The organism is Allobosea sp. GW821-FHT12C12 (assembly GCF_058807355.1).
Genome location: NZ_JBXAQP010000012.1, coordinates 54,534 through 144,391, shown reverse-complemented (window position 1 = coordinate 144,391; position 89,858 = coordinate 54,534). Strand labels below are relative to the sequence as shown.

Annotated in this window: 86 protein-coding genes, 2 tRNA genes and 1 pseudogene (1 of these 89 only partly in view); 54 read left to right on the top strand and 35 right to left on the bottom strand. The window is 68.3% G+C overall.

Annotated features, from left to right (window positions below; genetic code table 11):
- Window positions 1-631: 631 nt before the first annotated feature.
- A complete protein-coding gene (locus AC1RRW_RS17365; protein WP_492902239.1) occupies window positions 632-1,009 on the top strand; it encodes a hypothetical protein in 378 nt (125 codons plus the stop codon).
- A gap of 53 nt (window positions 1,010-1,062) precedes the next feature.
- Here AC1RRW_RS17365 and AC1RRW_RS17360 read toward each other — a convergent pair whose 3' ends face one another.
- Window positions 1,063-1,878: a DUF3108 domain-containing protein gene (locus AC1RRW_RS17360; RefSeq protein ID WP_492902238.1), complete on the bottom strand. Its 816-nt coding sequence runs from the start codon at window positions 1,876-1,878 to the stop codon at window positions 1,063-1,065.
- Window positions 1,879-2,158: 280 nt separating this feature from the next.
- Between AC1RRW_RS17360 and rpmB the strand changes: the two genes are divergently transcribed.
- Complete coding sequence (rpmB, locus tag AC1RRW_RS17355; protein WP_068183686.1) at window positions 2,159-2,446, top strand: 50S ribosomal protein L28; 288 nt, start codon at window positions 2,159-2,161, stop codon at window positions 2,444-2,446.
- 119 nt (window positions 2,447-2,565) lie between these two features.
- On the opposite strand, the gene AC1RRW_RS17350 is transcribed toward rpmB, so the two are convergent.
- The 9 genes from AC1RRW_RS17350 to AC1RRW_RS17310 form a co-directional block, all read right to left on the bottom strand.
- Complete coding sequence (locus AC1RRW_RS17350) at window positions 2,566-3,570, bottom strand: esterase-like activity of phytase family protein (RefSeq protein WP_492902236.1); 1,005 nt, start codon at window positions 3,568-3,570, stop codon at window positions 2,566-2,568.
- Window positions 3,571-3,601: 31 nt separating this feature from the next.
- Window positions 3,602-5,500 carry a cobaltochelatase subunit CobT gene (gene cobT, locus AC1RRW_RS17345; RefSeq protein WP_492902234.1) on the bottom strand — a complete coding sequence of 633 codons (1,899 nt, stop codon included), beginning with the start codon at window positions 5,498-5,500 and terminating at the stop codon, window positions 3,602-3,604.
- Entirely contained in the window at window positions 5,497-6,018 is a 522-nt protein-coding gene (locus AC1RRW_RS17340; RefSeq protein WP_492902232.1) for a DUF29 domain-containing protein, read from the bottom strand. Before AC1RRW_RS17340 ends, cobT begins: the two co-directional genes overlap by 4 nt.
- Entirely contained in the window at window positions 6,015-6,431 is a 417-nt protein-coding gene (locus tag AC1RRW_RS17335; protein ID WP_492902230.1) for a GNAT family N-acetyltransferase, read from the bottom strand. Before AC1RRW_RS17335 ends, AC1RRW_RS17340 begins: the two co-directional genes overlap by 4 nt.
- A gap of 8 nt (window positions 6,432-6,439) precedes the next feature.
- Window positions 6,440-6,790: a GFA family protein gene (locus tag AC1RRW_RS17330; protein ID WP_492902229.1), complete on the bottom strand. Its 351-nt coding sequence runs from the start codon at window positions 6,788-6,790 to the stop codon at window positions 6,440-6,442.
- 13 nt (window positions 6,791-6,803) lie between these two features.
- Window positions 6,804-7,787: a cobaltochelatase subunit CobS gene (gene cobS, locus AC1RRW_RS17325; protein ID WP_492902227.1), complete on the bottom strand. Its 984-nt coding sequence runs from the start codon at window positions 7,785-7,787 to the stop codon at window positions 6,804-6,806.
- Between the two features lie 194 nt (window positions 7,788-7,981).
- Window positions 7,982-9,181, bottom strand: coding sequence for a glycosyltransferase family protein (locus AC1RRW_RS17320; RefSeq protein WP_492902225.1), 1,200 nt, complete (start codon window positions 9,179-9,181; stop codon window positions 7,982-7,984).
- Window positions 9,178-10,392: a glycosyltransferase gene (locus tag AC1RRW_RS17315; RefSeq protein ID WP_492902223.1), complete on the bottom strand. Its 1,215-nt coding sequence runs from the start codon at window positions 10,390-10,392 to the stop codon at window positions 9,178-9,180. The genes AC1RRW_RS17320 and AC1RRW_RS17315 overlap by 4 nt, the downstream gene beginning before the upstream one ends.
- 260 nt (window positions 10,393-10,652) lie before the next feature.
- Window positions 10,653-11,315, bottom strand: coding sequence for a class I SAM-dependent methyltransferase (locus AC1RRW_RS17310; protein WP_492902222.1), 663 nt, complete (start codon window positions 11,313-11,315; stop codon window positions 10,653-10,655).
- Between the two features lie 119 nt (window positions 11,316-11,434).
- Between AC1RRW_RS17310 and AC1RRW_RS17305 the strand changes: the two genes are divergently transcribed.
- Window positions 11,435-11,965 carry a hypothetical protein gene (locus tag AC1RRW_RS17305; RefSeq protein WP_492902220.1) on the top strand — a complete coding sequence of 177 codons (531 nt, stop codon included), beginning with the start codon at window positions 11,435-11,437 and terminating at the stop codon, window positions 11,963-11,965.
- Between the two features lie 11 nt (window positions 11,966-11,976).
- Here the strand turns inward: AC1RRW_RS17305 and AC1RRW_RS17300 are convergent, their stop codons facing one another.
- Genes AC1RRW_RS17300 through AC1RRW_RS17290 form a run of 3 tightly spaced genes read right to left on the bottom strand, consistent with a single transcriptional unit; the run spans window position 11,977 to window position 17,178 of the window.
- Window positions 11,977-13,989 carry an adenylate/guanylate cyclase domain-containing protein gene (locus tag AC1RRW_RS17300; RefSeq protein ID WP_492902218.1) on the bottom strand — a complete coding sequence of 671 codons (2,013 nt, stop codon included), beginning with the start codon at window positions 13,987-13,989 and terminating at the stop codon, window positions 11,977-11,979.
- A 19-nt stretch (window positions 13,990-14,008) separates the two neighbouring features.
- Window positions 14,009-14,458: a cyclic nucleotide-binding domain-containing protein gene (locus AC1RRW_RS17295; RefSeq protein WP_492902216.1), complete on the bottom strand. Its 450-nt coding sequence runs from the start codon at window positions 14,456-14,458 to the stop codon at window positions 14,009-14,011.
- Window positions 14,455-17,178 (bottom strand): ABC transporter transmembrane domain-containing protein, encoded by a 2,724-nt coding sequence (locus tag AC1RRW_RS17290; protein ID WP_492902214.1) that lies wholly within the window; start codon window positions 17,176-17,178, stop codon window positions 14,455-14,457. Before AC1RRW_RS17290 ends, AC1RRW_RS17295 begins: the two co-directional genes overlap by 4 nt.
- A gap of 261 nt (window positions 17,179-17,439) precedes the next feature.
- On the opposite strand from AC1RRW_RS17290, the gene AC1RRW_RS17285 reads away from it, so the two are divergent.
- From AC1RRW_RS17285 to AC1RRW_RS17185, 21 genes are all read left to right on the top strand, one after another.
- Window positions 17,440-19,314, top strand: a complete 1,875-nt coding sequence (locus AC1RRW_RS17285) for an ABC transporter ATP-binding protein (protein ID WP_492902212.1) — start codon at window positions 17,440-17,442, stop codon at window positions 19,312-19,314.
- Complete coding sequence (locus AC1RRW_RS17280) at window positions 19,314-21,275, top strand: ABC transporter substrate-binding protein (protein ID WP_492902211.1); 1,962 nt, start codon at window positions 19,314-19,316, stop codon at window positions 21,273-21,275. Before AC1RRW_RS17285 ends, AC1RRW_RS17280 begins: the two co-directional genes overlap by 1 nt.
- An 8-nt stretch (window positions 21,276-21,283) precedes the next feature.
- Complete coding sequence (locus AC1RRW_RS17275) at window positions 21,284-22,282, top strand: ABC transporter permease (RefSeq protein WP_492902248.1); 999 nt, start codon at window positions 21,284-21,286, stop codon at window positions 22,280-22,282.
- On the top strand, window positions 22,279-23,454 hold the full coding sequence (locus tag AC1RRW_RS17270) for an ABC transporter permease (protein WP_492902209.1): 1,176 nt from the start codon (window positions 22,279-22,281) through the stop codon (window positions 23,452-23,454). Before AC1RRW_RS17275 ends, AC1RRW_RS17270 begins: the two co-directional genes overlap by 4 nt.
- 31 nt (window positions 23,455-23,485) lie before the next feature.
- Window positions 23,486-24,589: a glycosyltransferase family 4 protein gene (locus AC1RRW_RS17265; RefSeq protein WP_492902208.1), complete on the top strand. Its 1,104-nt coding sequence runs from the start codon at window positions 23,486-23,488 to the stop codon at window positions 24,587-24,589.
- On the top strand, window positions 24,586-25,365 hold the full coding sequence (locus AC1RRW_RS17260; RefSeq protein WP_492902207.1) for a polysaccharide deacetylase family protein: 780 nt from the start codon (window positions 24,586-24,588) through the stop codon (window positions 25,363-25,365). The genes AC1RRW_RS17265 and AC1RRW_RS17260 overlap by 4 nt, the downstream gene beginning before the upstream one ends.
- 152 nt (window positions 25,366-25,517) lie before the next feature.
- Window positions 25,518-26,798, top strand: coding sequence for a glycosyltransferase family protein (locus tag AC1RRW_RS17255; RefSeq protein ID WP_492902205.1), 1,281 nt, complete (start codon window positions 25,518-25,520; stop codon window positions 26,796-26,798).
- Window positions 26,799-26,903: 105 nt separating this feature from the next.
- The gene (locus AC1RRW_RS17250) at window positions 26,904-28,139 is read left to right on the top strand and encodes a metal-dependent hydrolase family protein (RefSeq protein WP_492902203.1); all 1,236 of its coding nucleotides are present in this window, start codon (window positions 26,904-26,906) and stop codon (window positions 28,137-28,139) included.
- Window positions 28,140-28,321: 182 nt separating this feature from the next.
- Window positions 28,322-29,137 (top strand): ABC transporter permease, encoded by an 816-nt coding sequence (locus AC1RRW_RS17245; RefSeq protein WP_492902201.1) that lies wholly within the window; start codon window positions 28,322-28,324, stop codon window positions 29,135-29,137.
- 5 nt (window positions 29,138-29,142) lie between these two features.
- Window positions 29,143-30,201, top strand: a complete 1,059-nt coding sequence (locus AC1RRW_RS17240; RefSeq protein ID WP_492902200.1) for an ABC transporter ATP-binding protein — start codon at window positions 29,143-29,145, stop codon at window positions 30,199-30,201.
- Window positions 30,202-30,237: 36 nt separating this feature from the next.
- A complete protein-coding gene (locus AC1RRW_RS17235; RefSeq protein WP_492902198.1) occupies window positions 30,238-31,284 on the top strand; it encodes an extracellular solute-binding protein in 1,047 nt (348 codons plus the stop codon).
- 165 nt (window positions 31,285-31,449) lie between these two features.
- Window positions 31,450-32,322, top strand: coding sequence for an ABC transporter permease (locus tag AC1RRW_RS17230; protein WP_492902196.1), 873 nt, complete (start codon window positions 31,450-31,452; stop codon window positions 32,320-32,322).
- A gap of 85 nt (window positions 32,323-32,407) precedes the next feature.
- Complete coding sequence (locus AC1RRW_RS17225) at window positions 32,408-32,596, top strand: twin transmembrane helix small protein (RefSeq protein ID WP_492902246.1); 189 nt, start codon at window positions 32,408-32,410, stop codon at window positions 32,594-32,596.
- Window positions 32,597-32,772: 176 nt separating this feature from the next.
- Window positions 32,773-33,363, top strand: coding sequence for an acyloxyacyl hydrolase (locus AC1RRW_RS17220; protein WP_492902194.1), 591 nt, complete (start codon window positions 32,773-32,775; stop codon window positions 33,361-33,363).
- Window positions 33,364-33,408: 45 nt separating this feature from the next.
- Entirely contained in the window at window positions 33,409-33,990 is a 582-nt protein-coding gene (locus tag AC1RRW_RS17215) for a cob(I)yrinic acid a,c-diamide adenosyltransferase (RefSeq protein ID WP_492902193.1), read from the top strand.
- A 10-nt stretch (window positions 33,991-34,000) separates the two neighbouring features.
- Window positions 34,001-34,696: a rhomboid family intramembrane serine protease gene (locus AC1RRW_RS17210; RefSeq protein WP_492902191.1), complete on the top strand. Its 696-nt coding sequence runs from the start codon at window positions 34,001-34,003 to the stop codon at window positions 34,694-34,696.
- A 174-nt stretch (window positions 34,697-34,870) separates the two neighbouring features.
- Window positions 34,871-35,617 (top strand): electron transfer flavoprotein subunit beta/FixA family protein, encoded by a 747-nt coding sequence (locus AC1RRW_RS17205; RefSeq protein WP_492902245.1) that lies wholly within the window; start codon window positions 34,871-34,873, stop codon window positions 35,615-35,617.
- 1 nt (window position 35,618) lies between these two features.
- Window positions 35,619-36,563, top strand: a complete 945-nt coding sequence (locus tag AC1RRW_RS17200; protein WP_492902190.1) for an electron transfer flavoprotein subunit alpha/FixB family protein — start codon at window positions 35,619-35,621, stop codon at window positions 36,561-36,563.
- Window positions 36,564-36,648: 85 nt separating this feature from the next.
- Window positions 36,649-37,545: a 3-hydroxybutyryl-CoA dehydrogenase gene (locus AC1RRW_RS17195; RefSeq protein WP_492902189.1), complete on the top strand. Its 897-nt coding sequence runs from the start codon at window positions 36,649-36,651 to the stop codon at window positions 37,543-37,545.
- 265 nt (window positions 37,546-37,810) lie between these two features.
- Window positions 37,811-38,368 (top strand): HNH endonuclease, encoded by a 558-nt coding sequence (locus tag AC1RRW_RS17190; protein WP_492902187.1) that lies wholly within the window; start codon window positions 37,811-37,813, stop codon window positions 38,366-38,368.
- An 82-nt stretch (window positions 38,369-38,450) separates the two neighbouring features.
- Entirely contained in the window at window positions 38,451-39,662 is a 1,212-nt protein-coding gene (locus AC1RRW_RS17185) for an amidohydrolase (RefSeq protein WP_492902185.1), read from the top strand.
- Window positions 39,663-39,666: 4 nt separating this feature from the next.
- Here the strand turns inward: AC1RRW_RS17185 and AC1RRW_RS17180 are convergent, their stop codons facing one another.
- Window positions 39,667-40,194: a disulfide bond formation protein B gene (locus tag AC1RRW_RS17180; protein WP_492902183.1), complete on the bottom strand. Its 528-nt coding sequence runs from the start codon at window positions 40,192-40,194 to the stop codon at window positions 39,667-39,669.
- 155 nt (window positions 40,195-40,349) lie between these two features.
- On the opposite strand from AC1RRW_RS17180, the gene AC1RRW_RS17175 reads away from it, so the two are divergent.
- Window positions 40,350-40,434, top strand: a tRNA-Leu gene (locus AC1RRW_RS17175).
- 41 nt (window positions 40,435-40,475) lie between these two features.
- Here AC1RRW_RS17175 and AC1RRW_RS17170 read toward each other — a convergent pair.
- Window positions 40,476-40,790 (bottom strand): hypothetical protein, encoded by a 315-nt coding sequence (locus AC1RRW_RS17170; protein WP_492902182.1) that lies wholly within the window; start codon window positions 40,788-40,790, stop codon window positions 40,476-40,478.
- A gap of 232 nt (window positions 40,791-41,022) precedes the next feature.
- Between AC1RRW_RS17170 and AC1RRW_RS17165 the strand changes: the two genes are divergently transcribed.
- Entirely contained in the window at window positions 41,023-41,766 is a 744-nt protein-coding gene (locus AC1RRW_RS17165) for an aspartate/glutamate racemase family protein (protein WP_492902180.1), read from the top strand.
- Between the two features lie 148 nt (window positions 41,767-41,914).
- Here the strand turns inward: AC1RRW_RS17165 and AC1RRW_RS17160 are convergent, their stop codons facing one another.
- Complete coding sequence (locus AC1RRW_RS17160; RefSeq protein WP_492902179.1) at window positions 41,915-42,826, bottom strand: NAD(P)-dependent oxidoreductase; 912 nt, start codon at window positions 42,824-42,826, stop codon at window positions 41,915-41,917.
- Window positions 42,827-42,929: 103 nt separating this feature from the next.
- On the opposite strand from AC1RRW_RS17160, the gene AC1RRW_RS17155 reads away from it, so the two are divergent.
- Window positions 42,930-44,015, top strand: coding sequence for a LacI family DNA-binding transcriptional regulator (locus AC1RRW_RS17155; protein ID WP_492902177.1), 1,086 nt, complete (start codon window positions 42,930-42,932; stop codon window positions 44,013-44,015).
- Window positions 44,016-44,142: 127 nt separating this feature from the next.
- Here the strand turns inward: AC1RRW_RS17155 and AC1RRW_RS17150 are convergent, their stop codons facing one another.
- The 5 genes from AC1RRW_RS17150 to AC1RRW_RS17130 all read right to left on the bottom strand — a co-directional run bounded on the left by AC1RRW_RS17150 (window position 44,143) and on the right by AC1RRW_RS17130 (window position 49,810).
- A complete protein-coding gene (locus AC1RRW_RS17150; protein WP_492902176.1) occupies window positions 44,143-45,045 on the bottom strand; it encodes an NAD(P)-dependent oxidoreductase in 903 nt (300 codons plus the stop codon).
- 170 nt (window positions 45,046-45,215) lie between these two features.
- Window positions 45,216-46,136, bottom strand: coding sequence for a carbohydrate ABC transporter permease (locus AC1RRW_RS17145; protein ID WP_492902174.1), 921 nt, complete (start codon window positions 46,134-46,136; stop codon window positions 45,216-45,218).
- 4 nt (window positions 46,137-46,140) lie between these two features.
- The gene (locus AC1RRW_RS17140; RefSeq protein ID WP_492902172.1) at window positions 46,141-47,085 is read right to left on the bottom strand and encodes a carbohydrate ABC transporter permease; all 945 of its coding nucleotides are present in this window, start codon (window positions 47,083-47,085) and stop codon (window positions 46,141-46,143) included.
- A 152-nt stretch (window positions 47,086-47,237) separates the two neighbouring features.
- Complete coding sequence (locus AC1RRW_RS17135) at window positions 47,238-48,410, bottom strand: ABC transporter substrate-binding protein (protein ID WP_492902171.1); 1,173 nt, start codon at window positions 48,408-48,410, stop codon at window positions 47,238-47,240.
- Window positions 48,411-48,754: 344 nt separating this feature from the next.
- Window positions 48,755-49,810: an ABC transporter ATP-binding protein gene (locus AC1RRW_RS17130; RefSeq protein WP_492902169.1), complete on the bottom strand. Its 1,056-nt coding sequence runs from the start codon at window positions 49,808-49,810 to the stop codon at window positions 48,755-48,757.
- A gap of 250 nt (window positions 49,811-50,060) precedes the next feature.
- Here AC1RRW_RS17130 and AC1RRW_RS17125 point away from each other — a divergent pair, with 250 nt between their 5' ends.
- The 3 genes from AC1RRW_RS17125 (at window position 50,061) to AC1RRW_RS17115 (ending at window position 52,793) form a co-directional block, all read left to right on the top strand.
- Window positions 50,061-50,822, top strand: a complete 762-nt coding sequence (locus AC1RRW_RS17125; protein WP_492902167.1) for a FadR/GntR family transcriptional regulator — start codon at window positions 50,061-50,063, stop codon at window positions 50,820-50,822.
- Between the two features lie 211 nt (window positions 50,823-51,033).
- Window positions 51,034-52,008, top strand: coding sequence for a 2-hydroxyacid dehydrogenase (locus AC1RRW_RS17120; protein WP_492902165.1), 975 nt, complete (start codon window positions 51,034-51,036; stop codon window positions 52,006-52,008).
- Complete coding sequence (locus AC1RRW_RS17115) at window positions 52,005-52,793, top strand: AprI/Inh family metalloprotease inhibitor (protein ID WP_492902163.1); 789 nt, start codon at window positions 52,005-52,007, stop codon at window positions 52,791-52,793. The genes AC1RRW_RS17120 and AC1RRW_RS17115 overlap by 4 nt, the downstream gene beginning before the upstream one ends.
- Here AC1RRW_RS17115 and AC1RRW_RS17110 read toward each other — a convergent pair whose 3' ends face one another.
- Complete coding sequence (locus AC1RRW_RS17110) at window positions 52,794-54,125, bottom strand: dicarboxylate/amino acid:cation symporter (RefSeq protein WP_492902162.1); 1,332 nt, start codon at window positions 54,123-54,125, stop codon at window positions 52,794-52,796.
- Between the two features lie 114 nt (window positions 54,126-54,239).
- Window positions 54,240-55,367: a 4-hydroxyphenylpyruvate dioxygenase gene (gene hppD, locus AC1RRW_RS17105; protein ID WP_492902160.1), complete on the bottom strand. Its 1,128-nt coding sequence runs from the start codon at window positions 55,365-55,367 to the stop codon at window positions 54,240-54,242.
- A gap of 121 nt (window positions 55,368-55,488) precedes the next feature.
- Between hppD and AC1RRW_RS17100 the strand changes: the two genes are divergently transcribed.
- Together AC1RRW_RS17100 and AC1RRW_RS17095 are read left to right on the top strand one after the other, a co-directional pair.
- Complete coding sequence (locus AC1RRW_RS17100) at window positions 55,489-55,968, top strand: Lrp/AsnC family transcriptional regulator (protein ID WP_492902159.1); 480 nt, start codon at window positions 55,489-55,491, stop codon at window positions 55,966-55,968.
- A gap of 120 nt (window positions 55,969-56,088) precedes the next feature.
- Window positions 56,089-57,006: a tellurite resistance TerB family protein gene (locus AC1RRW_RS17095; RefSeq protein WP_492902158.1), complete on the top strand. Its 918-nt coding sequence runs from the start codon at window positions 56,089-56,091 to the stop codon at window positions 57,004-57,006.
- Between the two features lie 60 nt (window positions 57,007-57,066).
- Here the strand turns inward: AC1RRW_RS17095 and AC1RRW_RS17090 are convergent, their stop codons facing one another.
- Window positions 57,067-58,269 (bottom strand): pyridoxal phosphate-dependent aminotransferase, encoded by a 1,203-nt coding sequence (locus AC1RRW_RS17090; RefSeq protein ID WP_492902157.1) that lies wholly within the window; start codon window positions 58,267-58,269, stop codon window positions 57,067-57,069.
- A gap of 283 nt (window positions 58,270-58,552) precedes the next feature.
- Between AC1RRW_RS17090 and AC1RRW_RS17085 the strand changes: the two genes are divergently transcribed.
- The 13 genes and pseudogenes from AC1RRW_RS17085 to denD (AC1RRW_RS17025) all read left to right on the top strand — a co-directional run bounded on the left by AC1RRW_RS17085 (window position 58,553) and on the right by denD (AC1RRW_RS17025) (window position 70,129).
- Window positions 58,553-60,415: an IlvD/Edd family dehydratase gene (locus AC1RRW_RS17085; protein ID WP_492902156.1), complete on the top strand. Its 1,863-nt coding sequence runs from the start codon at window positions 58,553-58,555 to the stop codon at window positions 60,413-60,415.
- Window positions 60,416-60,585: 170 nt separating this feature from the next.
- Entirely contained in the window at window positions 60,586-61,488 is a 903-nt protein-coding gene (locus AC1RRW_RS17080) for a LysR family transcriptional regulator (protein WP_492902154.1), read from the top strand.
- A 94-nt stretch (window positions 61,489-61,582) separates the two neighbouring features.
- A complete protein-coding gene (locus AC1RRW_RS17075; RefSeq protein WP_492902152.1) occupies window positions 61,583-62,584 on the top strand; it encodes a Bug family tripartite tricarboxylate transporter substrate binding protein in 1,002 nt (333 codons plus the stop codon).
- On the top strand, window positions 62,581-63,630 hold the full coding sequence (locus tag AC1RRW_RS17070; protein WP_492902151.1) for a zinc-dependent alcohol dehydrogenase: 1,050 nt from the start codon (window positions 62,581-62,583) through the stop codon (window positions 63,628-63,630). Before AC1RRW_RS17075 ends, AC1RRW_RS17070 begins: the two co-directional genes overlap by 4 nt.
- Window positions 63,627-64,253, top strand: a complete 627-nt coding sequence (locus tag AC1RRW_RS17065) for a hypothetical protein (protein ID WP_492902149.1) — start codon at window positions 63,627-63,629, stop codon at window positions 64,251-64,253. Before AC1RRW_RS17070 ends, AC1RRW_RS17065 begins: the two co-directional genes overlap by 4 nt.
- A gap of 130 nt (window positions 64,254-64,383) precedes the next feature.
- Window positions 64,384-65,238, top strand: coding sequence for an isocitrate lyase/PEP mutase family protein (locus AC1RRW_RS17060; RefSeq protein ID WP_492902147.1), 855 nt, complete (start codon window positions 64,384-64,386; stop codon window positions 65,236-65,238).
- Window positions 65,235-65,561, top strand: a complete 327-nt coding sequence (locus tag AC1RRW_RS17055) for an immunity protein CdiI family protein (RefSeq protein ID WP_492902145.1) — start codon at window positions 65,235-65,237, stop codon at window positions 65,559-65,561. Before AC1RRW_RS17060 ends, AC1RRW_RS17055 begins: the two co-directional genes overlap by 4 nt.
- On the top strand, window positions 65,558-66,694 hold the full coding sequence (locus AC1RRW_RS17050) for a GNAT family N-acetyltransferase (protein WP_492902143.1): 1,137 nt from the start codon (window positions 65,558-65,560) through the stop codon (window positions 66,692-66,694). Before AC1RRW_RS17055 ends, AC1RRW_RS17050 begins: the two co-directional genes overlap by 4 nt.
- 14 nt (window positions 66,695-66,708) lie before the next feature.
- Window positions 66,709-67,455, top strand: a complete 747-nt coding sequence (locus AC1RRW_RS17045; protein ID WP_492902142.1) for an SDR family oxidoreductase — start codon at window positions 66,709-66,711, stop codon at window positions 67,453-67,455.
- 26 nt (window positions 67,456-67,481) lie between these two features.
- Window positions 67,482-67,724, top strand: coding sequence for a DUF433 domain-containing protein (locus AC1RRW_RS17040; RefSeq protein WP_492902140.1), 243 nt, complete (start codon window positions 67,482-67,484; stop codon window positions 67,722-67,724).
- A pseudogene (locus AC1RRW_RS17035) lies at window positions 67,699-68,010 on the top strand (DUF5615 family PIN-like protein); the annotation flags it as partial. The gene AC1RRW_RS17040 and the pseudogene AC1RRW_RS17035, both read left to right, overlap by 26 nt.
- A 121-nt stretch (window positions 68,011-68,131) precedes the next feature.
- Complete coding sequence (denD, locus tag AC1RRW_RS17030; protein WP_492902138.1) at window positions 68,132-69,118, top strand: D-erythronate dehydrogenase; 987 nt, start codon at window positions 68,132-68,134, stop codon at window positions 69,116-69,118.
- A 27-nt stretch (window positions 69,119-69,145) separates the two neighbouring features.
- Window positions 69,146-70,129: a D-erythronate dehydrogenase gene (denD, locus tag AC1RRW_RS17025; RefSeq protein ID WP_492902136.1), complete on the top strand. Its 984-nt coding sequence runs from the start codon at window positions 69,146-69,148 to the stop codon at window positions 70,127-70,129.
- 131 nt (window positions 70,130-70,260) lie between these two features.
- Here the strand turns inward: denD (AC1RRW_RS17025) and AC1RRW_RS17020 are convergent, their stop codons facing one another.
- The 4 genes from AC1RRW_RS17020 to rplU all read right to left on the bottom strand — a co-directional run bounded on the left by AC1RRW_RS17020 (window position 70,261) and on the right by rplU (window position 72,778).
- Window positions 70,261-70,800: a DUF3833 family protein gene (locus tag AC1RRW_RS17020; protein WP_492902134.1), complete on the bottom strand. Its 540-nt coding sequence runs from the start codon at window positions 70,798-70,800 to the stop codon at window positions 70,261-70,263.
- Window positions 70,801-70,849: 49 nt separating this feature from the next.
- Window positions 70,850-71,530, bottom strand: coding sequence for a GNAT family N-acetyltransferase (locus tag AC1RRW_RS17015; protein ID WP_492902133.1), 681 nt, complete (start codon window positions 71,528-71,530; stop codon window positions 70,850-70,852).
- Window positions 71,531-71,683: 153 nt separating this feature from the next.
- The gene (rpmA, locus tag AC1RRW_RS17010) at window positions 71,684-71,950 is read right to left on the bottom strand and encodes a 50S ribosomal protein L27 (protein ID WP_492902131.1); all 267 of its coding nucleotides are present in this window, start codon (window positions 71,948-71,950) and stop codon (window positions 71,684-71,686) included.
- A 99-nt stretch (window positions 71,951-72,049) separates the two neighbouring features.
- Window positions 72,050-72,778: a 50S ribosomal protein L21 gene (gene rplU / locus AC1RRW_RS17005; RefSeq protein ID WP_492902129.1), complete on the bottom strand. Its 729-nt coding sequence runs from the start codon at window positions 72,776-72,778 to the stop codon at window positions 72,050-72,052.
- A gap of 332 nt (window positions 72,779-73,110) precedes the next feature.
- Here rplU and AC1RRW_RS17000 point away from each other — a divergent pair.
- Window positions 73,111-73,200: transfer RNA gene (locus AC1RRW_RS17000), tRNA-Ser, on the top strand.
- Window positions 73,201-73,783: 583 nt separating this feature from the next.
- On the opposite strand, the gene AC1RRW_RS16995 is transcribed toward AC1RRW_RS17000, so the two are convergent.
- Complete coding sequence (locus AC1RRW_RS16995) at window positions 73,784-74,209, bottom strand: PA2169 family four-helix-bundle protein (protein WP_492902127.1); 426 nt, start codon at window positions 74,207-74,209, stop codon at window positions 73,784-73,786.
- Window positions 74,210-74,312: 103 nt separating this feature from the next.
- Window positions 74,313-74,651: a hypothetical protein gene (locus tag AC1RRW_RS16990; RefSeq protein WP_492902125.1), complete on the bottom strand. Its 339-nt coding sequence runs from the start codon at window positions 74,649-74,651 to the stop codon at window positions 74,313-74,315.
- A gap of 241 nt (window positions 74,652-74,892) precedes the next feature.
- On the opposite strand from AC1RRW_RS16990, the gene AC1RRW_RS16985 reads away from it, so the two are divergent.
- Together AC1RRW_RS16985 and AC1RRW_RS16980 are read left to right on the top strand one after the other, a co-directional pair.
- Complete coding sequence (locus tag AC1RRW_RS16985; protein ID WP_492902124.1) at window positions 74,893-75,822, top strand: DMT family transporter; 930 nt, start codon at window positions 74,893-74,895, stop codon at window positions 75,820-75,822.
- 97 nt (window positions 75,823-75,919) lie between these two features.
- A complete protein-coding gene (locus tag AC1RRW_RS16980) occupies window positions 75,920-76,798 on the top strand; it encodes an alpha/beta hydrolase (protein ID WP_492902122.1) in 879 nt (292 codons plus the stop codon).
- A 3-nt stretch (window positions 76,799-76,801) separates the two neighbouring features.
- Here the strand turns inward: AC1RRW_RS16980 and AC1RRW_RS16975 are convergent, their stop codons facing one another.
- Window positions 76,802-77,695: a pentapeptide repeat-containing protein gene (locus AC1RRW_RS16975; RefSeq protein ID WP_492902120.1), complete on the bottom strand. Its 894-nt coding sequence runs from the start codon at window positions 77,693-77,695 to the stop codon at window positions 76,802-76,804.
- Between the two features lie 349 nt (window positions 77,696-78,044).
- On the opposite strand from AC1RRW_RS16975, the gene AC1RRW_RS16970 reads away from it, so the two are divergent.
- From AC1RRW_RS16970 to AC1RRW_RS16960, 3 genes are all read left to right on the top strand, one after another.
- A complete protein-coding gene (locus AC1RRW_RS16970; protein WP_492902118.1) occupies window positions 78,045-78,413 on the top strand; it encodes a DMT family transporter in 369 nt (122 codons plus the stop codon).
- 158 nt (window positions 78,414-78,571) lie between these two features.
- Entirely contained in the window at window positions 78,572-79,576 is a 1,005-nt protein-coding gene (locus AC1RRW_RS16965) for an NAD-dependent epimerase/dehydratase family protein (RefSeq protein WP_492902116.1), read from the top strand.
- 2 nt (window positions 79,577-79,578) lie between these two features.
- Window positions 79,579-81,027, top strand: a complete 1,449-nt coding sequence (locus AC1RRW_RS16960; protein ID WP_492902244.1) for an aspartate aminotransferase family protein — start codon at window positions 79,579-79,581, stop codon at window positions 81,025-81,027.
- Between the two features lie 334 nt (window positions 81,028-81,361).
- Here AC1RRW_RS16960 and AC1RRW_RS16955 read toward each other — a convergent pair whose 3' ends face one another.
- Entirely contained in the window at window positions 81,362-82,690 is a 1,329-nt protein-coding gene (locus AC1RRW_RS16955; RefSeq protein WP_492902115.1) for an FAD-binding oxidoreductase, read from the bottom strand.
- A complete protein-coding gene (locus AC1RRW_RS16950; protein WP_492902113.1) occupies window positions 82,687-83,577 on the bottom strand; it encodes a UbiA family prenyltransferase in 891 nt (296 codons plus the stop codon). The genes AC1RRW_RS16955 and AC1RRW_RS16950 overlap by 4 nt, the downstream gene beginning before the upstream one ends.
- 392 nt (window positions 83,578-83,969) lie before the next feature.
- Between AC1RRW_RS16950 and AC1RRW_RS16945 the strand changes: the two genes are divergently transcribed.
- On the top strand, window positions 83,970-84,698 hold the full coding sequence (locus AC1RRW_RS16945) for a response regulator (protein WP_492902112.1): 729 nt from the start codon (window positions 83,970-83,972) through the stop codon (window positions 84,696-84,698).
- Here the strand turns inward: AC1RRW_RS16945 and AC1RRW_RS16940 are convergent.
- Window positions 84,662-87,388 carry a hybrid sensor histidine kinase/response regulator gene (locus AC1RRW_RS16940; RefSeq protein WP_492902110.1) on the bottom strand — a complete coding sequence of 909 codons (2,727 nt, stop codon included), beginning with the start codon at window positions 87,386-87,388 and terminating at the stop codon, window positions 84,662-84,664. The genes AC1RRW_RS16945 and AC1RRW_RS16940 overlap by 37 nt on opposite strands.
- Window positions 87,385-88,371 (bottom strand): ABC transporter substrate-binding protein, encoded by a 987-nt coding sequence (locus tag AC1RRW_RS16935; protein ID WP_492902109.1) that lies wholly within the window; start codon window positions 88,369-88,371, stop codon window positions 87,385-87,387. The genes AC1RRW_RS16940 and AC1RRW_RS16935 overlap by 4 nt, the downstream gene beginning before the upstream one ends.
- 477 nt (window positions 88,372-88,848) lie before the next feature.
- On the opposite strand from AC1RRW_RS16935, the gene AC1RRW_RS16930 reads away from it, so the two are divergent.
- Both AC1RRW_RS16930 and AC1RRW_RS16925 read left to right on the top strand, forming a co-directional pair.
- The gene (locus tag AC1RRW_RS16930) at window positions 88,849-89,580 is read left to right on the top strand and encodes a DUF1684 domain-containing protein (RefSeq protein ID WP_492902107.1); all 732 of its coding nucleotides are present in this window, start codon (window positions 88,849-88,851) and stop codon (window positions 89,578-89,580) included.
- Between the two features lie 135 nt (window positions 89,581-89,715).
- On the top strand, window positions 89,716-89,858 hold the start of the coding sequence (locus AC1RRW_RS16925; RefSeq protein WP_492902105.1) for a glycine betaine ABC transporter substrate-binding protein. The gene runs 742 nt beyond the window's last position; 143 of the gene's 885 nt are visible here — the first part of the coding sequence; it begins with the start codon at window positions 89,716-89,718; its stop codon lies off the right edge, out of view.

The following is an 89,858-nucleotide window of genomic DNA, read 5'->3' as shown; positions in this document are numbered from 1 at the left end:
CGTGCGGCTCGATCATGCGCAGCGCCGCCGCCCGCCCGGCATGCCCGTCGGCTTGCGTCAGGCCGGCGTCGGCCAGACTCAAGGTCGACATGGCTGAACAGCTCGCCCGTCCGCTCATCCCCGCCCCGCATGCATCGCGCTCCGAATCCATCAGAGCCAAGGAATCATGCCAACAACGCCCGAACGAGAACCTTCTTCAACAGACTGATAGGGTCGTCCCGCTCCTACATCTTCGGCCGGGTCGCATATTTCAGCAGGCTGAGCCAGAGCCGTGCCATCGTCATGGATGTCCATCCGAGCAAGCGATGACCACGAAACGCCAAATCAAGCGGCTGCTGAGACCGCTGCTCGAGCGAATCCGCAGTTGCTTGCGATCGATTCCGCCTTCGGGGGTGTCGACGTATTCGTGTCGCCTGTGCGTCACCTCGTGCGTGGGGTCAGCATACGCAGCTCTGGTTATGCTGACAGCCCGCAGCAAGATTGGTTTCTAGGTCACACATTTCGGGCGCGCGCGCCGCTCATGACTTTGGGTCGTGAGCGGTTCAACGCCAGGAAGCCGGAGGAGTCGTACTGATCCCACCCCAGGCGGCAGGATGCGTTCATCGAGATCGTCGAGAACGACGTCCTGCCATTGCTGACGCGTCTCGACACGCTACTAGAAGAGTATTTCCTATACGAGCCTTACATGTCGGCCAGGTCGGCCGGTATCCTGATCGACCCCATGACGCGGGTTCACGTTTACGCCGCTCTCGGAAGCTTCCAGATGGTCGCCGAGGCGGCGCTGCTCTTGCGAGCGGCGGGCTTCCGCAGCTCGTTTTGGTGGAGCGAGCAGACTCACAATGAAGTCATGGATCAGCTTCTTCCCATGACGCAAGCCAGCGACAAGGCCGGCGTCGCTGCGCTTCCGCGCGATTGGGAGCGCCAGTTCGTCGAATTGCATGGCCTTCAGGCCATCTACGAGAAGACGCCGTTTTCATTCGAGCTGGGGGAAGCCAGGCGCTGCCGCTGATGTAAGCGAAAATTCCGCCATGAAGATTTCGATCGGCGTCGCCGGTCCGCCCCTCAATTCCGCTTCGCGCTCGCCGTCGCCGCCGGATCGACCTTGAAGCTCGAGGCCTCGATCACGGCGGTGCCGATCATGGTCTTCACCGAGATGCGCACCGGGACCATGACGTTGGTGCCGGCGACGGGGGCGAGCCAGGTGCTGATGTCCTTGTTCTCGGCCATGAACTTGGTGCTGGGCCTGAGCGCCCGGTGGCCGGCGATCGGGACGTAGCGCGCCTGGCAGATCGCGACCGGGCCGCTATAGCCCTCGAGCTTCACGTCGCGCGTGCCGGCCTGGGTCAGCTTGATGTCGTAGCGCGCGGTGCCGTCGAAGATCTGGAGCGTGCGGTTGCAGGCGCCGTTGAGCCCGTTCTTGGTGTTGACGGGCATGACGAAGGCGCTGAGCGGATCGACGATGTCGCGCCGGTGGGCGTCGGTCAGCGGCACGCGGTCGGCCTTGGCGTCGATCGGCGGGGCGATCTCGACGGCCTGCACCGCGCCGCCGCCGATCGCCATGCGCACGGTGCGGCTCTCGCTGGAATTGGCCGAGTTGATCGCGAAGGTCGCCGGCGAGGGTTTTGCGCCGCCGAGCGAGCCCTTGGCCTCGCCGGATCCGCGCCCGCCGGTGAAGCCGCCGATCAGGCCGGTCAGCCTGGCCGCGACGTCGAGCGCGTAGCTGTCGGCGTCGATGCCGCCGCTCAGGCTCGCGGTGCCGAGCGTCAGGCCGAGCAGGGAGACGTCGTAGCGGGCGTCGATCGAGGCGGCGCTTGCGGGCAGACAGGCGGCCACGGCCGCGAGAAATCCGGCCAGGGACGGTGCGATGGCGGACCTCATCCGTATTCTCCGGGCTTGGATGATGCGTGTGGATGCCTTGCGAATCGGTCCGAATCGTGGCCGGTTTCCGCGCGCTTGACGAGTGGCGCGACAGCCACGCTCAGCGCCGCCGCTCGATTCAGGATGTCACGATGGCTTGATCGCGGAGTCGTCCTTGACGCATGGGGGCGGCTTGGGTATAGACCCGCCACTCAATTTGACCTCCGGCGCTGAGTTCCGGCACGTCGCGTGTCGGCTGTTTCGTTTGGCGCAACGGTTGCACTGCTCAAGGAAGAACGACATGGCCCGCCGTTGCGAACTGACCGGGAAAGGCACCCTGACCGGGCACCTCGTCAGCCACTCGAACCGCAAGACGAAGACCGTCTTCCGTCCCAACCTCGTCAATGTGACGCTGCAGTCCGACGCGCTCGGCCGCTCGGTGCGCCTGCGCGTCTCGGCCAACGCGCTGCGCACGGTCGACCATCGCGGCGGCCTCGACGCCTTCCTGGTCAAGGCCCCGGCCGGCGACCTCTCGACGGGCGCGCTCACCCTCAAGCGCGACATCGAGAAGAAGCTCGCCGCCGTCTGAGCGGGGCTGTCTCGACGGGTTGAACGAAGCGGCCGCAAGGCCGCTTTTTTCGTTTTGACCGCTTTCCATCGTCATGCTCGGAACATGCCCGAGCATGACGACAGAGTGTGCGGCCGGCTTTAAGCCAGCTCGAATTCCAGCAGGATCGTCCGCTGCAGGAACGAGAAATTGTCGTCCGAGATCAGGGTGACGATGGTCCGCCCCTGCTGCCGGTGGACGGACATCCCCTCCATGTTGTCGATCTCCTGGCCGAGATCGGCCTCGAGCAGAACGGGTCCGTCCAGCAGCGCGCCGGGTTTCAGGCTCGCGGCGGGAATGCGGCGGATGCGCAGGCCGACGCCGCGCAGCGAGCGGTACCAGCGCTCCAGCAGCAGGATGTCGCCGTCCGGCAGAAAGGCCATGTCGGTGATGTCGAAACCGCCATGGCGCGCGACCTCGAACAGTCCGGGCTGGCGGCCGCCGATGATGACGCCGAGCGTCGGATCGAACTCGCCGCCCGAACGTTCGGAGATCGCGACCAGCGCGCCCGCCAGCGCATGGGCAGGCGGTGCGACGCCGATCGCCTCCAGCCCGCGGTTGTTGGGCAGGCGCTTGATCTCGCGCGGGGCCGGCACGATGCGGGCGCGCGCCTCGACGCCGTCGCGGGCCCAGTCGAAGCGCAGGATCTCATGGACGCGCTCGACGCCGACATAGGCCACGCCGTCGGCGATGCTCAGGCTTTCGGTGTCGTAATAGCGCGAGCGGTGCAGCGGCCTCCCCGATGTGCCCAGGATCGGCGCCATCCCGGCCTCGCCGAGGCCGGCGAGGCGGCCGTCGCGATAGTCCGGCTTCGCGGTCAGCCAGAAGCCGTTATCGGTGACGGCGACGAGATCGCGCCCGTCGGGCGAGCGCCACAGCCCGGAGAGGCCGCCGAAGCGGGGATGGTCGCCGGTCAGCGCAAGGCCGCCGCGGAAGATCATCCGGCCGAAGCGCGTCTTCTCGGGGCTGCGCGGCTCGAAGGCCGCGATCGGCCGGGCCGAGACGGTCAGCGCGATGCGGCCCGGCTCCAGCGGCTGGGCGCGCGCGGTAGCGGCGAACGGCGCGGTCGCGAGTCCGGCGAGGGCGGCGCGGCGGGTCAGGGACATGGGAGATCGGTGGCCGTGGCGCGTGCGCAGCTCACTGCAGCCGCCGCCCTCGCGGGGCCCGTCCGCCTGCGCCTTCATTCTCCTCGAACAATTCGGCGAGCTTCTCGGTCATCACCCCGCCGAGCTCCTCCGCGTCGACGATGGTGACGGCGCGGCGGTAGTAGCGCGTGACGTCGTGACCGATGCCGATGGCGATCAGCTCGACCGGCGAGCGCGTCTCGATCTCTGCGATGACGTGGCGCAGATGGCGTTCGAGATAGTTGCCGGCGTTGACCGAGAGCGTCGAATCGTCGACCGGCGCGCCGTCCGAGATCACCATCAGGATCTTGCGCTGCTCGGGCCGCGCCAGCAGGCGCTTATGGGCCCAGTCGAGCGCCTCGCCGTCGATGTTCTCCTTGAGCAGCCCCTCGCGCATCATCAGCCCGAGGTTCTTGCGGGCCCGCCGCCAGGGCGCGTCGGCCGCCTTGTAGATGATGTGGCGCAGGTCGTTGAGGCGCCCCGGGGCCGCCGGCTTGCCCGATTGCAGCCAGCTCTCGCGCGAGAGCCCGCCCTTCCAGGCCCGCGTGGTGAAGCCGAGCAGCTCGACCTTGACGCCGCAGCGCTCCAGCGTGCGGGCCAGAATGTCGGCGCAGGTGGCGGCGACCGTGATCGGCCGGCCGCGCATCGAGCCAGAATTGTCGATCAGCAGCGTCACCACCGTATCGCGAAAATTCGTGTCCGATTCCTGCCGGAAGGAGAGCGGCTGATAGGGATCGATGATGATGCGCGGCAGGCGCGAGGGATCGAGCGCGCCTTCCTCCAGGTCGAACTGCCAGGAGCGGTTCTGCTGCGCCATCAGGCGGCGCTGGAGACGGTTGGCGAGGCGCGCCACCACGCCCTGGAGATGGGCGAGCTGCTTGTCGAGATAGGCGCGCAGCCGCGTCAGCTCCTCGGCGTCGCAGAGTTCCTCCGCCGTGACGATCTCGTCGAATTTCTGGGTATAGGCCTTGTAGTCGGTGACGGGGCGGTCGTTGGGCTTGCTCTCGCGCGGTCGCGGGGCCTCGCCGGCTTCCTCGGAATCGGAGTTCTCGTCCTCCTCTTCCCAGTCGCCGGCCGGAGCGTCGGCGGCCTCTGAGGCGCCCTCCTGCAACTCCTCGGTCGCGTCGTCGCTGGCCTCGGTCTCGGAGCGCTCGCCGGCGCTTTCCTGCTCGGCCTCGCCCTCCTGCTGCTGCTGGTCGTCGGAGGCGGAATCCTTGTCGTCCTGGTCGTCCTCGGCGTCGTCGCCCTGCGAGCTCTGCTCGGCCATGTCGAGCGAGGCCAGCATGTCGCGCACGGTGCGGGCGAAGGCGCGCTGGTCCTCGACCGCCCTGGAGAGCCGGTCGAGATCGGCGCCGGCCTTGGTCTCGATCATGTCGCGCCAGAGATCGACCAGCTTTTCGGCCGCCTTCGGCGGCTTCAGCCCGGTCAGGCGCTCGCGCACCATCAGGGCGAGCGCATCCTCCAGCGGCGCGTCGGCCCGGTCGGTGATCTCCTCGTAGCGCCCGCCGCGATGGTAGCGGTCCTCCAGCATGGCGGTGATGTTGCCGGCCATGCCGGCCATGCGCCGCGCGCCGACGCATTCGACGCGCGACTGCTCGACCGCGTCAAAAACGGCGCGGGCCGCGTCGCCCTCGGGCGCGGCGCGGCGGTGCACGCTCGCGTCATGGCAGGCGAGCCTGAGCGCCATCGAATCGGAATGGCCGCGCAGGATCGCGACGTCGTTCGCGGTCAGCTTGCGCGGCGGCTCCGGCAGGCGGGCGCGCTCGCCGACGAGCGAGGGTTTGTCGGCGGCGAAGACGATCTCCATCTCGGGCTTGCGCGCGATCGCCTTCATCGCGCTCGAAATGGCGCGCTTCAGCGGCTCGGTCGGCGCTTCCCTGGTCGCGCCCGGCTTGCGGTTGGAGAGGGTCATGCGTCGTCCGGGTCGATGGCGAAGGGGCGCTCGATCACATCTGCCCAGCTATAGGGGCAGCCCGGCGGGAAGTCGCGCAATGGCAGGCCGGTCTCGTTCGCCGCCGTCAGCCTCGCGGTTTCATACGCGGCCGCCAGCGCTTCGCCGAGTCGCGGCTTCAGGCTCGGATCGTCCCTGATTTGTTTGTCGGCGCGGCGGCGCTGAATGCGGATCGAGATCGCCCAACCGCGGCTGCGGCGTTCGGGCTGATGATCCCATTTCAGCATGTGCGTAACGATTAAGGTGAGGATGCTCTCCAGCTTGTTGAATTCGTCGCGCCCCAACGCCTCGGCGATGTTTTCGATGTCGAGCCCGGCAAAGTTACCGTTGCGCAGCACCTTCGCCTGCTCAAAGGCCCAGCGAGCGAAATCCTCATCATAGCGGGCGAGCGGCGGCTGCGGCGCATCAAACACAGCGCGCTTCGGCGGCGCAGCCATCGCGCTCTTCGTCTGCCTCGGCTTGCTGTCGGAGATGCTCATAGCGCCTTCGCGAACTGGTGGATGCGGTGGCCGGCGACCGGGTAATCCTCCAGGACGCCATACTCAACATAGCCCAGCTTCGGATAGAAATCAGGGGCCTGGATGCTCATCGTCGAGAGATAGACGCCGCGCGCGCCATGCTCGCGCGCCGCCTGCTCGGCCATGGCGAGCAGCGCCTCGCCATGGCCCCGGCCGCGATGGGCGTCGTCGATCCAGAGCAGGTCGACATGCAGCCACTGCCATTTCAGCTCGCCGATCAGACCGCCGACGATCGCGCCCTCGTCGTCGCGCAGGCTGATCGCCAGCGGCGCGCTGTTGCGCGGCCCGACGCGGGCGGCGTTATAGGCGCTGAGGCCTTTCACGACCGCTGCGCGCGTCTCTTCCTGATCCGGTTCGACGGCGATCGCGACCATCCGTTGTCCTAGCGCGACCGCCCGTCATGCATCGTCGGCTCAAGTTCGGCCGGCTCGACGCCGGCGAGGCAGCGGACATTGAGCGCGACCGTCGGCGTGCCGTCCGGCATGGCGCCGCGCGCGAAGGATTCGATGCCGCAGGTCTCGCAGAACAGGTGCTGGATCTTCTGGGTGTTGAACCGATACTCGGTCAGCGCGTCCTCGCCGCTGGTCAAGCTGAAGGCGCTCGCCGGAGCGAAGCTGAGGATCGAGCCGCGCCGCTGGCAATAGGAGCAGTTGCAGGTGATCGTGCTGCCGAGATCGGCCTCGACCTCGTAGGCGACCCGGCCGCAATGGCAGCTTCCCCGATACCGCGCCATCGGCCCGTGCCCCTCAGCTCAGCACCACGTTGACCGCGCTCTCCGGCAGTTCCTTGCCGAAGGAGCGCTGGAAGAACTCGGCCACCAGCATGCGCTCCATCTCGTCGCACTTGTTCAGGAAGGTGACGCGGAAGGCGAAGCCGATATCGCCGAAGATAGCCGCGTTCTCGGCCCAGGTGATGACCGTGCGCGGGCTCATCACGGTCGAAAGGTCGCCGTTCATGAAGGCGTTGCGGGTCAGGTCGGCGACGCGGACCATCTTGTTGACGATGTCCTTGCCCTCGGGCGACTTCTGGTAGTGCTTCGATTTCGCCAGCACGATGTCGACCTCGTTGTCGTGCGGCAGGTAGTTCAGCGTCGTCACGATCGACCAGCGGTCCATCTGGCCCTGGTTGATCTGCTGGGTGCCGTGATAGAGGCCGGAGGTGTCGCCGAGGCCGACCGTGTTGGCGGTCGCGAAGAGCCGGAAGGCCGGATTGGGGCGGATGACGCGCTTCTGGTCGAGCAGCGTCAGCTTGCCGGACTGCTCGAGCACGCGCTGGATCACGAACATCACGTCGGGCCGGCCGGCGTCGTATTCGTCGAAGACGAGCGCGATGTTGTTCTGCAGCGCCCAGGGCAGGATGCCGTCCTGGAACTCGGTGATCTGCTTGCCATCCTTGAGCACGATCGCGTCCTTGCCGACGAGATCGAGACGCGAGACGTGGCTGTCGAGGTTGACGCGCACGCAGGGCCAGTTCAGCCGGGCCGCGACCTGCTCGATATGGGTCGACTTGCCGGTGCCGTGATAGCCCGAGATCATGACGCGGCGGTTGTGGGCGAAGCCGGCGAGGATCGCGATCGTGGTGTCGCGGTCGAAGCGGTAGTCCGGGTCGAGATCGGGGACATGGGCCTCGGACTTGGAATAGGCCGGCACTTCGAGATCGCTGTCGATCCCGAAGGTCTGGCGCACCGACAGCTTCATGTCGGGCAGGGCCGGGGCGGTCGTCGCTGTCATCGTCTGGTCTCCGGGCGCGGGACAGGGCCGGGTGCTTGTCCGGTTGTCCCAGGGCCGACCGAAAGGGGAGGCATCTCGATCCCTAGTTAGAGCGAAAGACCGGAAGCGGCAATTCGCAAAGCGCCGGGGCGGCAATTCGCGGCCGACATGCCGGAGGCGAGGCACCCGGCGCGCCAAACGCCGGGCGGCGCGGCTCAGCGACGGGCGGCAAGGAGCCGGGCGATGGCGGCGACGGACCCGGCCGCGCCGTCGCGATCGACCGCGAACGCCGCGGGCGGGCCGGCTTGCAGAGACTGCGTCACGGCCGCGGCCAGCGCCTCGGCGTCGCGCTCGGGGTCGCCCGAGAGGCGCAGGGAGCGGGCGAGCCCGGCGCGCTGCATCGCCTCGGCCCGAAGTGCCTGCTCGGTCTCGGCGCCGGCGTCGAAGGGCACGACGATGGCGGGGGGGCCGGACTCGATCAGGTCGAGCGCGGTGTTGTAGCCGCACTGGCTGACCGAGACCGCGCAGGTCGCGAGCAAGGTCCGGAAGTCGGGCCGCGCCCATTCGATCGCGACATGGCCCGGCGCGGCAGCCGCCAGTCGGGCGAAGGCATCGGGAGCCGTGGCGCGGCCGACGAGGATGCGCCAGCGCCGGTCCGGCAGCCGGCGGGCGGCGGCGATGGCGGTCTCGAACAGGGGCAGGGCCGCGCCGGAGCCGCCGCCGGAGACGAGAATATCGCCGCCGCCGTCGTCGCGATCGTAGCGAAGCAATCCTGTGTCCCGCTCTACGTTTCCCGGATTGCTTCGCCGCGCTCGCGACGGCGGAGAGGCCATATACCCCGTGTAGCGCAGCCGCCCGGCCAGGTCCGGCGTCACCGGCCAGGACGCCTCCAGCGGCAGGAAAGCCTTGTCGCCATGGACCAGCACGCCGTCGAAATGCCCGGCGATGCGCGCATGCGCCTCGTCGATCCGCTCGGGCCGGGGCGTCACCAGCACGTCTCGGATCGAGGACAGGATCAGGGCTGAAGGATCGGCCGCTTTCGCCGCCGCGATCAGGGCGAGGAACTCCTGCGCCAGTTGCCTTCGGCCGAACGGGAAGTGCTCGGTGATGACCACGGCCGGTCGCAGGCGCGTCGCCAGGTCGACCAGCATCGCCTGCCGCGCCACGCGCCTGCCGTCGTCGATCGGCTGGCCCCGTTCGTCGAGGAGGTTGCGGAAATCGGCGCCCTCGACCCTGACCGGCGGCAACTGGACGAAGGCGAAGGGTTCGTTGTCCATGGCGCGTGGAGGCAGGCCGCCGCTCGCCAGCGTGACGGCGTGGCCCGCCTCCGCCAGAGCGCGGGCGAGATGGGTCGCGCGCACCAGATGCCCGCTGCCGAGCAGATGCGTCACGGCGATCAGGACCGGAGCGGTCATCGCGTGGCCGCAACGGAGGCCATCAGCGCCGCATGGATGCGGGCCAGCCCCGCTTCGGCGGAAAAGTCGCCCGTCAGCCTGGCGAAAGCGGCCTGACCGAGGCCGCGCCGGCGCTCCGGCGCGGCCGCGAGGCCGGCCAGCGCATCGGCCAGCGCGGCGACGTCGCCGGGCGGGACGAGCAGGCCCTCGACGCCTTGCCTCGCGAATTCCGGGATGCCGGCGAAATCGGTCGCGACGATCGGCAGCGCCTGGCTCGCCGCCTCCATCACGACATTGGGCAGGCCGTCGCGGTCGCCGTCGCCGGCCTGTTTCGAGGGCAACACGAAGAGATCGGCCTCGCGCAGCGCCGCGATCACCACGCCTTGCGCCTGCGCGCCGGCCCAGGTGACGCGGTCGGCGATCCCGAGAGCAGCGGCCTGCGCCTGCAAGGTCTTCAACAGTTCGCCGCCGCCGATATGGGTCATCCGCCAGTGCAGCTTTGGCGGCAGAAGCGCCAGCGCCGCCAGCAGATCGTCGAAACCTTTTTTCGCGACGGCGCGGCCGATGGTGACGAAGCGCGCCGGATCGGCCGGGTCGCCGCCATCGCGCGCCGGCCGGTCGGGAGGCGCGGGAAAGCGGCCGAGGTCGAGCCCGTGATAGACCAGCGTCACCTTGTCGGGCCGCTCGGCGATGCGGGCGAGCTCGGCATGTCCGTCGCGGGTGCAGGTCACGCCCCAGTCCGCGTCCGCGAGCTTCTCGCGCTTTTCCCAGTGGGGCGTGGTCCAGATGTCCTTGGCGTGAGCCGAGAACGACCAGCTCAATCCCCGGATCAGCGCCGCATAGCGGATCACCGAGGCCGGGGTGTGCAGATAGTGGACATGGAGATGGCGGACGCCGGGCTGGAGCTCGCGCGCGAGCACGCAAGCCTGGCCGAAACGGCGCAGCCGGTTCCGCGTCCGGTCGCGGGCGAGATCGCGCAGGAAGACCGGGAGCAGCCGCCAGAAACCGGGGCGGGCCAGCGCGCGCAGGCAGCCGCGCCCGACGCGGGCCGGGTCGTCGCGCAGATATTCGGGCAGATAGCTCACCGGCGCGGTGATCTCGCCATGCATCGGGTGGCGGGCGACGTCGGTCGGCCGGCGCAGCGACCAGATCGCGAATGGCAGGCCGAGCCTCTGCAGGCCGAGCAGTTCCTGCGCGATGAAGGTTTCCGACAGGCGCGGATAGCCCTTCATGGCGATCGCGATCAGCGGCTCGCCGTGCGGTGGACCCGTCTTGGCCCTCCCCCCGCTTGCGGTGGGGAGGGTTTGGTGGAGGGACGCGCCGCCTGGCGGGACCGTCGGGTCTTGTTCTGCTCGCCCCCCCATCCCTGGCCCTTCCCCACCGAAGTCGGATGTTTGCGACTTCGGCAATGCATTGGCCATGTCGGAAACATCCGACATGGCTGAAGCGGCGGGAAGCGGACCGGAGACGTCGCGCTCTTCCGATGGCGCGCTCATCGCCGGCCGATCAGCATGAAGCGGGTGTAGTTCCTGGTCGGCAGCGCGCCGGAGAACCAGAGCTCCGACAGGCCGGCCTGCGCGACGAAGGCGTCGAGCGAAGGCACGCAACTGCGATGGTCGGGCTCGCGGACATAGTCGTTCGACTGGAGCAGCAGCGGCAGGTCGACGGGAAGCGTCGCGAGCCAGCCGGGCACGTCGGCGAGATGCTCGCAGCTCGTGTTGATGACGAGACCGGGCCGGGGCGCCTCCGCGCCGAAGTCGAGCGCCGTCATGTCGGCGGTGAGCGCGCGGAAGCGGCCGTCGCGGAGATGGCGGCGGTTCAGGCTTTCCGCCACTTGGGCGCAGGCCGGATCGCGGTCGAGGCTGACGACCTCGGGGATGCTCAGCTTCTCGTCGTCGAGCAGCAGCGCGCCGAGCACGCCATACCACGCGCCCAGCACCCAGACCGGCCCGCTGGGGTTCGGCATGACCTGCGCCAGCGTATCGACCAGCCAGCGTTTCGAGGCGATCTGCTTGTGGTTGACCGCGATCCAGAGATCGGGCGGCATGCCGTCGGCCAGCAGCGTCGCCAGATCGCCGACGACCCGGTTGCCGGTCAGGGCTGCGACGCCGCGCATGATGTCGTAGAAGGCGTCGGGGGGCGCGTCGCTGCTCATGCCTTGACCGGAGACGGGAAGCTCGAATGAAACCGGCGGGACCATATGCAAGCGCTCCGGCAAAGGCCAGCGCGGGCCGGGGCGAGCGGAAGGCGGATGGCGCGTCCGCGCCCGCGGGCGTGCTGCTGCCGCATCTGGCCGGGCCGGCCGCGTCGCTCCGCCAGGTGCTGGCCGCGCACGCCCTGCGCCACTGCGCCCATGTCATCGAGATCGGCGGGGCGGGCCTGCCGATCACCAGCTTCCTGACGCATCGGCCGGCCTCGGTGACGGTCGTCGATCCGAAAATCCCCGCCTTCGCCGCCGAGACCCTCAACGGCGCGCCCTGCCGCGTGCGCCATCTCGCGGCCAAGCTGCAGGAGATCGAGCTCGCGCCGGCACAGCCCTTCGGCCTCGTGCTGCTCGGCCTGTCGCTCAAACCGTTCGGGAACGGCGAGGCGATACCGCCCGCCCTGCACGATCTGGCGGGCCGGGCCGCGACGCTGGCGATCGACTACGCGCTCGATCTCGACCGGGCCAGGGACCAGATCGGCGCGCTGATGGCGACGCGGTCCGCGCCGCCCTCGATCGATCTCGCCATGACCATGGCCGATCCCGCCCTGCGGGAAGCCGGCTTCGGTCGCCGCCGCTTCCTGGTTTTCGGCGCGGCATAAAGGGCGGCGGCTCAGGCCTCGTCGGACAGTTTGGTCGCGGGCGCTTTCGCTTTGGCCGCTTTGCGCGCGGCCGGCTTGCGCTTGCGGGCGGGCTTCGCCTTGGGCTCGGCTTCGACCTCGGCCTCTGCTTCGAGGTCTGTCTTCTGCCGCGCGTCGTCGAGGCGCGCGTCCTCGACGACGGCGTCGGCGGCTTCTTCCGGGACGACGACCTCGCCTTCGTCGGCGTCTCCGGCCTTGCCGCCGCCGCTCTTCTCGGCCGTGCCGGCTGCCTCCGCGCCATCGGCGGCGAGCGTCGCCTTCGCCTTGGCGGGGGGCGCCGGCGCCGGCTCCTCGGGCTCCTCTTCCTTGGCGGTGTTGGGCGCGCTGGCGAAGCCATAGGCCGTCATCGGCTTGTCGCGGCCCTTGATCGCGACCTTGAGCGCGGTCGTGCCGCGATAGCCGCGGCCGGTCGCCTTGATCGTGTCCTCGGAGACGACCACGTCCGACAGGACGCGCCGCGTCGCCGATTCGAGCTGGCTCGCCACCATCACCGTCTCGCCGACCGTGATGTCGCGGCGGCCGAGGCTCTCGTTCTCGACCGCGCCGATGATCGCCTGGCCGGTATGGATGCCGATGCCGATGCGCAGCGGCAAGGGCAGCGCCTGGCCGAACTCGCGGTTCAGCGCCTCGACCGCGCGGACGATGTCGCCGGAGGCGCCGATCGCGGCCTGCGCCGCCCTTGCCGGGCTGCCCTCCAGCCCGAACACGGCCATGAAGCCGTCGCCGTAGAAGGCGTCGATGCGCCCGCCATGGGCCGTGATCGCCTGCGCCATCTCGTCGAAGAAGCGGTTGAGCAGGCCCATCAGTTCCTGCGGCAACTGCCTTTCCGCCATGGCGGAGAAGGCGCGCAGATCCGCCACGATGATGGTCAGGCCGCGCTTGCCCGAGGAGCCGGCGGCCTCGATCTCGCGCGGCGTCGCGCCGCTGAGTCGCGAAGCGAGCAGGATCTGGACCTGCACGTCGTCGCGCGGCCTGATCTGGCAGGCGAGGCGGACGCGGTCGGGCGCGGAGATGCGGCGCAGGAGCTTGGCCTCGTTGGGCCCGGGCGGCGGCAGCTTGTCGGCTCCGTCCAGCACCAGCACGCGGCAGGTGGCGCAGCGCGCCCGGCCGCCGCAGAGCGCCGCATGGGGAATGCCGAAGCGCCGGAACATCTCCAGCACGGTCAGCCCCGGCGTCAGCTTGCGCACGCCATGGCCGACGAAGCGCACGGTGATGTGGCGCGTCGTCCGGACCCGGATCTCGCGGATGCCGACGAACGCGACGAAGCCGCCGACGAGCCCGTAGAACGCCGTCTTGGCCCAGGTGACGTTCTGGTTGAACATCGTGACCGCGGCGTCGGAATACTGTTCCGGGGGCCGGGCCAGCAGCGCGGCCTCGCGGCCGGCGACGGCGAATCCGATCAGGGCGAGAACCGGGATCAGGATCGCCGCCAGCATGAACGGGTCGCGCCAGCGGGCGTAACCGTCGCGCGAGCGCAGCATGAAATGCAGTCCGATGACGCCATGGACCCAGACCAGCAGCAGCAGGATGGTCTGGTTCACGGCGAGACCCGGCCAGAGCCGGCGCAGCACGGCCGGGTAGGTCACGTCGAGATTGAAGAACGAGCCCATCACCCTGGTGCCGACGATATGGTCGACGAGGAAGAGCGGGATCGCGAGACCGAGCGCGATCTGCAGCATCTCGCGCAGCGGCATCTTGAAGGTGCGGCGCTGCGCGACGCGCAGCATGGCGAAGAGCGGGTGGACGATCAGCGCGCCGTAGAGCAGCACGGTGCCGGGCCAGGAGCGCCAGAGCCAGTAGCGCCAGGTCTGCACGGCCTCCATCAGCTGGAGGCCGGCGATGCCGATGGCGTGGTTGATGAAATGCGTCGCCGCGAAAAGCAGCAGCACCATGCCCGAGACGAAGCGGATATCCCGGCTCCAGGACGACATCTGCTCCATGCCGACGCCGGAGCCCTGGCGGCCCGCGGTCTGTGAAAGGCTCATCGGGCGGCCGCCTTCCTCATCAATGGACCTTCTCGCTGTGCATGACAGCGTCGGCGAGCCGGTAGAGCCTCGAGGCCAGATCGCGCGACAGGGCGATGCTGAAATCGGGTATGGTCTCCAGCAGTTCGAAGAACAGGTCGCGCGGCAGCCGGAGCGCCGAGACGTCGCTCTTGGCGACGACCTCGCCGATATAGGGCCTGTCGCAGAGCATCGGCACGTCGCCGAAGATCATGCCGGTCTCGAACAGGAAGCGCTTGGTCCGGCCGTCCTCGCGCTCATGCGAGAGCTCGACCTCGCCGTCGAGGATGAAATAGACGCCTTCGGGACGCTCGCCCTCGTCGATGATCTTCATCCCGGCGTCGAAGTGCAGCTTCTCGCCCATCAGCGCGACGAGCTTCAGCCGCGGCTTCGGCAGGGCGCGGAACAGCGGAATCTGCTTCAGGGAGGCGATGTCGTTCTCGATCGTCATGGTCGCGCCTCCATGGCCTCGACGGCTCGTCGCGGCCGATTCGCGGGCCTCGCATCCTCGCCATCGTCCTCCTCGACCACGCCGACCGCGCCGTCAAACACGATCCGCGGCGAGATGTCGGCGGCCACACTAGCATCGCCGACCAGAAGAAACAGCGTCATGCCGGCGCAGTGCTCGCGCAGCCGCGCCACGACCTCGTCGGGGTTCCTCGCCGTGGCCAGGAAGGCGCCGGCGTCCAGCACCGCGATCTGCGGCGCCTTGATCAGGGCCTGGGCCAGCGGCACGGCGAGCTTCAGCCGCGTCGGCAGGAAGCGCCCGCGAATGCCGCAATCGGTGTTGAGGCCGAGCCGGTAGAGCGCGCCCTCGAGGCCGGCCCGCAGCAGCGCGACGCGGACGATGCCGGCGACCTTGCGGCTCGCGTCGGCGACGCCGAAGCCGGTGCGGCCGAACATCAGGTTGTCGCGGACGCTCGCGCCCATCATGACGCGGTCGGGGTCGTAGAAGGAGACGTCCTGCGCCGCGTCGGCCGGAAGATGCGACCTGAAGCTGGCGCGCGCCCGCATGATGCGCCGGCGCAGGCGCTCGTCGAGCAGGTTGAGACGGTGCTTGGGCTCGATATAGCCGAGCGCCAGCGCCACGAGGTCGCGCTCGGTCTCGGGGTCGAAGGGCGAGCGCATGTCGTGCGTGGAGACCAGCGCGGCAAGCTCGTTCAGCCGCTCGAAATCGAAATTCGCGCCGAAGGCGTAGCGCTCGAACAGCGCGTGGCCGACGGGGAGCCCCTCGAAGATCTCGACCACGGTGGCGACGATGCGCGCCCCGACGTCGATCAGCGGCTCGATCAGCGCCTCGGCCTTGAGGATGGCCTGGGCGTAGGGCTCGAAGAGCAGGGTCTCGCTGGCGAAGCGCGGGCTCATGCGGGCGCCGAAGATCAGGTTCTCGGCGACCGTGGCGTTGGCGTTGTAGCTCTCGGGGTCGAAGGGCTGGATCAGGCCGGCGAGCTTGCTGCCGGCGAGTTCGGCCGCGACCGCCCGCCTCGCCGTGATGATGCGCTCCGTCGCGCCCTCGTCGAGCGGGGCGACCACCTTGCCGTCGAGGCCGAGCTCGTAGACGTCGTCGGCGCAGCCGAGCACGTCGAGCACGGCCCGGATATGGGCTTCGAGCGCATCGGCGTCCTTCAGGCCCGCGCCTTCGTAGTCGGTCCAGTCGGCGCTGAAGGAGAAGGGCGTGTTGCCCGAGCGGATCGCCTCCAGGAAGAAGCGGTGCTCCTCCGCCGAAACCTTGCCCTCGGGCTTCGCGCTCGGGCGGCGGCGCTTCAGCGGCATCAGGATGTTGTCGCGCAGCGTCCCGGCGATGATCTCGGTCTCGCTGCCGGCATAGCCGATCATGTGGCTGGCGCGCTCGACCGAGAGCCGGCCGAGATTGTGGCCGTCGATCAGCACGCGGCCGGAATAGGCCATGGCCTGCCGGCCGAGAATGCGGCCGAGCACGTCGCGCGCGCCGCCGTCGGGACCGATCACGCCGATCGCGCCCGGGCGCGGCGTTCGCAGCGAAACCGGCGCGAGCAGCGGCTGGCCGCGATTGTCGAGCAACTGCACGCCGTCGAGTCTGATCTCGCCCTCGTCGGGCAGCCGTTTCACGCCGTCGGCCTCGTCGAGCACCACCGTGTCGTCGTTGTTGAACTGCTGGATCACCTGTTCGTATTTGATGGTGACGTCGTTCCTCTGCTGGTCCCAGTCGATCAGTTCCTTGATCGGCGGCGGCAGGTCGCGATAGGCGGCGACGACGGCGACGAGCTGGCCGATGTCGAGCCGGCCCTGCAGCGCGAAGAAGCCGCCGATCGCGTAGAAGAAGAACGGCGTGATCTGGGCGAGCAGGTTGTTCAGGAACTTGACCGCGAATTTGCGCTTGTAGAGCGCGTAGCGGATGTCGAAGAGCCGGCCCAGGCGCCCGGAGATGTCGGCCTGGACATAGGTCGTCGCGCCATGACCCTGGATCGTCGGCCCCGCGTCGACGATCTCGCCGATGCGGCCGGCGAGCGCGCGCGAGGCGATCTGGCGCTCGCGGCCGAGCCGGAGCTGCTCCTTGCGCAGGATCGGGATGATGATCGCCTGCAGCAGCACGATGATCAGCGCGATCGAGCCGAGCCAGATGCTCTGGACCATGATGAAGACCAGCGCCGTCAGCGCCTGGCTGAGCAGAAAGACCGGCTGGATGAAGGCGTCGCCGACGAAGCCGCCGATCGGCTCGACCTCGTCCTTGATCATGCTGGCGACCTCGGCCGGCTTGACCGCGCGGATCTGCTCCGGCCGGAAGCGCATCAACTGGCTGAACAGGTCGTAGCGCATCCGCCGGAGCATGCGCTCGCCGAGAATGCCCTTCCGCAGGTTGACGACGTATTTGAAGCCGCCGTTGATCAGCACCAGAAGCAGGAACAGGCAGCTGAGCCCCAGCAGCAGGCCGAGCTGGCCGACCTGGAAGCCGTCGAAGATCCTGACCTCGCCGCCGCCGAGGAAGCCCGGCCACTGAAAGCCGATGTCGAACAGCGTCGCGCTGGTCTTGCCGTTCTTGAAGGCCCCGCCCTGGATCGCGTCGTTGACGATGCGCTTGGGCACGTTGAACGAGGCCCAGTTGAACGGAATCGAGGCGAGGATGATCAGCAGGACGATGATCTGCTCGCCGCGGCTCTTCTGCCAGACATAACGGAAGAGGTTGCTCTCCAACGGGCGGTCCTGTCCGGCGCGCCGGGAGCGTCGCCGAGATGGCGCGCGCATCTCCTCGGCTCCTGCGACAGTATGTGTGTCAGCTTGCGGCGGAGCGCAATGCGGCGGGCCTCGGCCGTCGTCGCCTCAGCGTCATCGCCCGGTCGCGATTCGGGGTGCAAACGGACGACATGTCGAATGCCATTGGCAAAACCCGGCTTTCAACGTCTAGTGCGCGGTGAAATGATGAACTCGACCGTATGGGGCCGGTTGTAGCAAGGCATGGATATCCTGCGGATCAGCGATGTGCGGATCGGCTTCACGGTCCACGGGCTTGCCCGCGACGTCGTGAGGGGCGTCTCGCTGCGCGTGCCGGCCGGCAAGACCGTCGCGCTGGTCGGCGAGTCCGGCTCCGGCAAATCCGTGATCTCGCAGGCGATCATGGGGCTCCTGCCGCGCAATGGCGGCGTCACCGGCGGCGAGATCCTGTTCCGCGATCCCGAAACGCCTGGTTCGTCGGTCGACATCGCGGCGCTGAAGCCCGAGAGCAAGGCGATCCGCGACCTGCGCGGCGGCCGCATCGGGATGATCTTCCAGGAGCCGATGTCCTCGCTCTCGCCGGTCCATACGATCGGCAACCAGATCGAGGAGGCCCTTCAGCTCCATCGGCCGACCGGGAAGGCCGAGGCGCGGGCTCAGATCGAGACGATGCTGAAGCGCGTCGGCTTCAAGGACCCGGCCCGCGCCTACGGGCTCTATTCCTTCGAGCTGTCGGGCGGCCTGCGCCAGCGCGCCATGCTCGCCATGGCGCTGATCTGCCAGCCGGCGCTGCTGATCGCCGACGAGCCGACGACGGCGCTCGACGTGACGATCCAGGCCCAGGTGCTCGACCTGATGCGCGATCTCCAGGCCGAGATGGGCATGGCGATCCTGCTGATCACCCATGACCTCGGCGTCGTCGCCAACATGGCCGACGAGGTGGTGGTGATCTACCACGGCGAGATCATGGAGAGCGGGCCGGTCGAGGACATCTTCCGCCGGCCGCGCCACCCCTATCTCAAGGCCCTGCTCAAGGCCTCGCCGCATTTCGACATGGAGGAGGGCGAGCGGCTGGTCGCCCTGCGCGAGGCGCGCCCGCGTCCGCCCGCCGCGGCGCGTCCACAGAGACCCGCCGCGGCGGCGGACCCGCTGCTCGCCGTCTCGGGCCTGCGCAAGACCTACACCACCGGCTCGCGCAAATTCTTCGGCAAGGGCACGCTCTCGACCGTGGTCGCGGTCGACGACGTCTCCTTCGAGATCAGGCGCGGCGAATGCCTCGGCCTCGTCGGCGAGAGCGGCTGCGGCAAGACCACGGTCAGCAAGATCGTGATGCGGGCCGTGACGCCTGACGCCGGCGAGGTCGTCTTCGACGACGGCCAGAGCCAGGTCGACGTGCTGGCGCTCAAAGGCGAGGATCTGCGCGCCTTCCGGCCCAAGGTGCAGATGATCTTCCAGGATCCGGTCTCGTCGCTCTCGCCGCGCATGACGGTGATGAACATCCTGCGCGAGCCGCTGACGATCCATGGCCGGGGCGAGGGCGCAACCCAGATCGAACGCGTGCGCGCGCTGATGGAGGATGTCGGGCTCGATGCGCGCTTCCTCAACCGCTATCCGCACTCGTTCTCGGGCGGGCAGCGCCAGCGCATCGGCATCGCGCGGGCGCTCGCGCTCGATCCGGAGCTGATCATCTGCGACGAGCCCGTCTCGGCGCTCGACGTCTCGGTGCAGGCGCAGATCCTCAACCTGCTCAAGGACCTGCAGGCCGAGCGCGGGCTGACCTTCCTGTTCATTTCGCACAACCTCGCCGTGGTGAACTACATGGCCGACCGGATCGCGGTGATGGCGAACGGCCGCATCGTCGAGATCGCGCCGAGGCACATGCTGTTCACGCAGCCTTCCCATCCCTACACCAGGGCGCTGCTGAAATCGGTGCCCTTCGCCGATCTCGACCGCAAGCTCGACTTCAAGCTGGCGGCGCCAGGCGGCGCCTCCGACCAGAGCCACTGGGGGCCGGCCTTCCGGCAGGAGCGGGACGGGGCCGCGCTGACGCAGGTCGAACTCGGCGACGGGCATTTCGTGCTGGCCAATCCGGGCATCGACCGGCGGGAGATGGCGTGATGGCGCGGCGCCCGAGATCAGGCGGACTGGCTCCGACGCGTCGCGAGGCGCTGGTTCTCGGTTCGGGCGCGCTGCTCTCCGCCGGCTTGCCGCGGGCCGTCCTCGCGCAGACGCCGAGCCTGATCGACAGCCCTTTCTTCGCGGCGCAGGTCGCGGCCGGAAAGCTGCCGCCCGTGGCGCAGCGCGTGCCGTCCTCGCCGCGTCTGGTGACGGTCGATGGCGAGGGCCGCCAGCCCGGCCGCCATGGCGGCACGATGCGGATGCTGATGGGCGACCAGCGCGACATCCGCATGATCACACTCTACGGCTACAGCCGGCTCGTCGGCTATGACGACAATCTCGACCTCGCGCCCGACATCCTCGACGGCTACGAGGAGGAGGACGGCCGCGTCTTCACGCTCCGGCTCCGGCCCGGCCATCGCTGGTCGGACGGCTCGCCCTTCACCACCGAGGATTTCCGCTACTGGTGGGAGGACGTCGCCAACAACAAGCGGCTTTCGCCGGGGGGGCCGCCGCAGGCGCTGCTCGCCGCCGGCAAGCCGCCCAAGGTCGAAATCCTGTCGCCGACCGAGATCCGCTATCGCTGGGAGGCGCCCAATCCGGTCTTCCTGCCCTCGCTCGCCAATGCGCAGCCGACCTATATCTGCATGCCGTCGGGCTATCTGAAGCAGGTCCACGAGAAATACGCCGACAAGGCGGCGCTGCAGGCGAGGGTCAGGGAAATCCGCGTGCGCGACTGGGGCGCGCTGCACGAGCGTCTGTCGCGGATGTATCGGCCCGAGAACCCCGATCTGCCGACGCTCGATCCGTGGCGCAACACCACGCCGCTGCCGGCCGAGCAGTTCACCTTCCAGCGCAACGCCTATTTCCATCGCATCGACCAGAACGGCCGGCAGCTGCCCTATGTCGACGAGGTCAAACTGACGGTCGGCACGAATTCGCTGGTGCCGGCCAAGGCCGCCGCCGGCGAGGCCGACCTGCAGGCGCGCTATATCCGCTTCGACAACTACACCTTCCTGAAGGACGCATCGAAACGGATGAACTTCGACGTCAGGCTGTGGAAGCGGGCCGAGGGCGCCTGGTTCGCGCTGATGCCGAACCTGAACGCGATCGACCCGGTCTGGCGCGACCTCAACCGCGACGTGCGCTACCGCCGGGCGCTCTCGGCCGCGATCAACCGCAAGGACATCAACAAGGTCATCTTCTTCGGCCTGGCCAAGGAGAGCGGCAACACGGCGCTGCCGGAAAGCCCGCTCTACGATCCCGAACTCGCCAGGATGTGGATGACGGAGGATGCCGCGCTGGCCAACCGGCTGCTCGACGAGATCGGTCTCTCCAGGCGCGATCTCGAGGGCATCAGGCTGCTGCCGGACGGGCGCCGGCTCGAATTCACCGTCGAGACCGCCGGCGAAAGCACCGAGGAGACCGACATCCTCGACCTGATCAAGCAGGATCTGTTCGCGGTCGGCATCAAGATCTATCCGCGCTCGACGCAGCGCGACGTCTTCCGCCGGCGCATCACCGCGGGCCAGACCGTCATGGTCGCCTCGACCGGCATGGACAATGCGCTGGTCGCGGCCGAGATGGAGCCGGACGCGCTGGCGCCGACCACCTCGGCGCAGTTCCAGTGGCCGCGCTGGGGCCAGTTCCACGAGACCGGCGGGCGCGAGGGCGAGGAGCCGGGCGTGCCCGAGGTCAAGGAGCTGATGCGGCTCTACAGCGCCTGGCGGGGCAGCGCGACGCATCAGGAACGCCGGGAGATCTGGCGGCAGATGCTGAAGATCAACGCCGAGCAGCTCTTCACGATCGGCGTCGTCAACGGCACGCTGCAGCCGGTCGTGGTTTCCCGGACGCTGAAGAACGTGCCCGAGAAGGGGCTCTACTCCTTCGAGCCCGGCGCCTTCTTCGGGCGCTACATGCCGGACACATTCTGGTTCGACCAGCCTGCCGGGAAGGTCTGAGTTCAGTGCTGCTGCAATACATCCTCAAGCGCATCCTGGTGATGATCCCGACGCTGCTGGTCACCAGCGCGCTGATCTTCACGGTGATCAACCTGCCCGAGGGCGACTATTTCGAGACGCTCGCCGCCGAGATGCAGGCGCAGGGCGAGAAGGCCGACCTCTCGCGGATCGAGTTCCTGAAGAAGGAGTACGGCTTCGACAAGCCGCCGGTGGAGCGGTACTTCTACTGGGTCGCCGGCCTGCTCAGGGGCGATATGGGCTATTCCTTCGAGTACCAGCGGCCGGTGCGCGAGATCGTCGGCGACAGGCTGCTGCTGACCATGGTGGTGTCGTTCTGCACCATCATCTTCACCTGGATCGTCGCCTTCCCGATCGGCATCTATTCGGCGACGCACCAGTACAGCTGGGGCGATTACGGGCTGACCTTCCTCGGGTTGATCGGGCTCGCCGTGCCGCATTTCCTGCTGGCGCTGGTGTTCCTCTACATGGCCAATGTCTGGTTCGGCACCTCGATCGGCGGACTGGTCGATCCGCAATATCTCAATCAGCCGATGAGCTGGGCCAAGTTCGTCTCCGTGCTGGAGCATCTCTGGATTCCGGTGATCATCATCGGGGCCGGCGGCACGGCCGGGATGATCCGCGCCGTGCGCGCCAACCTGCTCGACGAGCTCCAGAAGCAGTATTACGTCACCGCCCGCGCCAAGGGCCTGCCCCCGGGCAAGGCCCTGCGCAAATACCCGCTGCGGATGTCGCTGAACTTCTTCATCTCCGACATCGGCGACATTCTGCCCTCGATCGTGTCCGGCGCCGAGATCGTCGCGATCGTGCTCTCGCTGCAGACCACCGGGCCGCTGCTGATCCGGGCGCTGCAGAGCCAGGACATGTATCTCGCCGGCTCGTTCCTGATGTTCCTCTCCTTCCTGACCGTGATCGGCGTGCTGATCTCCGACATCGCGCTGGCGATCCTCGATCCGCGCATCAGGCTGCAGGGCGAGGCGACGAAGTGACCAACGCGCTTCCCGCAGACGGCGCGGCCCTGCCGCACACGGCCTCGACCGCGCCCTTCGAGCCGCATGCGGCCGAGAAGATGACGCCCGAGCAGGAGCGGGTCTATCTCGCCTCGCAATGGAAGCTGATGTGGTGGAAGTTCCGCAAGCACCGGCTCGCGGTGATCTCCGGCGTGGTCATCCTGGTGATCTACGCGATGGCCGCCTTCGCCGAGTTCCTCGCGCCCTATCACTACACGACGCGCAACACCGACTTCATCCGCGCGCCGCGGCAGGAGCTGCACTTCTTCCAGGATGGCAGGTTCATCGGGCCGTTCGTCTACCCCTATACGCAGCGCCTCAACATGGAGAACCTGAAGCGCGAATACGATGTCGACACCAGCCGGCCGCAACGCTTGCGCTTCTTCTGCCGGGGCGATTCCTATGAGTTCTGGGGACTTATCCCGGGTAATCTGCGCCTGTTCTGCCCGCCGGAGGGCGGCACGCTCTTCCTCCTCGGATCGGACCGGCTCGGCCGCGACATGCTCTCGCGCATCCTCTATGGCGGGCGTATCTCGCTCTCGATCGGCCTGCTCGGCGTCGGCGTCTCCTTCGTCCTCGGCGTCATCATCGGCGGCATCGCCGGCTATTACGGCGGCAAGGTCGACCTCGTCGTGCAGCGCATCATCGAGATCGTGCAGTCGCTGCCGCATATCCCGCTCTGGCTGGCGCTGGCCGCGATCATGCCGCCATCCTGGAGCCCGCTCCTGGTCTATTTCGGCATCACCGTGATCCTCGGGCTGATGGACTGGACGGGGCTCGCGCGCGCCGTGCGCTCGAAGCTGCTCTCGCTGCGCGAGGAGGACTATGTCGTCGCCGCGCAACTGATGGGGGCCAAGCCCGCCCGCATCATCGGCCTGCATCTCGTGCCGGGCTTCATGAGCCATCTCATCGCCTCGGCGACGATCACGATCCCCAAGACCATTCTCGGCGAGACGGCGCTGAGCTTCCTGGGGCTCGGGCTCAGGCCCCCGATCACGAGCTGGGGCGTGATGCTGAACGAGGCGCAGAACATCAATGTGGTGGCGCTCTATCCCTGGCTGCTCTACCCTTGCGTCCCGGTGATCCTGATCATCCTGGCCTTCAATTTCCTCGGCGACGGCCTGCGCGACGCTGCCGACCCCTATCGCTGACCGCGGCACGCCCGGGACCCGGCACATCCTCTTGCGCATCGCCTTCCATACGCCGCTGAACGCGTTCGACGACGGCCGCATCTCCGGCGACCGGCGCATGGCGCGCCAGCTCATCGCGATCATGGAGGGGCTCGGACATGCGGTCGAGCCGATCCGCGACGGGCGGACCTACAGCCCGGAGCCTGACGCCGAGGCGTTCGCGGCCCAGTGCCTGGCCTCCGAGGAGCGCCTTGAGTCCCTGCTTGCTGGCTGGCGCGAGCGGGGCGGCGCGCCAGAGCTCTGGTTCACCTATCACAGCTACTACAAGGCGCCGGACCTGCTCGGGCCCGCCGTCGCCGCGCGGCTCGGCATCCCCTATGTCGTGGCCGAGGCGAGCGATTCCGAGCGCCGCGCGGGAGGCCGCTGGGCCGCGCAGGTCGCCTGCTCGCGGGCGGGTTTCGGCAAGGCCGCCGTGCATTTCTGCTATACGGACCGGGACCGGCGGGGCGTCGAGCCGTGGTGCGGTCCGACGACGCGGTTCGTCGATCTGCCGCCCTTCATCGAGGCGGCAAGCGGGCCGTCGCCGCGCGCGCGGGACAACGGCCCGCCGCATCTCGTCGCGATCGGGATGATGCGGCCCGGCAACAAGCACGAGAGCTATCTCGCCCTCGCGCAGGCGCTGGCGCTGATCGCGGACCGGCCCTGGCGGCTCAGCCTGTTCGGCGACGGCGCGATGCGGGCCGGAATCGAGGCCGCCTACGCCGGCCTTCCGGCGGGGCGCGTGACCTTCCGCGGCGCGGTCGACCGGGCGGAGGTCGCAGGCGTTCTGGCGCGGGCGGACCTGTTCGTCTGGCCCGGCCTGCGCGAGGCCTACGGGCTGGTCTATCTCGAGGCGCAGGCGGCCGGGCTGCCGGTCGTCGCCTTCGACAGCGGCGGCGTGCCGGCGACGGTGACGCGCGACGTCACGGCCCTGCTCGTGCCGGAAGGCGATGTCGCGGCGTTCGCGCGGGCGCTGGGCGGATTGCTCGACGACAAGGCTCGGCAACACCGCATGGGCGCGGCGGCGAGCCGGTTCGTCGCGCGGGAGCGCGGCATGGACCAGGCCCGCGAGATCGTGGCGCGCGGGCTTGCGCTGGCCGTCGGGAGCGCATCGTGACGGGCGCTTTCCCCTGGCGGCCGCTTCTGGCCGAACTCGACATCTGGCAGACGCGCGGACTCTACGCCGAATTCTGGCTGCGCGACGACGACGCCATCGCGCCGAGCGCGGCGCTGGAGCGGCTGGCGCGGCTCTCCGAGCGCTTCAAGGCCCCGGTGCTGCTGGCGGTCATCCCGATGCCGGCGGAGCCGGCGCTGGCCGCGTTCCAGCGCGCCGCGCCGTCGCTGCTGCCATGCCAGCACGGCGCCTGGCACCGCAGCCATGCCCCGACCGGCCTCAAGAACGCCGAGTTCGGCCCGGGCCGCCAGATCGATGCGGCGCTCGTCGAGATCGCCGAGGGCAAGGCGCGTCTGGAGGCGCTGTTCGGTCCGGCCGCGCCGCCGGTCTTCGTGCCGCCGTGGAACCGGATCGACCCCGCCATCGCGATGCGCCTGCCGGAACTCGGCCTTGCCGGCCTGTCCTGCTTTCGCGGTTTCGCGCTCGGCCCCGGTGGCGGCCCCGTCGTCGCCAACACCCATCTCGACATCATGGACTGGCATGGCGGCCGCGTCGGGCGCGACGCGGCCAGCCTCGCGAGCGAGATGGCGCGGCATCTGGCGGCGCATCGCGCGACGGCGGCGCGCTCCGAAGCCGTCTTCGGCCTGCTGCTGCACCATCGCGACCATGACGAGGCGGCCTGGACCGGAATCGAGGCGCTGCTCGCGCTGGTTGCCGATCATCCGGCGTCTCGCCTGATCGATCCGCGCCGGTTGTTTTCGGGCGGAAAGGCGGCCTAGAATGGCGGCAGGGCGCTTGGGGGAGCGTCGGCCATCTGGTGCGCCGCACTTGGATCAAGGCGTCAGGGGCGCTATGGTCGGCGGCGAGTTTCAGGTGCGTTCGTCCTCCCCGCGAGGTCGTCTGGCCTTATCCCGCGGAGGACGGCGCGCCCATGCCGCATAACGTCATCGATCTGGTCGGCGCGGAGCGCGCGGCCCGCGGCCCGCATGCGCCGCGCGTGCTGATCTACAGCCACGACACCTTCGGGCTCGGGCATATCCGGCGCTGCCGCGCCATCGCCAATTCGCTGGTTGCGACCTTCCCTCATATATCAGTGATCATCGTCTCGGGCTCGTCGGTGATCTCGAGCTTCCAGTTCGGCGACGGCGTCGACTATGTCCGCATCCCCGGCGTCGAGAAGCAGAGCGACGGCCGCTACGGCCCGCACCATCTCAATCTCGACCTGACCGACACGATCCGGCTGCGCACCGACATCATCAAGCAGTTGGTGCTGTCCTTCGATCCCGACGTGGTGATCGTCGACAAGGAGCCGGTCGGCCTGCGCGGCGAATTGCTGCCCGCGCTCGACATCCTGCGCCGGCGCGGCGCGCGCATCGTGCTCGGCCTGCGCGACGTGCTCGACGAGCCGGCCAAGCTGCACGAGGAATGGCGCCAGAGCGGCGCGCTCGACGCGCTCCCGGTCTATGACGACATCCTGGTCTACGGGCTGGAGAGCGTCTACCAGCCGCTGGCCGGCCTTCCGAACCCGCAATCCTTCGCCGACAAGGTGCGCTACACCGGCTACCTCAAGCGCGCCGTGCCGAGCCCGATGCCGCCGAGCCGCCACCCGCGCATCACCAAGGGGCCGTTCATCCTGGTCACGCCGGGCGGCGGCGGCGACGGGGCCGGCGTGATCGACTGGGTGATCTCGGCCTACGAGGCCGATCCGACGATCGAACTGCCGGCGCTGATCGTGTTCGGGCCGTTCATGTCGCGCGAACGGCGCAAGGAGTTCTCCGAGCGCATCGCGCGGATCGCCAAGCTGGAGAGCCTCGGCTTCGAGCCCCGGCTCGAACTGCTGATGAACCGCGCCCACTGCGTCGTCGCCATGGGCGGCTACAACACGTTTTGCGAGATCCTCTCCTTCGACAAGCCGGCGCTGATCGTGCCGCGCGTCAAGCCGCGCCTCGAGCAGGCGATCCGGGCCGAGCGCGCCGACGAGCTCCGGCTGATCGACGTGCTGCACGATCCCGTCCAGAACGGCGAGGGCGCGCGCGACCCGCTGGTGATGGCGGCCGCCCTGCGCCGCCTGCCCAAGCGGCTGCCGCCGTCGCAGGCCTTCCTGCCGAGCCTGCTCGACGGCCTGCCGGCGATCGGCCGCGCGCTCGCCGACGATCTCTCCATGCCGATCCGCGGCCGGGCGCTGGCGCAGAATGCGGCGGCGGTGAGCTGAGCGGCGCAACCTGCGCGCGTCATGGACAAGCCGCCACGAAGTTCGCAACATATCAGGCGAACCAGATGAGGTCCGCGGCGATGCGGACGAGCCGGGACGACCGCGATGACCATGCTCCACCTGAAGAACTTCGCCCTGCTCGAGCCCGATTTCGGCGAGCTGCGCCGGGGCTACGAGCTTCTGGTCGAGGGCGAGACCATTCGCGAGCTCTCGGAGACGCCGGTCAAGGCGGGCAAGGCCGATGTGATCGATTGCGGCGGACGCACGCTGATGCCCGGCCTGATCGACAGCCATGTCCATGTCTTCCTCTCGGAGGTCTACATCCGCGCCATGGAGAGCATGCCGCTCACGCTGATGACCGCGCGCGCGGTGCGGCTGATGAAGGGCATGATCGACCGCGGCTTCACCTCGGTGCGCGACACCGGCGGGGCCGACTGGGGCATCAAGGAGGCGGTCGAGAAGGGCGATGTCGCGGGGCCGCGCCTGTTCATCGCCGGCGCCGCGATTGGCCCGACCGGCGGCCACAGCGATCCGCGCCGGCGCACCGATTTCGGCGCGCGCTGCCATTGCTGCAACGCCATGGCCTATACGATGAACGTCTCGGACGGGGTATCCTCGGTGAAGAAGTCGGTGCGCGAGCAGATGCGGCTCGGCGCCGACCACATCAAGATCATGATGTCGGGCGGCGTCGCCTCGCCCTACGACCCGCTCGATTCGATGCAGTTCAGCGTCGACGAGGTGCAGGCGGCGGTGGAGGAGGCCAAGGCCTTCGGCCGCTATGTCTGCGCCCATGCCTATACGCCCGAGGCGATCACGCGCGCCGCGCAATGCGGCGTGCGCGCGATCGAGCACGGCAACCTGATCGACGACGCCTCGGCCAGGCTGATGGCGCAGAACAACATGTTCCTGACCGCCAACCTCGTCGCCTATCACGCGATGAAGGAGCGCGCCGCGGAGTTCGGCATGACCGGCGAGATGCTGGCCAAGAACGACCTCGTCATCGATGGCGGCCTGCGCTCGCTGGAGATCTGCAAGCGCGCCGGCGTGCCCGTCGCCTATGGCTCCGACCTGCTCGGCCAGCTCCAGGTCGAGCAGTCGCGCGAATTCCTGCTGCGCCGCGAGGTCTTGTCGCCGATCGAGATCATCCGCTCGGCGACGACCGTCGGCGCGCAGCTCCTGCGTATGGAGGGCCGGCTTGGCACGCTGCGCGCCGGGGCCTTCGCCGACATGATCCTGGTCGATGGCGACCCGCTCAAGGACCTCGGCCTGTTCCAGGAGCAGGGCCGGCATCTCAGCCTGATCATGAAGGGCGGGGCGCTCCACAAGACGACGCTGCAGTGAGGGTCGGCCAGCTCGGCCGCCGGCGGATAGGCGGAAACGATGCCGGGACAGACAGGACCAATCTTGACTGTCTTCGAGTGGAGCCGCAGCGTGTCGCCGGTTTTTTGGCGAGGGGCGGAGACTGGAGCGATGAAGCGTCGGCAGCGCCTGTCGCGGGCAAGGCAGCGTCGCGGAGGCCGCGCGTGAGCGCGCCCAACCCGAGCCTCGGCCGGCTCGCGCTCAACGGCGCGGCGGGACTGGGCCTGCTCTACATCCTGATGCCGCTGATCTTCGTGATCTGGCTCGCCTTCTTCCGGCAGGAGATCCCGTCCTTCCCGCCGGAGGGCTACTCGCTGAAATGGTTCACGGCCGCGGCCAACACCAAGGCCTTCATCGACGGCTTCGTGCTCAGCCTCCAGGTCGGCGTCGCGGCGACGCTGGCCGGGCTCCTGCTCGGCGTGCCGGCGGCTCTCGCCCTGGTGCGGCACCGCATCGTGCTCGGCGCGGGCGTCAACACGCTCCTGCTGCTGCCGCTGGTGATGCCCGGCATCGTGCTCGGCACCGCGCTCTACGTCTTCCAGATCGAGACCGAGATCGCCACGGGCCTGCCCGTCCTCGGCTCGCTCGGCGGGCTCGTCGCGGCCCATACGCTGGTCGTGGTGCCCTGGGTGGTGAGGCTCGTCACGGCGAGCCTCGTCGGCTTCGACAGGACGATCGAGGAGGCGGCGCAGAACCTCGGCGCAGGGCCTTTCACCACCTTCTGGCGCGTCACCTTGCCGAGCATCAGGCCCGGCCTCGTCGCCGGCGGGCTGTTCGGCTTCGTCACCTCCTTCGGCAATCTCGAGATGAGCCTGTTCCTGGTCGGGCCGGGCCGGACAACGCTGCCGATCGCGATCCTGCAATATCTCGAATGGAAGATCGATCCGACGGTGGCGGCCGCCTCCGTGATCCAGATCGGCCTGATCGCGGCGGCGATGATCGTCACCGACCGTTACGTGAAACTGAGTCGGGTAGTCTGAGAACGATGGCGCGTCTGGCGATCGAGCATCTGCGCAAGACCTATGGCGACCTCACCGTGGTCGACGACGTCACCATCGACATCGCCGAGGGCGAATTCCTGGTGCTGCTCGGCCCGTCGGGCTGCGGCAAGACCACGACCTTGCGCATGGTCGCGGGCTTCGTGCCGCCGAGCGCGGGCAGGATCGCGATCGGCGCGCGCGACGTCACGGCGCTGCCGCCCTGGAAGCGCAATTGCGGGCTCGTCTTCCAGAGCTATGCGCTGTTCCCGCACATGACGGTGGCCGAGAACGTCGCCTTCGGGCTGGAGATGCGCAAGATTTCGCAGGCCGATCGCGGCCCGCGTGTGGCCGAGGCGCTGCGGCTCGTCCAGCTCACCGGCTTCGACGCGCGCTATCCGCGCCAGCTCTCCGGCGGCCAGCAGCAGCGCGTGGCGCTGGCGCGGGCGCTGGCGATGGAGCCCGATGTGCTGCTGCTCGACGAGCCGCTCTCCAATCTCGACGCCAAGCTCAGGCAGGAGGTCCGGGTCGAGATCCGCGAACTCCAGCGCAAGCTCGGCCTGACCACGATCATGGTGACGCATGACCAGGAGGAGGCCCTGACCATGGCCGACCGCCTCGTCGTCATGGAAAAGGGGCAGGTCCGGCAGATCGGCAGCCAGCGCGAGCTCTACGAGAAGCCGGCCGACCGTTTCGTCGCCGGCTTCATCGGCCGCAGCGCCTTCCTCGACGGCGAGAGCTCCGAGCCCGGCCGCTTCCGCACGCAGGGCGGCCTCGACATCGCCAGCGCGGCGGCGACAGGCAAGGGCGCGGCGACGCTGGCGCTCAGGCCAGAGCGGATCGCGGTCGGGGCCGAAGCCGAGGGCCTGCCGAACCATTTCGCGGCGAGGGTGGAGCACGCCGCCTATCTCGGCGCGCTGCTCGACATCCATGTCAGCCTGTCCGAGCATGACCGCATGCTGCTGCAGATCCCGAACCGGCAAGGCCTGGCCGAGCCGCAGCCGGGCGACACCATCACGATAGGCTGGGCGCAAGATGCCGGGCTCGTCTATCCGCGCGAGGCCTGAGCTCTCGATCCGGCATCCAAAACAGGGGATATCATCATGACGATCATTCACAGGCGCGATCTTCTGAAAGGGGCCGCCGCCACGGCGCTGCTCCCGGCGCTCGGCTCGCAGGTCTGGGCGCAGTCCGGCGGCAAGGTCGTGGTCGGCACCTGGGGCGGCGACTATGCCCGGCTGCTGACCAAGAACATCGACGATCCGATCCTCAAGCCCAAGGGCATCGAGATCGTCCAGGACCAGGCCGGCGATGCGCCGCGCCGCGCCAAGATGACGGCCGAGCGGCGTCTGCCGCGCGGCACCGTCGACGTGCAGGGGTTGTCGGCCGCCAACATGTTCGAGATGAACGAAGCCGGCGTGCTGGAGCAGATCGACTATTCGAAGATCCCCAACGCCAAGAACCTGATTCCGGCGATGAAATATCCCTACGGGATCGGGCACATCTATTCCGGAAACGTGGTGATCTACAATCCGAAGATCATCTCGCCCGCGCCGACCGGCTTCAAGGACTGGCTCGACCCGAAATGGGGCTCGAAGATCGGCTTCATCGACATCCAGTACCAGTCGATCTTCATCGCCGCCTCCATGGCCGCGACCGGCGGCAAGGACATGAACGACCTCGACAAGGCCAAGCAGGTGCTGTTGGCGGTCAAGGCCGCCGGCGCGCGCGTCTATCCGACCAACGAGGCCTTCGCCCAGGCGATGAAGAACGAGGAGATCGGCATCAGCGCGATCTGGAAGGCGCGCGTCGTGCAGTGGCAGAACGCCGGCATCCCCTGCGAGGCGGTCTCGCCGGTCGAGGGCATCCCGGCCTATGTCTCGGGCTTCGTGATCGCCAAGAACGCGCCCAACAAGGAGAACGCCTACGCCTATATGGACGCCATGCTGGCCAAGGCGCCGCAGGAGGCCTTCGCCGTCGACATGGGCTATAACGGCACCGTCACCGGCCTCAACGTCGATCCGGCGCTGCAGAAGCGCATCGGCTTCACCGCCGAGGAGGAGAAGCAGCTCAGGGATCTCGACTACGCCTTCCTCGCCAAGAACGATTCGGCGATGAAGGAGTGGTGGGACAAGGTCTTCAAGGCCTGACATGGCCCGTCCGTCCGACCATCGCTGCCGCCTGACGCGGCTTTCCGCGGTTCCGGTGCTCACGGACTTTAGTCCGCTCCGCTCCGGTTCTCGAAAGCCGCGCCATTCGGCGCACCCTGGCGGAGGGTCGAACCATGTCGGTTCCGTGAGCCGGGAGTCTTCGCCATGAGCGCGACCGCTCCCGAGGCGGTCGCCGGCGCGCGCGCCGGCCTGGCCTCCGCTCTCGTCGCGCCGGCGACGCTGTTCGTCGCGATCGGCCTGATCGGGCCGATCGCGATCCTGTTCCGCTATTCGCTCAATCAGTTCATCCCCGGCCAGTTCATGGTCGACGGGCTCACGATCGAGAACTACGTCAAGTTCTTTACCGACTCCTATTACATCAACGTGCTGCTGCGCACGGTGCGCGTCGCGGTGATCTGCACGCTGATCTGCCTGATCCTCGGCTTCCCGCTCGCCTATGTGCTGGCGCGCATGCAGAGCCGCTTCAAGAATCTCCTGATCATGCTGGTGATCCTGCCGCTCTTCGTCGGCAATGCCGTCCGGGCCGCCGGCTGGATGACGGCCTTCGGCAATCGCGGCGCCTTCAACGCCTCGCTGACGGGCCTGGGCCTGATCGACCGGCCGATCGAGATCATGTTCACCGAGAACGCCGTGCTGATCGGCATCATCGCGGTCAACCTGCCCTTCATGGTGCTGACGCTGCAGAGCGTGATCGAGGGCATTCCGCGCCATGTCGAGGAGGCCGCCTTCAGCCTCGGCGCCGATCCGGCCGCGATGTTCCGGCGCGTGCTCTGGCCGCTGGCCCTGCCCGGCATCCTCGCCGGCACGATCCTCACCTTCATCCTGGCGATGAACGCCTACGCCACGCCGGTGCTGCTCGGCGGGCCGAAATTCCAGATGATGGGGCCGCTGGTCTACGGTCAGTTCGCCCAGCAGAACAACTGGCCTTTCGGCGGGGCGATCTCCTTCATCCTGATGACGGCGACGATCGTGCTCACCGTCGCGGCCCATCTCGTCGTGCAGAGGCGCTATCGCTGAGCGCCCCTCCCCTCCACTCGCCGCGGAACGGACGCCGCGCCGGATGGCGCTGGCCAAGCACCGTGGCGCGCTCTATGTGGACGACATGACACTCTCCAACTCCCTGGTTCCCGTCGCGGTCGGCGCGGTCGCCGTCGTGCTGCTGCTCGGCCTGTTCAACATGCTGCGCGGCGGCAGCCCGAGCACCTCGCAAAATCTGATGCGCCTGCGCGTCATCCTGCAATTCGTCGCCATCCTGGTGATCATGGGGGTGCTGTGGTGGCGCGGTGGTTGACCCGGCAACGATTCCATGCGGACCGATGACCTATCGTAAACCCTTGAAATTGCGTGGATAGAATCGACGCAGCAAAACAGGGTCGGCGCATTTGCCGCAATCGCGCCATAATCTCGTCACGAGTCTATGTCGATTGCTAACGACCGTTCCGCCGACAACAAGAAGACCAAGCCGCCATGGTTCGCGTCGCGTCGCTGCTCTTGACCGGATGCCTGGCCGCCTCGCCCGTGCTGGCGCAGTCGCAGGCTCTCCCGCCAAGCGCCTCGAGCTTCGCACCGGCGACCGAGACGCCGCTCCCGTCCTGGGAGGCGAGACTAGGCCTCGCCGCCGCCAATCCCGGCGGGCGCGAAAGCGGACTTCTGAATTTCAGCGGCGAGATCGTGACGCCGCGCGCGCTCACCCTCGACGACCGTCTCGCCAGCGCCTTCGTGCCGCGCTTCCACATCGGCTCCAGCGCCAATTTCAACGGGACGCGCTACGCCTATGCCGGCGCGACCTGGACTGTCGACCTGTCGAAGACGGTGTTCGTCGAGGCCAGCCTGGGGGCGGCGGTCAATGACGGCAAGACCGGCGCGGTCATCCCCGAGAACCGCCTGAACGTCGGCTGCAATGGCGGCTCTCGCGAGGCGGCGGCGCTCGGCGTGCGCCTCAGCGACCGCTGGAGCCTGGTCGCGACTCTGGAGCGTTTTTCCGCGACGGGCTGTTCCGACCGCGGCAATCCGCGCGGACCGGCGAATATCGGCGCGCGGCTCGGCTATACCTTCTGAGATAGCGGCTCTTCCGTCGCGACCTCGCCGCGCTATAAGGCGGGGATGGTCAAGCTCAACAAGATCTACACCCGCACCGGCGACGACGGCACGACCGGGCTCGCCACCGGCCCGCGCCGGGCAAAATTCGACCTGCGCGTCGCGGCCTACGGCACGGTCGACGAGACCAATGCCTGCATCGGCATCGCGCGCCTGCATGCCGCTGTCGAGGATGCGGCGCTCGACGCCATGCTGTTGCGCATCAGCAACGACCTGTTCGACCTCGGCGCCGATCTCTCGACGCCCGACACCGGCGAGCCGCCAGCCCACGAGCCGCTGCGGATCGTCCAGGCGCAGGTCGACCGCATCGAGGCCGAGATCGACCAGCTCAATGCCTCGCTCTCACCCTTGCGCTCCTTCGTGCTGCCCGGCGGCACGCCGGCGGCGACGCATCTGCATCTCGCGCGCACGGTCTCGCGCCGGGCCGAGCGGCTGATGGTCGAGCTCGCGCGGACGGACGGCGAACGCGTCGGACAGCCGGCGCTGAAATACGTCAACCGGCTCTCGGATTTCCTCTTCGTCGCGTCACGCTTCCTCAACGCCAGGGCGCAGGGCGACGTGCTCTGGGCGCCGGGCCAGAACCGCTAGGAACCTTTCGATGTTCGTGCCGCTGCATGACGGGGTTCCGCTGCGTTTCATGCGCGCGCCCTACGTCACCTACGGGCTGGTCAGCCTGTGCGTCGCGCTGTTCCTGCTGGTGGCGCCGCTGCGCGGCGAGGCCGGCCGGATCGCGATCGCGGCGGGCTTCGGCATGATCCCGTCCGTTCTGTTCGGCCAAGCCGCATTGCCGCCGGAACTGGTCCAGGCTCCGGCCTGGGCGACGCTCTTCACCAATGTGCTGCTGCATGCGAGCTTCGCGCATCTGATCGGCAACATGCTGTTCCTCTGGGTCTTCGGCGACAATGTCGAGGATGCGATGGGGCATTGGCGCTTTCTCGCCTTCTTCTTCATCTGCGGGCTTGCCGGTTCGCTGGCGCATGCGCTGATGCAGCCGGGCTCGGAGCAGCCGCTGATCGGGGCGTCGGGCGCGATCTCGGGCGTGATCGCGTCCTATCTGATGCTCTATCCGCGGGTCCGGATCTGGGGTCTCGCCTTCAAATGGATCCCGCTGCGCATCCCGGCGATGTATGCGCTGACCGGCTGGATCCTGTTCCAGATCTTCTCCGCCTTCGTCGATCCCAAGGGCAATGTCGGCTGGTGGGCGCATCTCGGCGGGCTCGGCGCAGGCGCCGCGCTGACGCCGATCTTCATTCATCGCGGCGTCGCGCTGTTCGGGCGCGCGGCGCGCGGGTGAGAGCGCGGACGAGCTTTGCGGGCGCCCTCCCGCCCGCGACCTTCGCGGCGTTGACAAGCGCAAACGGGCGTCGCTACGGTCCGTCCGCATTCCAGCCGAGAGCCGCGATGCCGTCATCCCGCCGCGAGGCGCGGCGCGGCCCGGGGCGCATCTCTCCTGAACGGTGACGTGACGATGAAGATCCTGGTGCCCGTCAAGCGGGTGGTCGACTACAACGTGAAGATCCGTGTCAAGGCGGACGGCTCCGGCGTCGAGCTCGCCAACGTCAAGATGTCGATGAACCCCTTCGACGAGATCGCGGTCGAGGAGGCGCTGCGCCTGCGCGAGGCCGGCAAGGCGACCGAGGTGGTCGTGGTCTCGATCGGCCCGCAACAAGCGGCCGAGACGATCCGCACCGGGCTCGCCATGGGCGCCGACCGCGGCGTCCTGGTCAAGGTCGACGGCACGGTCGAGCCGCTCGCCGTCGCCAAGCTTCTGCAGAAGCTGGTCGAGCAGGAGAGCCCGAACCTCGTCATCCTCGGCAAGCAGGCGATCGACGACGACTGCAACCAGACCGGCCAGATGCTGGCCGCGCTGCTGGGCTGGCCGCAGGGCACCTTCGCCTCGAAGGTCGCGCTTTCGGATTCGAGCGTCGACGTCACCCGCGAGGTCGATGGCGGCCTTCAGACGGTGACGCTGAAGCTGCCGGCGATCATCACCACGGACCTTCGCCTGAACGAGCCGCGCTACGCCTCGCTGCCCAACATCATGAAGGCCAAGAAGAAGCCGCTCGACGAGACCTCGACCGACGCGCTCGGCGTCGACATCGCGCCGCGGCTCAAGGTGCTGAAGACGACCGAGCCCGCCGGCCGCTCCGCCGGCGTCAAGGTCGGCTCGCCCGCCGAACTGGTTTCCAAGCTCAAGACCGCCGGGGTGATCTGACATGGCCACGCTGCTGATCGCCGAACACGACAACGCAACCGTCAAGGACGCGACCAACAAGGCCCTGACCGCGGCCAGGGAACTGGGCGCTCCCGTCCACATCCTCGTCGCGGGCGAGGGCGCCAGGGCCGCCGCCGAGGCGTGCGCCAAGCTCGACGGCGTCGAGAAGGTGCTGCTGGCCGATGCCGCGATCTACGGCCACAACCTCGCCGAGCCGCTGGCGGCGCTGGTCGCCAAGCTGGCCGAGGGCTACGACGCCATCGTCGCGCCCTCGACCACGACCGGCAAGAACGTGCTGCCGCGCGTCGCGGCCCTGCTCGACGTGATGCAGGTCTCCGACGTGATGAAGGTGGTCTCGCCCGACACCTTCGAGCGCCCGGTCTATGCCGGCAACGCCATCCAGACCGTGCAGTCGTCGGAGGCCAAGAAGCTGCTGACGATCCGCACCGCCTCCTTCCAGGCGACGGGCGAGGGCGGCCAGGCTTCGGTGGAGACGGTCTCCGCCGGCGAGGATCCCGGCCTCTCGAGCTTCAAGGGCGAGGAGGTCGCCAAGTCCGACCGGCCGGAGCTCGCCTCGGCCAAGATCATCGTCTCGGGCGGCCGCGCGCTCGCCTCGGCCGAGAACTTCGGCAAGGTGATCGAGCCCGTCGCCGACAGGCTCGGGGCCGCCATGGGCGCCTCGCGCGCGGCTGTCGACGCCGGCTATGCCCCGAACGACTGGCAGGTCGGCCAGACCGGCAAGGTCGTGGCGCCGGACCTGTATGTCGCCGTCGGCATCTCGGGCGCGATCCAGCATCTCGCCGGCATGAAGGATTCCAAGGTCATCGTCGCGATCAACAAGGACGAGGAAGCGCCGATCTTCCAGATCGCCGATTACGGCCTCGTCGGCGACCTGTTCACGATCATGCCGGAATTCGCCGCCGAACTCGGCAAGATCGGCAAGTAGGCCGCCGGCCTCGACGCATAACGACCGGGCTGCCGTGCAAGGCGGCCCGCATCGTTTCCGGCGGACGGAGGCGATGACACCAAAAATGGATCAGACCATGTCGGACCAGGCGATCAGGACGATCGGCATCATCGGCGCGGGCCAGATGGGCAACGGCATCGCCCATGTCGCGGCGGTGGCGGGCTTCGATGTCCGGCTGCACGACCTCGTCGAGGAGCGGATCAACACGGCATTGGCGACGATCGACGGCAACATGGCCCGCCAGGTCGCCAAGGGCGCGATCGGTGACGAGATCCGCCGCGACGCGATGGGCAAGATCGTCGCCGCGCCAAAGCTCGAGGGCCTCGGCGATTGCGACCTGATCATCGAGGCCGCGACCGAGAGCGAGGAGACCAAGCGCAAGATCTTCACCGCCGTCTGCCAGCACATCAAGCCCGAGACGATGCTGGCCTCGAACACCTCCTCGATCTCGATCACGCGTCTGGCGGCGGCGACCGACCGGCCCGAGCGCTTCATCGGCATCCATTTCATGAACCCGGTGCCGCTGATGCAGCTCGTCGAGCTGATTCGCGGCATCGCCACAGACGACCAGACCTTCGAGCTCGCCAAGGAGTTCGTCGGCAAGCTGCACAAGACCGTCTCGGTCTCGGAGGATTTCCCGGCCTTCATCGTCAACCGCATCCTGCTGCCGATGATCAACGAGGCGGTCTACACGCTCTACGAGGGCGTCGGTTCGGTCGAGGCGATCGACACCGCGATGAAGCTCGGCGCGAACCACCCGATGGGCCCGCTCCAGCTCGCCGACTTCATCGGCCTCGATACCTGCCTGTCGGTGATGCAGGTGCTGCACGACGGGCTGGCCGACTCCAAATACCGGCCCTGCCCGCTGCTGGTGAAATATGTCGAGGCCGGCTGGCTCGGCCGCAAGACCAAGCGCGGCTTCTACGATTATCGCGGCGAGAAGCCGGTTCCGACGCGGTAGGCGCATCCTTCACCGTCATGCTCGGCCTTGTGCCGGGCATCCATGTCTTGGGCATAGGGCCCGGCGACGGAAGACGTGGATGGTCGGGACAAGCCCGACCATGACGGGATGAGTCGCAAAGCCCTGAGTCGGGTTCCTCGCTGCCCCGCCATGCCACGACGTCGCGTCCCCTTCACATTCCCGTCGTCTCGCGCTTACATTGATCCCATGCGGGATTCGTCCCGCGTGCTGAAGCGGAGGTGCGGCGGGTTTGACGGCGCATGTGATGCATCCGATGGCGTCGCCGGATGGTTGTCCGGCGCTCGTGCTCAATGCCGATTTTCGGCCGCTGAGCTATTATCCGCTCTCGCTGTGGAGCTGGCAGGACGCGATCAAGGCGGTCTTCATGGATCGCGTCAACATCGTCTCCGAATACGACACGGTCGTCCGGAGCCCGAGCTTCAACATGAAGCTGCCTTCGGTCGTCTCGCTGAAGACCTATATCAAGCCCTCGCGGACGCCGGCCTTCACCCGGTTCAACGTCTTCCTGCGCGACCGCTTCTCGTGCCAGTACTGCACCTCGCGCGAGGACCTGACCTTCGACCACGTCATTCCGCGCTCGAAGGGCGGCCTGACCACCTGGGAGAACGTCGTCGCCGCCTGCTCGCCCTGCAATCTGCGCAAGGGCGACAAGATGCCGGCGGCGGTCGACATGTTCCCGATGCAGAAGGCCTACGCGCCGACGGTCAACGACCTGCACCGCAACGGCAAGCTGTTCCCGCCGAACTACCTGCATGAGAGCTGGCTCGACTATCTCTACTGGGATTCCGAGCTGGAGCCGTAAGCCGGCTTGACGCCCCCGCCAGAGATGGTTTTTCTCCGCCTGACTGCGCCGGGTCCTTCCGGCCGCAAGCCTGGACCCGATCATGACCGCACTCGACCAATGGCTCGCCCGCAACCATGCCGATCTCACCGCGATCCGGCGCGACATCCATGCCCATCCCGAGCTCGGGCTGGAGGAGCATCGCACGGCGGCGCTCGTCGCCGCGAAGCTGAGGGGGTGGGGCGTCGAGGTCACCGAGGGGGTCGGCGGCACCGGCGTCGTCGGGGTCATCCGGGGTCGGGGCACGGGCCAGCGCGCCATCGGACTGCGCGCCGACATGGACTGCCTGGCGCTGGAGGAGCAGACCGGCCTGCCCCATGCCTCGACCGTTCCGGGAAGGATGCATGCCTGCGGTCATGACGGCCACACCACCATGCTGCTGGGGGCGGCCGGCTATCTCGCCGCCAATCCCGGTTTTGGCGGCACGGTCACCCTGATCTTCCAGCCGGCGGAGGAGGGGCGCGGCGGTGCGCTCGCCATGCTGCGCGACGGGCTGTTTGAGCGCTTCCCCTGCGACGCGATCTACGGGCTGCACAATTCGCCGGGCATGCCGGCCGGGCAGTTCGGGACCTGCGTCGGGCCGATGCTGGCGGCGGCCGACAGCTGGAGCGTGCTGTTCAAGGGCGTCGGCGGGCATGGCGGCTCGCAGCCGCATCTCTCGACCGACATCACCTATGCGCAGGCGCATTTCGTGCTCGGCCTGCAGGGCATCGTCGGGCGCAACGTCGCGCCGCTCGACACCGCCGTGATCAGCGTCGGCTATATCCATGCCGGCTCGACCGAGGCCTCCAACGTGGTGCCGTCGGAACTCGCCATCGGCGGCACGGCGCGCAGCTATTCGGTCGAGGTCCGCCAGCTGTTCGAGCGCCGGATCGCGGCCTTGGCCGAGGCGACGGCGCAGGCCTGGGGCTGCACGGCCGAGTTCGTCTACCGGCGCGGCCCGAGCGCCCTGTTGAACCAGCCCGAACAGGTCCAGGTCGCGGTCGCGGCGGCGTCGGGCGCGGTCGGCGCGGCCTCCGTCAACAGTGCGCTCAGGCCGACCACGGGCGGCGAGGATTTCGCCGAGATGATGCAGGTCGTGCCCGGCGCCTTCATGCGCATCGGCAACGGGGTCAGGCCGGGCGGCTCCTTCGACGGCCTGCACACGCCGCGCTACGACTTCAACGACGCAATCATCCCCGACGGCGTGCGCTACTGGGTCGGGCTCGTCGAGCAGGAACTCGGCCAGGGCTGGCAGGACCGGGCGGCCGCCTGAGTTCTCAGGCGCGGCGGGTCCTGATCAGGCCGGCCAGCGCCAGAACGAACAGCGCCAGCGAGGCAAGCGCGTTCCAGCCGGCGAGAGACAGGCCGAGGAAGCGCCAGGCGGCCTCGGTGCAGGCGACGACGCGCGTCGTCTGCAACTGCTTCATGAAGTCCTGCACGCCTGCCGCGACCGGCGCGGCCGCGCCGCCGCAATCGTTGGGTCCGGCAAACCAGCCCCATTCGACGCCGGAGTGATAGACGCCGAGCCCTGTGCTCCAGAGCATGAGGCCGGCCAGACCGAGCAGCGCCAGCCCCTGCAACCGCGACGATCGCGCCAGCACGAGCCCTGCGACGCCCAGCCCGATCGCGGCATAATGCGGCAGGCGCTGTTCGAGGCAGAGCTTGCAGGGCGCCAGGCCCCAGACCAGCTCGAAGAACCATGCGCCGGCGATCAGCGCGAGGCAGCCGAGCCCGATCAGCAGGATGATGCGCCTTGGCGTCGGCGCGGAGACGGCTTTGCTGGCGGGAAAGGTCGAGGCGGTCACGGGCTTGCTCGGCGATTGGCGTCCGGATCGACTTTGTGACCGGAGTTGCGGCGAAATGATAGCGGGATCGATGCGCCGCGACACGGGCGCGACAGGGCCTTGCCCGCGATTGACCCGCCCTGCTCCTTCGCTATAGTCCCGGCCGCCCGCAAGGGGCCCCTGTGGCGGAATTGGTAGACGCGCTCGACTCAAAATCGAGTTCCGCAAGGAGTGCTGGTTCGATTCCGGCCAGGGGCACCATTCCGCCGTCCGGTTCGCGCGTCGGATCAGTCGGCGGTTCGCTACGGGCGCCTGCGCGCCAGCCAAGCCCGAAACCTCGCCCACTGCTCCGCGCTCCAGACCGTGAAGCGGGCCACCGGGCGGCGCAGGAACGGGATGTCGGCCGCGAGCAGCAGCAGGCCGAGCGGGATCATCCAGACGCCGAGGCCGGGCAGGATCGCGAAGACCCCGCCGATCATCAGCAGGATGCCGACGGGGATGCGGACCAGTCGCGAGCGCGGATGACGCAGCCAGCGCAGGCCGGAGCCGAGCCAGGACGGGATTTCCTGCTCGAAGCGCCGGAACGCCTGCCGCAATTCCTGCCGTCCGTCGCTCATGTCGATGTGCCCCCTGCAGCGCTCAACGCATCACGGGCCGCTCCGTTCGCCCTGTCCATTTCCCGGCGCTTGCATGACGCGGCGGCCTCGGCCAATTCTGGCTCGGCCAGGTCTGGCTGGGCCAAGTCTGGCTGGGCCAGGCCTGGCTGAGCCAGGCCCGAGCAAACCGGGGCTGGCTCGGAACGCTTTTCGCTGCCCCGTACCGCCATACAACCCAACCCGGCTTTCGACCTTGCGCATCCTCCTGATCAATCCCAACACCATGCCCACGATGACCGATCTGGTCGTCCGGGTCGTCACGCCGCATCTGCCGCCCGAGGCCGTGCTCGTGCCCGTCACCGGCCGGTTCGGGGCGCGGTACATCGCCAGCCGGGCGGCGGCGGCGATCGCGGGCCATGCCGCGCTCGATGCCTTCGCCGAGCATGGCGCGGGTTGCGAGGCGGTCTATCTCGCCTGTTTCGGCGATCCCGGCCTGTTCGCGCTGAAGGAATTGGCCGGCGTGCCGGTGATCGGGCTGGCGGAGGCGAGCTGCAAGGCCGCGGCGCGGGAGTCCGGGCGCTTTTCGATCGTCACCGGCGGCGAGCGCTGGGGGCCGATGCTGCGCGAGTTCGTGGCGACGCTGGGTCTCGGGGACAGCCTCGTCGCCGTCGAGACGGTCGCGCCCAGCGGCGCCGACATCGCAGCCGATCCCGATGGCTCGATCGCGCTGCTGGCGCAAGCCTGCCGCCTGACCGCCGAGCGCGACGGCGCGCGGGCCGTCATCCTCGGCGGCGCGGGGCTCGCGGGGCTGGCGGGGCGCGTCCAGCCGCATGTCGGCATTCCGGTGATCTGCTCGGTCGAGGCCGGTGCGAAGGCGGTGCTGGCGGCGCTGCGCGAGCCTGTGCCGAAGCCGGCGACCGGCGACCTCGCCTTCACGCCGGCAGTCGGCAGCGCGGGACTTTCGGCACGGCTCGCCGCGCTGCTGGCGAAGGGTTGACGGCACTCGACCCGCTCGGAACCAACGCCGTCATCCCGGTCTTGAACCGGGGTCCATCATAGAGCGCCATCGATCCCCATGATCGATCCCGGATCTGCGCCGCGTCGCGGCTTGTCCGGGACGGCGCGGTGGTTCGCGCATGTGGGGTTCAACCCTTCCCGTCGAGCGAGACGCCGCTGCGCGAGGCGACGAAGTCGGAGAGCATCGGCACATAGTCCTCGCCCTTGCCGGCGGCGACGGCTGCGGCGAAGGAGTTCTTCACGGCATTGCCGATCGGGTTAGGCACGCCGGCCGCGTTGGCGACGCTTTCGAGATAGCGGACATCCTTCAGCGCGTTGACCAGCGTGAACTTGTGGGCGTCGCGGTCGCGCTCGAGCACGTACTGGAAGTAGGTCTGGTAGAAGCCGCAATCCATCCGGCTGCCGCGCAGCACGCTGTCGAAAGTCTGCGGCGTGATGCCGATCTTCCGCGCCAGCGTCAGCGCCTCGGCATAGATCGCGGCATAGCCCATCGAGAGGAAGTTGTTGAGCAGCTTCATCTTGTGGCCGTCGCCGACCGGGCCGAGATGCACGACCTTCTGGGCCCAGGCCTCGCAGGCCGGCCTGATCCGGGCAAAGACCTCCGGCGACGCGCCGATCATGGCCGAGAGCTGGCCGAGCGCGGCCTGCGCCGGCGTGCCGCCGAGCGGGGCGTCGGCGAGGTGAAGGCCCTTGGCTTCGATCTCGGCCGCGATCTTCACGGTCGAGCCGGGATCGGAGGTCGAGCAGTCGACCACGACCGTGCCCGGCTTCGCGCCGGCGATGATGCCGTCCGGCCCGTTCACCACGGCCTCGACCTGGGCCGAGCCGGTGACGCAGAGAAAGATGATGGTCGCCCTCTCGGCCAGTTCGCGCGGCGTCTTCGCTTCCTTCGCGCCGGCTGCGACCAGCGCCTCGACCGGCTTGCGGTTGCGGTGACCCATCACGGTCAGGGCGAAACCCTTGTTCAGAAGGCTCTGGGCCATGCCCTGGCCCATCAGGCCGACGCCGATGAAGCCGATCGTTTCTTTGGCAGCGCTCATCTTCAATTTCTCCCTGTTCTATGAGAATGACTTGAGGTGCATGTCGGAATGGCCGGGCCGGGCTTGCGTCCGATCGTCCTGATTCCGCTCCCGGAGACGCGTCATGACCGGCAACGGCCAGCCTCCCGAGATCGACAGCGCGGCGCGCATCCTGCCGCTCGCCGCCGGAGGCGGGCGCGGCCGCGTCACGCTGCAGATCATCGCCGAGCATCTCTCGGTCTCGACCGCGACGGTGTCGCTGGCGCTGCGCGGGTCGCCGCTGGTCGCCGAGGCGACGCGCGCCCGCGTGCAGACGATCGCCCGCGAGATGGGCTACAGCTACAACCGCTCCGCCGCCTCGCTGCGCACCGACCGCACCAACATCCTCGGCGTCGGCTTCCACGACATCACCAATCCCTATTTCGCCGAACTGCTCGCCGCGATCGAGGAGACGGCGACGGCCCATGGCCGCTCGATCCTGCTCAGCACCTATGCCGAGAACCTGGAGCGGCAGGACCGTGTCCTCAACACGCTGAAGGAATACCGGCCCGACGGCATGATCATCTGTCCCGCCGGCGGCAGCATCCCCGAGACGTTCCATCATCTGATCGCGGCCGGCGTGCCGCTGGTCCAGCTCTCGCGCGAGATTCCGGGCCTGGACCTCGATTTCGTCGGCTCCGACGACAGGCACGGCACCATGCTGGCGATGGAGCATCTCGTCGGGCTCGGCCACCGGCGCATCGCTTTCCTCGGCGAAAGCCAGGCGATCTCGACCGGGCGCAACCGTTATGGCGGCTATCAGGAGAGCCTCGCGCGCCACGGGCTGCCGCTCGATCCGGCGATCGTCCATTCGGCCTATGGCACGCGCGAGAACGGGCTGAAGGGCATCCAGAAGGTGCTCGACGCGGCCGATCCGCCGACGGCGGCGGTCTGCTTCAACGACCTGACCGCGTTCGGGGCGATGCTCGGCCTGCGCCATCGCGGCCGCGAGGCCGGCGCCGATTTCTCGATCGTCGGCTGCGACGACGTGCAGGAGGCGTCGCAATGGTTCCCGGCGCTGACCACGATCAAGAATTTCCAGGAGGAGATGGGCCGGAAATCGGCCGAGTTCCTGATCCGGCGCATCGCCGATCCGGCCGCGGCCACGCGCCGGCTCACGCTGACGCCGGAGCTGGTCGTGCGCGGGACCACCGCGCCGCCGAGCGGATGACCGACTCCGCGTCACCCTCCCCGTCGTGCTCGGGCGTGTCCCGAGCATCCACGTCTCGAGCACGCTGTTCGCCAAGGGAGGACGTGGGTGGTCGGCACAAGGCCGACCATGGCGGGTAAGGCTCATTTCAAGGATCATCGGCCGGCTTGGCGTTGAGCGCCCGATAGGCTTGCACCACCTGCGAATCGTCGCGCGCGCCGTGGCCCAGCCCCGACGTCGCCAGGAACATCTGGTGGGCGGCGGCGGCCAGCGGCAGGGCCGTCTTCGCGGCGCGGCCGGCGTCGAGCACGATGCCGAGATCCTTGACGAAGATGTCGACCGCGCTGGTCACCGCCGGGTTCGGCTCGTGCATGCGCGGGCCGCGATCCTTCAGCATCCAGGAGGAGGCGGCCGAGCCTTCCATGATCGCAAACAGCACGCGCCCGTCGACGCCGGCCTTTTCCGCCAGAGACAGCGCCTCGGCCGCGACCGCGATGTGGACGCCGCAGAGCAGCTGGTTGACGGTCTTCACCATCGCGCCCTGGCCCGGCTTTTCGCCGACATGGAAAACCTTGTCGCCCATCGCGTCGAGCACCGGCTTCGCCCGCGCCAAGGCCTCGGTCGGCGCGCCGACCATGATCGAAAGCGTCGCGGCCTTGGCGCCGACCACGCCGCCCGAGACTGGCGAATCGACGAAGTGCCGGTCGCTGGCGACGACCTTTTCCGCGATCGCCTCGACCTCGCCCGGCGGGCAGGTCGCCATGAGCATGACGACCGCGCCGGGACTCAACGCATCGAGCGCGCCGGCCTCGAACAGCACCGAGCGGGCCTGAGCGGCGTTGACCACCATGAGAACGAGCGCGTCCGCGCCGGCGCAAGCGGCCGCTGCGCTATCCGCGCCATGGCCCCCGGCCGCGGCCAGCGCCTCGCGGGCGCTCGCGCGCATGTCGAAGCCGATGACGCGGAACTGGCGCTTGACCAGGTTCTCGGCCATCGGCGCGCCCATGGCGCCGAGGCCGACGAAGGCGATGGATTTTGGGGCGGTCGACATTCGGAAGGGCTCTTTCAACACAGCCGTCAGCCCGGGCGAGCGGCGAAGCCGCGCAGCTCCGGGATCCACCGCAACGCACGAATGGCGCTCAGGATGGATCCCGGTTCCGCGCGCCGCTTGCCCGCGATGACGGCGTCGGCGGCATCAAAGGAAGCGTGGATGGATGAATGTCACTCCTTCACCGCCCCGGTCATCGCCGACACATAGTGCTCGACGAAGAAGGAATAGAGGATGACCAGCGGCAGGGAGCCGGCTAGCGCGCCCGCCATGAGCGAGCCCCAGCGATAGATGTCGCCGTCGACGAACTCGTTGACGATCGCCACAGGAACGGTCTTGTGCTCCGTCGAGGACAGGAATGTCAGCGCGTAGATGAATTCGTTCCAGCACAAAGTGAAGCTGAAGATGAAGGCCGATATCAGCCCCGGTATCGCCAGCGGCAGGATGATCTTTGTCAGTATCTGCCAGCGGCTCGCCCCGTCGATCAGCGCGCATTCCTCGAGCTCGAAGGGGATTGTCTTGAAATAACCCATCAGAAGCCAGGTCGAGAACGGGATCAGGATGGTCGGATAGGTCAGGATCAGCGCAAGCGGCGAGTCGAACAGGCCGTATTGGAAGACGACCGTCGAGAGCGGGATGAACAGGATCGAGGGCGGCACGAGATAGGCGAGAAAAATAAGCCCGCCGATCCATTGCGCGCCCTTGTATTTCAGCCGAACGATCGCGTAGGCCGCGAACACGCTTGAGATGATCGACAGCGTCGTCGCGGCCATGGCGACGAACATCGTGTTCCAGAGCCAGCGCGGATACTGCGTCTCGAAGAGCAGCTTGTAGAAGTGCTTGAGCGTCGGGTTCCAGGTCCAGAGCGGGTTGTATTTGTTCAGGTCGAGCAGTTGCTCGTCGGGTTTGATCGCGGTCAGCGCCATCCAGTAGAACGGGAACAGCAGGACGAAACAGATGATGCCGAGCGGCAGATAGAGCGTCACCATCCGGCGCGGCAGCGATTCGAGATAGCTCATGCCCTCGCTGGCGTCGGATTTGCCGCCGGTTTTCCCACCCGGATCGACGATGCGTCCTGCGGTATGGTCGGTCATCGTCTCACCCCTGCTGCCAGGTGCGGCGCTGCAGGCCGAACCAGGAGATCATGATCGCGGCGAACAGGAAGGGGATCATCGCGGTCGAGATCGCCGCGCCCTCGCCGAGATTGCCGCCAAGAATGGCGCGCTGGTAGGACAGCGTCGCCATCAGATGGGTCGCGTTGACCGGCCCGCCGCGCGTCAGCACCCAGATGAGCTGGAAATCGGTGAAGGTGAACAGCACCGAGAAGGTCATCACCACGGCGATGATCGGCGTCAGCAGCGGATAGGTGATGTAGCGGAAGCGCTGCCAGGAGTTGGCGCCGTCGATCGTCGCCGCCTCGTAGAGCGAGGGCGAGACCGTCTGCAGGCCGGCCAGGAGCGTGATCGCGATGAAGGGGATGCCGCGCCAGACATTGGCGAAGATCACCGACCAGCGCGCGTTCCAGGTGTCGCCGAGGAAATTGATGTTGCCCTCGATCAGGCCGAGATTGCGCAGGCCCCAGGAGACGATCGAGAAATTGCTGTCGTAGATCCACCAGAACGCGATCGCGGACAGCACGGTCGGCACGATGAAAGGAATCAGGACGAGCGCGCGGATCAGCGCCTTGAACGGCATGCGCTCGTTCAGGAGCAGCGCCAGATACAACCCGATGGCGAATTTCGCGACGCTGGCGACGGTCGTGTAGAAGACCGTGTTGAAGACGACGAGCCAGAAATTGCTGTCGTCCATCAGCCATTCATAGTTCTCCAGCCCGACGAAGTTGCCGGTCCGGCCGATGCGGGCGTCGGTGAAGGAGAGCCAGACGCCGAGCGCCAGCGGATAGGCCAGGAACAGGATCAGGAAGGCCATGGCCGGAACCATGAACCAGAAGCCGAGCCAGTTGCGGTTGACCTTGAGCCGGTCCCAGGCGGTGGTTTCGCGCGGCGGGGCTTTCGCGCCCGCCCGCATCGCGATGTCGGCCATTGCCCGGCTCCTCCTGAAATGCTGTCGGCCAACTCGTCATTGCGAGGAGGCGCAGCCGACGAAGCGATCCAGGGAAATTGCGCAAGGCCCCTGGATTGCTTCGCTTCGCTCGCAATGACGGCTCGAAATTGACCGAGCCGTCGGAGATCGTCTCAGCGGTAGATGCGCGTGAGCTGGCGTTCGGCGACGCGCATGGCGCTCTTGGCGTCGTCGCGGCCGGTGCAGAACGAGGCGAACATGTCGAGGATGACGAAGTCCGCGATCGCCGCCGCCGCCTTCTCGCCGACCGAACCCTGGCCGCCCGCCGTCAGCGAACGCTTGGCGACGTCGCGATAGACGGTGCGCTTGGGATCGGCCGTCCAGACCGGGTTCGCGTCGTAGGTGTTGAGGCAGTGGGTCAGGTAGCCTTGGGCCGCCTCGATCCAGGGGTTGAAGTTCTGCGCCTCAAGCATGAACGCCATCAGCGCCTTGCAGGCCATCGGATACTTGGTGTGGGTCATCGCCAGCACCGGATACATCAGGTGCAGTTCGGTCGGCTTGCCGACCGGCCCGACCGGCATATAGGCGTGGTTCATGTCCTCGGCGATCTCCTTCTTCGTCGGGTCGTTCTTGGCCGCGACGTAGATCGAGATGCCGTTATTGGTCCAGGAGATCTCGTTGGCGAGGAAGGCCTTGTTGTTGAAGGCGTCGTTCCAGGCCACCGTGCCGGGCACCATCTGGTCGTAGAGCGCCTTGGCGTAGTTCAGCGCCTTCTCGGTTTCCGGGCTGTTGATCGTGACCTTGTCGTTCTTGTCGACATGGTTGCCGCCGAAGGCCCACAGGCACCAGTAGATCCAGCCATTGCCGTCGCCCGAGGCGTGGCCGAGCGCGAAGCCGCCGGGACTGCCGTTGGCCTTGGTCGCCTTGGCGTATTCGAGGAACTCGTCCGTGGTCTTGGGGAATTCCTTGAAGCCGGCCTTCTGCATCACCGAGGTGCGGTAGTTCATCAGGTTGCCGGAATAGCAGACCGGGATGCCGATCCATTTGCCGCTGTTCTGGCTGTACTGGACGGCGCTATCGACCCAGCCGCCATATTTCTTGCCGAGATAGTCGGCGACGTCCGAGACGTCGATGCATTTCTGCGGGAACAGGTGCGGCAGCGAATAGAGGCCCCAGAACATGTCCGGGCCCGCGCCGGTATTGGCGGCGACGGAGGCCTTGGGTTGCACGTCCTCGTAGGATTCGCGGCTGATCTGGACCTTGACGCCGGTCGCGGCGGTGAAGGCCTCGATCATCTTGACGAAGGCGTCGTCCTCGGCCTGGACGAAGTATTTCCAGCGCAGCATGGAGAGCTGGGCGTTGGCCTCGGGCTTCCAGGGCGCGCTCTGCGCCCAGGCCTTGGCGAAGTCGAGCAGGCCCGTGCCGGCGCCGAGGCCGAGCGCCGCGCCGCGCCGCCCTTGATCAGCGATCTGCGGTCGAAGTTCATGGCTGTCCTCCCTGGGATATGGTTGTGCCGGCTCTTTTCGTGGCCGTTTTGGACCGGATCGTCCGGTTTTCCGTCTCAGCCCGGCCCAGCCTGTCTTCAGGTCGAGGCGCCGGTTCGGCTGTCGTGCTGCTGGAAATCTCCCGATCTTTTGTCGAAGCGGGCAGCGCCGGGCGCCGCCCTGCCGGCCCCGAGGCGTCTTCTGCCTCAGTCGATGCGCTTGCCCGTGGCCGCGTCGAACAGGTGCGTGACGCTGGTGTCGGGCGTGATGCCGATGTGCTCGCCGGGCTTGGCGTCGATGCGCTCGCGGAAGACGCAGGTCAGCTCCTGGCCGCCGCAGCGGAGGACCACCTGCGTCTCCGAGCCGGTCGGCTCGATCACCACGACCTCGGCCTTGAGCCCGTTCGGGTCGAGCCTGAAGTGCTCGGGGCGGATGCCGTAGACCGCCGCCTTGCCGTTCGCATCGGCCGGATGCTTGCCGATCGGCCAGGTCACGCCGCCCTCGGTGGTGAAGCCCTCGGCCTGGATCGTGCCCTTGAGCAGGTTCATCGAGGGCGAGCCGATGAAGGCTGCGACGAAGAGGTTGGCGGGGTTGTCGTAGAGCTCGAGCGGCGCGCCCATCTGCTCGACGATGCCGTCATGCATCACCACGATCTTGTCGGCCATGGTCATGGCCTCGATCTGGTCGTGGGTGACGTAGACCGTCGTGGTCTTGAGGCGCTGGTGCAGCTCCTTGATCTCGGTGCGCATCTGCACGCGCAGCTTGGCGTCGAGGTTGGAGAGCGGCTCGTCGAACAGGAAGACCTGCGGATCGCGCACGATGGCGCGGCCCATCGCGACGCGCTGGCGCTGGCCGCCCGAGAGCTGGCGCGGATAGCGCTCGAGCAGGTTGTTCAGCCCGAGGATGTTGGCGGCCTTGCTGACGCGCTCGTCGATCTCGGCCTTGGGCGCCTTCCGGAGCTTCATCGAGAAGGCCATGTTGTCGGCCACCGTCATGTGCGGATAGAGCGCGTAGTTCTGGAACACCATCGCGATGTCGCGCTCTTTCGGCGGCACGTCGTTGACGACGCGCGGGCCGATGCGGATCTCGCCGCCGGAGATGTTCTCCAGCCCGGCGATCATGCGCAGAAGCGTCGACTTCCCGCAGCCCGAGGGCCCGACCAGGATCACGAACTCGCCGTCCGAGATGTCGATGTCGACGCCGTGGATCACCTGCGTCGAGCCATAGGCCTTGCGAACGTCGGCAATCTGTACTGAGGCCATGGGGGCTTCCTTTGGTCTTCGCTTCCTCGAGGATGCGGCTGGCGCCCGATCCGGGGCCTCCGCATCGCGGGTCCTATCGGCTTCTTGTGACCGATCGATGCGGACGGACGCAAAGCCAGGCGGCGCCTGTTGCGTCCGGTTTCATCTGCGATAAAGTCATACCATAGAGACAGGCGTGTCAAGCGCCGGCCGCGGGCTTCGGGGGCGTCGCGTCCGTGGGTCCGCGGGATGGAGGAGAGGCGCTGAGACGATGCGGGTGCGCGATTTCTCGCGACCGACGACGCTGAACCCCGACCGCCTGTTCGGGCAGGTCGCCGAGAGGCTCGCCGTCGCGATCATCTCCGGCCATCTCAGGGCCGGCGAACTGCTTCCCAACGAGGACGCGCTGCGTTCCGAGATCTCGGTCTCGCGCACCGCCTATCGCGAGGCCGTCAAGGTGCTGACGGCCAAGGGGCTGGTCGAGGCAAGGCCGAAGAGCGGCACCAGGGTCGCCGCGCGCGAACGCTGGAACCTGCTCGATCCCGACGTGCTGTCCTGGCATTTCCAGGCCGATCCGAACGAGAAATTCCTGCGCGATCTGTTCGAGCTGCGCCGTTTCGTCGAGCCGAGCGCCGCCAGGCTGGCGGCGATCCGGCGCTCGCCGGCCGATCTCGCGCGCATCGAGGCGGCCTATCGCGGCATGACCTCCAACCCTCCTTACGCCGAGGCGACGATCCGGGCCGACCTCGCCTTCCACGAAGCGATCTTCGCGGCCTCGCAGAACTCCGCGCTGCAATGCCTGACCAGCGTCGTCACCGCCGCGATCCAGTGGACGCTGCTGCTGAAGGCGGCCGAGGACCGCAGCTTCTTCGTGGAGTCGCTGGTCGACCACGAGCGCGTGCTGGAGGCGATCATCCAGCGCGACGGCGACCTCGCGGCGTCGCGGATGACGGCGCTTGTGATCGATGCGCTGAACTCGACGCTGACATTTCTGGAGCCGGCGCCGGGCGCGCAGACCCACAAAATCGCGTGATTAAGTCACATTACTTATGCGCGGACGCGGCCTTTTCCGGCGCGGTCCGGCGTGCAGAGATGATGGCGGGCGGGCACTCGCGCATCCGGGGTTGCGCCCATCTCGCCATCGTCACTTAATCGATTCAGATTTCCGGAATCAAGCACCGGCCCAGCCCTCCGCAGCCCAAATCCCGCAACCCAGTAATCCCACAGCCTATGGAACGCATGCCATGACACGGCCCAACGCCACGGAAATCATCATGACCGGCCCGCTGATGGCCTATGCCGCCGATCAGCTCAAGGCGCGCTTCACCGTCCACGAGCTCTGGAAGGCGCAGGACCAGGCCGCCATGCTGGCCGAGATCGGCGCTCGCGTGCGTGGGGTCGCGGGCGGCGGCAGCCATGTCCGCATCGACGGCAGGCTGTTCGACGCGCTGCCCGGGCTCGAGATGGTCGCCAATTTCGGCGTCGGCTACGACAATGTCGATGCCGCGGAGGCGGGAAAGCGCGGCATCGTCGTTTCCAATACGCCGGACGTTCTCTCCGACGAGGTCGCCGACCTCGCCATCGGCCTCCTGCTCTCGACGATCCGGCAATTGCCGCAGGTCGACCGCTATCTGCGCGAGGGCAAATGGCTCAAGGCCGCCTATCCGCTGACGACCTCGCTGCGCAAGCGCCAGGTCGGCATCGTTGGTCTCGGCCGCATCGGCAAGGCGGTCGCGCACCGGCTCGAGGCGTTCGGCGTGCCCATCGCCTATCACGGCCGCTCGCGCCAGGCCGACGTGCCCTATCGCTACTATCCCTCGCTGGTCGAGATGGCGGCCGACGTCGACACGCTGGTCTCGGTCGCGCCGGGCGGCGCCTCGACCCATCACATGATCAACGCCGAGGTCCTCGAGGCGCTGGGTCCGAACGGCATCGTCGTCAATGTCGGGCGCGGCACCGTCATCGACGAGAAGGCGCTGATCAAGGCCCTGCGGGACAAGACCATCCTCTCGGCCGGCCTCGACGTGTTCGAGGACGAGCCGCGCGTGCCGGCCGAGCTGATCGCGATCGAGCATGCCGTGCTGCTGCCCCATGTCGGCTCGGCCTCGGTCCACACCCGCGAGCAGATGGGGCAATTGCTGGTCGACAATCTTCTGTCATGGTTCGACGGCAAGGGTCCGCTGACCCCGGTGCCGGAAACGCCATGGAAAAAGGCTTGAAAGCTCTCGTCGCCGTCGCGGGCGCGCTCCTCGTCTCGGGAGCCGCCGCGCAGACGCAGCCGCCCGTGCGCGGGGCCGACAAAGCCCCGGACGCGATCCGGCCGCTGCTAGGCGCATGGGATTTCGAGAAGGTCGGCGCCTCGCGCAAATGCACGATCACCTTCGGCGTCGAGGAGGCGGTGCATGGCCGGCAATTGCGCTTTCCCGCGACGTGCCGGCGGGCGCTGCCAATCCTGGGCGAGGTCGCGTCCTGGAACGTCACAGCGGACGGCAAGCCGCGCCTCAACGACGCGCTCGGCAAGGCCGTGATCGTCTTCGGCGAGACCGGGGCCGATACGGGCCTGCAGGGCAAGACGGCGGACGGTCAGCAATATCGGCTTGATCCGAAAGGCTATCCGCGTAGCGCGCGCCGGCCTCAGGCCAGCGCCGCCGAGGTCGCGGCGACGGCCGCCCAGCGCCCGACCGCCGTCGACCTCTCGCGTGCGCCGGCGGCCGAGAGCCTGCCGGGACGCTACAGCGTGATGCGCCAGCCAAATCGCGAGGGCTGCCGGATCGTGCTCAATGGCGGCCCGACTGCTTCGACCGGCCGTTTGCCGGCCGCCTTCGAGGGCTCTTGCAGCGATACGGGGCTGACGATCTTCGACCCCGCCGGCTGGCGCTATGCCGCCGGGCGGTTGTCCTTGATCGCGCGCAAGGGGCACAGCGTCGAGCTCGTCTTCGAGAACGGCCAGTGGCGCAAGGATCCGGCCGTCGGGGCGCCGTTGCTGCTGCGCAAGCTGCCCTGATCAGCCGACCTCCGTCCGCGCCGGCTCGCCTTCGGCGTCGTAGCCGGTCTCCTTGGCGAGGATCGCCTGCATCCGCTTCTCGTCGAGGGCGCTTTCCCATTTCGAGACCACGACGGTGGCGACGCCGTTGCCGATCAGGTTGGTCAGGGCGCGCGCCTCGGACATGAAGCGGTCGATGCCGAGGATCAGCGCCATCGAGGCGACCGGGATCGTGCCGACGGAGGCCAGCGTCGCGGCCAGCACGATGAAGCCCGAGCCGGTGACGCCGGCCGCGCCCTTCGAGGTCAGCAGCAGGATCGCGATGATGCCGATCTCCTGCGAGAGCGAAAGGTCGGTGTTGGTCGCCTGCGCCAGGAAGATCGCCGCCATGGTCAGGTAGATGCAGGTGCCGTCGAGGTTGAACGAATAGCCGGTCGGGATGACGAGGCCGACGACGCTCTCCTTGCAGCCGAGATGGGTCATCTTGGCGATCATGCGCGGCAGCACGCTCTCGGAGGACGAGGTGCCGAGCACGATCAGCAGCTCTTCCTTGATGTAGGCGATGAATTTCAGGATCGAAAAGCCGTGCAGCCGGGCGATTCCGCCGAGCACGATGAAGATGAACAGCAGGCAGGTCGTGTAGAACGCCGCCATGAACGAGCCGAGCGAGATCAGCGTGCCGACGCCGAACTTGCCGATGGTGAAGGCCATCGCCCCGAAGGCCCCGATCGGCGCGGCCTTCATGATGATGCCGACGACCTTGAAGAAGACCTGCGCGATGTCGTCGATGAAATGCAGGATCGCCTTGCCGCGCTCGCCGATCATCTGCAGCCCGAAGGCGAAGAGCAGCGCGAAGAACAGCACCTGCAGGATCTCGCCATTGGCGAAGGCGCCGACGACTGTGTCGGGAATGATGTTGAGCAGGAAGGCGACCGTGCTCTGGTCCTTGGCCTTGGCGGTGAAGGCGGCGATGCCGGAGGTGTCGAGCCCGCCGACATTGACGTTCATGCCGACGCCGGGCTTCCACAGGTTGATCACGACGAGCCCGACGATCAGCGCCAGCGTCGTGACGATCTCGAAATAGAGCAGCGCCTTCAGGCCGACGCGGCCGACCTTCTTCATGTCGTCCATCGAGGCGACGCCATGGACCACGGTCAGGAAGATGATCGGCGCGATGATCATCTTGATCGCCTTGATGAAGGCGTCGCCGAGCGGCTTCATCGCCTCGCCGGTCTGCGGATAGAAATGCCCGAGCAGAACGCCGATGGCGATTGCCGTCAGCACCTGGACGTAGAGATGGCTCCACCAGGGGCCCTGGTGGCCGCGCAGGGCCTCAGCGGTCGCCGTCGTCATGGGCCTTCTCCCGGATCGCGCTCGTCCCGGCGCGTCAAATGGCCCTACGCCTGCTCGCCGGCGACCGCAAGTAGTCCGTCGTCGTTCGACTAAAGTCGGACCCGGCCAGTCGACTCATTCAGCCGCGGTCAGCACGCCGCGCCGGATCTGGTCTTCCTCGATCGACTCGAAGAGAGCCCGGAAATTGCCCTCGCCGAAGCCGTCATCGCCCTTGCGCTGGATGAACTCGAAGAAGATCGGCCCCAGCACCGTGCCCGAGAAGATCTGCAGCAGGACCTTGCTCATCCGGCCCTGCTTGTCACCGAGCGCGACCGCGCCCTCGCCGTCGATCAGGATGCCGTTGGCCTTGAGCCGCTCGACCGGCTCGCCATGGTTCGGCACGCGCACGTCGACCTTCTCGTAATAGGTCTCTGGCGGGGCCGGCATGAAGGGCAGGCCGTTGGCGCGCAAGCGCTCGACCGAGGCGTAGATGTCGCGGGCGCCGAGCGCGACATGCTGGATGCCCTCGCCCTTGTACTGGCGCAGGTATTCCTCGATCTGGCTCTTGTCGTCGAGCGACTCGTTGATCGGGATGCGGATTTTTCCGCAAGGCGAGGTCAGCGCCCGCGAGATCAGCCCGGTCAGCTTGCCCTCGATGTTGAAGAAGCGGATTTCCCGGAAATTGAACAGCTTGCCGTACCAGTCGGCCCAGTGATCCATGCGCCCGCGCATGACGTTGTGGGTCAGGTGGTCGAGATAGTACATGCCGGCCTGCTCGGGATGCGGGTCGCGCTCGGCCGTCCATTCGAAATCGACCTCCCAGATCGAGCCCTTGGCGCCGTAGCGGTCGACGAAATAGAGGATCGAGCCGCCGATGCCCTTGACCGCCGGAATGGCGAGTTCGCCCGGTCCGACCTTGCTCTCATAGGGTTCGGCCCCGAGCGAGACGGCGCGTTCGAAGGCGTGCTGCGCGTCGACGACGCGGAAGGCCATGGCGCAGGCGCAGGGTCCGTGCTCGGCGGCGAAGGCTTGCGCAAAGGAATCGGGCTCGGCGTTGACGACGAAATTGACGTCGCCCTGGCGGTAGAGCGTCACATCCTTGGAGCGGTGTTTCGCGACACGGGTGAAACCCATCCGCTCGAACAGCGCGCCGAGCTTTTCCGGCTCGGGATGGGCGTATTCGACGAACTCGAATCCGTCGGTTCCCATCGGGTTGGCCTCGGAAATGGCGGGCGGCGCGGCGTCGAACGGAAACGGACCCATGGCGTGCTCCTCGCAAAGGTTTGTGCTGTCGCCATGATCGCGCATTCGGACAGCAGTAAACTTGCAAAACGCAGGCTGATGCCGCCTGATCCGCATGGATCATGCGGTCGGAGCCGGTCTCATGCAAAATTCCGTCAATCTCGACAGCTTCGACTGGCGTCTTCTCGACGCGCTCCAGCAGGACGCCTCTCTGACCAATGGCGCGCTGGCGGACAAGGTTGGCCTGTCGGCCAGCCAGGTTTCGCGGCGGCGGCAGCGTCTCGAACAGGAGGGCGCGATCCGGGGCTACCGCGCCCTGATCGAGCCCTCGGCCATCGGCCTCGGAGTCACGGTCTTCATCCATGTCGCGCTCGACACGCATTCGCGCGACAATGCCCGCCGGTTCCGCGATCTCGTCAGGCTGACGCCGGCGATCCTCGAGGCGCATGCGCTGACCGGCGAGGCGGATTACCTGCTCAAGGTCGCGGTCGGCGATCTGAAGGAGCTCTCGCACTTCGTCAACGAGATCCTGATGCCGCATGAGAGCGTCGCCCGCGTGCGCTCCGAGATCGCGCTCGAGACGCTGAAGGAGCCCGGCCTGCTGCCGCTGGCGATGGGCTGACGGCCGTCTTGGACGGCGGTTCACCGTGGCGGTGTCTTTCGACTTTTGCGCGTGGCGGCTAGCGATTGCGCGATGCGATACTTACGTTCAGTCTCACACGGCATTCCCAAGGAGTTCTTCATGTTCAACGCCAAGTCGCTTCTCGACGCGCTGGTCAGCGCCGGCAGTCAGGCAGGCAAGGGCGGCCTGTCGGGGCTTGGCGGCGCCGCCCCCGGGGCCGGCGGGCTCGCCGGCACGCTCGGCGGCCTGGCCGAGCAGTTCCAGCGCGGCGGAGGCGCTGGCGGTCTCGCCGGCATGGCCGGCCAGATCTTCGGACAGGCGACGCAAGGCGTCGGCGATGCGACCCGCCAGACCGGCGTGCGGCAGAAGGCGGACGACGCGCTCGGCCAGATCACCGGCGGGCGCAACGTCCAGGACGTGCTCGCCCAGGCGCGCGGCATGATCGAGAAGAACCCGGCGCTGGCGACCGCCGTGCTCGGCGGCCTCGGCTCCCTGGTCTTCGGGACCAAGGCCGGCCGCGGCCTCGTCGGCTCGGCCGTGCAGATGGGTGGCCTCGCGCTGATCGGCGGGCTCGCCTACAAGGCCTATCAGAACCAACAGGCCGGCAAGCCGCTGCTCAATGTGCAGCAGGACCCCGTCCTGCCCGCGCCGGCCGGCAGCGGCTTCGAGCCCGAGGCCGCGAGCGAAGCCTCGGCGCTGGTCTTCATCCGCGCCATGATCGCGGCGGCCGCCGCCGACGGCGCGATCGACCAGGAGGAGCGCTCCGCCATCCTCGGGGGGCTGCGCGAGGCCGGCTTCGATCCCGAGGCGAACGAATGGCTGGCGAACGAGATGGCCAATCCGGCCCCGGTCGACGCGCTGGTCGAGGCGGCGACGACGCCGGAACTGGCGGCGCAGATCTATACGGCGGCGCGCATCGCCATCAACCCCGACACCCCGGCCGAGAAGGATTTTCTGGCCGGGCTTTCGGCCTCGCTCGGGCTCGATGCGGAGCTGGTCGCGAACATCGACGCTGCGGCGAGCGCGGCGAAGGTCTGACGTCAGGATGTCGAGCAGCTCGGCGTCGGCCCGAGAATCTCTTGCGGGGAGATGCCCGGATCAGGCCCAGGCATCACGATTTTCCGCCTTCGCCTTCGCCAGGAACGCGCCCATGCGCTCCAGCGCCCTTTCGATGTTCTCCAGCGAGTTGGCGTAGGACAGCCTGACATAGCCCTCGCCATGGACGCCGAAATCAGGCCCGCCGATTGTGGCGACGCCGGCGTCCTCCAGCAGGGCCGAAGCGAGCTTCTTGGCCTTCCAGCCGGTCTTCGAGACGTTCGGGAAGGCATAGAACGCGCCCTTGGGCACGATGCAGGAGACGCCCGGCAGGCCGTTCAGGCCCTTCACCACGGCCTTCCGGCGGCGATCGAACTCGGCCAGCATCATCCCGACGGCGTCCTGAGGGCCGGTCAGCGCGGCGAGCCCCGCCCATTGCGCGGGCGCGTTGACGCAGGAATGCGAGTTCACCGCGAGCTTGCGGGCATTGTCGTAGAGCGGCTTCGGCCAGACCGAGAAACCCATGCGCCAGCCTGTCATGGCATAGGTCTTCGACCAGCCGTTGAGCAGGATCAGCCGGTCGCGGATCTCGGGATAGCCCAGCAGGCAGACATGCCGCTCGCCGTCATAGAGCATCTGGTCGTAGATCTCGTCCGACATCACGGCGACGTCCGGGAAGCGGGCGAGGCCGGCGACGAGCCTGTCGACCTCGGCCCTTGGCGTGACGCCGCCGGTCGGGTTCGCCGGCGAGTTGACGATCAGCAGCCGCGTCTTCGGGGTGATCAGCGCAAGCGTCTCCTCCGCCGAGAAGGCGAAGCCGTTCTCCTCGCGGATCGGCACCGGGATCGGCGTCGCGCCGGTGTACTCGATCATCGAGCGGTAGATCGGGAAGCCGGGATCGGGATAGAGGATCTCGGCGCCGGGCTCGCCGAACATCAGGATCGCCATGAACATGGTGACCTTGCCGCCGGGCACGATCATCACGCTCTCGGGCGAGACCTCGACCTGGAAGCGCTTGTGCAGGTCGGCCGCGACCGCCTCGCGCAGAGGCAGGATGCCGTTGGCCGGGGTGTAGCCGTGATGTCCGTCGCGCAGGGCCTTCACGGCCGCCTCGACGATATGGTCGGGCGTCGGGAAATCCGGCTGGCCGATGCCGAGATTGATGATGTCCTTGCCCCGCCGCTGCAATTCGGTGGCGCGCGCCAGCACGGCGAAGGCGTTCTCCTCGCCGATGCGGGAGAAGGACGGAACGACATGGAGCGTCATGGCGGCGTTTCCTTGGGCAAGGCCGGTGCGCCTGTTCTCGACGAGGCCCTGGCGCAGTGTTTGGCTTGAAAACGTCGCCGCGTGCAAGCCTCGCGCTCTTGGCGACCTCGACTGCATGCTGTATACAGCTTGCGTGATTAGTATGACTATCAGCCGTCTCTGCGCTTGCTCCGGCAGGCCCGATCGGCATGATGGCGTCATTACAATCGTTTGAATGAACCCTGCGTTTGAATGAAGGCCGGCAAGCGGCCGTGAGCGCCGCGCCCGCGAGAGGACGACGAGGATGGCCAAATCACCCGAAAGCAACGTTCCGCGCGCGGAGCGGCCGACCGCCATCGCCAGGAAGAAGGCGCCGCGCCGGATCAAGCCGTCGCAGCTGCGCTCCAAGGCCTGGTTCGACAACCCCGCCAACGCCGACATGACCGCGCTCTATATCGAGCGCACGATGAATTTCGGCCTGTCGCGCGACGAGCTCCAGTCCGGCCGGCCGATCATCGGGATCGCCCAGACCGGCTCCGACATCGCGCCCTGCAACCGTCACCATCTCGAGCTCGCCCCGCGCATCCGCGACGGCGTCCGCGAGATGGGCGGCGTGCCCTTCGAGTTCCCGATCCACCCGATCCAGGAAACCTGCAAGCGGCCGACCGCGAGCCTCGACCGCAACCTGCAATATCTCTCGCTGGTCGAGATCCTCTACGGCTATCCGCTCGACGGCGTCGTGCTGACGACCGGCTGCGACAAGACCACGCCGGCGCAGATCATGGCCGCCGCCACCGTCGACATCCCGGCGATCGCCCTGCCCGGCGGGCCGATGCTGAACGGTAATTTCCGCGGCGAGCGCACGGGCTCCGGCACGATCGTCTGGAAGGCGCGCCAGATGATGGCGGCAGGCGAGATCGACTATCGCGGCTTCGTCGACCTCGTCGCGTCGTCCGCGCCCTCGGCCGGCCATTGCAACACAATGGGCACGGCCTCGACGATGAACTCGCTCGCCGAGGCGATGGGCATGACGCTGCCCGGCGGCGCGGCGATTCCCGCGCCCTATCGCGACCGCTACGAGATGGCCTATCTCACCGGCAAGCGCATCGTCGAGATGGTCTGGGAGAACCTGGTTCCCTCGAGGATCCTGACGCGCGAGGCGTTCGAGAACACGATCGTCATCAACTCGGCCATCGGCGGCTCGACCAATGCGCCGATCCACGTCAACGCCATCGCCAGGCATGTCGGCGTCGCCCTCGACAACGAGGACTGGACCGCGATCGGCTACGACATCCCGCTGCTGGTCAACCTGCAGCCGGCCGGCGAGTATCTCGGCGAGGACTACTATCGCGCCGGGGGCGTGCCCGCCGTCGTCGCCGAGCTCGTCGCCAAGGGCAAGATCAAGCCGGCGCTGACCGCCAACGGCCGGACGCTCGCCGAGAACTGCGAGGGCCTGTTCTCCGGCGACCGCAAGGTCATCAAGGCCTATGACGAGCCGATGAAGGCGCAGTCCGGATTCCTCAACATCTCCGGCAACCTGTTCGATTCCGCGATCATGAAGACCAGCGTGATCACGCCGGAGTTCCGCAAGCGCTACCTCGAGAACCCGAAGGACCCGATGGCCTTCGAGGGCAGGGCGATCGTCTTCGACGGCCCGGAGGACTACCACCACCGCATCGACGATCCGTCGCTGGCGATCGACGAGCATTGCGTGCTGTTCATCCGCGGCGTCGGGCCGATCGGCTATCCCGGCGCGGCCGAGGTCGTGAACATGCGCCCGCCGGACTACCTGATCAGGAAGGGCGTCTCGGCGCTGGCCTGCATCGGCGACGGGCGCCAGTCCGGCACCTCGGGCTCGCCCTCGATCCTGAACGCCTCGCCGGAGGCGGCGACCGGCGGCGGGCTCGCCTTGCTGAAGACCGGCGACAGGGTCCGCATCGACCTGAACAAGCGCAGCGCCGATATCCTGATCTCGGACGAGGAGCTGGCGCGGCGCAGGGCCGCGCTCAAGGCCGCCGGCGGCTACAAATACCCGAAGAGCCAAACGCCCTGGCAGGAGATCCAGCGCAAGATCGTCGGCGAGCTCTCCGAGGGCATGGTGCTGAAGCCGGCGGTCAAGTATCAGAAGATCCACAAGAAGTTCGGCGTGCCGCGCGACAACCACTGATATCTGGACGGATCTGCCACAAGCAATCGCGCCGTCATCCCGGGCGCAGCGTAGCGGAGACCGGGACCCGTTCCGGAACGTCTTTCGGGGAAGTTCCGGAACGGGCCTCGGACCGGCGCGGCCGCGCCGCTTGTCCGGGATGACGCGGAGCGTCATAGGAGACTCCGCGCATGCTGCTCACGCTCCGGCAGATCGAGGTCTTCCGTGCGGTGATGCGGGCCCGCGGCATCGTCGGCGCGGCGCGCGAACTCGGCATCGCGCAGCCGACCGTGACCAAGACGATCCGGCGCATCGAGGATGTCTGCGCCTTTGCGCTGTTCGACCGGCATGGCGGCCGGCTGACCCCGACCGCGGAGGCGCATCGCCTGCTCGGCGAGGTCGATCTCGCCTTCGACCAGCTGGAGGGCGCGCTCGCCCGCGCGCTCAGGCTGGCGCGGGCGGACACCGGCCCGCTGCGGCTCGGGGCCTCGCCCAGCGTCGGGCGCGTGCTGATCCCGCGCGCGGCAGCCGCCTTGCTCGACCAGCATCCGGGCCTGAGCCTGCATCTCGACATCCTCTCGGTCAGCCAGGTGATGGACTACCTGCTTTCGGGACCGGGCGAGAGCGCGGTCACCCTGTTCCCGATCCTGCATGCCGGCATCCGCAGCGTCGCGGTCGGGCAGGCGGCGGCGGTCGCGGTCTGCCCGCGCGGCTGGCCGCTGGCGAGGGCGGCGCTGCTGGCTCCTGTCGCGTTGGCCGGCGTGCCGCTGATCGTGTTCGAGCCGCAATCGGTGCATGGCCGCGTCGTCGATGCGGTGCTCAAGGATGGCGGCGTCGCGCCGGAGCGCACCCATGTCGCGCGCTTCGCCGAGACGGCGATCGGCATGGCCGAGGCCGGGCTCGGCCTCGCGATCGTCGACCGCTTCTCGGCGCTCGCGGCCGACGCCGGAAAGGTCGCGCTGCTGCCGCTCGACCACCCGGCGCATTACGAGGTCTTCCTGCATCGTCCGGTCGAGCGGGCGCGCAGCCGGCTGGTCCAGCGTTTCGAGGCGGCCTTGCGGGCCGAGATCGCCGCGATCGGGCCAAGGCAATAGCCTGAGGCTATGGACGAGCGCAGTCTTCGCCGTTGCCGCGTTCCGGAATTGATGGCCTTCTCGGATGACGAGAACAATCCCGGAGGATCGCCCGATGACCAGCCTGCCGCAGCCTGAAGCGTCTCTCAGCCGCCGCGACATCCTCGCCAGCGCGATCGCGCTGCTCGCGGCCAACGCGGCCGGCCCCGCCTTCGCGCAGACCTATCCGGCCCGGCCGATGCAGATCGTCGTGCCGTTCGCGGCCGGCGGCGGCGTCGATGTCGTCACCCGCGTCGTGGCTGAAGCCGCCGGCGCCATCCTGAAGCAGCGTTTCGTCATCGAGAACCGCGGCGGGGCCGCGACCGTGCTCGGCTCGCAGACCGTCGCGAAGGCGGAGGGCGACGGCTACACGCTGCTCGCCGCGCCGACGACGATGGTGATCAACCCGGCCCTGAAGGTCAGCGTGCCATTCGACTGGGAGAAGGATTTCGTGCCCGTCGCGATGCTGGCGAAGCTCCCCTTCGTCGTCGTCGCCGGCAAGGGCTACGCGGCCGGCACGATGAAGGAACTCGAGGCGATCGGGAAGACGGCCAAGGATCCGATCACCTTCGGTTCGGGAGGAGCCGGCACCGTTGCGCATCTCGCCGGCGAGTTCTTCGGCATCGTCTCGGGCGCGAAGGTCCAGCATGTCGCCTATCGCGGCGAGGCCCCGGCGCTGACCGACGCAATCAGCGGCAATATCAGCGTGATGTTCTGTACGCTCGCAGCTGCGTCCGGCCACATCAAGGGCGGCACGATGAAGGCGCTCGGCGTCACCACGGCGAAACGCGTCGCGCTTCTGCCGGAGGTGCCGACCGTGGCAGAGCAGGGCTATGCCGGCTACGACCTTTCGGCCTGGGTCGCGCTGGTCGCGCCGAAGGGCACGCCGGCCGCGATCGTCGAAGTCCTGAACGGCGCGGTCAACCAGGCGCTGGAGACGCCGGCGATCAAGGCGCGGCTGATCGAGATCGGGGCGGAGCCCGCGCCCGGCACGCCGGTGGAACTGGCGGCCTTCATGGCGAAGGACGCGAAGACCTGGGCCGAGGTGGTCCGGTCCGCCGCGATCAAGGTCGAGTGAGCCCGCGCAGCATGCTCGCCTTGCGCAAGCTCGCGCCCGAGCCGGGCATCAGGCTCTGCGATGTTCCCGAACCCGGCGGACCCGGCGCGGGCGAGGTGCTGGTCGCGGTCGCGGCGGCCGGCATCTGCGGCACGGACCTGCACATCGCCGCCTGGACGTCGGGCTATGAGGCGATGACTGCCGCGATGCCGGTGACGCTCGGCCACGAATTCGCCGGCCGCGTCGTCGCGATCGGGCAGGGTGTCGAGACGCCCGCGGTCGGCGCGCGCGTCGCGGTGCGGCCTTCGGTGGTCTGCGGACGCTGCGAGAGCTGCCGCGCCGGGCGCTCCGAGGATTGCGAGAGCCGCAGCGGCCTCGGCGTCCGCCGCGATGGCGGCTTCGCCGCGCGCGCCGTCGTGCCGGCGGAGAACTGCATCGCATTGCCGGACTCGCTCGACGATGCGCTCGCGGCATTGACCGAGCCGATGACGGTGTCGGCCGAAGCCGTCGACACGGCCGGCGTCAGGCCGGGCGACCATGTGCTGATCATCGGGCCGGGCACGATCGGGCAGGGGGCGGCGCTGTTCGCGGAGGCCGGCGGCGCGGCGCGGATCGTCGTCGCCGGACGGAATGACGGGCCGAGGCTGGCAAGACTGAAGGCGCTCGGTTTCCAGGATACCGTCGACAGCGCCGGCACGAGCCTGCGCGGCGCGCTGGAGCGGGCCGGCCTGCCAGTGAACTACGACGTCATCATCGAGGCGGCGGGCGTGCCGGCCGTGGCGCCCGAGGCGCTCGACCTGCTGGCCCTGCGCGGCGTGCTGACGATCTGCGGCATCCACCCGGCTCCGGCCGCGATCGACCTGACCGCGCTGGTGCGCCGCCACCAGCAGATCCGGGGCAGCTATCGCGCGCCGCTCGCGACCTGGCCGCGCGTGATCGATTTCCTCGCCGCCGATCCGGGCCGGATGGCTCGTCTCATCGCGGAGCGCGCGCCGCTGTCCGACGCGGTCGCGGCCTTCACGCGGGCGAAGGCCGGTTCGGCGGCGAAGATCGTGCTGCTGCCATGAGCGACGCCGCGCCGCCTGCGCCTGCCTGGCAGGGCCGTGGGTTTCTCACCGTCGCCAACGGCGTCGATCCGGGGCGCGTGGCGGACTATGAAAACTGGCACGGTTTCGAGCATGTGCCCGAGCGCCTGAGCATGCCTGGCTTCCTTGCCGGCAAGCGCTATGTCGGCGATCGGCGGCGCTATCTCACCGTCTACGATCTCGACACCGTCGCGGCGGTGGAAACGCCCGCCTACCGGCATCTGCTCGCCAACCCGACGCCGGCCTCGCGCGCGATGCGGCCGCTGATGACGGGCTTCCAGCGCGGGCTCTATCGCGATGGCGGCCATGCCGGGGCAGGTCTGGCGCGCCATCTCGGTTGGCTGCGCTGGCGCGGCGAAGCGCAGAACGGTTTGCTCGGACGGGCCGGGGAAAACGGCATCGCCAGCGTCAGGCTGGGAGCCAGCGTGCCGACCGCGGCCCATCCGGCCTTTCCGGCTCCGGACGAAGAGGCGGAGCACCGGATCGTCCTGGTCGGCGCGACCGAACGTGCCGCCCTGACGCGATTGCTGCGTTCGCTTCCGGCCCGCCTCGCCGGCGGCGATGTCATCGATCACGGCGTCGCCGACCTGATCATCGCATACTGATCCGCCGGCTTGGCCCATGTCCGGCGCGCATCGCCCCGGCGCGATCGCGCGCGGAATTCGGGGCTGACAAAACCGGGCCGCGCGGACACTATGCGGGTTCTGCCGCTTCGCCGATACGAAACGATTTAAAATGTCCTTTTCTCCGCAGATCGCCGCATTCCGCGCGCTTCATGACGCCGGCTGCTTCGTCATGCCGAACCCCTGGGATGTCGGCTCGGCCCGCTGGCTGCGCGGGCAGGGTTTTCAGGCGCTGGCCTCGACCAGCGCCGGCTTCGCCTTCACGCAAGGACGCGCCGATCAGGACGTGCCGCGCGACATGATGCTGGCGCATCTCGCCGAGCTGGTGAAGGCGGTGCCGGATGTCCCCGTCAACGCCGATTTCGAGAACGGCTATGCCGACACGCCCGACGGCGTCGCCGCCAACGTCAAGCTCTGCATCGCGACCGGCGTCGCCGGGCTCTCGATCGAGGATGCGACGGCGCGCCCTGAGGAGCCGCTCTACGCGTTCGATCTGGCCGTGGCGCGGATCAGGGCGGCGCGGCGCGCCATCGACGAGACCGGCTCCGGCGTCGTGCTGACGGCGCGGGCGGAGTGCTTCCTGACCAACCACCCCGATGCGCTGAACGAGGCGGCGCGGCGGATCGCCGCCTATGCCGAGGCGGGGGCGGACGTGCTCTATGCACCCGGCCCCAAGACGCCCGAGCAGATCGGTGCGATCGTCGCGGCCGCCGGCGGCAAGCCGGTCAACCAGCTGATCCATGGCGATTTCGGCCTGAGCGTCGCCGACATCGCGGGCCTGGGCGCGCGCCGCATCTCGATCGGCGGGGCGCTGGCGCGCGCCGCCTGGGCGGCCTTCATCGAGGCTGCGCGCCTGATCAAGGACGAGGGCAGCTTCCGGGGCTTCGCCGGCAACGGCGCGTCGTCCCCGCTCAACCCGTTTTTTACCGAAGACCTGAAGGCGCGCGATCCGCAGGCCAGGTCGTGAGCGGGCGGCTCCTGATCGCGCCGGCCTGGCTCGGCCTGAGCGGGCTCTGGACGCTCGACGCCAAGGGCAAGCGCAAGCCGGTGGACGCCGAGGATATCGGCTTGTCGGAGGAGCTTGCCGACCGGCTGGAGGCCTGGATGGATACGTTCGACGCGATCTATGAAGAGGACAGCGAGGCGCGCTCGCGCTTTCCCGACGGCGTCGAGCAGATGGCCTGGGAGGCGGAGGGCGCGGCGCTCGCCGTCGCGATCGCGGATGAGCTCGGGGCCGACTGGACGGTCGCGACCGATCTGAACGGCTGGCAGGAGAGCGCAAAACCATGAGCGATCCGCTGAACTGGAAGCCGCCGCCCTTCCCGCCGGCCAAGGTGCTGGAGGGACGCTGGTGCCGGCTCGAGCCGCTCGACGCGGTGCGCCATCTCGACGAGATCTGGGCCGCAAATGCCGGCCAGGACGCGGTCTGGGACTGGTTGCCGGCGCTGCCGCCCAGGGACAAGGAGACCTATGGCGCGCTGCTGGCCTCGATGACCGCGCAACCCGGCATCGTGCCTCTTGCCGTGATCGACAAGGCCGACGGCAAGGCCAAGGGCCATCTCTGGATCATGGAGATCAGGCCGGCTCATGGCGTCTTCGAGGTCGGCTGGATCACCTACGCGCCCGGCCTGCAGAAGACCCGCGCCGCCACGGAGGCGATCTATCTCGTCGGCGATTACGGCTTCTCGCTCGGCTATCGGCGCTACGAGTGGAAGTGCAACGACCGCAACGGGCCCTCCAAGCGCGCGGCGCTTCGCTTCGGCTTCAGCTATGAGGGGCTGTTCCGCCAGCATATGGTGGTGAAGGACCAGAACCGGGACACGGCCTGGTTCTCGATCCTCGACAGCGAATGGCCGGCCAGGGCGCAGGCCTTCCGGCGCTGGCTCGACCCGGCGAACTTCGCCGCGGATGGCGGCCAGAAGCTCTCGCTCACGGCCTTCAACCAGCCGCTCGGCCTTGCCGGGCCGGTGCATCTGCGCCGCGCCTCGATGAGCGACATCCCGGCGATCCTGGCGCTGAAGAACGCCGCCTACACGCCGAACGAGAGCATCATCGGCGCGCCATCGCTGCCGCGCATCGCCGACTATGCGCAGGTCGTCGCCGAGCACGAGGTCTGGCTCGCCGGCGACGGGGACGGGCTCGACGCCGCGCTGGTGCTGGAGATCGAGGACGGCAAATTCACGGTCTGGAGCGTCGCCGTCGCGCCCGAGGCCGCCGGACGCAGGCTCGGCACCGCGCTGATGCATTTCGCCGAGGAGCGCGCCGCCGCGCTGAACCACGACGCGGTGCATCTCTACACCAACGCGAAGCTGACCCAGCGCATCGGCTGGTACGAGCATCTCGGCTACGAGACGACCCATCACGAGGACAGGGCCGACCGGCGGCTCACCCATATGCGGAAAACACTCCGCAAGGCCGGCTGACAGGGACGAGAGACATGGCAGGACGTTTGAAGGGCAAGGTCGCGGTCGTCACCGCGGCGGGACAGGGCATCGGCCGGGCGATCGCGGAGGCCTTCGTCGCCGAGGGCGCGACGGTCTATGCGACCGACAAGGACGTCAGCCTGCTGGAGGGCATCCCGAAAGCCAAGAAACGCAAGCTCGACGTGCTCTCCAGCAAGGCGGTCGAGGCCTTCGCCGAGAAGCTCGGCGCGATCGACATCCTCGTCAACGCCGCCGGCTTCGTCCATCACGGCACGGTGCTGGAATGCGACGACAAGGCCTGGGACTTCTCCTTCGACCTCAACGTCCGCTCGATGCACCGCACGATCAAGGCCTTCCTGCCGGCCATGCTGGAAAAGGGCGGCGGCTCGATCGTCAACATCGCGTCCGGCGCCGGCTCGGTGCGCGGCATCCCCAACCGCTACGTCTACGGCGCGACCAAGGCCGCGGTGATCGGCCTGACCAAGGCGGTCGCGGCCGATTTCATCAAGAAGGGCGTGCGCGCCAACGCGATCTGCCCGGGCACGATCCAGTCGCCCTCGCTCGACCAGCGCATCGGCGACCTCGCCAAGCTGACCAAGACCTCGGAAGCCGCCGCCCGTCAGGCCTTCATCGACCGCCAGCCCATGGGCCGGCTCGGCACGGCCGAGGAGATCGCCTGGCTCGCGGTCTATCTGGCCTCCGACGAGGCGAGCTACACCACGGGCCAGATCCATCTCGCCGATGGCGGTTTTGCGCTATAATGCGGCGTCGTCAGAGGAGCTGAGCCATGGCCTTCCCGCGCAAGGAACGGAATTACATTCGGGCCGAAGTGGTCTCTAACGCCAGCATCCTGACCGGCGAGCCATGCGTCTCCGGCACGCGGGTGCCAGCCATGACGATCGTCGAGGAGCTGCGAGCGGGTACGCCTCTCGGCGAGATATTCACGCATTATCCTTCTTTGCCGTTCGACGGCGTCGAAGCGGTCGCGGCTTGGGCAAGGGCGAATGGCATATCCGTCCAACCTGCCTGACGAAGACGTTCAGTTCATCTTCGACGAATGCATCACGCCGCGACTTGTCCGCACGGCAAGTGAGTTCGGCTATTTCGGCGTGCATGTCGCGGCGATGGGTTGGGCATCGACATCGGACGATGTCGTTTGTGCACGGGCCATCGAATCCCGCCGCATTCTGGTCACCAACAACGGCCGTGATTTCCGTCGCCTCTATCGTCGCTTTCGCCACCACCCTGGGTTGCTCATCCTGATGCCTTCGGTCGGATGGGCGGAACAAGTGGCGCTGTTCGAAAAGCTTCTGCATTTCATCGAGAACGAGGACGGCGTCGTCGACCGCGTCGTCGAATCCGGCGCGACCGCACGATCACGGTTCTGCCGAAGGCGATCGACTGATCATCCCTTGCATCGAGAGGCGCTATCGACCCATGCAAATCCTCGTCACGGGCGCCGCCGGCATGGTCGGCAGCCGGCTCGCAGCGCGGCTGGCGCGCGACGGCATGGTCGCCGGGCGCGCCATCTCGAAGCTCGTCCTGACCGACATCGTCGCGCCGCCCAGGCCACCGGGCTTTTCGGGCGAGATCGAGTGTCGCGCCGAGGACTTCGCCTCGGCTGACATCGTCAGAGAGCTGGTCGCCTCGCGGCCGGCCGTGATCTTCCACCTCGCCGCGATCATCTCGGGCGAGGCCGAGCGCGATTTCGACAAGGGCTACCGGATCAATCTCGACGGCACGCGCAACCTGCTCGAGGCGATCCGACACGAGGGCGGCGCGGACTATGCGCCCAAGCTCGTCTTCACCACCTCGAGCGGCGTCTTCGGCGCGCCTTTCCCGCCCGCCATCCATGACGAGTTTTTCGTCACGCCGCTGACCAGCTACGGCACGCAGAAGGCGATCGGCGAGTTGCTGCTCGCCGATTATTCCCGCCGCGGCTTCCTCGACGGCGTCGGCATCCGCTTCCCCTCGATCGTGGTGCGGCCGGGCAAGCCGAACGCTTCCGCCGGCGGCTTCTTCTCCGGCATCGTCCGCGAGCCGCTGCAGGGCATCGAGGCGACGCTGCCGGTGCCCGACGACACGATCTTCACCCATGCCAGCCCGCGCTCGGCGGTCGGCTTCCTGATCCATGCCGCGTGCTTGAGCCGCGAGGCGCTCGGGCCGCGCATCAACCTGTCCATGCCCGGCGTCTGCGTCACCGTCGGCGAACAGATCGAGGCGCTGCGCCGCGTCGCCGGCGACAGGGCGGTGAAGCTCATCCGTCGCGCGCCCGACAAGGCGGTCAGCGACATCGTCTCCGGCTGGCCGACCCGCTTCGACGCCGCGCGCGCCACCGCGCTCGGCTTCATGGCCGAACGCGATTTCGACGAGATCATCCGCGTCCATGTCGAGGACGATCTCGGCGGCCGACTTCCGCACTGAACAGCAAGAACCTTCAAGGACATCGCGATGCACATCCTCATCCTCGGCGGCGCCGGCATGGTCGGCCGCAAATTCATCGAGCGGCTCGCCCATACCGGCGAACTCGGCGGAAAGACGGTCGACAAGGTCACGGCGCAGGACGTGGTCGCCGCGACCGCGCCGGCCGCCTGCCCCTTCGCCTTCGATGCGGTCGTCTCCGACATCTCGCTGCCCGGCCAGGCCGAGGCGCTGATCGCCTCGCGTCCCGAGCTGATCGTCCATCTCGCGGCGGTCGTCTCCGGCGAGGCCGAGGCCGATTTCGACAAGGGCTACCGCATCAATCTCGACGGCACGCGCCATCTCTTCGAGGCGATCCGCCAGGCCGGCGGCGGATACAAGCCGCGCGTCGTCTTCACCTCCTCGGTCGCCGTGTTCGGCGCGCCGTTCCACGACAGGATCGAGGACGAATTCTTCACCACGCCGCTGACCAGCTACGGCACGCAGAAGGCGATCGGCGAGCTCCTGCTCTGCGACTACAGCCGGCGCGGCTTCCTCGACGGCGTCGGCATCCGCCTGCCGACGATCTGCGTGCGCCCCGGCACGCCGAACAAGGCGGCCTCGGGCTTCTTCTCCAACATCATCCGCGAGCCGCTGAACGGCATCGACGCCGTGCTGCCGGTTTCCGACCAGGTCCGCCACTGGCACGCGAGCCCCCGCTCGGCGGTCGGCTTCGTCATCCACGCCGCAACGATGGATACGGCCGCGATCGGCCCGCGCCGGGCGCTGACCATGCCCGGCTTTTCCTGCACCGTCGCCGAGCAGATCGAGGCGCTGCGCAAGATCGCGGGCGAGGGCGTCGTCGCGAGGATCAAGCGCGTGCCCGATCCGGTGATCGACGGCATCGTCGCCGGCTGGCCGCGGAACTTCAACGCGCGGCGCGCGACCGCGCTCGGCTTCAAGGCGGAGGCGAACTTCGAGGAGATCATCCGCGTCTATATCGACGACGAACTGGGCGGGAACTTCGTGAGGTAGGGCGGCCGACCCGCATCTCTCGCCGTCATGGTCGGCCTTGTGCCGACCATCCACGTCTTCCTTCGCGCTGGCGGTGTCCAAGACGTGGATGCTCGCCACAGGGGCGAGCATGACGGCGTGGCTCCCGGGTTCTACCTCAACGGCCGTCCCGAGAACGCCAGGTCGACATCGCCGATCGGGACGCCGAGTTTCGAGACGATCGCGCGGTTGACGATGACGCCGTCGCCGTTGCGCTCGATCACGTCCTCGAAATGCACCCGGACCTTGCCCGAGCCGGTCGGCAGGTCGACGTCGTAGGACAGGCGCACGCCGTTGCCTTCCGTCCCGATCACCGCCTCGCCGACGACATCCTCGCGCGTGCCGGCATAGGTTCCCGGCCCCGTCCTGCGGAAGCTCCAGGTCTTCACGTCCTTCTCGCCGTCGGAATAGGTGAAGGCCTCGCGCAGGGTCAGCGTGTCGCCGCGCACCCGGCCGTCGAGCACGACGGTCAGGCCGCGCCGCGAGCCGGTCACCCTGTTGGTGAACACGCCCCTGGCATAGCTGCGCCCGGCGAAATCGCGTTCGAGCACGATGCCGCGCGGCGCTTGCGGGCCTGAGAATTGCGGCGCGGTGGAACAGGCGGAAAGGACGCCCGCCAATGCGGGTCCGAGCAGGGCCAGGCGCGGGATCATGAGGCTGCCTCCGACAAGAAGGCTCCGGATCGCCCCGAAGCCTTTCGTCTTACGCGAGGCAGGGCTCGCCGGATGCCTTTGCGGCGATCTCCGGCGCGATCTCGGGTTCGAGTTCGGGAGAACCGGGCCCGGGCGCATGCGCCCAGCCGCTCGAGCCCCAGCTCTTCAGCGCCGCCCAGGTCGAGCGGTCGAGGCGGTACTGCTCGCAGGGGAACAGCCCGCCGCGCGCCGGCAGCGACTTGAGGAAGGAGCCCTCGGCCCGGAAGCCGGACTTCTCCAGCACCCGGCGCGAAGCCGGGTTGATGACGCGGGTGTCGGCCTCGATCGCGGGGATCTCGACGAGCGAGAACAGCGTGTCGGTCAGCGCCTGCACCGCCTCGGTCGCATAGCCCTTGCCCCAGTGCGAGGCGCCGAGCCAGTAGCCGAGGAAGGGTGTGCCCGTCGCCTGCCTGTGCGCGCCGATCATGCCGATCAGCTCGTTCGGCTTGGCGCGCGGCGTGATGCCTAACACGAGATGCTCCCCCAGCGCGTTGCCCTTGCGCATCGCGAAGATGAAGGGCTCGGCCGCGTCCGCCGGGTAGGGATGCGGGATCGAGGCCGTCATCTCGGCGACGGCTTTCTCGCCGGCCTGGCGCAGGATGGCGGTGGCGTCGGCCATGCGGGGCCAGCGCAGCCAGAGGCGGCGGGTCTCGAGCCGGAAGACGTCGTCGCGGGTCAGTTCGGGGAACATCTGGTCTCTCCGTCGGCGCAAACGAAAAAGGGAGCTGGGTTTTGCCCCATCTCCCCTTTTCCTTGACCTTCGGGAAACCCGTGGAGGGTCCATCCCTTGATCCGATCCGGTTCGATGGAACCGGCGGACCTTGGGAAAACCCTATCCGCCGTCTTATTCCGCGGCCTCTTGGGCCGGGACTACGTTCACGAAAGCTCGGCCGAGTTTCGTGGTGAACCGGACGCGGCCATTCGTCGTCGCAAAGAGCGTGTGGTCTTTGCCCATGCCGACATTGGCGCCGGCATGCCATTTGGTGCCGCGCTGACGAATGATGATGTTGCCGGGAATCACGGCCTGGTCGCCGAACTTCTTGACCCCGAGGCGCCTGCCTTCGGAGTCGCGACCGTTGCGGGACGAGCCGCCTGCCTTTTTGTGAGCCATAACGCCCTACCTCGAAAACCTGTCAGTCTGCGTAACCCGAATCGGCGGAAAAAGCCAGCCGATCCGGAGACGAAAATCGAAACCGCCTGACCGGGTGAGTCAGTAGTCCTCGCCGGAGGCCTGCTCGGCCTGGTCGGCCTTCGCGCGGGGCGGCTTGCCGGCCAGGAGTTCCTTGGCCTGCTCGACCCATTCCTCGCGCGTGGCCCGGCCGCGGAGCTTGAGTTCCTCGTCCCACTTGGCGATGTCGGCTTCGCTCCACGACGCGATGTCGTTCCAGGAGGCGATGCCGGCGGCGCGCAGCTTCTTCTCGATGGTCGGGCCGATGCCGGAAATCAGCGAGAGGTTCGAGGCGTCGAGTTCGGCTGCATCCGCCTTGGCGGCGGGCGCCTTCTCCGAAGCCTTGGCGGGCTTCGCGGCGGCGGTCTTGGGCTCCGCGGCCTTGCCCTTGGTCTCGCTCGATCCGGCCTTCAGCGCGACGGGGGAGGCCTCGCCCTTCTTCATCTCCGGCTTCTTGCCGCCGGTGAGGATGTCGGTGATGCGGATCACGGTCAGTTCGGCGCGGAAGCCGCGCTTGCGCTTGGAGTTCTGGCGGCGGCGCTTCTTGAAGGCGATGACCTTCTCGCCGCGGGCCTGCTCGACGATCTCGGCCGCGACCGTGATCTGCGAGAGCGCCTTGGCGTCGAGCGTGGTCTTGTCGCCGTCGGTGAGCATCAGCACGGCGCCGAAGGCGACGGTGTCGCCCGGGTTGCCTTCGATCTTGGCGGTGGTGATCTTGTCGTTGGCGGCGACGCGGAACTGCTTCCCGCCGGTCTTGATGACTGCGAACATTTTATCCTCCATGTTCGGCCCTGCCCTGTCATGGCTCCGCTCTCGCGGGGCGCACGCGGGACAGCTTTTTGGCAGTCGGTTGCGTGGATGGGTTTGCTCCCGAAGGCGCGCCGCCGCGGCGAGGCGGAACCGGCATGCCAAAAGAGATCGGGCGCGGGTTGCCCCACGCCGACGAGGCTCGATAGTCGCAAGGCCCGCCGAGGTCAAGCGCAAGCTGCCGCAGGCCGGGCGAAAGCGCAGGGCAAGGCCCGATTTGCGACGAGGGCGAGACTTGTCTCCGCCACGGCGCGCGTGTATTGACCAGCCCGCTTCGACCAAGACGACGCGACCGCGGACAGGTGGCAGAGTGGTTGAATGCACCGCACTCGAAATGCGGCATACCCGCAAGGGTATCGGGGGTTCAAATCCCTCCCTGTCCGCCATTCTCCTCGCACTGGTAGTTGAAGGTTAAACGGGGTTAGCCGGAATTTTGCGGGCGTATCCTAGTGTTGCCCAACTGACGGTCGCGGCAGGGCGTCGGTCGAATGCCTTCCGGCCGAGTGGCCATCAGGCCTATCGCGCGACCGGCGGGAACCTGCCTCGCCACATGAACGTTGTCCTGCCATGAAAAAATCTGTCTCGGCTCTCGCTCTTGCCGTCGCGCTTGCCGTCGCTCTTGCCGCCTGCGCTCCCCAGCCTCGCGCCGTGATTTACGAAGCGCCGCCGTCATCATCCTCCAAGCGCATCACTGTCGTCGGCAACGCGGTTACGCTGCCCGACGGCTCGCAAACAACGATGGATTCGTCCGGGGGATTCGTTCTGCCCAATGGGGATCAGGTTACGCGGGATGCGAGAGGCGCTCTATTACTGCCCAACGGCAATCGCTGCCTGCCGGATCGAGGCGGGTTTGTCTGCCCGTAAGCGCTAACCCGTTAAGTCGGTTCGACCGGCATCCGACGCTGTCATCCGACGCTGCACGCAGCCTGATACTTCGCTGGCCGCGCCGAGCGCGGCCAGTCCCTCATCTCATGCCTGTTCGGCCTGACGCTTCATCTCGGAGACCTTGGCCGCCAGCGCCTCGCGATGGCGTGTCAGGGTCTCACGCACCAGGCTGTTGCGCTCGTCGCGGATCGCGTCGTCGTAAACCGCCAGATTGCGCTCTTCGCCGCTGGCGAACGCGTCGAGCGAGCCCTCGTCGAGGCCGGCGACCGCCGACCTGACGCTGACGACCGCCTTGTGAACCGTGCCCATCAGCGAGCCGCCATCGCCTGGTTTGCCGCCCTGCGCGGCGAGGAGGCGGTGCACGTCCTCATGAGCCGCGGCGTGCAGCTCGTCGACCGAACGAAGTGTGTTGGCGAGGCTCGCATCCCGCGCCTTCTCGATCGCCTTGCGGTAGCCTGCGCGGGCATCGACGAGCGCGGTGTGGAGAGAGGACAGATATTCCGCGGACATGGGACACCTCGTAAGACCGCAAAGGACTCGCCAAGGCCAATTCCCCACGCTCCAGGCGGTTCCCGCTCCCGGCTCACGTCTTTCGCGGTGGTCTGGCCAGAAGTCAGAAGCGGGGCACGCCATAACCGGGGGGAGGGCCGCGGCGGCCGTCGTCCCATCGTGGTCCGCGCTCCTCGTAATCCCGACCATCGACGCGCTCGCCGCGACCGCCATTGCAGACGAGGCGACCGTTGCGGTTGGCGATGTCGCCTCGCCCGCAATCGCGCAGGTCGATCCGTGTCGGCCTGAGATTGCCGCGCACGTCCTCGCAACTGGCTTCGAGGATCGGACCGCGCTGGCGCACATCCTCGCAGGTGCCGAGATAGCTTCCGCGCGCCTGGGCGTAGGCGGGGACGGCAGACAGGACGGCGAGGGCCAATGCCGCTGCGAACATCGCTTTCATCGTGAATCTCCTTCGTCGGGTCCGGCTGGACCTGAACGCGCATGCAGGCGACTTGGTTCATTCGCGCCGGATCGGTCTGGCCATGGCCGTTCTGGCGCAAGCCGCTTCGCGAGAGCGGAGCTTCAGAACCTTCGTCGGCCCGCATGGACGCCGTGCCATCTTTGCGCGACGAAACCGCTTTCCGATCGGCTAGTCTCCGGAAGCGGCCCCATCCGCGCCTCCCGCCGGCGAAGCGATTTTCGTGCCCGACGCTCCACTTCCCGAGCCGCCCGTCGTCGCGGGCCGCGAGACGGCCGCGCCACTCCGGCGCGACGCCGGCCTGCGCGGCATCGGGCTGATCCTGCTCTCGACGATCTTCCTGTCGGGCGCCGACGTCGTCTCGAAACACCTCGCCGCCAGCCTGCCGGCGTTGCAGATCGTCTGGCTGCGCTACTGCGCCTTCACCGTCATCATGCTCGCGCTCGCCTGTGGCGGCGGGCGCGCGCGGCTGCGCACGCAGCGGCCGAAACTGCAGTTCCTGCGCGGCTTCTCGGTCGTGGCGTCGTCGATCGTCTTCGTGCTCTCGCTGAAATACCTGCCGATCGCGGATGCGACCGCGACGAGTTTCGTCACGCCGCTCTTCGTCACGGCGCTGTCGATCCCCCTGCTCGGCGAGACGGTCGGCTGGCGGCGCTGGACCGCGACGACGATCGGGCTCGTCGGCGTTCTGATCGTCGTCCGCCCCGGCGGCGCTGGTTTCCAGGCCGCCTCGCTGCTGCCGGTCTTCTCGGCTTTGACCTGGGCCTTCTCGCTGATCGTCACGCGCCAGATGAGCACGACCGAGAACCCGCTGACTACGCTCGCCTGGTCGGCGATGATCGGGCTCGTCGTCGTCAGCGTGTTGCTGCCGTTCGTCTGGCAGCCGCTGACGATGCAGGACGTGCTGCTCGGCATCTTCATCGGCATCGCCTCGACCATCGGCCACTGGCTGGTGATCCTGGCCTTCCGCCATGCCGACGCCTCGCTGCTCGCGCCCTTCTCCTATGCGCAATTGCTCTGGGTTTCGGTCTTCGGCTTCTTCCTGTTCGCGGCGCTGCCCGATCTCTGGACGCTGGTCGGCGCCGTCATCATCGCGGGCTCGGGCCTCTATACCGCCCATCGCGAGCGGGTCCGGGCCAGAAAGGCGCGCTGACGGCCCCGTCGCCGTTTGCCTTTGCAACCATCAGCCGGTCTTCTGCGTAGTCGTACCGGCGCGGAACTCAGCCAGCCCCCGCCGAGCCCGGAGCCCCATGACCCGCCAGCCGCACTCCCTCCTCGTCAGCCGCCGCACGCTGCTCGTCGGCGCGACCTCCGCCACGGCGCTCGCCGCCTGTTCGCCGCTCTCGGCGATCAACGCCCTGCTGCCGAGCGATGGCGGCTCGCGCCAGGCCGCCCGCGACGTCGCCTATGGCGAGGATCCGAGGCAGCGGCTCGATATCTACGCGCCCGAGGGCGCGAGCGGTTCCTCGCCCGTGATGATGTTCATCTATGGCGGCGGCTGGAACGACGGTTCCAAGAACGACTACTCCTTCGTCGGCCACGCCTTCGCCTCGCGCGGCTTCGTCACGGTGGCGCCGGACTACCGGCTGGTGCCGCAGGTCCGCTTCCCCGATTTCCTCCACGACTGCGCGCAGGCGCTGCGCTGGACGCAGGACAACGCCGCGCAATATGGCGGCGACTCTCGCCGCGTGCATCTCAGCGGCCATTCCGCCGGGGCCTACAACGCCATGATGATCGCGCTCGACCGGCGCTACGGCGCGCGCGCCGGCGTCCGCCCCGGTCTCGTGAAAAGCGTCTCGGGGCTCGCCGGCCCCTACGACTTCCTGCCGCTCGACGACGAACGCACCGTCGCGGCCTTCGGCCAGACGCCGAGGCTCTCCGAGACGCAGCCGGTCAATTTCGCCCGCACCGGCCCTCCCCGCGTCTTCATCGCCACCGGAGACGCAGACACCACCGTCTTTCCGCGCAACACCTACGCGCTCGGACGCAAGCTCAAGGCCGTCGGCGCGACGGTCGAGGTCAAGACCTATCCGGGAGTCAGCCACGCCGGCATCCTGCTGGCCCTGGGCAAGAGCTTTCGCGGCAACGCGCCGGCGCTGGACGATATCGTGCGCTTCGCGGGCGGCTGAGATTCAGGCGGGGACGGCATCCCGCATCGCCGCGCCGAGCCGCGCCGCCAGTTGCCGCGCGAGCGGCAGGGGCTGTCCGGTCAACGCGATGTCGTCGAAATGCCGGCGGCCGAGGAAGCGCGCCCGGTCGAACGCCGCACCGTCGAGAAACTGCGCGCCGCTGAACCAGGCGCCGCGGGCGAAACGCGCATCGGCGAATTTCGCGGCCCGCGCAAAGACCGCCCCGTCGAAGCCGGCATTGTCCTCGAACTGCGCCGCCTCGAAATCGGCCGGGCCGGCATAGCTGCATGCGCCGAAGCCGGCCTCGCCCGCGAAGCGCGCGCCGGCGAACCGGACGGCCGCGCCGAAGCGCGAGCCGCGAAACCAGGCGTCGCGGTCGAAATCGGCCTCGGCGAAGGTGAGAGCGCCATGCGTCTCCAGGGCCCTGAACTCCGCGCCGCCCCCGAAATGCGTCTCGTCGAAATCGACGTCGCCTTCAAAGCGGCAGCGATCGAAACAGGCGTCGCCGCCGAAGCGCGCCTGGCGGAACCCGGCCTTGCCGCAAAAGCGCGCCGCGTTGAACCAGGCATCGCCGGCAAAGGCCGCTCCGGTGAAGCGCGCATCGCCGGGAAAGACGTGACCCGCCATCTCAAAGCCGTCCGGAAAGGCCTCATCGGCGAAATCGGCCTCGGCCAGGAACCGCCACGCGGCCAGCGCCGCCGGCGCGTCCGCGAGACGCTCGCGCAGGCGCAGCATCGCCTCGGCCCAGTCGTTCCAGGCCGGCGCGCCCGCGGCAAGACGCGTCAGAGCCGCCGCGCGGCGGGCCTGGCGGAGCGTGCGCGCCTCGCCATTCGCCCAGGGATTGAGCCGCAGCAGCGCCGCGCCCAGCGGCCCGGCGATCGGGAACAGCTCGGTCATCGCGGCCTTCGCCGGAACGGGTTAATCATCGGTTAAGCCTAGGCCAAGCGCGCCGGGGCGGCAATGCGCGGCGCGCGATAGACCACAGGCGTCGGCGATGGACAGCGCCAGCCGCCGGAATCGACGGGTCCGGCGCTCGATTTCGGAAAAGAGGCGGCAATGCATGCCCAGGTCGCGCCGGGCGCTCCCCGAAGGCGTCCCGGTCCGGGCCGGGCGGGCGAGGCGCCGCTCCGCGATCATCGCAGGAGAGCCTTAAGGTTACGCCGCGATAAGGGACGCGGCGTAAGGCAATCGAAGCAAATTCCGCGTCATTCAGGGTCTCGTCACAACCCGGCCACGACCGACCGCGATGAACGCCTATATTCCGCTGATCCTGTTCACGGTGCTGACCAACGCGGCGGCCCAGCTGATGCTGAAGCGCGGCATGACCGGCGTCGGCAACCTCGACCTCGGCGGCGACGGCCTCGTCTCGACGGTGTTCCGGGTCGTCTTCAATCCGTTCGTCTTCGCGGGCCTGTGCACCTTCGTCGTCAGCATGGCGTCGCATCTGATCGTGCTGTCGAAGGTGCAGATCAGCTACGCCTACCCGTTCCTGAGCCTCGCCTACGTCGTGGTCGCGGTCTACGCCTATTTCGTCTTCCAGGAAGATCTGAGCCTCGCCCGCATCGCCGGCATCGGGCTGATCGTGCTGGGCACCATCTTCATCGCGCAAAGCTAGAGAGGACACGACCCATGGACCTGCTCGTCCGCCTTTTCCTGCGTCTCGGCGTCATGGCGCAGCCGCCCGTCCCGCGACCGATCCCGGTCCCGGCGCGCCGTCATCCGCGCCCCGGCGCTCCGCGCTGACCGCCCCTCGAATCAGCGGTATCGACACCCATGAAGCACGTCATCATCGGCGGCGACGGTTTCGTCGGCTCGCATCTGGCGGCTGATCTTCTCGCCATGGGCGAGGAGGTGCTGGTCGCCGACATCGTCAGGAGCGACCACGCCCATTACGCCAGGGCGCCGTTCCAGCGCATCGACGTGACCGACGCCGCGAGCGTGGCGTCGATCCCGCTGCGCAAGGACGACCTCGTCTACAACCTCTCGGCCAAGATGCTGAGCCCGATCGTGACGCGGAAGGAGCGCCACGACTTCTTCTGGCCGGTGAACTATCACGGCACGCAGAACATCCTGAGCTGGATGGAGAAGAACGGCGCCAACAGGCTCGTCCACTTCACCACCGACATGATCTACGGCCATTCGGTCACCGTGCCGCAGGACGAGGACCATCCGGCCCATCCGCTCGGCGAGTACGGCGAGAGCAAGCTCGCCACCGAGACGCTGGCACAGACCTATCGCGACAAGGGCTTCCAGATCCCGATCTTCCGGCCGCGCCTGATCATCGGGCCGGGCCGGCTCGGCATCCTGGTCAAGCTGTTCACGCTGATCGACATGAACCTGCCGGTGCCGATGATCGGCTCGGGCAAGAATCCCTACCAGTTCATCTCGGTGTTCGACTGCGCCAGCGCCTGCGTCGCGGCCTGGAAGGCGGGCTTCCCCAACAGCGCCTACAATCTCGGCTCCGACGACCCGCCGCCGGTGAGGAAGCTGCTCGGCGACCTGATCCGGCATGCCGGATCGAAGTCGATCCTGCTGCCGACGCCGGCCTCGCTGGTCAAGCTGACGCTGAACACGCTCGACGCGATCAACCTGCCGATCATGGACCCCGAGCAGTACATGATCGCCGACGAGATCTGCATCCTCGACACGAGCAAGGCCAAGCGCGAGCTCGGCTGGCGCCCGCGGCACCGCGACGAGGACATGCTGCTCGCCGCCTACACCGAATATCGCAAGAGCAAGGACGCCAAGAACCAGGCCCCGAGGAGGCTCGCAGCATGAGCATGCCCGCTTCCAAGCACGGCGACGTCGCCGCCACGAGCCTTCCGGTCCGCCCGAAGCTCTACAGCGTCGAGGATGCGAAGAACCTCGACGCGCAGACGGTGAAGGAACTCTTCACCAGCCACGTCAACCCGGGCCAGGTGCATTTCCTCAAGCTGCTCGGCTTCGACAGGATCCTCGTCGATCGCGCCGAGGGCATGCACTACATCACCAGGGACGGCCGCAGGATCCTCGATTTCTTCGGCGGCTTCTGCTCGGTCGCCTTCGGCCACAACCACCCGCGCATCGTCGCGGCGCGCAAGAAGTTCCAGGACGAGAACCGCCACGAGATCTGTATGGCGTTCATGTCGCAATACGCCTCGGCGCTGGCGGCGAACCTCGCCGCGATCGCGCCCGGCGATCTCGACATGGTCTTTTTGGGCTCGACCGGATCGGAGGCGATGGAGGCGGCTCTGAAGGTTGCCGAACAGGCGCAGGGCCCGGCCCGCTCGAAAATCCTGCACGCCGCGAACTCGTTCCATGGCAAGACCAAGGGCGTGCTCTCGATCACGGATTCGCACCTCTACCAGTCGCAGTTCAGGCTGGTCGAGAACCGGGTCAAGGCGCCGTTCGGCGACATCGCGGCCGTCAGGCAGGCGCTGGAAAGCGATCCCGCCATCGGCATCGTCGTGATGGAGACGGTGCAGGGCGGAGGCGGCATCGTCGAGGCGCCGCTTGGCTTCTGGCGCGAATTGCGCGCGCTCTGCGACAAGCACGACGTGCTCTGGGTCGCCGACGAGGTCCAGTGCGGGCTCGGCCGCACCGGCCAGTTCTTCGCCTTCGAGCGCGACGGCGTCGTGCCGGACGTGACCGCGCTGGCCAAGGCGCTCGGCGGCTCGAAGGCGGCTGTCGGCGCGATGATCGCCCGGCGCGAGATCTACATGAAGGCCTATGGCAAGCCCAAGACGGCGCTGATCCATGCGCAAGCCACGTTCGGCGGCATGGGCGAGGCCTGCATCTCGGCGATCGAGGGGCTGAACGTGCTCTATGAGGAAGACCTCATGGGCAACGCCCGGCGCCAGGGCGACTACCTGATCGGGCGGCTGAACGGGCTTTGCGTGAAGTATCCGAGCCTGCTCAAGGAGATCCGCGGGCGCGGCCTGATGATCGGCGTCGAGTTCAACGACATCAGCGAGACGATGCCGTTCGGGCTGAAACACATGATCGCGCTGCTCGACGACAAGCTGAAGGGTTCGCTCTGCGGCTTCGTCGGCGCGCTCTTGCTGAAGGATTACGACGTGCTCGTCGCCTTCACCGAGTACAACCGCAATGTCATCCGGCTCGAGCCGCCGCTGATCGCGACGCGGGCGGATTGCGACCGCTTCATCGACGCCCTCGACGACCTGCTAGGCCGCGGCATCACCCGCATCGTGACGGACTACCTGCGCAAGGTCGCCGTCGCGAAGGGCTGACACGATCGGTCCGATGCTCCAGGCGGGGGAGTTCGCGGCGATGAGGCCGCCGACGGCGAGCGCCCCGCCGACGCCCCAGCCATGGCCGCGATAGCGCGGTCGAGCTTCGGCGGTGGCGGCCGGCGTGACGGCGGCAACGCGGACAGCGCGATCTCGCGGAACGAGGCGGTCATGGTCGTGGCTCCTGAGGCCGGTCCGGGAGCGGACCATTCGCTCTCCATGCGCCTTGGTCGCGGCAGGGCGCCGGGAGGTTCAAGGATCGAGCGGATTGTTTTCGCAGGAGAGGTGCGCTCCCGTCCTTTCGTCAGGACCGGCCTTGCGCGGGCAATCCACGTCACGTTGAGCGCTCTGCACCCTGCGTCACCCGCCGCCAGAAGCTCGACGAGAATCCCGGATCGATGTGCCGGGCGAAGTCGCGCCAGTGCGGGAAGGAGGCCTCGAAGGTCGCGGGCGACATCCGCGCATCCTTGTAGGGATTGACCCGGCCGCCGGCGGCCAGCGTCACGCGGTCGAGTTCGGCCAACAGCTTTTCCGTGCGCGCGCCGCGATTGGGGAAGTCGAGCGTCAGGGTCGCGCCCGGGATAGGGAACGACATCAGGCCGGGCGAGGGCACGTCTCCGAACAGCTTCAGCACGGTCAGGAAGGAAGCCTCGCCCGAGGCCAGCGTCAGCCGCAGCATCTCCTCGACCGCGGCGCGCGCATCAGCCATCGGGATCGCGCACTGGAACTGGCGCAGGCCTTTCGGCCCATAGGCCCGGTTCCAGTCGCTGACCCGATCGAGCGGGTGGAAGAACGGGCGATAGGGGATGCGTCGCGGCTCCGGGCCGCGCGGCTGGGCGTTGCGGTAGAGCCAGTTGAAGGCGCGCAGCGTCAGCCCGTTGATCAGCGGCACGGGCGGCTTGATCGGAAAGGGCAGGGTCCGGCCCGGCCGGGCCGGCGGCGCATCCGATGCGGACGCGTGATTGGCGCGGAAGAAGACGCCGCGCCCGAAATTCGCGCCGCCCGCGAGCGAGTCGATCCAGGCGACGGTATAGTCGTGCGTCGCATCCGATTCCGCCGCGATCGCGAAGAAGCGGTCGAGCCCGTCGAAATGCAGCGCCTCCTGCATCATCTCCGGCGACGCGATCGGCATGAGCCGCAGGGTGACCTGCGTGATCAGCCCGGTCAGGCCGAAGCCGCCGATCGTGGCGGCGAAGAGTTCGGGATTGAGGTCGGGAGCGCAGGTCAGCCGGCTGCCGTCCGAGCGCATCAGCTCGAAGGCCCGGACATGGCGGCCGAAGCTGCCGGCGCGATGATGGTTCTTGCCGTGGACGTCGTTGGCGAGCGCGCCAGCGACGGTGACGAAGGCCGTGCCCGGCGTGACCGGCGGGAACCAGCCGGCCGGCACGACGAGCTTCAGGAGGTCGTCGAGCAGCGCGCCGGCCTCGCAGGTGACGAGGCCGCTTTCGCGGTCGAACGTCAGCACCCGGTCGAGCCGCCGGCCGAGGATCAGCGCGCCGCCGTCGTTGAGACAGGAATCGCCATAGGAGCGGCCATTGCCATAGGCCAGGACGGGACCGGGCTGCCGCGCGGGTCCGGCGCACCAGTCCTGCGGCGTCACGAGGCTGGTGTCCCTGGCGACGAGCCCGCCCCAGGACCGGCATCCGGCGGCGTCTTCGGTCACGGCAGGACCGTCGCCGCGACCATGATCGCGACCACGAGCACGCCCATCAACTGGCTGCGCCAGTCGCGGATCATGAAGACCAGCGGGTCGTCGGGCATCTGGCCGCGACGCGCCAGGAACCAGACGCGCGCCATCTGGTAGAGGATGATCGGGCAGATCAGCCAGATCACTTCCGGATGGCGGTAGAGCTCCTTGACGGCGGCCGAGTCGACATAGAGCGCCATGATCAGCGCGCAGGTGCAGCCCGACGCCATGCCGAGCTGCGACAGCGCCTCGATGTCCTCGGCCTGATAGCCGCGCCCGGCCTTCTTCAGTCCCGACTGGTCCTGCGTGATCCTGAGTTCGGCGTAACGCTTCACCAGCGCGAGGCTTAGGAACAGGAACATCGAGAAGGCGAGCAGCCAGGAGGAGAGCGGGATCGCGGCGGCCGCATTGCCGGCGAGGATGCGCAGGGTGTGCAGCGCCGCGAGCCCCAGCACGTCGACCAGCAGCTTGCGCTTGAGATAGAACAGATAGAGCAGCGCCAGGACGAGATAGGCGCCGAGCGCCAGCACGAAGAGCCAGGGCTTCGGCAGCAGCAGCGCCAGCGCGAAGGCGGCTCCCAGCAATAGCGGCGCCGTCATGTAGGCTTGGGCGGCGGTGATCTCTCCCGCCGCGAGCGGGCGCTTGCACTTGGTCGGGTGGCGCCGGTCGGCCTCGACGTCGACGATGTCGTTGAGCAGGTAGATCGACGAGGCCAGCAGGCTGAAGGCGACGAAGGCGACGACGCCATGGCCGATCGCGGCGAGATCGAAGACGTCATGGTTGAGCAGGATCGGAATGAAGACGAGGCCGTTCTTGAGCCAGTGATGTGGCCGCATCGCCCTGATCATCGCGGTCGGTAACATGTGCAGAACTCGTTCCGGTCCGTAGATTTCCTGTCCCGGGCGGCGGCGTGAACGGCAAAACAGCGCCGAACTCTCGCGCATCAGCGCTCCGGTCGCGAAGTCTTACTGTGGAAATTGCTAAACCCGGGTGGACGAGCGGAATTCGATCCATCGCCTTCGCCCGCCATGCTTAACGATTGGCTTCGCAATCTCACGGCCGGCAGCCGGACAGGCGCGCAAGCGCGCGGAGGATGCGACCTTTCCATGAACGACCGTCAACAGATCGCCGGTCGCTCGCTTGCAATGGCGCGTCCCGCGTCCGATCGTAGCCTCAGGCCCGTCCGGACGGGCTTGAGCCGGCGACGCCAGTCGCGGGCCGTCCATCTCCGATCGGTCCGCCAGGTCATGAAGCGATGAACGAGACGGCCGCTGCGAACCGCGAGCGACTTCTTGTCGTCGAGGACGATCCCGTCACGCGCGCCATGATCGCCGGCTATTTCACCGATCAGGGCTTTCGCGTCGAGGAGGCCGACAGCGTCGCCGAGGCGCGCCGGGCGGTGCGCCGGCTCAAGCCGGAACTGGTCTTCCTCGACGTCGTGCTGCCGGACGGCGACGGCTTCGACTTCGCCAAGGAGATGCAGGGCGTCTCCGACGCCGGAATCATCTTCGTGACGCGGCGCGACACCGATATCGACCGCATCGTCGGCCTCGAACTGGCCGGCGACCACTACGTCGCCAAGCCGGTCAACCTGCGCGACCTGCTGGCGCGGGCGCGCTCGCTGCTGCGCCGCCGCAAGATCGAGCGCGAGACGGCGCGCCGCTCGACCACGATCACGTTCGGTCCCTTCATGATCGACCTGCTCAGGCGCGAGCTCGCCACCGTCAACGGCGACCCGATCCGGCTGACGCGCGGCGAGTTCGATCTGCTGGCGGCTCTCGTCGACAGCAACGGCCGCCCGCTCAGCCGCGACTACCTGATCGAGGTGGTCAGCAACCGCCATGGCGAGGTCGACGCCCGCACGGTCGACGCGCTGGTGGCCCGCCTGCGCCGCAAGCTCACCGGCGCGGGCGAGCCGGGCGTGATCGCGACCGTCAGCGGAATCGGCTACAAACTCGGCATCTTCGCCGAACGCAACGCCTGAGCCGGCCGGACCGGCGGCCCGGCGGCATCGTCTCGCAGCATGACGAGCGCATCGCTGCGCGCTTGCGCGAGCCGCGCCACCGCATCCGCGAGCTCGTCGAAGGGGGCGCTGGCGGCTGCGGCTTCGAGCGCCGCCGCCTGCGCCACCGCGGGCCCCAGGCCGAGCGCCGAGGCGGAGCTGGCGAACTGGTGGGCGACGCGTTCCAGCGTCCTGCGATCGGCTTCGCCGAGCGCCTCCTGCAACGCCGCGATCTGCGCCTTCGAGACCGTGGCGAACAGTCCGAGCAGTTCCCCCAGCCGCGAGCCGCCGATCAGCTTCTTCTGCTGGTCGAGGAAGCCGCGATCGACCGGGCGGTCGGTCCGCAGCGTCACGCCGGCGACGCGGCCGCGCCGCTTGCGGCCGCGCCCGAGCGCCTGCAGCAGCGCCGCCGAGGTCGCGGGCTTGGACAGGATCGTGCCGAGCCCGGCCTGCCGCAGCCGGCGCATCGTCTCCGGCGAGACATCGGCCGTCAGCGCCACGATCTCGGGCTGCGCGATCGTGGCCATCGCCCGGACCGCCCTGGCCGTCTCGATGCCGTCGATGCCGGTCATGTGCATGTCGAGCAGCACGACGTCGACGCGCTGGCGGCCGAGCAGCGCCAGCGCCGCCTCGCCCGACGCCGCCGTCAGCGCGCGGTGGCCGGCCTTGCCGATCATGATGCGCGCGACCTCGCGGGTCACGGGTTCGTCGTCGACCACCAGCACGCTCAGAGGCGCTTCCGCCGCCGTTTCCACGGCGGGCGGCGCGGGCGCCTTGGCGGCGGGGGCCGGAAGCCGCACGGTGAAGGCGCTGCCCTTTCCGGGCGCGCTCTCCAGCGCGAGATCGCCGCCCATCAGCGCCACGAGCTTGCTGCAGATCGCGAGTCCCAGCCCGACGCCGCCGGAGCGGCGGCCGGTCTCGGGATCGACCTGGACGAAGTCCTGGAAGATGCGGCCCTGCATCGCGGGCTCGATGCCGATGCCGGTATCGCGCACGGTGACGATCAGGCTCGCCGGCCGTCCCGGTTCTGCCGGCGCGATCTCGGCGCGGAGCACGATCTCGCCTGCGTCGGTAAAGCTCACGGCATTGCTCAGAAGGTTGAGCGCCACCCGGTTGATCTTGGCCGGATCGCCGTTGAGCCAGGCCCTGGCGACGCGGTCGAGCTCCAGCTTGAGCGTCAGCCCCTTGCGCTCGGCGGCCGGGCGCAGAAGCGCGGCGGCGGCGGCCAGCAGCGGGCCGGGCTCGTAGTCGCGCAGATCGAGCGCGTCGGTCCCTGCCTCGAGCCGCGACAGATCGAGCGTGGCGTTGGCGAGGTTGATCAGCGTCTCGCCCGAGATCGCCGCCATCTCGACCAGGCGGCGGTCGCGTTGGCTCATGCGCTTGCGGTCGAGGATCTCCAGCACGCCGAGCACGCCCGAGAGCGGCGTGCGGATATCGTGCCCGACGACGGCCAGGAAGCGCGATTTCGCCTTGGTCGCCTCCTCCGCCACGCGGCGCGCCTGCTCGGCCGCGCGCTGGCCGGCGGAGGCCTGGTCCAGCGCCAGCGCCAGCGCCGCCGTGCGCTGCGTGACCTTGTCCTCCAGCACCGCCCGGCTTTCGCGAAGGCGCTCGGCCATCAGGTTGAACTGCCGGCCGAGTTCCTCCAGCTCGTCTCCGGTGTCGATCGCGATGCGCTCGTCGAGCCGGCCCTCGCCGATGCGCGCCGCGCCGTCGCTCAGCGCCCGGACCGGCGCGACGAGGCGGCGGCTCAGCACGACGCTGCCGATCACGGCCAGCAGCAGCGCCGCGACGAGCACGGCGAGCGAACGCAGGATCGAGGCGCGGATCGGCGCCAGGGCCTCGCTCTGCGGCAGGTCGACCACGACGAACCAGTCGAGCTCGGGCACGGCGGCCAGCACCGACAACACCGGCCGGCCCTCGATGTCGACGGTGGAGAGGCCGGGGCTGCCTGGCCCGCGCGGCGCGGCGCCGTCCGCATGAGCCTTCAGCAATGGCGCGAGATCGGTGTTGCGCAGGACGAAACGCAGATCGGGATGCGCGATCAGGCGGCCCGAGCGCTCGACCGCATAGGCCCGCCCCGCCTCGCCGACCTTGAGCCGCGTCACCAGCTCGCGGATGAAGGTCAGGTTGATCGTGGCGAGCGTCGCGCCGCTCCCCGAGGCGGAGCGCTTGGCGAGCCGGATATAGGGTTCCGAGCCGCGCCGGAACTCGACCTGCCCGAAGGCGACGCCGTCGCGCATGGCGGCCTTGAAGAGCGCGTCGTCCGACCAGTCCCGGCCCGAGCGCATGCTGTCGCGCTCGGAGCGCGACAATGCGATCACCTCGCGCCCGGTCCGGTCGACCCTGCGCAATTCGGTGATCGACGAGACCTGCCGCAGCAGGCGCAGGCCGTCGAGGCGGGCTTCCTCGTCGGGCGCGGCGCTCTGGCTGTTGACCGCGACCCAGTCGAGCTGGCGGACGATATCGCCGACGAAGCCGCCGATCCGCTCCGCCGCGGCCTGGGCCTGCTCCTGCTGGACGCGCACGATCAGCGCGCGCTGGTCGGAGAACGCGAAGATCGTGCCGATCAGGCCGTTGAGCCCGAGCGCCAGCGCGATCGCCGAGCCGACGAAGATCGCATATTTCCGCGCCAGCGCGCCGCGCGGACGCAGGTCGAAGCCCGGCGCGCTCACGAGATGATCCGCGCCGCGCGCACGCGCAGCGACGTCGGGATGGAGAGGCCGAGCGAGGCGGCGGCGCCCTCGTTGATGACCAGCTCGAAGGCGCGCGCGAATTGCACCGGCAACTCCGAAATGCTGGCGCCGCGGAAGATCAGGTCGACATAGCCGGCGACCATCTCGTCATTGTCGTTGCGCGCCCCGGTATAGGACATCAGGCCGCCATTCAGCGGAAAGGTCTCGTAGCAATACATTGCCGGCAGGCGATGCGCCGTGACGCTGGCGATGATTCGTCCGGCGGCGCGAAAGGTGAAGCTGTCGGGCGGAAGAAACAGGCCGGTCTCGGGCGTTCTCGCCAGTTCGCCGAGCACGGCGTCGATCTGCGCCAGGTCGCTGATCGGCGCGCTGACGATGGAGACTCCGGCCTCAGAGGCGTGACGGCGCAGATTGTCCAGATAGGTCGCGCCGGCGGCCGGCGCGGTGGCCGGATTGAACAGGACGCCGATCCGCGACAGGGACGGCGCCAGTTCCTTGAGCAGCTCGATCCATTTCGCCGCCATGCCGGGGTCGTTGTTGCTGAAGCCCGTGGCGTTGCCGTCCGGCCGCTCGAGCGAGCGCATGAAGCCGCTGCCCACTGGATCGGAAGCGGTGGAGAACAGGACCGGTATCGTCTTCGTGGCGGCGAGGATCGCGGCCGTCTCGGTGCTGGACCCGGCGATGATCAAATCCGGGTTCAGCGCGATCGCCTCCGCCACGGCTCTTTCGAGCCCGCCGACCTCGGCCCCGACGGAACGGAACTGGAGGCGCAGGTTGCGGCCCTCGATCCAGCCGCGCTTGGTCAGATCCGCGCGCAGCGCGGCCGTCCGCGACGCGGCGACCGGATGGTCGAGCGGGATCCCGACGACGAAGGCGATGAGCCGCTCGCGTTCGGCCGCGTGCGCCGGCCCGCGCCAGAGCGGCAGCGACGCGATCGACAGAAGGGCAGTGCGGCGCAGCATATCGGGGCCGGGAATGCGTCGCGCCGGCGCGAGGCTCGCTCCGGCAGGGCCGCAACGGTGCCATGTTCGCGGCGAGGCGTCGAGAGCGCGACGCGCGCCGGTCCGCGCTCAGGCCGGCGCGGCCATGCTGCGCATGCGCTCCCAGCGCCGTGTCGACATCGCCGGCGTTCAGCGCCAGGCCGAAGCCGAAGCGCAGCACGTCGCCGCGATGGTCGGCCGCGACGCCGAGGCCAGGCCAGCGCCGTCTCAAGCGCGCCGGCGAGCGGCGTCCGGAAGGCGAGGAAATTGCCATGGGCGGCGGAGCGGGGCGGAATTACTTCAAACTTAAAATGATTTCTTTGGACCGGCAAGCGATCCCGACGCCGTAGGCCTCCCGCATCGTGACGCGGCGCGCGGCTTCGCGCCTTGCCGCCCCTGACAGCCTCTGTCGGAACTGTCGGCCAAGCCATGCCGTGGAACGCGACGCGGGATGGCGCGTTGGCGCGGAACCGGCGGCTCGCCTTCGAGCATGGCGCGAGGGTTGCGGAGCGTGGCGAGGAGACGGCGATGCGGCAGGCTCTGATCGGCAAGGACGATTCCGTCGCGGCTGGTGCGCTCGCGCGCTTCGCGACGCTGCAGGACTGGCGTCGCCAGATCGCCGATCTCTATGCCGCGGTGCGCGCGCTGCCGCCGGAACAGGGGTTCGGGCGGTGGCGCGGCGTGCGCGACCGGCTGTTTCGCGGCCACCCGCAATCGCCGCTGGCCGCGACGCGCCGGGGTCAGTTCGCCGGCATCAACTATTACCCCTACGACCCGAAGCTGCGCTTCGAGGTGGCCTTGAGCCCGGCCATCGGACGCGAGACGATCCGGGTCGAGGCCGGCAGGGACGGCCTGATGACGCTCCTGCCCTTTGCGCTGACGGACGGGCTGGAAGGCCCGCTCGGCAGGGAGCTGACGCTCTACTGGATCGAGAGCTATGGCGGGGGGACCTTCCTGCCCTTCGGCGACGCGACCAATGGCGAGGAGAGCTTTTCGGGCGGGCGCTACCTGCTCGATACGATCAAGAGCGCCGATCTCGGCACGACGCCCGGCGGCAGCACGATCCTCGACTTCAACTTCTCCTATTATCCGTCCTGCGCCTATTCGGAGGCCTGGGTCTGCCCGCTCTCGCCCTTCGAGAACCGCTTGCCGGTCGCGGTGCGCGCCGGCGAACGCGATCCGCTGTCGTGAGCCCCGGAGGCAGCGCGCTTTTGCCGCGGCACGCCGCTTGCGTGGCCGTTTCACGCTTTCCCGCCGGCGTCGCTTGCGCCGGACGTCACAGCCGCTAGCCTGATCGCCAGACCGAACGAAGAAGGATCGAGACCCATGCGCCTCGCCAGAACGCTGCTCGCCGCCGCCGCGCTGATCGCGGCCGGCCTCTCCACCGCCGCCGCGCAGACGATCAAGATCGGCTCGAAGAATTTTACCGAGCAGTTCATCGTCGCCGAGCTTTACGCCGCCGCTCTGGA

Bases quoted from the DNA above. Each gene is read 5' to 3' on its own strand.
- AC1RRW_RS17360 (WP_492902238.1), bottom strand. From the start codon at position 1,878: ATGAGGTCCGCCATCGCACCGTCCCTGGCCGGATTTCTCGCGGCCGTG.
- rpmB (WP_068183686.1), top strand. From the start codon at position 2,159: ATGGCCCGCCGTTGCGAACTGACCGGGAAAGGCACCCTGACCGGGCAC.
- AC1RRW_RS17350 (WP_492902236.1), bottom strand. From the start codon at position 3,570: ATGTCCCTGACCCGCCGCGCCGCCCTCGCCGGACTCGCGACCGCGCCG.
- cobT (WP_492902234.1), bottom strand. From the start codon at position 5,500: ATGACCCTCTCCAACCGCAAGCCGGGCGCGACCAGGGAAGCGCCGACC.
- AC1RRW_RS17340 (WP_492902232.1), bottom strand. From the start codon at position 6,018: ATGAGCATCTCCGACAGCAAGCCGAGGCAGACGAAGAGCGCGATGGCT.
- AC1RRW_RS17335 (WP_492902230.1), bottom strand. From the start codon at position 6,431: ATGGTCGCGATCGCCGTCGAACCGGATCAGGAAGAGACGCGCGCAGCG.
- AC1RRW_RS17330 (WP_492902229.1), bottom strand. From the start codon at position 6,790: ATGGCGCGGTATCGGGGAAGCTGCCATTGCGGCCGGGTCGCCTACGAG.
- cobS (WP_492902227.1), bottom strand. From the start codon at position 7,787: ATGACAGCGACGACCGCCCCGGCCCTGCCCGACATGAAGCTGTCGGTG.
- AC1RRW_RS17320 (WP_492902225.1), bottom strand. From the start codon at position 9,181: ATGACCGCTCCGGTCCTGATCGCCGTGACGCATCTGCTCGGCAGCGGG.
- AC1RRW_RS17315 (WP_492902223.1), bottom strand. From the start codon at position 10,392: ATGAAGGGCTATCCGCGCCTGTCGGAAACCTTCATCGCGCAGGAACTG.
- AC1RRW_RS17310 (WP_492902222.1), bottom strand. From the start codon at position 11,315: ATGAGCAGCGACGCGCCCCCCGACGCCTTCTACGACATCATGCGCGGC.
- AC1RRW_RS17300 (WP_492902218.1), bottom strand. From the start codon at position 13,989: ATGAGCCTTTCACAGACCGCGGGCCGCCAGGGCTCCGGCGTCGGCATG.
- AC1RRW_RS17295 (WP_492902216.1), bottom strand. From the start codon at position 14,458: ATGACGATCGAGAACGACATCGCCTCCCTGAAGCAGATTCCGCTGTTC.
- AC1RRW_RS17285 (WP_492902212.1), top strand. From the start codon at position 17,440: ATGGATATCCTGCGGATCAGCGATGTGCGGATCGGCTTCACGGTCCAC.
- AC1RRW_RS17280 (WP_492902211.1), top strand. From the start codon at position 19,314: ATGGCGCGGCGCCCGAGATCAGGCGGACTGGCTCCGACGCGTCGCGAG.
- AC1RRW_RS17255 (WP_492902205.1), top strand. From the start codon at position 25,518: ATGCCGCATAACGTCATCGATCTGGTCGGCGCGGAGCGCGCGGCCCGC.
- AC1RRW_RS17250 (WP_492902203.1), top strand. From the start codon at position 26,904: ATGACCATGCTCCACCTGAAGAACTTCGCCCTGCTCGAGCCCGATTTC.
- AC1RRW_RS17240 (WP_492902200.1), top strand. From the start codon at position 29,143: ATGGCGCGTCTGGCGATCGAGCATCTGCGCAAGACCTATGGCGACCTC.
- AC1RRW_RS17235 (WP_492902198.1), top strand. From the start codon at position 30,238: ATGACGATCATTCACAGGCGCGATCTTCTGAAAGGGGCCGCCGCCACG.
- AC1RRW_RS17230 (WP_492902196.1), top strand. From the start codon at position 31,450: ATGAGCGCGACCGCTCCCGAGGCGGTCGCCGGCGCGCGCGCCGGCCTG.
- AC1RRW_RS17225 (WP_492902246.1), top strand. From the start codon at position 32,408: ATGACACTCTCCAACTCCCTGGTTCCCGTCGCGGTCGGCGCGGTCGCC.
- AC1RRW_RS17220 (WP_492902194.1), top strand. From the start codon at position 32,773: ATGGTTCGCGTCGCGTCGCTGCTCTTGACCGGATGCCTGGCCGCCTCG.
- AC1RRW_RS17215 (WP_492902193.1), top strand. From the start codon at position 33,409: ATGGTCAAGCTCAACAAGATCTACACCCGCACCGGCGACGACGGCACG.
- AC1RRW_RS17210 (WP_492902191.1), top strand. From the start codon at position 34,001: ATGTTCGTGCCGCTGCATGACGGGGTTCCGCTGCGTTTCATGCGCGCG.
- AC1RRW_RS17205 (WP_492902245.1), top strand. From the start codon at position 34,871: ATGAAGATCCTGGTGCCCGTCAAGCGGGTGGTCGACTACAACGTGAAG.
- AC1RRW_RS17200 (WP_492902190.1), top strand. From the start codon at position 35,619: ATGGCCACGCTGCTGATCGCCGAACACGACAACGCAACCGTCAAGGAC.
- AC1RRW_RS17195 (WP_492902189.1), top strand. From the start codon at position 36,649: ATGGATCAGACCATGTCGGACCAGGCGATCAGGACGATCGGCATCATC.
- AC1RRW_RS17190 (WP_492902187.1), top strand. From the start codon at position 37,811: ATGCATCCGATGGCGTCGCCGGATGGTTGTCCGGCGCTCGTGCTCAAT.
- AC1RRW_RS17185 (WP_492902185.1), top strand. From the start codon at position 38,451: ATGACCGCACTCGACCAATGGCTCGCCCGCAACCATGCCGATCTCACC.
- AC1RRW_RS17170 (WP_492902182.1), bottom strand. From the start codon at position 40,790: ATGAGCGACGGACGGCAGGAATTGCGGCAGGCGTTCCGGCGCTTCGAG.
- AC1RRW_RS17160 (WP_492902179.1), bottom strand. From the start codon at position 42,826: ATGAGCGCTGCCAAAGAAACGATCGGCTTCATCGGCGTCGGCCTGATG.
- AC1RRW_RS17155 (WP_492902177.1), top strand. From the start codon at position 42,930: ATGACCGGCAACGGCCAGCCTCCCGAGATCGACAGCGCGGCGCGCATC.
- AC1RRW_RS17150 (WP_492902176.1), bottom strand. From the start codon at position 45,045: ATGTCGACCGCCCCAAAATCCATCGCCTTCGTCGGCCTCGGCGCCATG.
- AC1RRW_RS17145 (WP_492902174.1), bottom strand. From the start codon at position 46,136: ATGACCGACCATACCGCAGGACGCATCGTCGATCCGGGTGGGAAAACC.
- AC1RRW_RS17140 (WP_492902172.1), bottom strand. From the start codon at position 47,085: ATGGCCGACATCGCGATGCGGGCGGGCGCGAAAGCCCCGCCGCGCGAA.
- AC1RRW_RS17135 (WP_492902171.1), bottom strand. From the start codon at position 48,410: ATGCTGCGCTGGAAATACTTCGTCCAGGCCGAGGACGACGCCTTCGTC.
- AC1RRW_RS17130 (WP_492902169.1), bottom strand. From the start codon at position 49,810: ATGGCCTCAGTACAGATTGCCGACGTTCGCAAGGCCTATGGCTCGACG.
- AC1RRW_RS17125 (WP_492902167.1), top strand. From the start codon at position 50,061: ATGCGGGTGCGCGATTTCTCGCGACCGACGACGCTGAACCCCGACCGC.
- AC1RRW_RS17120 (WP_492902165.1), top strand. From the start codon at position 51,034: ATGACACGGCCCAACGCCACGGAAATCATCATGACCGGCCCGCTGATG.
- AC1RRW_RS17110 (WP_492902162.1), bottom strand. From the start codon at position 54,125: ATGACGACGGCGACCGCTGAGGCCCTGCGCGGCCACCAGGGCCCCTGG.
- hppD (WP_492902160.1), bottom strand. From the start codon at position 55,367: ATGGGTCCGTTTCCGTTCGACGCCGCGCCGCCCGCCATTTCCGAGGCC.
- AC1RRW_RS17100 (WP_492902159.1), top strand. From the start codon at position 55,489: ATGCAAAATTCCGTCAATCTCGACAGCTTCGACTGGCGTCTTCTCGAC.
- AC1RRW_RS17095 (WP_492902158.1), top strand. From the start codon at position 56,089: ATGTTCAACGCCAAGTCGCTTCTCGACGCGCTGGTCAGCGCCGGCAGT.
- AC1RRW_RS17090 (WP_492902157.1), bottom strand. From the start codon at position 58,269: ATGACGCTCCATGTCGTTCCGTCCTTCTCCCGCATCGGCGAGGAGAAC.
- AC1RRW_RS17085 (WP_492902156.1), top strand. From the start codon at position 58,553: ATGGCCAAATCACCCGAAAGCAACGTTCCGCGCGCGGAGCGGCCGACC.
- AC1RRW_RS17080 (WP_492902154.1), top strand. From the start codon at position 60,586: ATGCTGCTCACGCTCCGGCAGATCGAGGTCTTCCGTGCGGTGATGCGG.
- AC1RRW_RS17075 (WP_492902152.1), top strand. From the start codon at position 61,583: ATGACCAGCCTGCCGCAGCCTGAAGCGTCTCTCAGCCGCCGCGACATC.
- AC1RRW_RS17065 (WP_492902149.1), top strand. From the start codon at position 63,627: ATGAGCGACGCCGCGCCGCCTGCGCCTGCCTGGCAGGGCCGTGGGTTT.
- AC1RRW_RS17060 (WP_492902147.1), top strand. From the start codon at position 64,384: ATGTCCTTTTCTCCGCAGATCGCCGCATTCCGCGCGCTTCATGACGCC.
- AC1RRW_RS17050 (WP_492902143.1), top strand. From the start codon at position 65,558: ATGAGCGATCCGCTGAACTGGAAGCCGCCGCCCTTCCCGCCGGCCAAG.
- AC1RRW_RS17045 (WP_492902142.1), top strand. From the start codon at position 66,709: ATGGCAGGACGTTTGAAGGGCAAGGTCGCGGTCGTCACCGCGGCGGGA.
- AC1RRW_RS17040 (WP_492902140.1), top strand. From the start codon at position 67,482: ATGGCCTTCCCGCGCAAGGAACGGAATTACATTCGGGCCGAAGTGGTC.
- denD (WP_492902138.1), top strand. From the start codon at position 68,132: ATGCAAATCCTCGTCACGGGCGCCGCCGGCATGGTCGGCAGCCGGCTC.
- denD (WP_492902136.1), top strand. From the start codon at position 69,146: ATGCACATCCTCATCCTCGGCGGCGCCGGCATGGTCGGCCGCAAATTC.
- AC1RRW_RS17020 (WP_492902134.1), bottom strand. From the start codon at position 70,800: ATGATCCCGCGCCTGGCCCTGCTCGGACCCGCATTGGCGGGCGTCCTT.
- AC1RRW_RS17015 (WP_492902133.1), bottom strand. From the start codon at position 71,530: ATGTTCCCCGAACTGACCCGCGACGACGTCTTCCGGCTCGAGACCCGC.
- rpmA (WP_492902131.1), bottom strand. From the start codon at position 71,950: ATGGCTCACAAAAAGGCAGGCGGCTCGTCCCGCAACGGTCGCGACTCC.
- rplU (WP_492902129.1), bottom strand. From the start codon at position 72,778: ATGTTCGCAGTCATCAAGACCGGCGGGAAGCAGTTCCGCGTCGCCGCC.
- AC1RRW_RS16995 (WP_492902127.1), bottom strand. From the start codon at position 74,209: ATGTCCGCGGAATATCTGTCCTCTCTCCACACCGCGCTCGTCGATGCC.
- AC1RRW_RS16990 (WP_492902125.1), bottom strand. From the start codon at position 74,651: ATGAAAGCGATGTTCGCAGCGGCATTGGCCCTCGCCGTCCTGTCTGCC.
- AC1RRW_RS16980 (WP_492902122.1), top strand. From the start codon at position 75,920: ATGACCCGCCAGCCGCACTCCCTCCTCGTCAGCCGCCGCACGCTGCTC.
- AC1RRW_RS16975 (WP_492902120.1), bottom strand. From the start codon at position 77,695: ATGACCGAGCTGTTCCCGATCGCCGGGCCGCTGGGCGCGGCGCTGCTG.
- AC1RRW_RS16970 (WP_492902118.1), top strand. From the start codon at position 78,045: ATGAACGCCTATATTCCGCTGATCCTGTTCACGGTGCTGACCAACGCG.
- AC1RRW_RS16965 (WP_492902116.1), top strand. From the start codon at position 78,572: ATGAAGCACGTCATCATCGGCGGCGACGGTTTCGTCGGCTCGCATCTG.
- AC1RRW_RS16960 (WP_492902244.1), top strand. From the start codon at position 79,579: ATGCCCGCTTCCAAGCACGGCGACGTCGCCGCCACGAGCCTTCCGGTC.
- AC1RRW_RS16950 (WP_492902113.1), bottom strand. From the start codon at position 83,577: ATGTTACCGACCGCGATGATCAGGGCGATGCGGCCACATCACTGGCTC.
- AC1RRW_RS16945 (WP_492902112.1), top strand. From the start codon at position 83,970: ATGAACGAGACGGCCGCTGCGAACCGCGAGCGACTTCTTGTCGTCGAG.
- AC1RRW_RS16935 (WP_492902109.1), bottom strand. From the start codon at position 88,371: ATGCTGCGCCGCACTGCCCTTCTGTCGATCGCGTCGCTGCCGCTCTGG.